General features: G+C 70.9%; 96 protein-coding genes, 12 tRNA genes and 1 other RNA gene (2 of these 109 running past the window's edge). 54 read left to right on the forward strand and 55 right to left on the reverse strand.

Annotated elements, in window-relative coordinates; all coding sequences use genetic code 11:
- Together ACFVQG_RS10875 and ACFVQG_RS10880 are read right to left on the reverse strand one after the other, a co-directional pair.
- Positions 1–2,591, reverse strand: partial view of a PAS domain-containing protein gene (locus ACFVQG_RS10875; protein ID WP_383379395.1) — the 5' portion only. 1,543 nt of this gene lie to the left of the window's left edge; 2,591 of the gene's 4,134 nt are visible here — the first part of the coding sequence; the start codon lies at positions 2,589–2,591; the stop codon falls past the left edge of the window.
- 339 nt (positions 2,592–2,930) lie between these two features.
- A complete protein-coding gene (locus ACFVQG_RS10880; protein WP_383379398.1) occupies positions 2,931–3,491 on the reverse strand; it encodes a hypothetical protein in 561 nt (186 codons plus the stop codon).
- A gap of 193 nt (positions 3,492–3,684) precedes the next feature.
- Here ACFVQG_RS10880 and ACFVQG_RS10885 point away from each other — a divergent pair.
- The 3 genes from ACFVQG_RS10885 to ACFVQG_RS10895 all read left to right on the forward strand — a co-directional run bounded on the left by ACFVQG_RS10885 (position 3,685) and on the right by ACFVQG_RS10895 (position 5,051).
- Positions 3,685–3,775: transfer RNA gene (locus ACFVQG_RS10885), tRNA-Ser, on the forward strand.
- 195 nt (positions 3,776–3,970) lie between these two features.
- Positions 3,971–4,043, forward strand: a tRNA-Arg gene (locus tag ACFVQG_RS10890).
- 282 nt (positions 4,044–4,325) lie between these two features.
- Positions 4,326–5,051, forward strand: a complete 726-nt coding sequence (locus tag ACFVQG_RS10895; protein ID WP_383379401.1) for an alpha/beta hydrolase — start codon at positions 4,326–4,328, stop codon at positions 5,049–5,051.
- 26 nt (positions 5,052–5,077) lie between these two features.
- On the opposite strand, the gene ACFVQG_RS10900 is transcribed toward ACFVQG_RS10895, so the two are convergent.
- Entirely contained in the window at positions 5,078–6,340 is a 1,263-nt protein-coding gene (locus ACFVQG_RS10900; RefSeq protein WP_383379404.1) for a lanthionine synthetase LanC family protein, read from the reverse strand.
- Positions 6,341–6,419: 79 nt separating this feature from the next.
- Positions 6,420–6,707, reverse strand: coding sequence for a hypothetical protein (locus ACFVQG_RS10905; protein ID WP_383379407.1), 288 nt, complete (start codon positions 6,705–6,707; stop codon positions 6,420–6,422).
- A gap of 373 nt (positions 6,708–7,080) precedes the next feature.
- On the opposite strand from ACFVQG_RS10905, the gene ACFVQG_RS10910 reads away from it, so the two are divergent.
- Complete coding sequence (locus ACFVQG_RS10910) at positions 7,081–7,329, forward strand: GntR family transcriptional regulator (protein WP_383379410.1); 249 nt, start codon at positions 7,081–7,083, stop codon at positions 7,327–7,329.
- 56 nt (positions 7,330–7,385) lie between these two features.
- On the opposite strand, the gene ACFVQG_RS10915 is transcribed toward ACFVQG_RS10910, so the two are convergent.
- A complete protein-coding gene (locus tag ACFVQG_RS10915) occupies positions 7,386–8,837 on the reverse strand; it encodes an MFS transporter (protein ID WP_383379413.1) in 1,452 nt (483 codons plus the stop codon).
- A gap of 93 nt (positions 8,838–8,930) precedes the next feature.
- Positions 8,931–9,416, reverse strand: coding sequence for a MarR family winged helix-turn-helix transcriptional regulator (locus ACFVQG_RS10920; protein WP_383379417.1), 486 nt, complete (start codon positions 9,414–9,416; stop codon positions 8,931–8,933).
- A gap of 98 nt (positions 9,417–9,514) precedes the next feature.
- Here ACFVQG_RS10920 and ACFVQG_RS10925 point away from each other — a divergent pair, with 98 nt between their 5' ends.
- The 6 genes from ACFVQG_RS10925 (at position 9,515) to ACFVQG_RS10950 (ending at position 17,667) form a co-directional block, all read left to right on the forward strand.
- Positions 9,515–10,531: a DUF2797 domain-containing protein gene (locus ACFVQG_RS10925; RefSeq protein WP_383379420.1), complete on the forward strand. Its 1,017-nt coding sequence runs from the start codon at positions 9,515–9,517 to the stop codon at positions 10,529–10,531.
- A gap of 123 nt (positions 10,532–10,654) precedes the next feature.
- Positions 10,655–11,395, forward strand: coding sequence for a response regulator transcription factor (locus ACFVQG_RS10930; RefSeq protein WP_383379423.1), 741 nt, complete (start codon positions 10,655–10,657; stop codon positions 11,393–11,395).
- Positions 11,392–12,990 carry an ATP-binding protein gene (locus ACFVQG_RS10935; protein WP_383379426.1) on the forward strand — a complete coding sequence of 533 codons (1,599 nt, stop codon included), beginning with the start codon at positions 11,392–11,394 and terminating at the stop codon, positions 12,988–12,990. The genes ACFVQG_RS10930 and ACFVQG_RS10935 overlap by 4 nt, the downstream gene beginning before the upstream one ends.
- 14 nt (positions 12,991–13,004) lie before the next feature.
- Complete coding sequence (locus ACFVQG_RS10940; protein ID WP_383379429.1) at positions 13,005–14,456, forward strand: glycosyltransferase; 1,452 nt, start codon at positions 13,005–13,007, stop codon at positions 14,454–14,456.
- Positions 14,453–16,564 carry an ArnT family glycosyltransferase gene (locus ACFVQG_RS10945; protein WP_383379432.1) on the forward strand — a complete coding sequence of 704 codons (2,112 nt, stop codon included), beginning with the start codon at positions 14,453–14,455 and terminating at the stop codon, positions 16,562–16,564. The genes ACFVQG_RS10940 and ACFVQG_RS10945 overlap by 4 nt, the downstream gene beginning before the upstream one ends.
- Positions 16,565–16,902: 338 nt before the next feature.
- Positions 16,903–17,667 (forward strand): TetR/AcrR family transcriptional regulator, encoded by a 765-nt coding sequence (locus ACFVQG_RS10950; protein WP_383379435.1) that lies wholly within the window; start codon positions 16,903–16,905, stop codon positions 17,665–17,667.
- Between the two features lie 12 nt (positions 17,668–17,679).
- On the opposite strand, the gene ACFVQG_RS10955 is transcribed toward ACFVQG_RS10950, so the two are convergent.
- From ACFVQG_RS10955 to ACFVQG_RS10970, 4 genes are read right to left on the reverse strand one after another with little or no spacing between them, the layout of a single operon-like run.
- Positions 17,680–18,147: a PPOX class F420-dependent oxidoreductase gene (locus ACFVQG_RS10955; RefSeq protein ID WP_383379438.1), complete on the reverse strand. Its 468-nt coding sequence runs from the start codon at positions 18,145–18,147 to the stop codon at positions 17,680–17,682.
- 9 nt (positions 18,148–18,156) lie between these two features.
- Positions 18,157–18,984: a YceI family protein gene (locus tag ACFVQG_RS10960; protein ID WP_383379441.1), complete on the reverse strand. Its 828-nt coding sequence runs from the start codon at positions 18,982–18,984 to the stop codon at positions 18,157–18,159.
- Positions 18,985–19,009: 25 nt separating this feature from the next.
- Positions 19,010–21,451, reverse strand: coding sequence for an MFS transporter (locus ACFVQG_RS10965; protein WP_383379444.1), 2,442 nt, complete (start codon positions 21,449–21,451; stop codon positions 19,010–19,012).
- A 13-nt stretch (positions 21,452–21,464) separates the two neighbouring features.
- Positions 21,465–21,965 (reverse strand): MarR family winged helix-turn-helix transcriptional regulator, encoded by a 501-nt coding sequence (locus ACFVQG_RS10970; protein ID WP_383379447.1) that lies wholly within the window; start codon positions 21,963–21,965, stop codon positions 21,465–21,467.
- Positions 21,966–22,173: 208 nt separating this feature from the next.
- Here ACFVQG_RS10970 and ACFVQG_RS10975 point away from each other — a divergent pair, with 208 nt between their 5' ends.
- From ACFVQG_RS10975 to ACFVQG_RS10990, 4 genes are all read left to right on the forward strand, one after another.
- Positions 22,174–22,365, forward strand: coding sequence for a hypothetical protein (locus tag ACFVQG_RS10975; protein WP_383379450.1), 192 nt, complete (start codon positions 22,174–22,176; stop codon positions 22,363–22,365).
- Between the two features lie 88 nt (positions 22,366–22,453).
- Positions 22,454–23,359, forward strand: a complete 906-nt coding sequence (locus ACFVQG_RS10980) for a LysR family transcriptional regulator (RefSeq protein ID WP_383379453.1) — start codon at positions 22,454–22,456, stop codon at positions 23,357–23,359.
- 105 nt (positions 23,360–23,464) lie between these two features.
- Positions 23,465–24,037: a cysteine dioxygenase gene (locus tag ACFVQG_RS10985; protein WP_383379455.1), complete on the forward strand. Its 573-nt coding sequence runs from the start codon at positions 23,465–23,467 to the stop codon at positions 24,035–24,037.
- 80 nt (positions 24,038–24,117) lie between these two features.
- A complete protein-coding gene (locus tag ACFVQG_RS10990) occupies positions 24,118–25,092 on the forward strand; it encodes a YeiH family protein (RefSeq protein ID WP_383379458.1) in 975 nt (324 codons plus the stop codon).
- Positions 25,093–25,098: 6 nt separating this feature from the next.
- On the opposite strand, the gene ACFVQG_RS10995 is transcribed toward ACFVQG_RS10990, so the two are convergent.
- The 8 genes from ACFVQG_RS10995 to ACFVQG_RS11030 all read right to left on the reverse strand — a co-directional run bounded on the left by ACFVQG_RS10995 (position 25,099) and on the right by ACFVQG_RS11030 (position 30,033).
- A complete protein-coding gene (locus ACFVQG_RS10995; RefSeq protein ID WP_383379461.1) occupies positions 25,099–25,923 on the reverse strand; it encodes a hypothetical protein in 825 nt (274 codons plus the stop codon).
- 50 nt (positions 25,924–25,973) lie between these two features.
- Complete coding sequence (locus ACFVQG_RS11000; RefSeq protein ID WP_383379464.1) at positions 25,974–26,894, reverse strand: RNA polymerase sigma factor SigF; 921 nt, start codon at positions 26,892–26,894, stop codon at positions 25,974–25,976.
- Between the two features lie 300 nt (positions 26,895–27,194).
- On the reverse strand, positions 27,195–28,040 hold the full coding sequence (locus tag ACFVQG_RS11005) for an RNA polymerase sigma factor SigF (RefSeq protein ID WP_383379467.1): 846 nt from the start codon (positions 28,038–28,040) through the stop codon (positions 27,195–27,197).
- A gap of 197 nt (positions 28,041–28,237) precedes the next feature.
- On the reverse strand, positions 28,238–28,531 hold the full coding sequence (locus ACFVQG_RS11010) for a Dabb family protein (protein WP_383379470.1): 294 nt from the start codon (positions 28,529–28,531) through the stop codon (positions 28,238–28,240).
- A complete protein-coding gene (locus ACFVQG_RS11015; RefSeq protein WP_383379473.1) occupies positions 28,528–28,707 on the reverse strand; it encodes a hypothetical protein in 180 nt (59 codons plus the stop codon). Before ACFVQG_RS11015 ends, ACFVQG_RS11010 begins: the two co-directional genes overlap by 4 nt.
- 148 nt (positions 28,708–28,855) lie before the next feature.
- Positions 28,856–28,940 (reverse strand) — tRNA-Ser (locus ACFVQG_RS11020).
- A gap of 83 nt (positions 28,941–29,023) precedes the next feature.
- Positions 29,024–29,455, reverse strand: a complete 432-nt coding sequence (tadA, locus tag ACFVQG_RS11025; RefSeq protein WP_383379474.1) for a tRNA adenosine(34) deaminase TadA — start codon at positions 29,453–29,455, stop codon at positions 29,024–29,026.
- 50 nt (positions 29,456–29,505) lie between these two features.
- The gene (locus ACFVQG_RS11030; RefSeq protein WP_383379786.1) at positions 29,506–30,033 is read right to left on the reverse strand and encodes a hypothetical protein; all 528 of its coding nucleotides are present in this window, start codon (positions 30,031–30,033) and stop codon (positions 29,506–29,508) included.
- A gap of 773 nt (positions 30,034–30,806) precedes the next feature.
- On the opposite strand from ACFVQG_RS11030, the gene upp reads away from it, so the two are divergent.
- The gene (gene upp / locus ACFVQG_RS11035) at positions 30,807–31,442 is read left to right on the forward strand and encodes a uracil phosphoribosyltransferase (protein ID WP_383379477.1); all 636 of its coding nucleotides are present in this window, start codon (positions 30,807–30,809) and stop codon (positions 31,440–31,442) included.
- 279 nt (positions 31,443–31,721) lie between these two features.
- Here the strand turns inward: upp and ACFVQG_RS11040 are convergent, their stop codons facing one another.
- From ACFVQG_RS11040 to ACFVQG_RS11065, 6 genes are all read right to left on the reverse strand, one after another.
- Complete coding sequence (locus ACFVQG_RS11040) at positions 31,722–32,384, reverse strand: LytR C-terminal domain-containing protein (RefSeq protein WP_383379480.1); 663 nt, start codon at positions 32,382–32,384, stop codon at positions 31,722–31,724.
- 113 nt (positions 32,385–32,497) lie between these two features.
- Positions 32,498–32,794: a type II toxin-antitoxin system VapB family antitoxin gene (locus tag ACFVQG_RS11045; RefSeq protein ID WP_004943146.1), complete on the reverse strand. Its 297-nt coding sequence runs from the start codon at positions 32,792–32,794 to the stop codon at positions 32,498–32,500.
- A 234-nt stretch (positions 32,795–33,028) separates the two neighbouring features.
- Positions 33,029–33,166: a hypothetical protein gene (locus ACFVQG_RS11050; protein WP_383379483.1), complete on the reverse strand. Its 138-nt coding sequence runs from the start codon at positions 33,164–33,166 to the stop codon at positions 33,029–33,031.
- Positions 33,167–33,258: 92 nt separating this feature from the next.
- The gene (locus ACFVQG_RS11055) at positions 33,259–33,597 is read right to left on the reverse strand and encodes a hypothetical protein (RefSeq protein ID WP_383379485.1); all 339 of its coding nucleotides are present in this window, start codon (positions 33,595–33,597) and stop codon (positions 33,259–33,261) included.
- Between the two features lie 73 nt (positions 33,598–33,670).
- The gene (locus tag ACFVQG_RS11060; RefSeq protein ID WP_383379488.1) at positions 33,671–34,348 is read right to left on the reverse strand and encodes an HdeD family acid-resistance protein; all 678 of its coding nucleotides are present in this window, start codon (positions 34,346–34,348) and stop codon (positions 33,671–33,673) included.
- A gap of 72 nt (positions 34,349–34,420) precedes the next feature.
- Positions 34,421–35,011: an HhH-GPD-type base excision DNA repair protein gene (locus ACFVQG_RS11065; protein WP_383379491.1), complete on the reverse strand. Its 591-nt coding sequence runs from the start codon at positions 35,009–35,011 to the stop codon at positions 34,421–34,423.
- A gap of 285 nt (positions 35,012–35,296) precedes the next feature.
- On the opposite strand from ACFVQG_RS11065, the gene ACFVQG_RS11070 reads away from it, so the two are divergent.
- The 8 genes from ACFVQG_RS11070 (at position 35,297) to ACFVQG_RS11105 (ending at position 44,764) form a co-directional block, all read left to right on the forward strand.
- Entirely contained in the window at positions 35,297–37,381 is a 2,085-nt protein-coding gene (locus ACFVQG_RS11070; RefSeq protein WP_383379493.1) for a penicillin acylase family protein, read from the forward strand.
- The gene (locus tag ACFVQG_RS11075; RefSeq protein ID WP_383379496.1) at positions 37,374–38,006 is read left to right on the forward strand and encodes a GNAT family N-acetyltransferase; all 633 of its coding nucleotides are present in this window, start codon (positions 37,374–37,376) and stop codon (positions 38,004–38,006) included. The genes ACFVQG_RS11070 and ACFVQG_RS11075 overlap by 8 nt, the downstream gene beginning before the upstream one ends.
- Positions 38,007–38,095: 89 nt before the next feature.
- Positions 38,096–38,536, forward strand: coding sequence for a cupin domain-containing protein (locus ACFVQG_RS11080; protein WP_383379789.1), 441 nt, complete (start codon positions 38,096–38,098; stop codon positions 38,534–38,536).
- Complete coding sequence (locus ACFVQG_RS11085) at positions 38,533–39,309, forward strand: SDR family NAD(P)-dependent oxidoreductase (protein ID WP_383379499.1); 777 nt, start codon at positions 38,533–38,535, stop codon at positions 39,307–39,309. The genes ACFVQG_RS11080 and ACFVQG_RS11085 overlap by 4 nt, the downstream gene beginning before the upstream one ends.
- A 159-nt stretch (positions 39,310–39,468) precedes the next feature.
- Positions 39,469–41,214 (forward strand): copper resistance CopC/CopD family protein, encoded by a 1,746-nt coding sequence (locus ACFVQG_RS11090; protein ID WP_383379792.1) that lies wholly within the window; start codon positions 39,469–39,471, stop codon positions 41,212–41,214.
- A 114-nt stretch (positions 41,215–41,328) separates the two neighbouring features.
- Positions 41,329–42,624: an MFS transporter gene (locus ACFVQG_RS11095; protein ID WP_383379502.1), complete on the forward strand. Its 1,296-nt coding sequence runs from the start codon at positions 41,329–41,331 to the stop codon at positions 42,622–42,624.
- Between the two features lie 109 nt (positions 42,625–42,733).
- Complete coding sequence (locus ACFVQG_RS11100; RefSeq protein ID WP_383379505.1) at positions 42,734–43,624, forward strand: universal stress protein; 891 nt, start codon at positions 42,734–42,736, stop codon at positions 43,622–43,624.
- A 264-nt stretch (positions 43,625–43,888) separates the two neighbouring features.
- Positions 43,889–44,764 carry a universal stress protein gene (locus ACFVQG_RS11105; protein ID WP_383379794.1) on the forward strand — a complete coding sequence of 292 codons (876 nt, stop codon included), beginning with the start codon at positions 43,889–43,891 and terminating at the stop codon, positions 44,762–44,764.
- Between the two features lie 8 nt (positions 44,765–44,772).
- Here the strand turns inward: ACFVQG_RS11105 and ACFVQG_RS11110 are convergent, their stop codons facing one another.
- The 4 genes from ACFVQG_RS11110 to ACFVQG_RS11125 all read right to left on the reverse strand — a co-directional run bounded on the left by ACFVQG_RS11110 (position 44,773) and on the right by ACFVQG_RS11125 (position 48,542).
- Entirely contained in the window at positions 44,773–45,675 is a 903-nt protein-coding gene (locus ACFVQG_RS11110; protein WP_383379508.1) for a phosphorothioated DNA-binding restriction endonuclease, read from the reverse strand.
- Entirely contained in the window at positions 45,662–46,588 is a 927-nt protein-coding gene (locus ACFVQG_RS11115) for a hypothetical protein (protein ID WP_383379511.1), read from the reverse strand. Before ACFVQG_RS11115 ends, ACFVQG_RS11110 begins: the two co-directional genes overlap by 14 nt.
- A gap of 163 nt (positions 46,589–46,751) precedes the next feature.
- On the reverse strand, positions 46,752–48,005 hold the full coding sequence (locus ACFVQG_RS11120) for a nitronate monooxygenase (protein WP_383379514.1): 1,254 nt from the start codon (positions 48,003–48,005) through the stop codon (positions 46,752–46,754).
- A 449-nt stretch (positions 48,006–48,454) separates the two neighbouring features.
- Positions 48,455–48,542: transfer RNA gene (locus ACFVQG_RS11125), tRNA-Ser, on the reverse strand.
- A 71-nt stretch (positions 48,543–48,613) separates the two neighbouring features.
- Between ACFVQG_RS11125 and ffs the strand changes: the two genes are divergently transcribed.
- The 6 genes from ffs (at position 48,614) to ACFVQG_RS11155 (ending at position 57,412) form a co-directional block, all read left to right on the forward strand.
- Positions 48,614–48,712, forward strand: an RNA gene (ffs, locus tag ACFVQG_RS11130) — signal recognition particle sRNA small type.
- 46 nt (positions 48,713–48,758) lie between these two features.
- A complete protein-coding gene (locus ACFVQG_RS11135; protein ID WP_383379517.1) occupies positions 48,759–50,960 on the forward strand; it encodes a DNA polymerase III subunit gamma and tau in 2,202 nt (733 codons plus the stop codon).
- Positions 50,961–51,089: 129 nt separating this feature from the next.
- Positions 51,090–52,343 carry a phosphoribosylamine--glycine ligase gene (purD, locus tag ACFVQG_RS11140; RefSeq protein ID WP_383379519.1) on the forward strand — a complete coding sequence of 418 codons (1,254 nt, stop codon included), beginning with the start codon at positions 51,090–51,092 and terminating at the stop codon, positions 52,341–52,343.
- A 407-nt stretch (positions 52,344–52,750) separates the two neighbouring features.
- Complete coding sequence (locus ACFVQG_RS11145) at positions 52,751–54,613, forward strand: hypothetical protein (protein ID WP_383379797.1); 1,863 nt, start codon at positions 52,751–52,753, stop codon at positions 54,611–54,613.
- A gap of 300 nt (positions 54,614–54,913) precedes the next feature.
- Positions 54,914–56,392: a N,N-dimethylformamidase beta subunit family domain-containing protein gene (locus ACFVQG_RS11150; protein WP_383379522.1), complete on the forward strand. Its 1,479-nt coding sequence runs from the start codon at positions 54,914–54,916 to the stop codon at positions 56,390–56,392.
- A gap of 120 nt (positions 56,393–56,512) precedes the next feature.
- Positions 56,513–57,412, forward strand: coding sequence for a phosphoribosylaminoimidazolesuccinocarboxamide synthase (locus ACFVQG_RS11155; protein WP_383379525.1), 900 nt, complete (start codon positions 56,513–56,515; stop codon positions 57,410–57,412).
- Between the two features lie 46 nt (positions 57,413–57,458).
- Here the strand turns inward: ACFVQG_RS11155 and ACFVQG_RS11160 are convergent.
- From ACFVQG_RS11160 to ACFVQG_RS11195, 8 genes are all read right to left on the reverse strand, one after another.
- A tRNA-Gly gene (locus ACFVQG_RS11160) sits at positions 57,459–57,531 on the reverse strand.
- 23 nt (positions 57,532–57,554) lie between these two features.
- Positions 57,555–58,166, reverse strand: a complete 612-nt coding sequence (locus ACFVQG_RS11165) for a response regulator (protein ID WP_383379528.1) — start codon at positions 58,164–58,166, stop codon at positions 57,555–57,557.
- Entirely contained in the window at positions 58,163–59,386 is a 1,224-nt protein-coding gene (locus tag ACFVQG_RS11170; protein ID WP_383379800.1) for a sensor histidine kinase, read from the reverse strand. The genes ACFVQG_RS11165 and ACFVQG_RS11170 overlap by 4 nt, the downstream gene beginning before the upstream one ends.
- A gap of 64 nt (positions 59,387–59,450) precedes the next feature.
- Complete coding sequence (locus ACFVQG_RS11175; protein ID WP_383379530.1) at positions 59,451–60,227, reverse strand: ABC transporter permease; 777 nt, start codon at positions 60,225–60,227, stop codon at positions 59,451–59,453.
- Positions 60,224–61,192 carry an ABC transporter ATP-binding protein gene (locus ACFVQG_RS11180; protein WP_383379533.1) on the reverse strand — a complete coding sequence of 323 codons (969 nt, stop codon included), beginning with the start codon at positions 61,190–61,192 and terminating at the stop codon, positions 60,224–60,226. The genes ACFVQG_RS11175 and ACFVQG_RS11180 overlap by 4 nt, the downstream gene beginning before the upstream one ends.
- Positions 61,193–61,330: 138 nt before the next feature.
- Positions 61,331–61,406, reverse strand: a tRNA-Gly gene (locus ACFVQG_RS11185).
- Between the two features lie 80 nt (positions 61,407–61,486).
- Positions 61,487–61,558: transfer RNA gene (locus tag ACFVQG_RS11190), tRNA-Gly, on the reverse strand.
- A 136-nt stretch (positions 61,559–61,694) separates the two neighbouring features.
- A complete protein-coding gene (locus tag ACFVQG_RS11195) occupies positions 61,695–62,012 on the reverse strand; it encodes an Lsr2 family protein (RefSeq protein WP_383379535.1) in 318 nt (105 codons plus the stop codon).
- Positions 62,013–62,367: 355 nt separating this feature from the next.
- On the opposite strand from ACFVQG_RS11195, the gene purS reads away from it, so the two are divergent.
- From purS to purM, 7 genes are all read left to right on the forward strand, one after another.
- Entirely contained in the window at positions 62,368–62,631 is a 264-nt protein-coding gene (gene purS / locus ACFVQG_RS11200) for a phosphoribosylformylglycinamidine synthase subunit PurS (protein ID WP_189696117.1), read from the forward strand.
- Positions 62,628–63,308, forward strand: a complete 681-nt coding sequence (purQ, locus tag ACFVQG_RS11205; RefSeq protein ID WP_383379538.1) for a phosphoribosylformylglycinamidine synthase subunit PurQ — start codon at positions 62,628–62,630, stop codon at positions 63,306–63,308. Before purS ends, purQ begins: the two co-directional genes overlap by 4 nt.
- Entirely contained in the window at positions 63,305–65,563 is a 2,259-nt protein-coding gene (purL, locus tag ACFVQG_RS11210) for a phosphoribosylformylglycinamidine synthase subunit PurL (protein ID WP_383379541.1), read from the forward strand. The genes purQ and purL overlap by 4 nt, the downstream gene beginning before the upstream one ends.
- 93 nt (positions 65,564–65,656) lie before the next feature.
- A complete protein-coding gene (locus ACFVQG_RS11215; RefSeq protein WP_383379544.1) occupies positions 65,657–66,454 on the forward strand; it encodes a sterol carrier family protein in 798 nt (265 codons plus the stop codon).
- A 57-nt stretch (positions 66,455–66,511) separates the two neighbouring features.
- Positions 66,512–67,321 (forward strand): META domain-containing protein, encoded by an 810-nt coding sequence (locus ACFVQG_RS11220; RefSeq protein ID WP_383379547.1) that lies wholly within the window; start codon positions 66,512–66,514, stop codon positions 67,319–67,321.
- Positions 67,322–67,394: 73 nt separating this feature from the next.
- Positions 67,395–68,921, forward strand: coding sequence for an amidophosphoribosyltransferase (purF, locus tag ACFVQG_RS11225; RefSeq protein ID WP_383379550.1), 1,527 nt, complete (start codon positions 67,395–67,397; stop codon positions 68,919–68,921).
- 44 nt (positions 68,922–68,965) lie between these two features.
- Complete coding sequence (gene purM / locus ACFVQG_RS11230; protein WP_383379552.1) at positions 68,966–70,033, forward strand: phosphoribosylformylglycinamidine cyclo-ligase; 1,068 nt, start codon at positions 68,966–68,968, stop codon at positions 70,031–70,033.
- An 81-nt stretch (positions 70,034–70,114) separates the two neighbouring features.
- Here the strand turns inward: purM and ACFVQG_RS11235 are convergent, their stop codons facing one another.
- Both ACFVQG_RS11235 and ACFVQG_RS11240 read right to left on the reverse strand, forming a co-directional pair.
- On the reverse strand, positions 70,115–70,372 hold the full coding sequence (locus ACFVQG_RS11235; protein WP_383379555.1) for a DUF3073 domain-containing protein: 258 nt from the start codon (positions 70,370–70,372) through the stop codon (positions 70,115–70,117).
- Positions 70,373–70,697: 325 nt separating this feature from the next.
- Complete coding sequence (locus tag ACFVQG_RS11240; RefSeq protein WP_383379557.1) at positions 70,698–71,801, reverse strand: Leu/Phe/Val dehydrogenase; 1,104 nt, start codon at positions 71,799–71,801, stop codon at positions 70,698–70,700.
- A 233-nt stretch (positions 71,802–72,034) separates the two neighbouring features.
- Between ACFVQG_RS11240 and ACFVQG_RS11245 the strand changes: the two genes are divergently transcribed.
- A complete protein-coding gene (locus ACFVQG_RS11245; RefSeq protein WP_383379560.1) occupies positions 72,035–72,892 on the forward strand; it encodes a hypothetical protein in 858 nt (285 codons plus the stop codon).
- Positions 72,893–73,417: 525 nt separating this feature from the next.
- Positions 73,418–73,624 (forward strand): developmental transcriptional regulator BldC, encoded by a 207-nt coding sequence (gene bldC / locus ACFVQG_RS11250; RefSeq protein ID WP_003949541.1) that lies wholly within the window; start codon positions 73,418–73,420, stop codon positions 73,622–73,624.
- Between the two features lie 480 nt (positions 73,625–74,104).
- Here the strand turns inward: bldC and ACFVQG_RS11255 are convergent, their stop codons facing one another.
- The 3 genes from ACFVQG_RS11255 to hrpA all read right to left on the reverse strand — a co-directional run bounded on the left by ACFVQG_RS11255 (position 74,105) and on the right by hrpA (position 78,726).
- Positions 74,105–74,299 carry a DUF6274 family protein gene (locus ACFVQG_RS11255; protein ID WP_383379563.1) on the reverse strand — a complete coding sequence of 65 codons (195 nt, stop codon included), beginning with the start codon at positions 74,297–74,299 and terminating at the stop codon, positions 74,105–74,107.
- A 310-nt stretch (positions 74,300–74,609) separates the two neighbouring features.
- A tRNA-Asp gene (locus ACFVQG_RS11260) sits at positions 74,610–74,687 on the reverse strand.
- 94 nt (positions 74,688–74,781) lie between these two features.
- Positions 74,782–78,726: an ATP-dependent RNA helicase HrpA gene (gene hrpA, locus ACFVQG_RS11265; protein ID WP_383379566.1), complete on the reverse strand. Its 3,945-nt coding sequence runs from the start codon at positions 78,724–78,726 to the stop codon at positions 74,782–74,784.
- Between the two features lie 614 nt (positions 78,727–79,340).
- On the opposite strand from hrpA, the gene ACFVQG_RS11270 reads away from it, so the two are divergent.
- Positions 79,341–79,895: a GntR family transcriptional regulator gene (locus ACFVQG_RS11270; RefSeq protein ID WP_383379569.1), complete on the forward strand. Its 555-nt coding sequence runs from the start codon at positions 79,341–79,343 to the stop codon at positions 79,893–79,895.
- A 175-nt stretch (positions 79,896–80,070) separates the two neighbouring features.
- Entirely contained in the window at positions 80,071–80,664 is a 594-nt protein-coding gene (locus tag ACFVQG_RS11275; RefSeq protein ID WP_383379803.1) for a DUF6082 family protein, read from the forward strand.
- A 93-nt stretch (positions 80,665–80,757) separates the two neighbouring features.
- Here ACFVQG_RS11275 and ACFVQG_RS11280 read toward each other — a convergent pair.
- The 4 genes from ACFVQG_RS11280 to ACFVQG_RS11295 form a co-directional block, all read right to left on the reverse strand.
- Positions 80,758–80,831, reverse strand: a tRNA-Phe gene (locus ACFVQG_RS11280).
- A gap of 24 nt (positions 80,832–80,855) precedes the next feature.
- Positions 80,856–80,930, reverse strand: a tRNA-Asp gene (locus tag ACFVQG_RS11285).
- Between the two features lie 35 nt (positions 80,931–80,965).
- Positions 80,966–81,038 (reverse strand) — tRNA-Glu (locus ACFVQG_RS11290).
- 80 nt (positions 81,039–81,118) lie between these two features.
- Positions 81,119–82,786, reverse strand: a complete 1,668-nt coding sequence (locus tag ACFVQG_RS11295) for a metallophosphoesterase (RefSeq protein WP_383379572.1) — start codon at positions 82,784–82,786, stop codon at positions 81,119–81,121.
- A 137-nt stretch (positions 82,787–82,923) separates the two neighbouring features.
- Between ACFVQG_RS11295 and ACFVQG_RS11300 the strand changes: the two genes are divergently transcribed.
- From ACFVQG_RS11300 to ACFVQG_RS11325, 6 genes are all read left to right on the forward strand, one after another.
- On the forward strand, positions 82,924–83,274 hold the full coding sequence (locus ACFVQG_RS11300; RefSeq protein WP_383379574.1) for a metallopeptidase family protein: 351 nt from the start codon (positions 82,924–82,926) through the stop codon (positions 83,272–83,274).
- A gap of 91 nt (positions 83,275–83,365) precedes the next feature.
- Complete coding sequence (locus ACFVQG_RS11305; RefSeq protein ID WP_383379577.1) at positions 83,366–83,926, forward strand: hypothetical protein; 561 nt, start codon at positions 83,366–83,368, stop codon at positions 83,924–83,926.
- A gap of 227 nt (positions 83,927–84,153) precedes the next feature.
- Positions 84,154–86,367: a DEAD/DEAH box helicase gene (locus ACFVQG_RS11310; RefSeq protein ID WP_383379579.1), complete on the forward strand. Its 2,214-nt coding sequence runs from the start codon at positions 84,154–84,156 to the stop codon at positions 86,365–86,367.
- Between the two features lie 174 nt (positions 86,368–86,541).
- A tRNA-Lys gene (locus ACFVQG_RS11315) sits at positions 86,542–86,614 on the forward strand.
- 222 nt (positions 86,615–86,836) lie between these two features.
- Positions 86,837–87,175 (forward strand): hypothetical protein, encoded by a 339-nt coding sequence (locus ACFVQG_RS11320; RefSeq protein ID WP_383379582.1) that lies wholly within the window; start codon positions 86,837–86,839, stop codon positions 87,173–87,175.
- A gap of 402 nt (positions 87,176–87,577) precedes the next feature.
- A complete protein-coding gene (locus ACFVQG_RS11325; protein ID WP_383379585.1) occupies positions 87,578–88,087 on the forward strand; it encodes a toll/interleukin-1 receptor domain-containing protein in 510 nt (169 codons plus the stop codon).
- A 700-nt stretch (positions 88,088–88,787) separates the two neighbouring features.
- Here ACFVQG_RS11325 and xerC read toward each other — a convergent pair.
- Together xerC and ACFVQG_RS11335 are read right to left on the reverse strand one after the other, a co-directional pair.
- Positions 88,788–90,320 carry a tyrosine recombinase XerC gene (gene xerC, locus ACFVQG_RS11330; RefSeq protein ID WP_383379588.1) on the reverse strand — a complete coding sequence of 511 codons (1,533 nt, stop codon included), beginning with the start codon at positions 90,318–90,320 and terminating at the stop codon, positions 88,788–88,790.
- Entirely contained in the window at positions 90,317–91,003 is a 687-nt protein-coding gene (locus ACFVQG_RS11335; RefSeq protein ID WP_383379591.1) for a helix-turn-helix domain-containing protein, read from the reverse strand. The genes xerC and ACFVQG_RS11335 overlap by 4 nt, the downstream gene beginning before the upstream one ends.
- Positions 91,004–91,097: 94 nt before the next feature.
- Here ACFVQG_RS11335 and ACFVQG_RS11340 point away from each other — a divergent pair, with 94 nt between their 5' ends.
- The 5 genes from ACFVQG_RS11340 (at position 91,098) to ACFVQG_RS11360 (ending at position 96,819) form a co-directional block, all read left to right on the forward strand.
- Positions 91,098–91,328, forward strand: a complete 231-nt coding sequence (locus ACFVQG_RS11340; RefSeq protein ID WP_003999991.1) for a hypothetical protein — start codon at positions 91,098–91,100, stop codon at positions 91,326–91,328.
- A 233-nt stretch (positions 91,329–91,561) separates the two neighbouring features.
- Positions 91,562–92,836, forward strand: a complete 1,275-nt coding sequence (locus ACFVQG_RS11345) for a DUF3631 domain-containing protein (RefSeq protein ID WP_383379594.1) — start codon at positions 91,562–91,564, stop codon at positions 92,834–92,836.
- A gap of 431 nt (positions 92,837–93,267) precedes the next feature.
- A complete protein-coding gene (locus tag ACFVQG_RS11350) occupies positions 93,268–94,194 on the forward strand; it encodes a DUF2637 domain-containing protein (protein ID WP_383379598.1) in 927 nt (308 codons plus the stop codon).
- Positions 94,195–94,540: 346 nt separating this feature from the next.
- Positions 94,541–95,110, forward strand: a complete 570-nt coding sequence (locus tag ACFVQG_RS11355) for a MobC family plasmid mobilization relaxosome protein (RefSeq protein WP_383379601.1) — start codon at positions 94,541–94,543, stop codon at positions 95,108–95,110.
- A complete protein-coding gene (locus tag ACFVQG_RS11360; RefSeq protein ID WP_383379604.1) occupies positions 95,107–96,819 on the forward strand; it encodes a relaxase/mobilization nuclease domain-containing protein in 1,713 nt (570 codons plus the stop codon). The genes ACFVQG_RS11355 and ACFVQG_RS11360 overlap by 4 nt, the downstream gene beginning before the upstream one ends.
- A gap of 6 nt (positions 96,820–96,825) precedes the next feature.
- Here ACFVQG_RS11360 and ACFVQG_RS11365 read toward each other — a convergent pair whose 3' ends face one another.
- From ACFVQG_RS11365 to ACFVQG_RS11390, 6 genes are all read right to left on the reverse strand, one after another.
- Entirely contained in the window at positions 96,826–97,959 is a 1,134-nt protein-coding gene (locus ACFVQG_RS11365; RefSeq protein ID WP_383379606.1) for a hypothetical protein, read from the reverse strand.
- A gap of 88 nt (positions 97,960–98,047) precedes the next feature.
- Positions 98,048–100,129, reverse strand: a complete 2,082-nt coding sequence (fxlM, locus tag ACFVQG_RS11370) for a methyltransferase, FxLD system (RefSeq protein WP_383379609.1) — start codon at positions 100,127–100,129, stop codon at positions 98,048–98,050.
- Positions 100,130–100,150: 21 nt separating this feature from the next.
- A complete protein-coding gene (locus ACFVQG_RS11375) occupies positions 100,151–101,425 on the reverse strand; it encodes a lanthionine synthetase C family protein (protein ID WP_383379613.1) in 1,275 nt (424 codons plus the stop codon).
- Positions 101,422–104,376, reverse strand: coding sequence for a lantibiotic dehydratase (locus ACFVQG_RS11380; protein ID WP_383379615.1), 2,955 nt, complete (start codon positions 104,374–104,376; stop codon positions 101,422–101,424). The genes ACFVQG_RS11375 and ACFVQG_RS11380 overlap by 4 nt, the downstream gene beginning before the upstream one ends.
- Before the next feature lie 218 nt (positions 104,377–104,594).
- Positions 104,595–104,774, reverse strand: a complete 180-nt coding sequence (locus ACFVQG_RS11385) for an FxLD family lanthipeptide (protein ID WP_383379619.1) — start codon at positions 104,772–104,774, stop codon at positions 104,595–104,597.
- 605 nt (positions 104,775–105,379) lie between these two features.
- On the reverse strand, positions 105,380–105,826 hold the full coding sequence (locus ACFVQG_RS11390) for an ATP-binding protein (RefSeq protein WP_383379624.1): 447 nt from the start codon (positions 105,824–105,826) through the stop codon (positions 105,380–105,382).
- Positions 105,827–106,067: 241 nt separating this feature from the next.
- Between ACFVQG_RS11390 and ACFVQG_RS11395 the strand changes: the two genes are divergently transcribed.
- From ACFVQG_RS11395 to ACFVQG_RS11405, 3 genes are all read left to right on the forward strand, one after another.
- The gene (locus ACFVQG_RS11395; protein WP_383379627.1) at positions 106,068–107,351 is read left to right on the forward strand and encodes an XRE family transcriptional regulator; all 1,284 of its coding nucleotides are present in this window, start codon (positions 106,068–106,070) and stop codon (positions 107,349–107,351) included.
- Complete coding sequence (locus ACFVQG_RS11400; RefSeq protein WP_383379630.1) at positions 107,348–107,893, forward strand: GNAT family N-acetyltransferase; 546 nt, start codon at positions 107,348–107,350, stop codon at positions 107,891–107,893. Before ACFVQG_RS11395 ends, ACFVQG_RS11400 begins: the two co-directional genes overlap by 4 nt.
- Before the next feature lie 338 nt (positions 107,894–108,231).
- Positions 108,232–110,799, forward strand: a complete 2,568-nt coding sequence (locus ACFVQG_RS11405) for an AAA family ATPase (RefSeq protein WP_383379633.1) — start codon at positions 108,232–108,234, stop codon at positions 110,797–110,799.
- Positions 110,800–110,853: 54 nt separating this feature from the next.
- Here the strand turns inward: ACFVQG_RS11405 and ACFVQG_RS11410 are convergent, their stop codons facing one another.
- Positions 110,854–113,928, reverse strand: a complete 3,075-nt coding sequence (locus tag ACFVQG_RS11410; RefSeq protein ID WP_383379637.1) for an HsdR family type I site-specific deoxyribonuclease — start codon at positions 113,926–113,928, stop codon at positions 110,854–110,856.
- A 1-nt stretch (position 113,929) separates the two neighbouring features.
- Positions 113,930–114,809: the 3' portion of a restriction endonuclease subunit S gene (locus tag ACFVQG_RS11415; protein ID WP_383379639.1), read on the reverse strand. It continues 332 nt past the right edge of the window; 880 of the gene's 1,212 nt are visible here — the last part of the coding sequence; its start codon lies off the right edge, out of view; its stop codon occupies positions 113,930–113,932.

Consider the following 114,809-nt stretch of genomic DNA (forward strand, 5'->3'; position numbering starts at 1 on the left):
TGGGCGGGTACCGGTGCGGGCATCTCTGCGGCGGCCGGGGGCCGGTCGGCGTCGGCGGGCGGCAGGGCGAACACCGTGCGCGGGCTCGCCTCCTGCGCGGCGGCACGCTCCTGCGCCGCGGCGAGGGCACGCCGACGGCGCCCGGCGGGCTGACCGTCCTCGCCGGTGTCGGCGGCGTCCGCGTCGGAAGGCGCGGTGGGGGCGGGCAGCGCGGCGGGCAGGGCGTGCTGCTGCTGGGGCTGCGGTTGCTGGGGGATGGGCTGCGGCGGCGCCAACTGGGGCTGACCAGGTAGAGGTTGGGCGGACTGGGGCTGACCGGGCTGAGGTGGGGCAGGCTGCGGCGGCGCGAGCTGGGGCTGCTGTTGCTGTACGGGCTGCGGCGGCGCCAGTTGTGGCTGCTGCGGCTGTGGATCGGTAGCGCGCCGCGCACGCCGTCCCCCACCCGCGGGCACGCCCTGCGGCGGAACGGTGCCGCCGAGCCCGGTACCGGAAGCCGCGGCGCCCGCGGCATGCTCGGCGGCGGTGACGACGGCACCCTCGGAGACACCGGCGACCCCGGCGGCCCCCACCGCCTCGGGAAGGGCCAGGGCACCGCCGCCCCCGGCGGCATCCTCGGCGGGCCGCCCACGCCGCCGCCCGGTCCCCCCACCGGCGGGGGCGACCTCGGGCGCGGCGGGTACCTGCGGCTCGGCCGCGTCCTCGGCAGCCGCCGCACGCCGACGCCGACGCCCGGTCGGCTGCGCGTCCTCGGTACCGGCACCCGCACCGGTACCGCCCGCGACCTCGCTCTCCAGGAAGGCGTCCGTGGAGGCCCGCCGGGCACGCCGACGCCCACCGCCTCCGGAGGTCGCCGATTCCATGGCCGTATCGGCACCGGCCCCGGCGACGGCCGGAAGCGCGTCCGGTGTCGCCGCGGGCACCACCCCGGCGCCACCCCCGATCGGCACCTCGAGGACGTAGGCACTGCCGCTCATCCCCGGGACGTCGTGCGTCTGGAGCACCCCGCCGTGGGCCCGCACGATCCCACGCACGATCGGCTCGTGGACGGCGTCTCCCCCGGCGTACGGCCCGCGCACCTCGATCCGTACGGACTCGCCGCGCTGCGCCGCCGCCACCACGACGGTGTTGTCCAGATAACCGCCCGTGGACACGGGCGTGTTGCCGGTCGCGTCGACCCCGGCGACATCGGCGACGAGGTGGGCGAGCGCGGTGGCCAGCAGCCGGGGATCGACCTCGGCCTCTATGGGCGGCGCGTGCACGGCGAACTGCACCCGCCCGGGCCCGATCAGCTCGACCGCCCCGTCCACACCGGCGGTGACGACGGAGTCCAGCATCACCTTCGTACGGGCGATCCCACCGCCCCCGGCGTCGAGCTGCTGGTACCCGAGGACGTTGTCGATGAGAGTGGTGATCCGCGAGTAACCGGCCGACAGGTGGTGGAGCACCTGGTTGGCCTCGGGCCACAGCTGCCCGGCGTCGTCCGCGGCCAGCGCGGCCAGCTCGCGCCGCAACTCGTCGAGGGGTCCGCGCAGCGACCGCCCGAGCAGCGTCAGCAACTGGTCGTGCCGTCCGGCGAGGGCCTCGTAGCGGTCCTTCTCCCGCTCACCGAGGGCTGCGTACCGCTCCTCGCCCGCCGCCAGTTCCTCGGCGTGCTGCTCGCGCAGCTCCTCCAGCTCGGTGACGTGCTGCTGGCGCAGGGCGGTGAGGTCGGAGGCGTGCTCCTCGGCGAGCCGCTCCAGCTCCTCGGCGTGCCGCTTCTCCAGCGCCTCCTTCTCCTCGAGGAGCGCGTCGTAGGGCCGCCGGTCGTTGAAGGTCATCACGGCGCCGACCAGCTGGTCCCCGTCGCGCACGGGCGCGGTGGTCAGGTCGACGGGCAGCTTGTCGCCGTTCTTCGCCCACAGCACCTGCCCGCGCACCCGGTGCTTGCGCCCGGAGCGGAGCGTGTCGGCGAGCGGGGACTCGCCGTACGGGAAGGGCGAGCCGTCGGCGCGGGAGTGCAGGATGAGGTTGTGCAGCTCCTTGCCGCCGAGTTCGCTGGCCCGGTAGCCCAGTATCTGGGCGGCGGCCGGGTTGACGAGCACCACGCGTCCGTCGGTGTCGGTCCCGACGACGCCCTCGGAGGCCGCGCGCAGGATCATCTCGGTCTGCCGCTGCGACCGGGCGAGTTCCGCCTCGGTGTCGACGGTGCCGGACAGATCGCGTACGACGAGCATCAGCAGTTCGTCGGAGGTGTACCCGTGATTGTCGTACGCCTGTTGGCCCGGGTTCTCCAGATTGGCGCTGGTGACCTCGACCGGGAACTCGCTGCCGTCGGTCCGCCGCGCGATCATCCGCGTCGGCTTGGTCCGGGCCCGTGGGTCGATGTGGTCGGGGCGCCGCATGGAGCCCGGGATCAGCTTCGAGTCGAACTGCGGCAGCAGATCCAGCAGGCCCCGCCCCACCAGTGCGGTTCCCGGCGCCTCGAAGGCCTCCAGGGCGATGGTGTTGGCGTTGACGACCGTCCCGTTGGCGTTGACCAGTACCAACGCGTCGGGCAGCGCGTCCAGTATGGCTGCGAGGCGAGCAGCGCCTCGGGATGGCCTGCTGCTCACGAGACGCTTCCTCCCTGTTACCGCACCTAGCCGACCGCTCGGGCCATCTTGCCAACCGGCCCGCGACGTGTCACGCGAGGGAGTCTAAGGGCTGGTGCTGCGGTCGCGACGCTGGATGAGAGAGAGGTCGCACGACCCGGTGACACGGGGCGGGCCGGGACCGGCGCGGCGTCGGGGCCACACCGGCGCGGCATCGGGGCCGCACCAGGGCCCTCCGCGGGCACCCCGCGGGGCGTCCCGCGGAGGACTCTTCCGACGCCTCTACAGACGCCTCTTCCGACGCCTCCTCAGGGACGTCGCGAAACCTCTACGGAACGCCCGCCACCTGACCCAAGCCCCTCACCGGCGCAGATCGGGCAGAAGCGGCACCAACCGATCCCACCGCCCGATCTGGCACCCGTCACTCCGATCGAACACGGCATCGACGGCTCGCCCGCCCCATGTCCCGGTGACACGCGCGGTGGCGGGCCCGCCGTACTGCATGGTGCACACGCTCCCGGTCGGCACGGGCCCGAAGGCGTCACCGCCCCGCACCGAGTTCCGCTCGACGGCCCGACAGGCCCCGCCGGGGTCGGGATGACTGCTCCGCACCCCACGATCCGCGCCTCGGCCCCGGCAGTACACCTCATACGTCCCATCCACCTCACCCCCCGCATCCCGCACGATCACCTTCAGATGACCACTGGCACCACCGACACCACCGACACCACCGACACCACCGACACCACCGACACCACCGACACCAGTGGCACTACTGACAGCACTGACGTCACGGACGACGGCATGCGCGGTGGGAAGGGCACCGAACGGAAGTCCGACGGAAACGGTCCCGACGGCGACAAGGGGAGCGATGGCACGGACGGCCCGACTGGGCAACCGGCTGAGCGAGAGGTAGGACATGTCCTGCCTAACGCCCCAGGCGCTCCGGCGTTGCGCGGGACATCCGCCGCGAGGCGCCCACCGGCAGAAACTCCCAGGAACGGCTTTGCCCTGCGGCCCACCTGCCTAGTACCGTAGGGGTCGATTGGTGACACCCCGCTCGGCTGTGTCATCATCTGCACGCACCATTCGCGCTCGCGCGAGCGGTTGTGCTGGAGGCGTCGCCTAGTCCGGTCTATGGCGCCGCACTGCTAATGCGGTTTGGGGTTTACCCCCCATCGAGGGTTCAAATCCCTCCGCCTCCGCGCGTGATCCCCGAAGCCCCGGCCCAGCGGCCGGGGCTTCGCCGTTCCCCGGACAAGGCCTCGAAGCGTGTTTTCGCAGCTCACAAGGGGTAGAGCAAACGGATTTCACATGACGGCGGCAGTCATGTAATGTTCTTCCTGTCGCCGCGAGCGGGCCGGAAGGGCCGGGAGCGAGGACAGGAAAACAGAACACAAGCACTCGTAGCTTAACGGATAGAGCATCTGACTACGGATCAGAAGGTTGCAGGTTCGAATCCTGCCGAGTGCGCATCGATCGAAGGCCCCGGATCACTCCGGGGCCTTTGGGTTTTGCCATGGTTGAACCTCTGGTTGAACCTCGCCCCGTCGCATCCGGCCAGCCCCGCGGCCTCCGCGGAAACCCGTTGGCGACCCCGCCACGACCGCTGCTACGTTTCCGAAGGCCGTGCGAGAGAACGAGGAGGTGGTACCCGTGAACGCTGTATCGACATGGGTGCTCCCCTCTGGGGTCACGGTCGGGCGATAGGTCGTCCGGGAGCGCCGTCTGTGAGCACTCCCGGAAGGCACGACCATGCGATTCACCGACGAACAGCGCCTCGACGACGGCGTCCTCGAGCGCGAGTTCATCCTTGGCGAGATCCCCGGCACCCTGTGGACGTTCGGCGCCGGACCGGCCCCGCTGGTTCTGATGGCCCACAACAACGGGCTGCCCAAGGCGGACCCCCGGCTGGTGGCCCGGGCCCGGTACACCGCGGCGCGTGGCTACGCGGTTGCCACCATCGACGCCGCCGGGTGCGGTGAGCGGCCCCGTTCCGCCGCCGATGAGCGGGTCCGCGCCGACCTTCGCCGGGCGCTGCAGGCGGGCGAGCCGGTCGACGAGATCTTCGAGGCGCTCATCGGTCCGATGGTCGAGAGCGCGGTGCCGGAATGGCGGACGACCCTGGACGCCCTCCTTGAGCTGCCCGAGATCGGTGGCGGCCCGGTCGGGTACTCCGGCGGGTGGGCCGCCCTCGGCATCCGGCTGGCGGTCGCCGAGCCGCGCATCGCGGCCGCGACCTTCTTCGCCGGGGGGTATGTGCCCCGCGCCCAGCGTGAGGAGGCGCGGCAGGTGACCATTCCGCTGCTGTTCCTGCTCCAGTGGGACGACGAGGGGAACCCCCGGCAACGGGCCCTGGACCTGTTCGACGCGTTCGGCAGCGAGGAGAAGACACTGCACGCCAACCCGGGCGGGCACACCGGCACTCCGTGGTTCGAGCTGGAGGACGGGTGCCGGTTCCTGGACCGGCATCTGAAGTGAGGCCGGGCGGGACCTGCTGACGTCCGTCAGCCCTGCGACTGTGGGGTGGACGACCCCCGCACCGGCGGCTGGTCCGGCCAGGTGACCGCGTATCGGGGGTCGTTCTCGCGGCTCAGCCGTACGAAGCGCAGGAGTTCGCGGACGATGCCCGCGTTGCCCATCGCCCAGCCGGTGTGGGGTGCGAGGTCGCTCGGGGTGGTCCGGTGCTCGACGTTGGACCAGCGGGCGCCGTCGGTGTCCCGGATGGCGCGGGCGGTGAGGTCGGCGACGAGGACGTGGGCGAAGTCGTCTGCGTCCCGCTGTTCGGCGATGCGGTCGCAGGCCAGGGCGAGGACGCCCGCGGTGCCGCAGCAGCGGCCGTTGTTGTCCCAGAAGCCGGGGCGCAGCCGCTGGGGCAGGCCGGAGTGGGTGATTGTGTGCCAGCAGCGGTCGGCGAGGTGCGTCCAGACGGGGTCGGCCGTGGTGTCCCGCAGCTGCCGGAAGGCCTGTGCGTCGCCTGCCGGGCCGTGGCACCAGCCGTAGCTGACGGGCTCGATGACATCGGGGCGGTACTGCGGGGTGGAGTGCCGCACCAGAAAGCCCTCCGGGCCCGCCGTGTCCCGTGCCACGACGTCCGCCGCACCGGCCAGCGCCAGCTCGACCAGGTCCGTACGGCCGGTGGCCCCGCCTACTCGGGCGAGCGCCAGGACGATGCCGAGGGTGCCGTGCGAGACGTGGTGCATCCGGGCGTCGGTGCCGGGGCGGTGCGGCCACTGGACGCCCGCAGGGGTGTGCTCCGCCGTGCGCAGATACGGCTCCAAGGCGAGGGCCGCCAGTTCGGGATCGTCTGCCAGGAGCGCGCCGAGGCCGATTCCCGCGTTGCCGCCCATCAGCTCGAACAGTTCGCCCCAGCGCGTCCCGTCGAAGTGTGACCGTACGAGTGCCAGTGCTCGGTCCGCGGCGGCGTCGGCGGTCCTGTCGCCGAGTTCCCGGTGCAGGGTCCGCAGGATCAGGGCGATTCCGGTACGGCCGAAGTAGAGGGAGTCGTCATCGACGCCCGCCGCCGAGTCCACGAGCGTGCGGGCCGCGCGCAGGGCCGTGTCGGCGTAGGCGCCGTCGTCGAAGTGCCTCCAGGCCTCCAGGAGTACGGGCACCACACCGGCCGTACCGTCGTAGAGCATCGGGCCGGGCGCCCAGGCGAGGCCACCGTCCGCGGTCTCGTGCGCTGCCGTGGTCAGCCACCGCAGTCCCTCCACCGCGAGTTCCTCGACTTCGTCGACCGTCACGGCTGCGGCTTCCGGTGGCGTCATGGGCCCACCCTCGCACGACCTGGAGGAGAGAGGCCTCCGAGGGTCCTCGTCGGCCTCTTGATCTCCCTTCGTACGGCGTTCAGTTGGAGCGGTTCAGCCGGTGGCCGCGGCTCTCCGCGATGCGGAGGGCGTCGTGGAGGGCCGTGGTCAGGTGTGCGGCGAGGGAGCGGACGTCGCTGGGTGGGATGTCGGGGAGCAGAGCGCGGGCGTGGGTGACGAGGTCCCTGGCCATGCCCAGTTGGATCGACTCCGTGGCGTCGGCCAGGCGGGACAGCGCGCTGTGGCCGCCGTCGTCCGTGATCAGGTAGCAGGGCTTGTCCTCCGGGCCGGACCAGGGCAGGAGGCGGGAGGTGGGGCGCGGTTCCATCACGCGGGGGCCTCCGTGCAGTAGGCGAGGAGGTAGGGGCGGATGGGGCGGGTTGCGGTGGCGTCCAATGGGGTGTTCGCCTCCAGGCTGTAGGGGCTTTGGGGTGGTGGGAGGGGGGTCATGAAGGGTTGGGGGGTCGGTCGCGGGGGGTGCGGGGGCGTGGGCGCGGGTTCCAGCAGGGCTGCCGCCCAGGTGAGGAAGCGGTGGACAGGGCTGGGCATGTCATCAGCTCCGGTGGGGTTCTGGCTGGTGGCCGTGCCCCGGGACGGTGACGACCGTCGCGGGGTGTGGTGTGGATCAGAGTATGACAGGGATGCTAGGCATGCTAGGGGTGCTATGAATCGCACAGGAGTCTAGGTGTGCGCATGCTGGGGTGGTGATCGCATTCGTTCCCGATGTTCCCCGCTGGCGCCAGGTGGCCGAGGTCGTGCGTGGGCGGATCGCTGACGGTACCTATCCCCCGCGTGCTCGCGTGCCCTCGGTCGTGCAGCTCACCGCCGAGTTCGGTATCGCCAACGCGACGGCGCACAAGGTGCTTCGCGCGTTGCGGGAGGAGGGGCTGACGTACACCGAGCCCGGTCTTGGGTCGTTCGTTGCCGGGCCGTCCGAGGGTGAGGTGTGAGACGTACGCGAAGGCCCCGGGACCCCCCATCAGGGTCCCGGGGCCTTCCGTTTCGCTCACGCGCGCGGGCCCCGCAAGGTCGTCCACGCCACCGCCATCGCCGTCGCGATGAGCCCCGTGCCCACCGCGAACGCCAGGTGGTAGCCGGATGTCAGGGCCTCGGGGCGGGGGGTGCCCTCGGTGAGGAGGGTGTCCGTGCGGGCGGCGGCCAAGGTGGAGAGGACCGCTACGCCGAGGGCCATGCCGATCTGCTGGGTGGTGTTGAAGAGGCCGGACGCGAGTCCGGCGTCGTCCGGGCCCGCGCCCGACATGCCGAGGGACGTCAGGGCGGGGAGGGCGAGGCCGAAACCGGCGGCGAGGAGCATGACCGGGAACAGGTCCGTGAGGTAGTCGGCGTCGGAGGGGAGGCGGGTCAGGGCGGCCAGGAGGGCCGTCAGCAGGGTGAGGCCCACGAGCAGGACCCGGCGTTCTCCGAAGCGGGCGTTGAGGCGGGCCGAGACGCCGAGGGAGACCGCGCCGATCACGACCGCCGCGGGGAGCATCGCGAGGCCGGTTTCCAGTGCGCCGTAGGCGAGGACCTGCTGGAGGTGCAGGGCCACCAGGACCTGGAAGGAGAACAGGGCCGCCACCATCAGGATCTGGACCAGGTTCGCCCCGACCACGTTGCGGGAGCGCAGGAGGCGGAGCGGCATCAGTGGGGTGCGCGCCTTTGACTGGCGTACCGCGAAGCCCGTCAGCAACAGCAGGGACAGGGCGCCCAGGGTGAGGGTGCGCGGGGCCGTCCAGCCCGTCTGCTCGACCTGGACCACCGTGTAGATGCCGAGCATCAGGCCGCCGGTGATCAGCAGCGCGCCCAGCGCGTCGGCGCCCGCCCGCAGGCCCAGGCCGCGGTCGCCGGGGAGGGCGTACGCGCCGACGGCGAGGGCGGCGAGGCCGATGGGCAGGTTGATGTAGAAGATCCAGTGCCAGTCGAGGGCGTCGGTCAGCACGCCGCCCAGGACCTGGCCGATCGACGCGCCCGCCGCGCCGGTGAAGCTGAACACCGCTATCGCGCGGGCCCGTTCCCCCGGTTCGGGGAAGAGCGTGACCAGGATGCCCAGGCCCACCGCCGAGGCCATCGCGCTGCCGATGCCCTGGAGGAAGCGGGCGGCGATGAGGACGGCGGGGGTCGTCGCCGCGCCTGCCAGGAGTGACGCGGCCGTGAAGACCGCCGTACCGGTCAGGAACATGCGCTTGCGGCCGATGAGGTCGCCCACCCGGCCCGCCAGGAGCAGCAGGCTGCCGAAGGCGATCAGGTAGGAGTTCACCACCCAGCTCAGGCCCGCCGGGGTGAAGCCGAGGTCCTGCTGGATGGCGGGCATTGCGACCGTCACGATGCTGCCGTCCAGGATGATCATGAGCATGCCCGTGGCGATCACGCCCAGGGCCAGGTTCCGGGAGCGGCGTGCGGGTGGGGTGCTCGGAGCGGGTTTCGTGGAGGTGGCGGGCGTGAGTGGTTCAGCGGACATGGTCTCCCCCTGTTCGTCCTTCATGGCGACAGTAGAGACCGTAGCAGATGGTTTTGTTGCAGACTATTTGTTTCCGACCTAGCAGGTCGGGGCTCAGTTGCGCTGGCGCGGCCTCCTCGCCCCCTGTGGGGCCTCCGCCGGGGTGCCCAGGCGGCCCGTCGCCAGGCGGTTCATCAGGCCCACGAACAACTCGCGCTCCTGCGGGGCCAGTTCCTCCAGCGCCTCGCGGTGGACCCGGTCCACGATGTCCTGGCTGGCCCGCGCCACCCGCGCGCCCTCCTCCGTCACCGCGATGATCCGGGCCCGGCGGTCCTTGCTCGACGGGCGGCGCTCGGCCAGGCCCGACTTCTCCAGGGCGTCCACCGTGGACACCATCGTCGTCTTGTCCATGTCGCCGATCTCGGCCAACTGGATCTGCGTGCGCTCCTCCTCCAGGGCGTGCACCAGGACGCAGTGCATACGGGGGGTGAGGTCGATCTCCGCCAGCGCGGCGGCCATACGGGTGCGCAGGACGTGACTGGTGTGGTCGAGGAGGTAGGAGAGGTCCGGTTCGGTGCGGGAAGGGGCCATGGCTGTCATGGATTCAGGGTACGGCGGGTGGGTTGGTTGCGGATTATCCGGAGGCTGACATTCGCCGGGCGGGGCGTTGTCAGTGGTGCCGCCTACTCTCGTGAGTGATGGCACAGACATGGAAGTGCTCGGGGCTGCGGTGGGTGTCGGGGCGCCCCGTGCTGGCCTGGGACGGGGGGCGGACGAGTGAGCTGGCCTGGGGGAAGCGGGTGGCCTTCCGGGTGGTCGAGGGGGGTGAGCGGGGCTGTGTGGGGGCGCGGGGGAACCCCTGTCCGGTGCGGGCCGTCGTGTCGGGGCGCAGCACCGGGGGGCGGTGCGAGGAGTGCGGGCGCCTGGACCGGGCGCACTCGGTCGCGGCCGATACGGTCGCCGATGATCCCCGGCCCTACCACGTGTACCTGGCCTGGTTTGGGCCCGGCATGGTCAAGGTCGGCATCACGGCCGTCGAGCGGGGGTCGGCGCGGCTGCTGGAGCAGGGGGCGGTCTGCTTCAGCTGGCTCGGCGCCGGGCCGTTGATGGCGGCCCGGCGGGCCGAGGAACTGCTGCGGGCCGCGCTGGGTGTGCCGGACCGGATTCCGTACGGCGCCAAGCGGGTGGTGCGGGCAGCGCTGCCCGAGGGGGAGGGGGAACGGGCCGAGGAGATACGGGGGTTGCACGCCCGCGCGGTCGAACTGCCCGCGTGGCCCGAGTCGTTGGTCAGGGAGCCGTACCGGGCCGTGGATCATGTGCGGGCGTTCGGGCTGGACGGGGCGCCGGGGGCTTACGGGGAGGTGAGTGAGCTGGTCGCCGGGGCGGTGGTGGACGGGGAGCTGGTGGCGGCCGCCGGGCCCGATCTGCATCTGACGGTCTCCGGATCGGGCGCGGTCGTCGTGCTCGACACGCGGCTGATGACGGGGTGGGAGCTGGCCCCCGTCACAGGGGGAGCCTCCGGCAGAGGTGGATTCCCCGGCACAGGTGGATCCTCTGGCACAGGGGGAGCCTCCGGCAGAGGTGAATTCCCCGGCACAGGTGGAACCTCCGGCACAGGTAAATCCCCCGGCACAGGTGGATCCCCGGGAGACATCGCCGTACCCGTCCGCCAGTTCAAGGAGGCCCCCACCCACCTCCAGGACGGCCTCTTCTGACCGGCCCCCGACAGCACGACGGGCCCCTCCACCGCCCCCGCCTGAGAGCCCCCTGTGGGTTTCTCAGACAAATCACAGCTTGCCGAAAGGACGTTCTCAGAGCCGATCGCCAGGGTGGTCGCCATGACCACGATCTCGCCCCAGGGGCGCACCGAACTGCTGAGGCCGGACGGGAGCCCCGTCCGGGTGCTTGTTGTGGACGACGAACTGTCCATCACGGAACTGCTGTCGATGGCCCTGCGCTACGAGGGCTGGCAGATCCGTACCGCGGGGGACGGGCACGGTGCCGTGCGGACCGCGCGGGAGTTCCGGCCGGACGCCGTCGTCCTGGACATGATGCTGCCCGACCTGGACGGGCTGGCCGTCCTCGGGCGGCTGCGGCGGGAACTGCCGGACGTGCCGGTGCTGTTCCTGACGGCCAAGGACGCGGTGGAGGACCGTATCGCCGGGCTCACCGCCGGTGGGGACGACTACGTCACCAAGCCGTTCTCCCTCGAAGAGGTCGTCGCACGGCTGCGCGGGCTGATCCGCCGGTCGGGGGCCGCCGACCGGCGCTCCGAGTCCATGCTGGTCGTCGGTGACCTCACCCTCGACGAGGACAGCCATGAGGTCACCCGCGGCGGGGACTCCATCCACCTCACCGCGACCGAATTCGAGCTGCTGCGCTTCCTGATGCGCAACCCGCGGCGCGTGCTCAGCAAGGCGCAGATCCTGGACCGCGTCTGGTCCTACGACTTCGGCGGGCAGGCCAATGTCGTCGAGCTGTACATCTCCTACCTGCGGCGGAAGATCGACGCCGGACGCGAGCCGATGATCCACACCCGGCGCGGCGCCGGTTACCTGATCAAGCCCGCGGCGTCATGAGCGGACGGCGACGACCGCGTACGCGGCGGCGGCGAGGACGACAGCCGCGCACCCTGCGGACGCGGCTCGTCGTCGCGTCCGTGCTGCTGATCGCCGTGGTCGGCGCGGTGATCGGCACGGTCACCACCCTCGCTCTGCGGTCGCATCTGTACGAGCAGCTCGACGGGCAGTTGCGGGAGGTGGCGGTTCGGGCGGAGGGCTTCGGCCCGCCCGGGGAGGTGAAGGGCGGCGCCGCCCCCGGCGAGGGACGGGGCATCGACCTCGACGACTTCGTCACCCGCGGCCCACAGCCCGAGGGCACCATCGCCGCCCTGATCCAGAACGGCACCGTGACCGAGGCCAGGATCGGGGAGAAGACCGACGACGGCCTGGACATGGAGGCCGAGCCGCTCACCGGGGCGCAGGCCGCCGCGCTCGCCACCGTCGCCCAGGAGCGCGAGGCCCCGCGCTCCGTGGACCTGCCCGGCCTCGGCGAGTACCGCGTCGAGTACACCAGCGGCCCCGACGGCAGTTACTACGTCGCCGTCCCCACCGCCGGTGTCACCGGCACCATCAACACCCTGATCCTCGTCGAGGTCAGCGTCACCGCCGCCGGTCTGATCGCCGCCTCCCTCGCCGGTGCCGCCATCGTCGGCGTCGCCGTGCGCCCGCTGCGCCGGGTCGCCGCCACCGCCACCCGGGTCTCCGAACTCCCCCTGCACAGCGGCGAGGTGAACCTCGACGAACGCGTCCCGGAGTCCGAGTGCGACCCGCACACCGAGGTCGGCCGCGTCGGCGCCGCCCTCAACCGCATGCTCGACCACGTCCACGGCGCGCTGCACGCCCGCCAGGAGAGCGAGACCCGGGTACGGCAGTTCGTCGCGGACGCCAGCCATGAGCTGCGCACCCCGCTCGCCTCCATCCGCGGCTACGCCGAGCTGACCCGGCGCGGCCGGGAGCGGGTCGGCCCCGACACCCGGCACGCCCTCGGGCGGATCGAGTCGGAGGCGGGCCGGATGACCCTGCTCGTGGAGGACCTGCTGCTGCTCGCCCGCCTGGACGCGGGCCGCCCCCTCCAGTTCCAGCGGACCGATCTCGTACCGCTCGTCATCGACACGGTGAGCGACGCGCGCGCCGCGGGCCGGGCCCACGTCTGGCGGCTCGACCTGCCCGACGAACCCGCCCTGGTCGCGGCGGACGCCGCCCGGCTGCAACAGGTCCTGGTCAATCTGCTGGCCAACGCCCGCACCCACACCCCACCCGGTACGACCGTCACCGCGCGGGTGCGCCGCGACGGGGACCGGCTGTGCGTGGACGTCCAGGACGACGGGCCGGGCATCCCGCCCGACCTGCTCCCCCATGTCTTCGAACGGTTCGCCCGCGGCGACTCCGCCCGCTCCCGCGCCACCGGCTCGACCGGCCTGGGCCTGGCCATCGTGCAGGCCGTGGTGACCGCGCACGGCGGCGCGGTGACCGTCGACAGCGTGCCCGGACGGACCGCGTTCACGGTCCACCTGCCCGCGTCCACTCCCGCGCCGCAGCCGTCGTACGCCTTCGAGGCCGCCTACTCACAGCCGCACCACAGCCTCACCACACAGGCCGAACAGGCCACTTGAGAACAGTCGGTGGCATGCGAACCGACTCTTCTCCCGGCACTCTGCCGGCGCGGGAGCACCTCCCGGCCGGAGATGCCGGTACGCCTGTCCTGGACGTGGTGGTCCCCGTCTACAACGAGGAGAAGGACCTCCAGCCGTGTGTGCTGCGGCTGCACGCGCACCTCACGCGCACCTTCCCGTACCCCTTCCGCATCACCATCGCGGACAACGCGTCCACCGACGCCACCCCGCGCGTCTCCCAGTGGCTCGCCGAGCGGATCCCGCAGGTCCGGGCCGTACGGCTGGAGCAGAAGGGGCGCGGGCGGGCCCTGCGCACGGTGTGGTCCAGGTCCGACGCCCCCGTCCTCGCCTATATGGACGTCGACCTGTCCACCGACCTCAACGCGCTGCTCCCGCTGGTCGCCCCGCTGATCTCCGGCCACTCGGACCTGGCCATCGGCTCCCGGCTCGCGCGCTCCTCGCGGGTCGTGCGCGGCGCGAAGCGGGAGTTCATCAGCCGCTCGTACAACCTCATCCTGCGCGGCTCGCTCCAGGCCCGTTTCTCGGACGCACAGTGCGGGTTCAAGGCGATCCGCGCCGATGTGGCGCGGGCGCTGCTGCCGCTGGTGGAGGACACCGGCTGGTTCTTCGACACCGAGATGCTGGTGCTCGCCGAGCGCGCCGGGCTGCGCATCCACGAGGTGCCGGTCGACTGGGTCGACGACCCCGACTCCACGGTCCACATCGTCAGGACGGCGACCGACGACCTCAGGGGCGTCTGGCGGGTGGGGCGGGCCCTGGCCACGGGTTCGCTGCCGCTGGACCGGCTCGCGCGTCCGTTCGGTGACGATCCACGGGACCGGGACCTCAAGGACGTACCCGGTGGACTGGCCCGCCAACTCGTCGGCTTCTGTGTCGTGGGCGCCCTCTCCACCCTCTTCTACCTCCTCCTCTACACCGGCTTCCGCGCCCTCACCGGCTCCCAGACCGCCAACGCGCTCGCCCTGCTGGTCTCGGCGGTCGCCAACACGGCGGCCAACCGGCGCCTGACGTTCCGGGTGCGGGGGCGCGGGGGTGCGGTGCGGCACCAGGCGCAGGGCCTCGTCGTCTTCGGCATCGGCCTCGCCCTCACCAGCGGCTCCCTGGCCGCCCTCAACGCCGCCACCGCCACCCCCGCCCACTCCACCGAACTGGCCGTGCTGATCGCGGCCAACCTCGCGGCGACGGTGCTGCGGTTCCTGCTCTTTCGGGCCTGGGTGTTCCCCGAGCAGCGGGATACGGGCCTCCTGCGGGCGATTCCGGCGCAGGGCGGGGCGCCCGCGCCCGGGTCCCGGGCCCTGCCCGCCGACGACCTCCGCGACCCGCCCGACCTGCCGCGCCGCGGCTCCCCGTCCGGCCCCCGCACCCCGGCCGCCACCTGGGGCGACGCGACCATCCGCCTCCAGCCCGTGCGCCCGCACGACACCGACCCGAGGGACCCCCGATGACCACCGCCACCCTCCCCGCCGCCCCACCCCGGGCGCACGCGTCGCACCGGCAGCCCTTCCTGCGACGGCTGTGGCGCGGCCACCCCGAGGACCCCCGCTGGGCCCGCCCCGCACTCCTCGGCGCGCTGCTGCTGATCGGCGCGCTCTACACCTGGAACCTCACGGCCTCCGGCTATGCCAACTCCTTCTACTCCGCGGCCGTACAGGCGGGCAGCGAGTCCTGGAAGGCGATGTTCTTCGGCTCGCTGGACGCGGCCAACGCGATCACCGTCGACAAGCCCCCGGCGGCGCTGTGGCCGATGGCCCTGTCCGTCCGGCTGCTCGGGCTCAACTCCTTCGCGATCCTCTTCCCGCAGGTGCTGATGGCGGTGGCGACGGCCGGTGTGCTGTACGCCTCCGTGCGCCGTCGGTTCGGCGCGGGCGCCGGGCTGCTCACCCTGGCGGTCTTCGCACTCACCCCGGTCGCCGCGCTGATGTTCCGGTTCAACAACCCGGACGCGGCCCTCGCCCTGCTGATGGCCGCCGCCGTGTACGCCACCCAGCGGGCCCTGGAGAAGGCGCACACCAAGTGGCTGATGTGGGCGGGGGCGGCGATCGGCCTGGCCTTCCTGGTCAAGACCCTCCAGGCGTTCCTGATCCTGCCGGTGCTGGCGCTCGTCTACGTCGTGTGCGCGCCGACCTCCCTGAAGAGGCGCGCCGGGCAGGTGCTGCTCGCCGGGCTCACCATGGTCGTCGCGGGCGGCTGGTGGGTGGCGGTCGTCGAACTGTGGCCCGCGTCCTCGCGCCCCTACATCGGCGGCTCGCAGAACAACTCCTTCCTGGAGCTGACCTTCGGCTACAACGGCCTCGGCCGGATCAACGGCGAGGAGACCGGCAGTGTCGGCGGCGGCCAGGGCGGGGGCTGGGGGGAGACCGGCTGGGACCGGATGTTCAGCTCGAACATCGGCGGCCAGATCTCGTGGTTGATCCCGGCCGCGCTGATCCTGCTGGTGGCGGCGCTCGTCGTGACCCGAGGGCGGGGGCCGGGGCGCACGGACACCACCCGCGCCCTCTTCCTCCTCTGGGGCGGCTCGCTGCTGATCACCATGGTGATCTTCAGCTTCATGCAGGGCATCTTCCACGAGTACTACACCGTCGCCCTCGCCCCCTACATCGCCCCGCTCATCGGCATGGGCGCCGCCCTGCTGTGGCGCGAGCGCGGCCGGGCCCGGGCCTCGCTCGCCCTCGCCGCCGCGATGACGGCCACGGCCGCGTGGGGGTACGTGCTGCTCGACCGCGCCGCCGACTACCACCCGTGGCTGAAGTGGGCCGTCCTCGTGGGCGGGTTGGTGGCCGCGCTGGGGTTCGTCTTCGTGGGGCGACTCGGAGGGCGGCTCGCCCTCGGCGTTGCCGGGCTGGGTGTGGTGGCGGCGCTGGCCGGTCCCACGGCGTACTCCCTGACGACGCTGGGTGAGGGGCACACCGGGTCGATCGTCACCGCCGGTCCGGCGGTCGCGGGGGGTGCGGGCCGGGGTGGCGGTCCCGGTGGCGGTGGCATGGGCGGCGGCCCTGGCGGCGGAGGCTTCCCCACCGCCCCCAACGGGCAGGGCCAGCAGGGCGCACAGCCCCCGACCGGCGGCTTCCCCGGCCAGAACGGCCAGAACGGCCAGAACAGCCAGAACAGCCAGAATCAGCAAGGCGCGCGGAACGCCCCCGAAGGCAACGGCGGCATGGGCGGCCTCCTCAACGGCGCCGACGTCAGCGACGAGGCCAAGGAACTCCTCACGACCGACGCCGACGCCTACACCTGGGCCGCCGCCGCCATCGGCTCCCAGAACGCCGCGAGCTACCAGCTCTCCACCGGCGAACCCGTGATGGCCATCGGCGGCTTCAACGGCACCGACCCGTCCCCGACGCTGGCCCAGTTCAAGGAGTACGTGGCGGACGGAGAGATCCACTACTTCATCGCGGGCGGCGGCATGGGCGGCGGCGGCATGGGCGGCGGCGGCGCGATGGGCGGCGGCGACAGCGAAGGAACCTCCTCGCAGATCACCTCCTGGGTCGAGGCGAACTTCAAGGAAGTGACGGTCGGGTCGGCCACCTTCTACGACCTGACCCAGCCCAGCTGAACAGGGAGAAACGCGCGCTGTGCACCGTATAGGACCCCTCTCTACGGTGCACAGCGCCTGGAGGCGGGGCTGGTGTCGGTCGCGGCGCTGGCCCCCGGCGGTTACGGGGGGACGCTGCTCGGCGGGGGCCGTGCTGGTGGGGGGATTGCCCGCGGCGGCGTTGTCGCGGCGGGCGGAGCGGGACAATGCCCAAGGGGGCGGGTGGTGTTGTCGTCAGGCGGTCGCGGGCCGGTGGTGCTTGATCGCGCCCACGCGGCGGAGCCGCCTATCGGAACAGCCCCGCGCCCCTGGTGGCTTGTGCCGACCGGCGACGAAGAAGCAAGCTCAGGAAGGTGCCCATGGCGAAGGACGACGCGGCCAGGCAACCGGCGCGGGCCAGTGTCTGGCTGACGGACCAGGCGCGCCGCAGTGGGCGGGGCGGTGGGCAGCCGTCGGGGCTGGACCGGGAGCGGATCACCGAGGTGACCGTGCGGCTGCTGGACGCGGAGGGGCTGGCCAAGTTCTCCATGCGGCGGCTGGCGGGCGAGCTGAACGTGACGGCGATGTCCGTCTACTGGTACGTCGACACCAAGGACGACCTCCTCGAACTCGCCCTCGACTCCGTCTACGGCGAACTGCGGCTGCCCGACCCGGAGACCGACGAGGACTGGCGCGACCAGCTGCGCACCCTCGCCCACGAGTACCGGACGCTGCTGGTGCGCCACCCCTGGCTGTCGCCGCTCGCGGGCACGTATCTCAACATCGGCCCGAACTCGCTGGCGTTCACCCGGGTCGTACAGCGCGTGATCCGCAGGACCGGGCTGCCCGCGCACGGCATGACGGGGGCGATCTCGGCCGTCTTCCAGTTCGTGTACGGCTACGGCACCATCGAGGGCCACTTCACCGCCCGCAGCGCGGACTACGGCATGACCCCGGACGACTACTTCCGGCACTCCATGCGCACGGTGACGGAGTCGCCGACGACCGCCGAGGTCATCGAGGAGTCGAAGGACATCATGGCCGCGCGGGGCGGCGACACCGTCGAGGAGATGCTGGAGCGGGACTTCGCCTTCGCGCTCGACCTGCTGGTGGCGGGCATCGAGGCGATGGTGGCGCGCGGCTGAGCGCCCCCGGGACTACCCCTCCACCAGCCGCGCCGGAAAGCCCCCGGTCGCCACCGGCCCCCACCGCTCCGGCGTGATCCGGATGATCGACTTGCCCTGCCTGACCATGGCGGCCCGGTACTCGTCCCAGTCCGGGTGCTCACCGGCGATGTTGCGGTAGTACTCCACCAGCGGCTCCACCGAGTCGGGCGCGTCGACGACCTCGGCGGTGCCGTCGATCTGGACCCACGGCCCGTTCCAGTCGTCGCTCAGCACGACGAGGCTGACGCGGGTGTCCCGCTTGGCGTTGCGGGTCTTGGCGCGCTCGGGGTAGGTGGAGACCACGATCCGCCCGGAGTCGTCGACACCGCAGGTCAGCGGCGACGCCTGGGGGCCGCCGTCGGCCCGCCGGGTGATCAGCAGGGCGTGGTGCCGGGGCCGTACGAAGTCCAGCAGTCCGGCGAGGGACACCCGGGTGTTGGTCGCGATGTTCGGAGCCATACCGGAAGCCTAGGTCAGCCCCCCGGGCAGCGGGCCGTGCACCGCCTGGATGTCCAGGTCCACCTTGAGCGTCGTACCGATCGCGGCGATGCCCGCCTGGACCACCTGGTTGTAGTGCAGGGCGAAGTCCGCACGGTGGAGTTCGGTGGTGGCGCGAAAGGCGGCGCGGGTGCCGCCCCAGGTGTCGGCGCCGGTGCCGAGGTAGGTGAGGCCGAGGTCGACGGGGCGTACGGCGCCGTGCAGGCCCAGCTCGCCGTGGACCGTCCAGCGGTCGGGGCCGACCGGGGTGAGGCCGGTGGAGCGGTAGGTGATCTCGGGGTGGCGTTCGACGTCGAGGAAGTCCGGGGAGCGCAGATGCGTGTCGCGGGTGGCGTTGCCGGTGTCGATGGACGCGGCCCGGATGACCGCCTCCACCCGCGACCTGGTGACGTCGTCGGGCGCGATCTCGACCGTCGCCGCGAAGTCCGTGAACCGGCCGTGCACGCTGGAGATGCCCAGGTGCCGGGCGACGGCGGCGACGCTGGAGTGCGCCGGGTCCACGGTCCACAGGCCGGGCGGCGGCAGCTCGGCGCCGCCGCCCTGCCGGGCCAGCGTCACCGCGCCCACCTCGGCCCGCCCGCTCGCGGTGACCAGCGCGCCCACGGCGCGGGGCGCGTAGCCGACGGCGGTGACGATGACGGTGTACGCCCCCGCCGCCAGCGGCGTCGCGTCCCGCACCGCTCCCTCGGCGTCCGCCTCCGCGCGCAGCACCTGCGCCCCGCGCAGGTCGGTCACCGTGACGACCGCGTGCGACACGGCCCATCCGTCCCGGGTACGGATGCTCGCGGTCAGTCCCATCTGACGTAACTCCTCAGGTGCTCGGTCACTCGGCCGGGTGCGTCAGCTCGATGTCATGGCCGTCCACGCCCGCGCCGCTCACGGTCAGGGCGCTCGCCACCGGCGGATATCCGGTCGCGATGACCGTGTACTCGCCCCCGTCCAGGTCGGTGAAGGCATACGCCCCGTCCGCCCCGGTCGTGGCCGAGCCGACCACGTTGCCCGCCGCGTCGAGCAGCGTCACGCGGGCGTCGGCGAGCGGACCGTGCGGGGCGCGTACGACGCCCTGGACGCGGGCGCCCGCCGCCAGGCCGACCTCGACGCGGGTGACGCCGGTGCCGCCCACCTCGACGGGCAGCGCGCTCGGCCGGTACCCGGCGGCGTTCACCGCCACGGTCACGGCACCCGGCACCAGCTCCGTGAACGCGAACTCCCCGTCCTCGCCCGTGGTGCCCCCGGCCAGCAGATCCCCGCGCACATCGGTCACGACGACCATCGCCTCCGGCACGGGCTCCCCGCTCTCCTTCGCCCGCACCAGCCCGCTGAGCCCACTGGTGCCGCTGAGCAGGACGTCGTACGACAGCGGCTCACCGTTCACCACGATGGTGGACGCCTGCGGCTGGAACCCGTCGGCGGAGGCGATCAGGACGTACGACCCCGCGCCGGGCGCGTCCACCGCGTAGGAGCCGTCGGCCTGCGCGACCGAGCGGCCCAGCTGGCGGCCGGAGAGGGAGATCAGGGTGACGGCGGCCTGGGGGACGGGCGCCTCCTCGGCGCCGAGGACGCGGCCTCGGACGGGGATGCCACCGGAGGCGGTCACCGGGGTGGCGTCCTCGGACACGGCTTCCTGGGCCCGCTCGGTGACCGGAGCCACCGCGGCCTCCGTCTTCTCCGTCGCCTGCGTCAGCGCCGAACTCGTCCGCAGCGGCACCTCCTTGATGAACACGGAGAACACCAGCGCGAGGAGCGCGACCGGCGCCGCGTACAGGAACACGTCCGCGATGCCATGGCCGTACGCACCCTCCACCACGGCCCGCAGCGGGCCGGGCAGGGCGTCCATGTCGGGGATGCTGCCGGTGCCGGAGCCGGACTCGGCCAGCGCGGCGGCGTACCGGGGGTCGAGGGTGGCGATCCCGTCCTCGAGGTGGTCGGTGATCCGGTGGCTGAGGACGGCGCCCAGCGCGGAGACGCCCACCGCGCCGCCCAGGGAGCGGAAGAAGGTGACCACCGAGCTGGCGGCGCCCAGGTCGCTGGGGGCCACCTGGTTCTGGGTGCACAGCACCAGGTTCTGCATCATCATGCCGACGCCGAGACCCAGCAGCGCCATGTAGGCGCCGACGTGCCAGTACGCGGTGTCGTAGCGGATCGTGCCGAGCAGTCCGAGTCCGCCGGTCACCAGCACACCACCGGCGAGCAGCCACGCCTTCCAGCGTCCGGTGCGGGTGATGACCTGCCCGGAGACGGTGGAGGAGACGAACAGACCGGCGATCATCGGGATCGTCAGGACGCCGGACATGGTCGGCGACTCGTTGCGGGCCAGCTGGAAGTACTGGCTGAAGAAGATGGTGCCCGCGAACATCGCGATGCCGACGAACAGCGAGGCCAGCGACGCCAGCGTGATGGTGCGGTTGCGGAACAGCCGCAGCGGGACGATCGGCTCCGACGCCCTCGTCTCGACGAGCACGAAGACGGCCAGCAGCGCCAGCGTGCCGCCCACCATGGAGTACGTCTGCCAGGACACCCAGTCGTACTTGTCACCGGCGAAGGTCACCCAGACCAGCAGCAGACAGACGGCGGCGGTGATGAGGAAGGCGCCCGTCCAGTCGACCCTGACCTGCCGCTTGACGACCGGGAGGTGCAGGGTGCGCTGGAGCACGATCAGGGCTATGACGGCGATCGGCACGGCGACGTAGAAGCACCAGCGCCAGCCGAGCCAGTCGGTGTCGGTGATCACGCCACCGATCAGCGGGCCGCCGACCATCGCGGTCGCAAACGTCGCGCCGAGGTAGCCGTTGTAGCGACCGCGCTCGCGCGGGGAGATCATCGCGGCCAGGATGATCTGCGCCAGCGCGGACAGACCGCCCATGCCGATGCCCTGCACCGCGCGGAAGGTGATCAGCATGCCGGGGTTCTGCGAGAGCCCGGCCGCGGCGGAGCCGAGCACGAAGATCACCAGCGCCAGCTGCACCAGCAGCTTCTTGGAGATCAGGTCGGCGAGCTTGCCCCACAGCGGGGTGGACGCGGTCATCGTCAGCAGCGACGCGGTCACGACCCAGGTGTAGGCGCTCTGGCCGCCGCCGAGGTCCTTGATGATCTGGGGCAGGGCGTTGGAGACGATCGTCGACGACAGGATCGCGACGAACATGCCGAGCAGCAGACCGGTGAGCGCCTCCATGATCTGCCGGTGCGTCATGGGGGCGTCACCGGACGGGTGGCCCCCCGAGTGCTTGGCGTGGGCCCGCACACCGGATGGTGTGGTCGTTGCCATGGGTGTCCTTTTCCTACTCAGCGTCTTCGGGTGTACGGGTGGTCAGCGCGCCCGCGGGAGGCGTCGGCCGCCGTGGCGGGGCGGTCCGGCAGTCGCCGAAGCTCGCCCGCAGCCGGGTCATCAGGCGGACCAGCTGGCCGACCTCGTCGTCGGTCCAGTCGCCGAGCCGGTCGGCGAGCAGGGCGGTGCTGCGCCGGGACAGCTCGTCGAGCACGGCGTGGCCCGCGGGGGTCAGGCGCAGGATCCGCGAGCGCTTGTCCTGCGGGTCGGGGGAGCGGGCGATCCAGCCGCGCTCGGCGACGTGCGCGACATGACGGCTGGTCACCGACATGTCCACCGCCAGCAGCTCGGCGAGCCTGCCCATGCGCATGTCGCCGTGCCGGTCGAGCAGGGTCAGCACGGCGGCCGAGCCGCCCGGGCAGTCGCTGGGCAGTGCCCGGCCGAGGTCGCGTTTGACGGCCCCGAGGGCGCTGAGCTGGCGGGCCAGCTCCTCGTACTGCGCTGGTTCGGCCATGGGCACTCCCGAACTTGTTGCTTAGGGCAACCATAGAAGTCATTGGTTGCTACAGGCAAACGAAAGGACGGCATACGGGCCCAAAAACTTGGCAAAGGCAAGTATTGGCGGGTGTAAAGGCGCAGGTGGGGCCGGTCGGGACGGGTGTTCGACCGCTCCACGGCCCCGCACTTGGGCCTCCCCGGCCTTTTCGCTAGTGTCTCGGCCCATGGCCAACACCCAGAACCCCCAGGGCAACCCGGACCCCGCCGGCAGCACCCAGATGTTCCGCGCGTTCGTCGACGAGGGCCCGCAGGCCCCGCAGCAGGCGGCCTCCTCCGGCCCCCGCGTGGGCCTGATCATCGGTGTCGTGGTCGCCGTCGCGATCGTCGCCGCGGTCGCCTGGCTCGCGCTGAAGTAGGACCCCGGGCCATCGAACAAGCGCCCGGTACCTCTCCTCTTCTCCGGGCCCGCGTCGCCGTGCCCAAATTCTGCTTATGATTCGGGCCGTGTTCGATTCGCGGCACATCAGGACCTTCCACGCGGTGGTGAACGCCGGTACGTACTCCGGGGCCGCCTCGGCCCTCGGCTACACGCAACCGGCGGTCACCCAGCAGATGAAGGCGCTGGAGCGCTCGGTCGGCAGCCCCCTCTTCATCCGCGTCGGCCGCCGCATGCGGCTGACCGAGGCCGGTGAGACGCTGGCCAGGCACGCGGAGGCCATCCTCGGCAGTCTGTCGGTGGCCGAGGAGCAGGTCACCGCGATCACCAGGCTGCGCACCGGCCGGGTCCGGGTCTGCGCCTTCCCCAGCGCCAACGCCACCGTCGTCCCCGTCGCGCTCGCCCAGCTCGCCGCCGAACACCCCGGGATACGGGTGACACTGCTGGCCGACGAGCCCCCGGACTCCCTGGAACGGCTGGAGCGCGGCGAGTGCGACATCACGCTGGCCTTCACCTACCCCGGCCTGCGCGAGTCCGTGCCGGAGGAGGTGGTGGAGATCCCGCTCCTCGAGGACCAGCTCACGGTGCTGATGCCGACCGGCCATCCCCAGGCCCGCCGACGGGCGGTACGGCTCGCCGACTTCGCGGAGGAGCGCTGGATCGCGGGCTGCACCTGCTGCCGTACCAGCTTCCTGCACGAGTGCGCCGAACTGGGCTTCGCGCCCGACATCGTGTTCACCACGGACGACGGCCTCGTGGTGCAGTCGCTGGTCGCGGAGGGGCTGGGCGTCGCGATGATGCCCGGCCTCGTACTCTCCTCCCTGCGCCTGGACCGGGTCACCGGCCGCGCCCTGCAGCCCGCCGTGCGCCGCCGGATCTCCGCGTACGTCCTGCGCGAGCATCTGCGCATCCCGGCGACGGCCCTGGTGGTGGACACGATCAAGGCGGTGGCGGAGCGGGGCGTCGGCTGCTGAGCCGCCAACGGGCGCCCGCCGCAGGCCACTTGTATAAGCAGGGCTTGGGCGGAGCCGAAGAAATCGTCGTTGGACGCCCGGGTCGGCAGGTCGGACGCTGCCGTCATGACGACATCCGAGGTGCGCACACGCACCGCGACCACCGAGACCACCGCCCGCCTGGACCGCCTCGTCCACGAGGTGCGGGAGACAGTCCGGCGCGGCCTGCCCCACGACCTCACGGCACGTCTGGTCGGTGAGCATCTGGCCCCCCACCTCGGCACCACCGACCTGCTGACCGACCGGCAGCGCGAGAGCAGCCCCGAGCACTACCGTCAGCACGTCCTGCACGCCGAGGAGGACGGCAGCTTCTCGATCGTCTCCCTGGTGTGGCTGCCGGGCCAGCGCACCAGCGTCCACGATCACGTCTCCTGGTGCGTCACCGGCGTCCACGAGGGCCGCGAACACGAACGCCGGTACGCCCTCGTGCCCGACGGCACCACGGCCCGCCTCGTCGCCACCCGGGACGTGGTCAACGAACAGGGCGACGTCTGCGGCTTCGCCCCGCCCGGCGACATCCACAGGGTGTGGAACGCGGGGGCGGACCTGGCGATATCCCTGCACGTCTACGGCGCCGACATCACCCGCCTGGGCAGCAGCGTGCGCCGCACCTACGAGCCCCCGGCCGACGAACGGTGACGGGGCACGCCCCCACCCTGCCCCACCGCTCCGGCACGGCACCGCGCCGGGCCGACGGCGCGCGCTCGAAACTCCCCGGCGTGACCGTCGCCGTCGCCGGGGTCGCCCTGGCGTGGTCGGCGCACCGCCTGCTGCCCGCCGTGCCCATGCTGACCGCCGCCGTCCTGCTGGGCATCGCCGCCGCCCACCTGCCCTACCTGCGCGGCACGGTGCGCGGCGCGGCACGCCCCGGGCTCGGCTTCGCGGGCAAGCGGCTGATGCGGGTCGGTGTGGTGCTGCTCGGGCTGAGTGTCGGCCTCGACGACGTGCTCGGCCTGGGCTGGCGAAGCGTCGCCATGGTGCTGTGCGTCGTCGCCGCGACCTTCGGCGGCACGGTCTGGCTGGGCCGCCGCATGGGCCTGCCCGGCGATCAGCCGCTGCTCATCGCCACCGGCTACTCGATCTGCGGCGCCTCCGCCATCGGCGCCATGAGCGATGTCTCGGGCAGCGACGAGGAGGACGTGGCCACGTCCGTGGCGGTGGTCACCCTCTGCGGCACCCTCGCGATCGTCGTACTGCCGCTGCTCCAGCAGCCGCTGGGCCTGGACGCCGTCCAGTTCGGCCGCTGGGTGGGGGCCGGGGTGCACGACGTCGGCCAGGTCGTGGCGACCGCGCAGACCGCCGGACCCACCGCCCTCAGGGAGGCGGTCCTCGTCAAGCTGATGCGGGTGGCCATGCTCGCGCCGCTGGTCGCGATGGTCGCCCTGTCCCTGTACCGGGCGAAGGGGGCGGCGCGGGGCGCCCGTGGCGGCCGACGGACCCCGGTGCTCCCCCTCTTCGTCGCGGGCTTCCTCGCCATGGTCGCCGTCCGCTCCACCGGCCTGCTCCCGGCGCCGGTCCTCACCGTCGCCCACCACGCCCAGGAACTGCTGCTCGCCGCCGCCCTCGTGGGCCTCGGCAGCGCGGTCCACCTGCCGTCCCTCGTCCGCAACGGCCGCCGCGTCGCGGCCCTCGGCCTGGCCTCCTGGCTGGTGATCGCGGGTGTCTCGTACGGCGGTGTCCTGCTGATCGCTTGAGGCCCGCTAGGAGAACTCGACGGACACGTCCCGCGTCTCCACGCGCATCCCGAGCGGCACGCGCCACGCCTCCACGCACACGGTCCAGCTCCCCTCCTTCCGCGCACCGGGCCCGATCGGCGCCGGAAGCTCCCCGGTGGACTCCACGGTGCCCCAGTCGATGCCGAGCGCGCCGATGATGTGGGTCCCGAAGGTCACGGTGCCCGAACGCACCGCGGTGCCACCGGTGTTGTGGAAGCGCACGGTCACCTGCTCACACCAGCGCCGGTCGGTCTCCTCACGGACGGGTTCGCCGACGCTCAGGGCGGCGGGGGCGGGGGGAGGAGGGGGAGGGGCGGGGGAGGACGGTGAGGTCGTAGGCGTACGGGTTCCAGGGGGCCGCGCGGTCGAGGGAGCGGCGTCCGTCTGGCGGGGCGTGGGGGCGGCGCTTCCGGCGTCGTCGGTCGCGTCGGTCCCGTCGGTCGCGTCGGTCCCGTCGGTCCTGTCGGTCCCGTCGGTCCCGTCGGCGGGGGCGGCTGGGCTGGCGGCTGGGCTGGCCGAGCCGCGCCCGTCGGGCTCCTCCGGTTCTGGCCCTTGCCCCGACTCCGCCCCCGGTTCCGCCTCGTCCCCGTCGAGCGGCAGCAGTCGTACCCCCTCGGTCGGCGTCACCGCCGTACCGGACGAGGGCCCCGCGCCGCCGAGGGCGACGCGACCGCCTCCACCGTCGCCGCCTCCGCAGGAGGCGAGGACGGCGCCCGCGCAGAGGACGGCCGCCGACGCGACGGTGAGGGCGCGTCGGCGGCCATGGGCCCATGTGACTCTTCTGGCCGCTGGGGTCTCCGCTGGGAGCATCGCGCCATGGTGGCTGACGCCCCGTCAATTAGGAAGAGTCGTGCCGGAGGTCAGTCGGAGATGAGCCCTTCCCGCAGCTGGGCCAGGGTCCGGGTGAGCAGCCGGGAGACGTGCATCTGCGAGATGCCGACCTCCTCGCCGATCTGCGACTGGGTCATGTTGGCGAAGAAGCGGAGCATGATGATCCGCCGCTCGCGGGGCGGCAGCTTGGCCAGCAGCGGCTTCAGGGACTCGCGGTACTCCACGCCCTCCAGCGCGCTGTCCTCGTAGCCCAGCCGGTCGGCCAGGGAGCCCTCGCCGCCGTCGTCCTCGGGGGCCGGGGAGTCCAGGGAGGAGGCGGTGTAGGCGTTGCCGACCGCGAGGCCGTCGACGACGTCCTCCTCGGAGACGCCGAGCACGGCGGCCAGCTCGGTGACCGTCGGGGAGCGGTCCAGCTTCTGGGACAGCTCGTCGCTGGCCTTGGTGAGGGCCAGCCGCAGCTCCTGGAGGCGCCGGGGCACCCGCACGGACCAGGACGTGTCCCGGAAGAACCGCTTGATCTCGCCGACGACGGTCGGCATGGCGAAGGTCGGGAACTCGACGCCCCGCTCGCAGTCGAAGCGGTCGATCGCCTTGATCAGGCCGATGGTGCCGACCTGGACGATGTCCTCCATGGGTTCGTTGCGCGAGCGGAAACGGGCCGCCGCGTACCGGACCAGGGGGAGGTTCAGCTCGATCAGGGTGTCCCGGACGTAGGCGCGCTCGGGGCTCGACTCGTCCAGCGCGGCGAGCCGCAGGAACAGGGAGCGGGACAGGGTTCGGGTGTCGATGGCTTCCGAGGTCTCCGGAGCCGGGAGGGCCGGGGCCGGCGCGGCCGGGAGGGCCGGAGCGTCGTGGATGGCGTCGATGGCGTCGAGCGTGTCGAGCGCCTCGGGCGCCGTGTCGCTCTTGCTGAGCGTGAGCACCTTCGAGCTGCCCTGTTCTGCGGACATGCCACCCCCTTTGGGTCGCGGGACGGTCGCGGCGGACGCTCCCGTCGAGGAACGCAGCCTTCACCTGAATACCGGAGCCGGGGCACCGGCAAACGCGCTTCCGGCAGAATGTCACATGTCGGCAACACGCTGTAGTGACATGTCGACATGTAAGACGTGAATCAGCCCTGGAAACAGGGGGTCTGACGGCTTTTTAGCCCGAAACTGTCGGCATCATCGCTGGTGAGCGATTCGCTCGCAACGGTGATGGCTCGCTTCCGCTTTCGGTTGTGCGCCGGTGGAGTTTCGTTGGGTCCTGGCTCACGCGTCGATCCGGTTGGCGGACCGGAGTCGCTGGAAGCTGCGCGCGAGCAGTCGCGAGACATGCATCTGGGAGACGCCGAGTTCCGCACTGATCTGCGACTGGGTGAGATTGCTGTAGTACCGCAGCAACAGAATGCGCTGCTCGCGTTCCGGCAGTTGCACCAGCAGATGCCGGACGAGGTCACGGTGCTCCACGCCGTCCAGCGCGGGGTCCTCGTAGCCGAGCCGGTCCAGCAGCCCGGGCAGTCCGTCGCCCTCCTGGGCGGCCTCCAGGGAGGTGGCGTGGTACGACCGCCCGGCCTCGATGCAGGACAGCACCTCGTCCTCGGTGATCCGCAGCCGCTCGGCGATCTCGGCGGTGGTCGGGGAGCGTCCGAAGGCGGTGGTCAGGTCCTCGGTGGCGCTGTTGACCTGCACCCACAGCTCGTGGAGGCGGCGCGGTACGTGGACGGTGCGGACGTTGTCGCGGAAGTACCGCTTGATCTCGCCGACGACCGTCGGCATGGCGAAGGTCGGGAACTGCACGCCCCGGTCCGGGTCGAAGCGGTCGATGGCGTTGATCAGGCCGATGGTGCCGACCTGGACGACGTCCTCCATCGGCTCGTTGCGGGAGCGGAAGCGGGCGGCGGCGTAGCGGACCAGCGGGAGGTTGGCCTCGATCAGCGCCCCGCGTACCCGGTCGTGCTCCGGCGTGCCCGGCTCCAGCTCCTTGAGCTGGGCGAAGAGCACCTGCGTGAGCGCGCGGGTGTCGGCACCGCGGCTGCGCTGCGGGGTGGCTGCGGCGGCCGGAGCGGGAGCCTCTTCCTGGGGCGGCGCAGTACTGGCCGACACGGTCAACGCCACCTCTTCTTCGGTCGACTCTTCCGTCAACTCATCGGTCAACTCATCCGTCAAAAGCGGTCATAGCATCACAAGACATGTGCACTGTGTGCAAGCACCCCAAAGTGCCGTGTTGGTTACGAGTTTGGACATACACGGGCAGAAAACGCATAAAGGCCCCCCGCCGGGACGGCGGAGGACCTGCGGCTGCGGCCGGTGGCTCAGAACTCGTAGTCGGCGATCACCCAGGTGGCGAACTCACGCCAGAGGGCCACACCCGCCTGGTGCTCGGGGTGCTCGACGTACCGGCCCAGCGCGGCCACGTCGTCGAAGGCGGAGGTGATCGCGAAGTCGTAGGCGATGGGACGGTCGCTGAGGTTCCAGCCCAGTTCCCAGGAGCGGATGTCGGGGATCTTGCCCTCGAGGCCGCGGAAGGCCTCCACGCCCGCGACCACCCGCGGGTCGTCGCGCCCGACGCCCTCGTCGAGCTTGAACAGGACCAGATGGCGGATCATGACTTCCCTCCGTTGGCGACCCAGGTCGCGAAGTCGCCCAGCGCCTTGGCGGCGTCCGATATGCCCTCGAACCCTATCTGGACGTAGTCGGCGGCCTTCTCCGGGTCCGTGATGATCAGATAGAAGACGAAGACCACGAGCACATAGACGGCGATCTTCTTGGCGTTCACCGCCATTGCGCGGCCTCCCCTGTCTCCGCTGTTACTGCTGCTATCGCTGGTGTCTGCTGGTGTCTGCTGGTGCCTGCTGGTGTCCGTCGCGTCACGCGCGAGCGGGGTCATGATCGCACGAAGGGCCCCGTCTTACGACGGGGCCCTTCTTCGGCGGTAGCGGAGGGATTTGAACCCTCGGTGACTTGCGCCACACTCGCTTTCGAGGCGAGCTCCTTCGGCCGCTCGGACACGCTACCGAGGGAGACCCTACCCCAAGGTGGGCCATGGTTTGAAATCCGTTTCCCGGGGTGCGGGGGTGCGCCCCCGGGGCGCGAGGGGCTCAGCGGGCGCGGAAGAAGTCGGTGAGAAGTCCGGCGCACTCCGGGGCGAGTACGCCCTCGATGACCTCGGGGCGATGGTTGAGGCGCCGGTCGCGCAGGACGTCCCAGAGGGAACCCGCGGCACCCGCCTTCTCGTCGCGGGCGCCGTAGACGACGCGGTCCACGCGGGACTGCACGATCGCACCGGCGCACATCGTGCAGGGTTCCAGCGTCACGACGAGCGTGCAGTCGGTCAGCCGCCACTCGCCGAGCCGCGCGGCGGCCCGGCGGATGGCCAGCACCTCCGCGTGGGCGGTCGGGTCGCCGGTGGCCTCGCGTTCGTTGTGCCCGGCCGCGAGCACGGTCGTACCGTCTCCGGACAGGACGACGGCCCCGACGGGGACGTCTCCGCCCCGGACGGCGCGGTGGGCCTCGTCCAGGGCGAGCCGCATGGCAGCCCGCCAGGGATCGCGTACGGGATCGGGCTCGTGGGCGCGCGCGGTCAGCGGACGGTCTCCAGCACCTCCGAGGCGCCCAGTGCCTCGGCGATCTCGGTGAGCGCGTCCTCCGACAACGTCAGCAGTTCCTTCTCGCTGACGCCGAGGTCGTCGAGGATGCCGATGTCCCCGACCGGGCCGTGCGGTACGGCCTCGGCGGAGCCGCCGTCCTCGGCGTCGTCGTCCTCGTCCTCACCGTCCTCGGTGCCGTCGAGGTCGAGGGCGTCGAGGTCGGTCTCGTCGTCTGCGGGTTCCCTGCCGAGCAGTTCGTCGGTCAGCAGGATCTCGCCGTAGCTGCTGCGGGCAGCGGCGGCGGCGTCCGAGACGTAGATACGGGGGTCGTCCTCGCCGTCGACGCGGACGACGCCGAACCAGGCGTCCTCCTGCTCGATCAGGACGAGCACCGTGTCCTCGTCGGGAGAGGCTTCCCGGGCCAGGTCGGCCAGATCCGACAGGGTCTCCACATCGTCGAGCTCTGTGTCGCTCGCTTCCCACCCGTCTTCGGTGCGCGCGAGCAGTGCGGCGAAGTACACCGTGACTCTCCCACTGGTCATAGGCGTGCCGGTTGGGGGTCCCCCCGGCGGAGGTTGCGGGCGGGGAGAGCTGGGCTCCGAGCCCCACCCACTCGGAATCGTGGCAGAAACAAGGCGTTCAGGGGACGTCTTCGGCTCCCTGTGTCCGGTGGTTTTGATCGCACCTTCGCGCATCACTCACCAGCACACTCGTTGCCACCACCTGCGGATCGTACGCGGCTTTGGCCATCGGTCACGCACCCGCACCCGATCTCCGGCGTCCTCTGCCCCTACCAGCGGAACGTCCGCATACGCATCGCGTGCCGCAACCGCGCCGCCTTGACCCGCCGCGGCTGCACCCGCGCCCGCAACTCCCGTGCCTCGGCCAACTCCCGCAGGAACAGGGCCCTGCGGCGGCGTCGGTCGGTGTCGGACTCGGTGTCTGTCCCGGGTGGGGGTGGGACTTCGGGGGCTGTGCGGGTGCCGGGGCCGGTGGCCGCTCGCCCTCGCGCGGTGGTCGCCTTCGTGCGTCGCCCCTCTTGGGCCGTTCCCGTTTCCGGTGCCGCAGGCGGGGTCGGGCCCGTGCCCGGCGTGTCGGGCGGGCGTTCGGCCCTGGCGCCGGGGGCGACGCCACCGTCCGTACGTGTCGCCCGCTTGCGGGAAGTCGTCCGCTCAGGCAGGTCAGGCATAGGCACACCACCCTGGTCGGTTGGGTCCCACCTTCCCCCGGACGGGCGGTTTGGCGCCACCGTCGGCGCGGCGCGCGGGGGTGCGGGCGCGGTTACTGTTAGGGCATGCGTCTCCATGTCGTCGACCACCCCCTGGTCGCCCACAAGCTCACCACGCTGCGCGACCAGCGCACCGACTCCGCGACCTTCCGCCGCCTCGCCGACGAGCTGGTCACCCTGCTCGCCTACGAGGCCACCCGCGACGTCCGCACCGAACAGGTCGACATCACCACGCCGGTCGAGCAGACCACCGGCGTCAAGCTCTCCCACCCGCGCCCGCTGGTCGTGCCGATCCTGCGTGCCGGGCTCGGCATGCTGGACGGCATGGTGCGGCTGCTGCCGACCGCCGAGGTGGGCTTCCTGGGCATGATCCGCAACGAGGAGACGCTCCAGGCCTCCACCTACGCCACCCGGATGCCGGAGGACCTCTCCGGCCGTCAGGTGTACGTGCTCGACCCGATGCTCGCCACCGGCGGCACCCTGGTCGCGGCGATCCAGGAGCTGATCAAGCGCGGCGCGGACGACGTCACGGCGGTGGTCCTGCTGGCCGCCCCCGAGGGCGTCGAGGTCATGGAGCGCGAACTCGCCGGGACCCCCGTCACCGTGGTCACCGCCTCGGTCGACGAGCGCCTCAACGAGCACGGCTACATCGTCCCCGGCCTGGGCGACGCCGGGGACCGGATGTACGGCTCGGCCGAGTAGGTAGTACGACGTGTGCGGCTGAGCCGAGCTGGTACGACCTGTACGGCTCGGCCGGGGAGCGCGGCATGCACGGCCAGGGCCTGTGCGGCTGAGCGCAGGAGCACGGCGGGTGCGGGCTCAGCCGAGCTGGTACGACCTCGCGCGGCATGTGCGTCTGCGCCGAGCTGGTACGACCTCGCGCGGCATGTGCGTCTGAGCTGAGCCGGTCCGACCTCGCGCGGCACGTGCCCCTGAGCCGAGCCGGTACGACCCGCACGGCCCAGCCGAGCAACGCGCCCCTCAGCAGGCCGTCCCCGACGGCTCCGGTCGCGGTGCCGTCAGCTTGGACAGTGCCCGGTCCGCCTCGGTCGTCGTCGCCAGCTTCTTGAAGCCGTCGCCGATGATCAGGTCCAGGGCGGCGCCCTTGCGCGCGGCGGCGGTGCGGCGGTCGGCGGTGGGCAGCTGGGTGCCGAGGACGGGCAGCGCGGTGTCCAGCGCGGCGGCGGGGCCGAGCAGCACACCGGCGCCCTTGACCCGCTTGTCGTACTCCTTGGTGGCGTTGCCCACCTCGCCGATCTTGAAGCCACGTTTCTTCAGCTCGTCCGCGGTCTTCTGGGCAAGACCGGTACGCGTCGTGGCGTTGAGCACGTTGACCGTGATCTGGCGGGGCTTGGGCAGCGCCGCGGCACCCTTCGTGCCGTCCGCCGCCCCCTTCGTCGCGCCCGGCGACGGACTCGCCCCGGCCGGGCAACCGGCCTTCGTCCCGGCCGCCGAGGCCTTGTCGCCGCCCGTGAAGACATCGATGAGCTGGAGCGTGCCCCAGCCGAGCGTGCCCAGCGCGGCGACGGAGGCGACAACGACCAGCACGAGCCTGCCGCGCCGCCGGGGACGCCGCATCCGCGGGTACTTGTCCCCCGTGATCCGGTACTGGCCGCCCATGCCGGGGGGAGTCAGCATGCTCATGGGCGCAGCGTAGTGCGCCGGGGCGGCGATGCCTACTAGATGATCATTCGACGCCGCGCGACCCGTCCGAAAGGACCCGAAAGGGTCAACCGGTCCGGTGTTCCGCGGTGACGTCAGTCGAGTTCGAGCACGCGCGCGTGCAGCACCTGACGCTGCTGGAGGGCCGCCCGGACCGCGCGGTGCAGACCGTCCTCCAGATACAGATCGCCCTGCCACTTCACGACATGCGCGAAGAGGTCGCCGTAGAAGGTGGAGTCCTCGGCGAGGAGGGTCTCCAGGTCGAGCTGCTGCTTGGTCGTCACGAGCTGATCGAGGCGGACCGGGCGCGGCGCGACATCCGCCCACTGCCGGGTGCTTTCCCGGCCGTGGTCGGGGTACGGCCGGCCGTTTCCGATGCGCTTGAAGATCACACGGAAAGCCTACCGGTCCTGACGTTCCGGGCGCAGCCGTGAAGGCGAGTGGGGCTCGCGAAATGACTCCGTAAACCAGTGCAAAGAGGAAACGCGTTCTGAAACGGCAACTCCTTCCGGGCCCCGGGCCCCCTCTCACCGCCGTACCGGCGATATGCACAGCCTGTGGACAGGGGGCCGCGGGTGTGCGGCGGAGACGGCGGTCCCGTCTCCGCCACGCTCACCGGGGCGCCGTCAGCCCCGTTCCCGGCCGCCCTGGGGGGACTGCCGCTCCGGCCGCCGGTCGGCTCGGGCGACGGACTGAGGGGGCCTGTTGCGTACGGCCTCCGCGCGCAGCAGGGCGCGCAGGACCGCGTACGGGTCGCTGGGCATGTGGTGTTCCGTCCTTGCGTTGTCGTCTGGGGGGTGGCTGCGTTCGCGACACGGTTCACGTCCCTGGTCGCGTGACGGGTCGACGGGGCCCGTCAGCAGATCAGCACCACACAGCGCAAGGCGCGCAGCGCATACGGCGGCTGCGGGGGGCCGCCGCCGAGGTGTGCCACCGCGGGGTCGGGCGGGCGTACCGGACGCCGCGGTACGACGGGACGGTGCGCGCCCCTGCCCGGCCCGCGCAGGACCGTGTCGAGCGGGTCGCCCTCGGCGGCGAGGCCACCGGCCCCGCCCGCTCCCTCACCCACCGCCGCCACCGTCACCGACGGCGCCGCCTGCGCCCCGGCGTGCGCCCCCGGTACGCACAGGACCAGCAGCAGCACCAGCACGCGCGGCCAGGCACGACGACGGGCGGGGCGCGGCGGGCGGTTCATGCCCGGACGTCTCCCCGGCGGGGCTGTCGGGACCATCCCGTCACCTCCGAGAAGCACCCGCTCGGCCCATGCCTCACACCTCCCGCGGCACCAGACCCGCCCGCCGCCGGATCCGCAGCCCCGTGACGATCTCGACGACGCCGACCGCGACCAGCCAGCAGCCGCCCACGACGGTGAGCACGGCGACCGACTCGAACGGCGAGACGATGAGCACGACGCCCGCGAGGAGGCTGACGATCCCGAGCAGGAACTGCCAGCCGCGCGCGGGCATCGCCGGGTCCGAGGCGGCGGCCAGGGTCTGGGCGATGCCGCGGAACAGCCAGCCGATGCCGATCCACAGGGCGAGCAGCAGGATCGACTGGAGGGCGCCGCGGAAGCAGAACAGGCCGAGCAGGATGGACAGCACACCGCTGACGAAGGCCAGCACGCGCAGGGCGGTGGTGCGGTGCGTGCCGAACGCGGCGGCGAGTTGGAGCACGCCGCTGACGACGAGGTAGAGGCCGAACAGGATCCCGGCGGCCGTCAGCGAGGCGCCCGGCCAGACCAGGATCAGCACGCCCAGGACCAGGGAGGCGACGCCGGTCAGCAGGACGGCCTGCCAGGCGGCCCGGGAGAGCAGGTGCAGCGGGCCCTCGAAGGGCGGTTCGGGACCGTCGTACGAGGACGGCGCGGTGTGCTGCTCGCGGGTGGCGTGCACGCGGCGGTCGTCGTACTCGGGGCCCCAGGGGGAGCCGCTCGGTGCCTCGGTCATGGTCCATGCTGGGGGCGGACGCGAGCGGCGCGCACGCCGGAGCGGGCCACCTGGCTGACGGGCGGTCCGGGGTTACGCCTTCTTCTTGGCTGCCTTGGCCGCCGCTTTCCTCTCCTGCTTGTGCGCCCGCACCTTCGCCAGCGACTCCGGTCCGGTGATGTCCGCGACGGAGCGGAAGCTGCCCGGTGCCCCGTAGTCGCCCGCGGCGTCCTGCCACGCCTTGGGGCGTACGCCGAGCTGCTTGCCGAGCAGGGCGAGGAAGATCTGCGCCTTCTGCTGGCCGAAGCCGGGCAGTTCCTGGAGCCGCCTGAGCAGTTCGGGGCCGCTGCCGACGTCCGCCCAGACGGCGCTCGCGTCACCGTCGTAGTGCTCGACGAGGTACTGGCACAGCCGCTGGATGCGCTGGGCCATCGAGCCGGGGTAGCGGTGCACGGCGGGCTTCTCGGAGAGCAGCGCGGCGAAGGCCCCGGGGTCGTACGCGGCGATCTCGTGGGCGTCCAGGTCGTCCGTGCCGAGGCGCCCGGCGATGGTCGCGGGTCCCTTGAACGCCCACTCCATCGGGACCTGCTGGTCCAGCAGCATCCCGATCAGCGCGGCGAGCGGACTGCGCCCGAGGAGCGCGTCGGCCTCGGGATCCTGGGCGAGGTGCAGGGTGACGTCCATGGACCGATGATCCCGCCCCGCGGGGCGGACCGCGCGTCGCGGGGGTGCGGGCGGCGGGTCCGTAACGCCGGTCGGGACGATGGGGCGAGGGCTCCGGCTGGGGATGCTGGAAGCCGGTGGTGCCCCGCGCCGTCGCCCCGACCGGCGATCCGGAGTCGCCGGGCCTCGCCGCCCGCGCCCGGTCAAGGGGGGTGCCCCTGCCGCGGGGTGCCCTTTCACCGCTCGCGTACGATTCCCTCACATATGCTTAGGTAAGCCTAACCTAAAGGAAGGCGGGGTCACAGGGTGACGGCCGAGATCTACCGGGATGCCTGGGGCATCCCCCACCTGCGCGCCTCCGACGCGACCGCGCTCGCCCGCGCCCAGGGCCGTGTCACCGCCCTCGACCGCGCCTGGCAACTGGAGGTCGAGCGCCACCGCGTCCAGGGCACCTCGGCGTCCTTCCTCGGCCCCGACTCCCTCGCCTGGGACGTGTTCGTCCGCCGCGCCCGCCTCGACGACACCGCCAGACGCTGCTTCGGCTCGCTGGAGGAGCGGGACCCGGAGACCGCCGACTGGGTGCGCGCCTACGTCGACGGGGTGAACGACAACCTCGCCGAAGGGGCCCGCCGCACCCCCGAGTTCGAGCGCACCGGCCTCACCCCCGGCCGCTGGGAGCCCTGGACCCCGCTCGGCGTCTGGCTCTCCACCCACATCCTCTTCGCGGGCTTCCCCGCCAAGCTCTGGCGGGACCAGGTCGTACGGCACCTGGGGCCCGACGCGGTCGCCCTGTTCGCCACCGACGGCCCCGGCACCTCCGGCAGCAACGGCTGGCTCGTCTCCGGTGAACGCACCGTCACCGGGCACGCGCTCATCGCGGGCGACCCGCACCGGTTCATCGAGGACCCCGGCGTCTACCAGCAGATCCACCTCTCCTGCCCGGAGTTCGACGTCGTGGGCCTCGCCGTCCCCGGCATCCCCGGCGTCGCCCACTTCGGCCACACCGGCACGGTCGCGTGGGCCATCACCAACGCCATGGCGGACTACCAGGACCTCTACGAGGAGCGGTTGCGGCGCACCGGCGCCGGGGTCGAGGCGCTGGGGCCGGACGGGGAGTGGCGACGGGCGGAACGCTTCACCGAGACGGTCGAGGTGGCGGGGGAGGCCGCACGCGCGCGCGTGGAGGTCGAGGTCATCGAGACCGACCGCGGCCCCGTCATCGCGGGCGGCCCCGAGGGCCTCGACGACGGCACCCCCCTCGCCCTCAGCCTGCGCTACCCGCCCCGCGTCACCGAAGACCTCGGCTTCAGCGCCCTGCTGCCGCTGCTGCGCGCCCGCACGGTGGCCGACGTCGACCGGGCCTTCGACCGCTGGGCCGAGCCGGTGAACGTCGTGCAGGCCGCCGACACCGACGGCGGCACCCTGCACCGGGTCGCGGGCCGGGTGCCGGTCCGCGCCGAGCGGGGCAGGGTCCGTACGGTGCCCGCGTGGGAGGCGGGACACGACTGGCGGGGCTGGCACGAGCCGCCCCGCGCGGGTCTCACCGACGGCGTGGCGGTGATGGCCAACCAGCGCGCCCTCGCGACCCCGCTCGGCGTCGAGTTCTCCGCCCCGCACCGCGCCCGCCGCATCGCCGCCCTGCTCGCCGAGAAGGAGCGCTGGTCGGCCGCCGACATGCCCGCCGTCCACATGGACACCCACCTCGGCTCGGCCGCCGCCCTGCTCGACCTGATGACCGGCCTGGACGGCCTCACGCGCGAGGCGACGGCACTGCGCGACCGGCTGCTGCGCTGGGACCGCCGGATGGCGTCCGACAGCGAGGACGCGGCGGCCTTCGCGGCGGTGCGCGGCGCGGTCGTACGCCGCCTCGCCGCCGAGCCCGCCTTCGCCGCGCTCACCGAACCACCCGCCTACCCGGAGGTCCTCCTCCCCTGGCTGGCCCTGGTCCCGCGCATCGGCTACGCCCTCGAGAACCTGCTGCGGGCCGAGGAGTTGTACGGCATCGACCGCCCGGCCGTGGTCCGCGCGGCGGTCGAGGAGGTGGCCGGGGCCGGGCAGGCGCCCGCCCGCTGGGGCGACACCCACCGCCTGGTCCCCTGGCGGGCCCTCCCCGGCGCCCCGTACGACGAACCCGGCCTCTCCGGCGACCACGACTGCGTGCTGTGCACCTCGCCCGTGCCCGGCCTCACCGACCTCGCGGCGCGCGGCCCGGCCGCCCGCTACGTGTGGGACCTGGCCCGCCGGGAGGACAGCCGGTGGGTGGTGCCGTTCGGCGCGTCCGGCGTCCCCGGCTCGTCCCACCACCGCGACCAGCTCCCCCTGTGGCTCGCGGGCGAACTCGCCCCGGTCGTCACCGACTGGAACCAGCTCACCAAGGAGACCGATGTCTGACCTGTCCCACCCGTCCGGCCTCGAAGCGCCCCGCAGCCGCGAGCCCGTCCACGAGCTGTACGTCGACGGGTTCGGCGCCGTCCGCGTCCTGCCCGTCGACGCGCACGCGGACGCCGGACTCCTGCACTCCTGGGTGAGCGAGGAACGGGCGTCCTTCTGGGGCATGAACGGCCTCACGCGCGAGCAGGTCGCCGAGATCTACGCCCATATGGAGACCCTCGACACCCACCACGCCTTCCTCCTCCTCAAGGAGGACGAGCCGGTCGCCCTTCTCCAGACCTACGAGCCCGACGCCGACCGGGTCAGCGAGTGCTACCGGGTGGAACCCGGGGACATAGGGGTCCATCTGCTCCTCGCCCCCGCCGACCCGGGCACGGCACGCGCGGGCTGGACGACGGCCCTGGTGCGCGCCGTCACCTCGTACGCCCTGCTGGCCCTCGACCAGCGCCGGATCGTGGTCGACCCGGACGTGCGCAACGACAAGGCGATCGCCCGCTTCTTGCGGGAGGGCTTCGTCGCGGGCCCGAAGGTGGTCCTGCCGGAGATAGACCTCCCGGACGTGTACCTCCCCGAGAAGCACGCCCAACTCGCGTTCCTCACGCGCGAGGCGGTCTTCCCCGGCTGACCCGGGGATAGCCTTCCGGGGTGACCCGAGATGCCCGAGACCGGCCTGGCAAGGACACCACCCCGGAAGCCCTCGTCGCGCATTACGGCATGGAGCCGATCCCGCGCGAGGGCGGCCTGTTCCGGCAGACGTGGGCGGGCCCCGACCGCCCGGACGGCCGCCCGGAGGGCACCGCGATCGTCGCCCTGCTGACCCGCGACGACTACTCGGCCCTGCACCGCCTGCCCACCGACGAGATCTGGCACTTCTACCTCGGCGACCCCCTGGAACTCCTCCTCCTCGCCCCCGACGGCACCACCCGTACCGCCCTCCTCGGCCCGGACGTCCCGCGCGGCCAGCACCCCCAGCTCACCGTCCCCGCGGGCACCTGGATGGGCGGCCGGGTCGCCGGGGACGGCGCCTGGGCCTTCTTCGGCTGCACGATGGCCCCCGGCTTCAGCTACGACACCTACGAGCACGGTGACGCGACGGAACTGACGGCCCGCTACCCGTCCGAGGCCGCGCGGATCGTGGCACTGTGCCGTCCATGAGCTTGTTGCTACGGGGCCAGGTGGCCCTGGTCACGGGAGCGGGCGGCGGCATCGGCCGGGGCATCGCGCTGCGGTTCGCCGGACAGGGCGCGGCGGTCGCCCTGCACTGCCGTACGGCGGTGGCGGCGGCGCGCGAAGTGGCGTCCCGTATCGGGGACTCGGGCGGCAGGGCCGTCGTCCTTGAGGCGGACCTGAGGGAGGAGTCGGCCTGCCACCAGCTCGTCCGGGAGGCCGCCGAGTGGGCCGAGGGCGCCGGGGGCCGTCTGACCGCCCTGGTCAACAACGCGGGCGTGCAGCCGGTCCAGCAACTCCCCGGCATGACGGCGCGGGAGTGGCGGGCGGTGGTGGACACCAACCTGACGAGCGTGTTCGCGTGCACGCAGGCCGCGGCGGAGGTCATGCGGGAGGCGGGCGGCCCGGGCTCCGTCACGCACATCGCCTCCATCGAGGCCACGCATCCCGCGCCGCACCACTCCCACTACTCCGCCTCCAAGGCCGCGATCGTGATGCACGCGCGCGGGGCGGCGCTGGAGTACGGCCCGTACGGCATCCGCGTCAACACCGTCTCGCCCGGCCTCGTCGACCGGGAGGGGCTGTCGGAGGACTGGCCGGAGGGCGTGGAGCGCTGGCAGCGGGCGGTACCGCTCGGCCGACTCGGCCGCCCGGAGGACGTCGCCGACGCCTGCGTCTTCCTGGCCTCCCCGCTGGCGTCGTGGGTGACGGGGCACGACCTGGTGGTGGACGGCGGGGTGACGGCGCGGCCGACCTGGTGAGCGTTCGGCCCTTCGCATCCGTACCTGTCCGGGGGGGGCAGTCCGGAAGGCCGGAAGGCGCGATGCGACGGAGACGAAGTGGTGGACGATGGCGACCGAGAGCGGGGAACCCTCGGCGGGTGGCGGGCCCCGCGACGACCCGCCAGGCTCCGGCAACTGGTGCTGCTGGTCGCCCTGCTGGGCCTGCTCGTCCCCGGCTTCCTCCTCTCCGGCGCCGCCCCCGCCTCCGCCCACGCCGCCCTCAGTGACACCGGCCCCCGCGACGGCACCGTCCTCAGGTCGGCCCCGCGCCACCTCGACCTGACGTTCACGGAGTCCGTCGGCCTGCTGGACGGCTCGGTCCGGATGCTCGACCCGGACGGCAGCCGCGTACGGCTGGCGGAACCGAGCCACGGGCCGGGCGGCGCGCGGACCGTCCGCGTCGACCTGCCGCGCGGGCTGGGCAAGGGCACGTACACCGTGGCCTGGCGGGTGGTGTCGGCCGACAGTCACCCGGTGTCGGGGGCGTTCACCTTCTCGGTGGGTGAGCGCACGCCGGTGGTGGCCGCGCCGGACACCGGCCCGGCGGAGGACCCGGCCACCAAGAGCCTGCACAACATCGCCCGCTATCTCGCCTACCTCGCCGTGGCCCTGCTGATCGGCGCCGCCGCCTTCGTCGCGGTCTGCCGCCCGCCCGACCCCGCCCCGCTGCGGGCGCCCCTGCGCCTGGCCTGGGGGACCCTGCTCGCGGCGACCCTGGCGCTGCTGGCGCTGCGCGCCCCGTACGAGGCGGGTACCGGCCCGTCGACGGCCTTCGACGCGTCGGCCCTCACCCACACCCTGACCAGCCGCCCGGGCCTGGCCCTGCTGGTCCGCCTGGCCCTCCTGGCCCCGGCCGGGTTCGTCCTCGCCCGCCTCCTGCGCGGCTCCCGCTCCCGCGTCACCTTCGGCACGGGCGCCGCCGTGGCCGTCGCCCTGCCCCTCACCTGGGCCGCGGCCGAACACGCGTCCGCCGGTATCCAGGTCCCGGTGGCGGTCGCCTCCCACGCCCTGCACCTGCTGGCTGCGGCGGTCTGGCTGGGCGGCCTCGTCGCCGTGTACCGCACCCACGTCCCGCCGTCCTCCGCCGCCCGCTTCTCGCGGGTGGCGTTCACCTCCGTGACGGTCCTGGTGGTCACCGGCACCTACCAGTCCTGGCGGGGGCTCGGCCCCCTCGACGCCCTCACCTCCACCTCGTACGGCCGTCTGCTGCTCGCCAAGCTGGGCGCGGTCGCGCTGTTGCTGACGGTGGCGTGGGCGTCGCGCCGCTGGACCCGGCGACTGGTGGCGGTGGGGGCGGCCGTCCCGGCCCGGGAGCGCGTCCCGGCGATGGCGGGCGGGCCCGCGGAAGTGCCGGAAGCGGCCGACGAGCAGCCGCCGCCCCCGGCGCCGTACCGCCGCGCGCTGCGCCGCTCGGTCCTGGCCGAGGCGGGGATCGGCGTGGTCGTGCTGGTCCTGACGACGGTGCTCACCAGCACCCTCCCCGGCCGCGCCGCCGCCGAGGCCGCCGCGGCGGGCAACGACACCGCCCCCGCCGGACAGCCGCGCGCGGCGGTCACGACGGTCCCCTTCGACCTGGGGACGACCGGCGGCCGGGGCACGGTCCAGATCAGTCTCGACCCGGCCCGGGTGGGCGAGAACAGCGTCCAGGCGGTCGTCTTCGGCCCCGACGGCGGCCTCTCCACGGTCCCCGAACTCCGGCTCTCCTTCACCCTCCCCGCCCAGGACATCGGCCCCCTCACCGCCGACCTGACCGACCGGGGCGGCTACTGGGCCACCGACTCCCTCAACCTGCCGGTCGCGGGGGACTGGACGATGAAGGTGACGGTCCGGACGACGGACGTGGACCAGGTGACGGAGCCGACGCGGGTGCGGGTCTGGGGATAGGCCTGTCGGGCACGGGGCTGGTCCTCGCGATCACCAGCTCCTACGATATTCCGACGAAACTTGGAATATGGGCGGTGTCCTGCCCTCGGAGACCCAAGAGAGCAGGCAGGCCCCGTGACCAGCGCCGCCCCCGCCCCCACCGGCATACAGGACGAGGACCCGGACCCCGCCGCCGCGCAGCGCCGCGTCCTGCGGGTGCTGGTCGCCGCCCAGGTGCTCAGCGGCGCCGGGCTGGCCGCCGGGATCACGATCGGCGGGCTGCTCGCGCAGGACATGCTCGGCTCCACCGGTCTCGCCGGACTGCCGAGCGCCCTGTTCACCGCGGGGTCGGCGCTCGCCGCCGTCACCGTCGGCCGGATCTCCCAGACCAGGGGGCGGCGCCCCGGTCTGGCCGCCGGTTACCTCACCGGGGCGGTGGGCAGCGCGGGCGTGATCGTCGCCGCCGTGCTCGACAACCCGGTCCTGCTGTTCGTCGCCCTGTTCGTGTACGGCGCCGGGAGCGCCACCAACCTCCAGGCCCGGTACGCCGGAGCCGACCTCGCCACCCCCGACCGACGCGCCCGCGCGGTCTCCACGGTGCTGGTCGCCACCACCCTCGGCGGCGTCGCCGGTCCCAACCTCGCCGCGCCGACCGGCACCTTCGCCGAGACGTTCGGCATCCCGCACCTGGCCGGACCGTTCCTCCTCTCCGGCGCCGCCTACGCGCTCGCCGCGCTCGTGCTGGCCGTCCGGCTGCGCCCCGACCCGTTGCTGCTGGCCAGGAGCCTGGCCGCCGACGCCGTACGACGGGAGCCCGTCGAGGAGAAGGCCGCGGCCGAGCCGCGCGGTGGGGTCGTACTCGGCGCGCTGGTCATGATCCTCACCCAGCTCGTGATGGTCGCCGTCATGACGATGACGCCCATCCACATGCACGACCACGGCCATGGCACCGCCGCCTCGGGCCTGGTCATCGCCGTCCACATCGGCGCGATGTACCTGCCCTCCCCGCTGACCGGCTGGCTGGTGGACCTCCCCCACGCTCGGCTGCGCTCGCGCGGGGGGACCCCCATCGGCCGTCTGACCCTCGCGGCGGCCTCCGGCGTCACCCTGCTCGCCGCGGGCGTCGTCGCGGCAGCCGCCCCCGCGGACTCCGTCGCCCTGCTCGCCCTCGCGCTGGCCCTGCTCGGGCTGGGCTGGAACTTCGGCCTGGTCTCCGGTACGGCGATCATCACCGACACCGTGCCGCTGGCCACCCGGGCCCGGACCCAGGGCCTGGTCGACGTCTCCATAGCCATCGCGGGCGCGACCGGCGGCATGGCCTCCGGGATCGTCGTCGCCGCGGCGAGCTATCCGGTCCTGGCACTGACCGGCGGCGTGCTGGCCCTGGCGATCCTGCCCGCCGTGGCCGTCACGGCGACCGCCCGCCGCTGAGTGCCGGTCGGCCCCGGGCCCCGGCGCCACCCGGCCCTATGGGGAGGGGGCCCGTCGGCGGTGTGCTGGAGACGACAGCGAGTACGTACGTCCGGACGTGGGAGGCACGATGAGCGGTCTGGTGGTCGTCGGTGTGGACGGATCGGAGTCGAGCCTCGCCGCGGTGGAGACGGCGGCGCGGGAGGCACGCGCGCGTGGGGCGTCGCTACGGGTGGTGCACGCCTTCATCTGGCCCGCGCTGCCGGTGCCGTTGGGGCCGTCGCCGGTGGGCCCGAGCGAGGGCGGCCTGCGGCGACTGGCCGAGAACCTGCTGACCAAGGCGGTGGAACGGGCCCGCGCGACCGCACCGGACGTGCGGGTCGACAGGGCCCTGGTAACCGGTGAGGCGCTGACCGTGCTGCGGACCGAGTCGCGCACCGCGGAACTGGTGGTGGTCGGGTCCCGGGGGATGGGCGGCTTCGTGGGCCTGCTCGTCGGGTCCACGGCGGTGCACCTGGCGGCACACGGGCTCTGCCCGGTCCTGGTGGTGCGCGAACAGCCCGCCACCGTGGACGGCGGCCCGGTCGTCGTCGGCGTCGACGGCTCACCCGTGGGCGCCCGGGCCGTGGACTTCGCCTTCGCCGAGGCCGAACTGCGCAAGGCCCCGCTGGTCGCGCTGCACGCCTGGACCACGTGGAACGCCCCGCTGCCCGCCCCGCGCGACCCGTCGCTGCCGTACGCGAACCCGCCGGGCGAACTGGCCGCCGAGGAGGAGCGCCTGCTGCACGAGTCGATCGCGGGACGTCAGGAGAGGTACCCGGGTGTGGTGGTCGAACACAAGGTGGTGCACGGTGGAACGCGGGAAGCCCTGATAGAGGCGAGCCGTTCCGCCCAGTTGCTGGTGGTCGGCTCCCGGGGCCGCGGCGGCTTCACGGGCCTGCTGCTCGGCTCCGTCAGCCAGGCCGTACTGCACCACGCCCACTGCCCGGTCGCGGTGGTGCGGGGGGCGGGGGCGGCGTGAGAGCGACCTACAAGTGCCGACGTACAGGTGACGACGTACGGACGGCGATGGCGACGGCGTACGGGCGACGGCGGTGACGGCGTACAGGTGACGGCTACAGGCGATGGACGTACGGGCGACGGACGTACGGGCGACGGACGTACGGGCGACGGACGTACGGGCGACGGTTACGGCGGCGGACGGACGGACGGTGTCCAGCGGTGTCCCAGGACGGGAGTGTGAGCGGTGAGTGATCCGGTGCTCGACCCAGCGGCGGCGAGGGCGGTGATCGTGGGTGTGGACGGTTCCGCTTCCAGCCTGCACGCGGTCGAGGTCGCGGCGTACGAGGCGTACCTGCGGGGCGTGCCCCTGCGGATCGTGCACGCCTTCGGCCACCCGACCGGGCGTCTGCCGACCGGTGCGCCCCCTTGGCACCCCGGTGACCAGGGCCTGGAGTCGATGGCCCACGGCACCCTGGCCCGCGCCGAGGAACGGGCGCGCAAGGCCGCGCCGGGCCTGGTGATCCACCGTTCCGTGGTGCCGGGCGACGCCTTCGAGGTGCTGGACGCCGAGGCGCGTTCGGCGTCGCTGGCGGTGGTCGGCAGCCGTGGCCTGGGCGGTTTCGCCGGGCTGCTGCTGGGTTCGACGGCGGTGCATCTGGCCGCGCACGGCACCTGTCCGCTGATGGTGGTGCGGGGCCGTCCCGACCCGGTCGGCGCGGTGGTGCTGGCGGTGGACGGTTCGGAGGCCGGGGAGGCGGCGGTGCGGTTCGCGTTCAGCGAGGCGGAACTGCGCAACGCCCCGCTGGTCGCCGTACACGTCTGGAACACCTGGAGCGAACGCGCGTACGAAGGTCCGGGCGACCCCCTGAACGCCATGGTGGTCGACGCCGATCACCTCCGTGAGTCCGAGCAGCATCTGCTGGACGACACGGTGTCCAAGTGGCAGAAGGAGTTCCCCCAGGTCACCGTGGAACGCCAACTGGTCCGTTCCCGGATCCGCCCCGCCCTCATCGAGGCCAGCCGGTCCGCCCAGCTGCTGGTGACCGGCGCGCGCGGGCGCGGCGGCTTCACGGGCCTGTTCCTGGGCTCGGTGAGCCAGGCGCTGCTGCACCACGCGGAGTGCCCGGTGGTGGTGGTCAGGGGACCGGCGACGCCCTGACGACGCCGCTACGGCGACGCGGTGGCGGCGACGCGTGGACTGCCGCGGAACACCTGGCTGGTGTGCCAGGACCGGTGGACTTCGGCGACCCGGTCGGCCCCCGGCTGCGGCCCGATGAGCGGGCGCCCGGCGAGCGCGACGACATGCTCGCGGGCGGCGGCGCTCCGGCCGACGAACCGCTGCGAGACGAGGATGCGGTGGCGTTCGCCGACGCCGAGCACGCCCTTGTCGAACAGCTTGTGGTGCAGGGCGCACAGGCACAGCCCGTTGTCGAGGTCGTCGGGTCCGTCGAAGGCCCACCACCGCACATGGGCGGCCTCCAGCCCGACCGGTACGGCACCGAGCATGCCGTCGTAACCGCAGAAGGCGCACTGGTACTCGTAGGCGGTCAGCACCTTCTCCCGCATCGCGGGGTCCCTGCGCCCGCGCAGGGCGGCGGCGAACGGCCCGGCCTCCGCGGGCTCCAGCTCCAGCCCGACCGCATCGCTCAACTCGCCGTGCAGCGAGGGCGGGAAGTGCAGGTCGAGCAGCACGCGTGCCATCCGCCCGATCAGCTCGGGCTCACGCCGCAGGGCCGCCCGCAGTTCGGGCGCGAGCCGCCCCACGGCCCCGGACGACCGCAACTCCCGCACCCCACTGCCCGGGCTGCCGGACCCGCGATCCGTCCGCACCTCCCACACTCCGTCGCTCACCAGGTGGTGAAAGGGATAGGCGGGCGTGGTCTTCGTGGACGGCCCGTACTCGACGAGCAGCCGCTGGAGGTCCTCCTCCACGGCGCTGTACCGCAGCTCACCGTCGGCGTCCCGCTGGAACCGCCCCAGGGCGTACAGCAGCAGCAACGGCTTGTGCGGGGCCCGCGTCCCGTTCCGGCTCCACTGCCTCAGCTTCCCGACCCGCTCAAGCCAGTCCATGACCGGCGATCGTAGGCGGTGAGCTGTCCTCCACGAACACCTTCAACGACCCCCGGTGCTCCTCGGCCCGCGCGACCGCCGTACCGCCCAGCTCCTCCACCCGTCGCAGCGTACGGTCGAAGAAGTCCCGCCCCGAGGGCACGAGGACGGACAGCTCCAGATCCTCGTACCAGGCCCGGAGTTTCCCGTTCCGCGCCCGCAGGGTGACGGCGAACTCCTTGTCCCCGGTCCGCCGCAGCAGCTCCGCGTGCGCGCCTTCGCCGTACGACGTCCAGTGCCCGACGAACGGCAGGATCAACTCCGGCCGCACGGTGCGCGCGTAGGCGATGACCATGCGCTGGAGATCCTCCCACCAGGGCAGCCGAAGCCGGAGGGAGGAGAGCGAGTAGGCCTGCCGCACCCCGACGACGAGAACACCCCCGTCGTCCTCGTCCTCGTCGTCGTCCTCGTCCTCGATGTCGATGTCGGCTTGGTCGACCTCGACCAACGCATGACACCCGACGGGCCGTTCGGCGACGGCGGCCAGGGTGCGCAGGGGCGCCCCGAGCGACACGAGCTGCCGTTCGTACATGTAGCCCATGTGCCGCTCGTGATCCGTCCCTCCCATGGACACGGGGGCGGCCACGCTGATCGCGCCGGGGTTGTGGTCGTTGTCCGGCCGCGGCACGAGCTGTACGACCACCGGCAACACCATCTGCTTCCGCGACCGCCCTGCCACCTTGGCCCGGAGGACGCCCTTCTCCCACCCCTCCACCGCACTCCCCCGCACGAACGCCCGGTACACGTCCCGCGCGTCATCCCAGAGGCCGACGCCGTGCGAGTACTCGGGGTCGTGCGCGGGGATGAGCAGCATGCCGCTGCGGGGGTCTTCGGCTATCTCGGCCACGGTGGATGCAGGCGGTTTCGGGTTCACTTGCGGCGTTGTCCTGTCGTGCTCGTCTCGGACTTGTGATCGTCCTGGACCGTGATCGTCACCGCAATAGTTGAACACGTTCAAAAATATTGCCACCATGCCGCACAAGGCCTGACGAAGCTGGCGTAGGGGGGACGGGGTCAGGCGCCCGGAGCCGAAGGGCTCAAGCGGACGCGGCCACCGCCACCGTCTCCGTCTCCACCAGCCCGGCGGACAGCCACCGCACCACGGTCTCGGCGCTGTACGCCCCGCCGTCCGGGGCGATGTGCCGCAGGAAGTCCAGATCCTGCCCGATGGTGACGATGGGCGGTTCGACGACGCCGCGCGGGCGGCGTTGGCCCAGTCCGACGGCGGCGAGGAGACCGTTGCACAGGCACTGCCGTCCCTCCGTCTGCTCGGCGGTGCCGCCCTTGCGGACGTAGGCGGTGAGGGGCTCCGCGGGGCAGCGGTAGTCGATGGTGCCGCGGGCGGTCCGGAAGGGCGTACGGAGGTAGCCGAGATCGCAGACGCGGGCGCGGGCGGCGCTGGTCTCGGGGTCGGCGAGGGTGCCGGGCAGGTCGGCGACCTTGAAGGGGAAGGTGGTCGGGGAGGCCGCCGGATCGTTCCGCACGGTCAGCTCACCCGCGAGTTCCCGCTCGACCAGCTGCCGCCTCAGCCGCGGCTCCATGCCCGACTCCTCGCAGAGCGCGAACACACTGCCGAGCTGCACACCGGCCGCACCCACCGCCCTGGCCCGGCGGAGCTGCTCCGGCCCGCACTGGCCCCCGGCGATCCAGAACGGCAGCCCGAGGGCCGCCATCTTGGCGAAGTCCGGGTTGTCCCGGGGGCCGTAGACGGGATCACCCTGCTCGTCCAGCCGCAGGGGCCCACGCGGCGGGGCACTGTGCCCGCCCGCACCATGCCCTTCGACGACGAAACCGTCCGGCCTGGTCTCGTCGTCGCGGTTCAGGTACGTGGCCAGGGCGGGCAACGAGACGATGGCGAGGACACGGGGGCGCCGCAGCGCGCCCGGCTCGGCCCCGCCCAGCACCGAGGCCGGGTCGAAGCGCAGCTCGAACGGCTGGACGTCGCCGTCCACGTCCACCCGCGCGGTGACCGGCTCACACCGGGCGAGCCCGTCGGCGATGCGGGGAATCTGCGCGGGAATGCCCGCGCCGACCAGGACGTAGTCCACACCCGCCAGGATCGCCCCGAACATGGCGGGAAGGGTGGCGAGTTGCACCTTCTCCAGGAAGTTGATCCCGACGACCCCGCCGTGCCCCTGCTTGGCGAGCCACACCTCGCAGAAATTGGCGACGACGGTCAACGACCGCGCCGGACCCGCCTCGTCGACCGTCAGCCGAGGAGTGGCCGCGAACCGCGCCCCGTCCCCCACCCCACCCTCGACGAAGTACCGCTCCCGCACGGCGTCAGCCACCTCCGGCACGGGAAACGCGGCCAGCGCCCGCCGCAAATGCCCTCCCGGGTCCCCACTCTGCAGCCCCCGTATCAACAGCGTGTCCAGAGCGGTACCGGAGACGACCCCCAGCTGCCCAGCCCGCGCCACGGCCCGAGCGAGCCGCCACCCGGACACCCCCACACCCATCCCACCCTGAATCAGCCAGGGCAGTTCGGCAGTCGCCGGGGAAGTGCTCATACGTCCTCGCAAACATCGCAGCGAACCTTCGGTACCGTAACTTACGGCACCGTAGGTTCACGTGGATACTCAGGTGGCGTGTGGAGTGCCGGGCTAGGTGCGCGGGCCCGCATCCGCGCTCACTGACGGCTCGCCCCATGCCGGAGCCCGACACGAAAGCCGAGACGAACAACGACGAAGGGCCCCACCGCGAACGGTGGGGCCCTTCGACATCGTGCCCGGTGAGGCACTGGCGGAGGATACGAGATTCGAACTCGTGAGGGGTTGCCCCCAACACGCTTTCCAAGCGTGCGCCCTAGGCCTCTAGGCGAATCCTCCGCCGGAAACATTACATGACGCTGGGGAGTGCTCGCGAACTCGTTCCTGCCGGTCGGATCGGGTAACCTGTGCGGAGCCCCTCACGCGGCGCTATCTGACTGAACTCCCCCAGGGCCGGAAGGCAGCAAGGGTAGGTTGGCTCTGGCGGGTGCGTGGGGGGCGCTTGCGTTTCCAGGGCGGGGCCTGTTGTCAGTGGGCGCCTATAACCTCGTATGCGTGTCGTCTCTTGCGTTGTACCGCCGCTACCGCCCGGAGTCCTTCGCCGAGGTCATCGGGCAGGAGCATGTCACCGACCCGTTGCAGCAGGCGCTGCGGAACAACCGGGTCAATCACGCGTACCTGTTCAGTGGTCCGCGCGGGTGTGGCAAGACGACCAGTGCGCGGATCCTGGCCCGCTGTCTGAACTGCGAGAAGGGGCCCACGCCGACACCGTGCGCTGAGTGCGACTCCTGCCGTGACCTGGCGCGCAACGGACCGGGGTCCATCGACGTCATCGAGATCGACGCCGCGTCCCACGGCGGTGTGGACGACGCCCGTGACCTGCGGGAGAAGGCCTTCTTCGGGCCCGCCCGCAGCCGGTACAAGATCTACATCATCGACGAGGCCCACATGGTCACGTCGGCCGGTTTCAACGCGCTGCTCAAGGTCGTCGAGGAGCCGCCGGAGCATCTGAAGTTCATCTTCGCCACCACCGAGCCCGAGAAGGTCATCGGGACCATTCGGTCGCGGACCCATCACTACCCGTTCCGGCTGGTGCCGCCCGGGACCCTGCGGGACTACCTCGGCGAGGTGTGCCGCAGGGAGGACATCCCCATCGAGGACGGCGTGCTGCCGCTGGTCGTGCGGGCCGGGGCGGGGTCCGTGCGTGACTCCATGTCCGTCATGGACCAGCTGCTCGCCGGTGCCGGTGCCGACGGTGTGACATACGCCATGGCCACCTCCCTCCTGGGGTACACCGACGGCTCGCTCCTCGACTCCGTCGTCGAGGCCTTCACCTCCGGTGACGGTGCCGCCGCCTTCGAGGTCGTCGACCGGGTGATCGAGGGCGGCAACGACCCTCGGCGGTTCGTCACCGATCTGCTGGAGCGGCTGCGGGATCTCGTCATCCTGTCGGCCGTGCCCGACGCGGGGGAGAAGGGGCTTCTCGATCATCCCGCCGACGTCGTCGAGCGCATGCGGGCCCAGGCCCAGGCCTTCGGTCCGGCCGAGCTGACGCGCGCCGCCGACATCGTCAACGAAGGCCTCACCGAGATGCGCGGCGCCCATGCGCCGCGACTCCAGCTCGAGCTGATCTGCGCCCGCGTCATGCTGCCCGCCGCCTATGGGGACGAGCGGTCCGTCATGGCCCGCCTGGACCGGCTGGAGCGGGGGGTGAACTTCTCCGCCGGGGGCGGTGCTCCCGCGATGGGGTACGTCCCCGCGCCCGGCGTCCACGGGTCCGGTGCCGGTGGTGGTGAAGGTGCGCCGCCTGTGGCTCCCGGGGGTGGTCCCGCCGCCGCCCGGGCCGCCGTACGTGGTGCGGAGGCGCCCAGCGTGCCCGTCGCGAGTGCCCCTGCCGAGCAGGTGGCACCCGCCGTCCCCAGCCCCGATACGGCTCCTGCCACACCGCCCTCGCAGCCCGCCCCCGGCGCCTGGCCCACCGCCACCACGGCCGGGGGTGGCGGCCGACGTCCGGGTGGCTGGCCCACCGCCACCACCCCCGCCAGCGACACCCGGCCCCAGGCAGCCGCGCCCCCCGCGGCCACGCCTCCGGCGACGTCCCCGGCCGCACCCCCGCCGTCCCCCTCGCCGCCCGTCGCCGCCCCCGCGTCCGGCGGCCTCGACCCCCGCTCCCTCTGGCCGAACATCCTCGAGGCGGTCAAGAACCGCCGCCGCTTCACCTGGATCCTCCTCAGCCAGAACGCCCAGGTCGTCGGCTTCGACGGCACCACCCTCCAGCTCGGCTTCGTCAATTCCGGCGCCCGGGACAACTTCGCGAGCAGCGGCAGCGAGGACGTACTGCGGCAGGCGCTGATCGAGCAGTTCAACGTGCACTGGAAGGTCGAGGCTGTCGTTGATCCGTCCGGTGGTGGTTCGGCGGCGCCTGCCCCCGGCCCCTCCGGTGGTTCCGGGGGGTACGGCGGTGGCAGCCCCGCCAACAGCGGGTCGACCGGCGGCTATGGCGCCAGCGGCGGCGCTACGGCCCCACAGCGCCCGGCGCCCCCACAGCACACCCCTGCCGCCCCTGCCCCCGCTCCCGCACCGGCGGCCACCCCCACACCCCCGGCCACCTCCGCCCCCGAGCCCCACCCCGTCGCCCCCGAGGACGACACCCCCGAGGCCGACGACCCCGACCTCGACGAGTCGGCCCTCTCCGGGCAGGAACTGCTCGTCCGGGAGCTGGGGGCGACCGTGGTGGATGAGTTCACCAACGAGTAGCCGCAGCCGAGAGCCACAGCGCGCAACCGACAAAGGGCCGCTCCTTGGAGGAAGTCACAGCCGCTCCGCCCCCACCCCCTCGGCGGCCCGCACAAAGCGCCCCCGCCTCCTGCCGTTAGGCTGACCCCCGTGAAGGTCCTCGTCATCGGCAGCGGCGCCCGCGAACACGCCCTGTGCCGCTCACTGTCCCTCGACCCCGCCGTCACCGCGTTGCACTGCGCCCCAGGCAACGCCGGTATCGCGGAGGTCGCCGAGCTGCACCAGGTCGACGCCCTGGACGGCGCCGCCGTGGCCACGCTGGCCATGAAGCTCGGCGCCGAGCTGGTCGTCGTGGGCCCGGAGGCGCCGCTGGTCGCGGGGGTGGCCGACGCGGTGCGGGAGGCGGGCATTCCGGTGTTCGGTCCCTCCAAGGAGGCCGCGCAGCTGGAAGGGTCCAAGGCCTTCGCCAAGGACGTGATGGCCGGGGCGGGCGTTCCCACCGCACGGTCGTATGTGTGTACGACGCCGGAGGAGGCCACCGAGGCTCTCGACGCCTTCGGTGCGCCGTACGTCGTCAAGGACGACGGGCTCGCCGCCGGTAAGGGCGTCGTCGTCACGTCGGACCTCGACGCGGCGAAGGCGCACGCGGCGGCCTGCGAGCGGGTGGTCATCGAGGAGTTCCTCGACGGGCCGGAGGTGTCGCTGTTCGCGGTCACCGACGGCGAGACCGTCGTCCCGCTGCGGCCCGCGCAGGACTTCAAGCGCGCCCTGGACGGCGACGAGGGCCCGAACACCGGCGGCATGGGCGCGTACTCCCCGCTGCCCTGGGCCGACCCGAAGCTGGTGGACGAGGTGCTGGAGACGGTTCTCCAGCCGACCGTCGACGAGATGCGCCGCCGGGGGACACCGTTCTCCGGGCTGCTGTACGCCGGGCTCGCGATCACCTCGCGCGGGGTGCGCGTGATCGAGTTCAACGCCCGTTTCGGCGACCCGGAGACCCAGGTCGTGCTGGCCCGGCTGAAGACCCCGCTCGCCGGGATCCTGATGGCCGCCGCCACCGGCAACCTCGCCGACCTCGAACCCCTGCGCTGGAGCGACGACGCGGCCGTCACCGTGGTCGTCGCCTCGCACAACTACCCTGGCACCCCGCGTACCGGCGACCCGATCACCGGCCTCGACGAGGTGGCCGCCGAGGACGCCCCGCACGCGTACGTCCTGCACGCGGGCACCAAGCGCGACGGCGACTCGGTCGTCAGCGCGGGCGGTCGCGTCCTGTCCGTCACCGCCACCGGCGAGGACCTCGCCCAGGCCCGTGAACGCGCCTACCAGGCGGTCGGCCGGATTCGTCTCGACGGCTCCCAGCACCGTACGGACATCGCCGCGAAGGCGGCGGCAGGGGTGTAACGCAGACCTGCGGTGCACAACCTGCGGTGCACAACCTCGTAACGCACACCTGCGGTGCACAACCCCCAGGGCACAACCCGCAGGGCACAACCCGCAGGGCACAACCCGCAGGGCACAACCCTGCAGCGCCCTCCCACCTCCCCTCGCCACGGGCCCCGGAATCCCTACGGATACCGGGGCCCAAGCCTTGTTCACCGTCAGCCAGCTTTCCCCAAAGCCATTCCATCGGGTGAGCAATGCCCCATCCGGCTGACGATGGGCAGACCCCCAACTAGGGTGCGGCGCAAGCGTTCCGGCACTTGGCCCACCGGCATTGCGATGTCAGTGACGGGTGCCACAGTGGGGGAGTGAGCAACGAGCCGTCGTACGCGACAGCAGGGAGGGGGTGACGTCCGGTCGTGACCGGTATGGGTGTGGAGGCGGGCGCGCAGTCCGCGCGTTCCCGGGCCCTGGCCGTGCTGCGGGTCCGCAGCCGCGCGCTGGCCGTGGCCCTGCTGCCCGCTGCCGCCGCCGTGATCCTCTTCGCGGGCGGCTCCAGCGGCCATCTCGTCGGCGGCGGCTGGGACGCCGCCCGGTGGAGCGTGGGCGTGGTCGCCGTGGTCGTGCTGCTGGCCGCGGGCGGTATCGCGCTCGTCGTCGCGCGGGCCCGGCCCGCCGTGAGCCCGACGGTTCCGATCGCCGAGGAGGCGGCGCCCGACCTGTACCGGATGGTCCGCGACCTGGCCGACCGCCTCGACGTCCCCGTCCCCTCGGCCATAGCGCTCACCCCGGACTGCGACAGCTGGCTGGAGGACCGCACCCATCCGGCCCACGGCCCGCCCGACGGCGAGCGGCTGGCGGGGGAGGAGCGGTTCCGTGGCCGCGGCCACCGCCGTACGACGGCCGCCCCGGTGCTCGTCATCGGCTCCCCGTTCCTGTGGTGGATGCGCGTCGGCGAACTGCGCGCGGTCCTCGCCCCCGTCGTCGCGGGTACGGGCCCCTCGGCGCACCCCGACATAGCCGCCGCCCGGCGCTTCGTCCGGGGTCTGGACGCCGCGGTCGCCGTCGCCTCGGCGGCGGTCGGCGGAGCCCCTGCCGCCCGGGTCCGACCGCCGCTGCGCCCGTTGTACGCGGGCGTCGGCTGGGTGGTCCGGCTGCTGCTGCGCAGTTGCCGGGAACACGCGGCCGAGATGGAGCGCGGGGTCGCCGCCGCGGCTGCCGAGCGCGCCCAGGCGGTGGACTACGGCCTGCGGATCGTCGCCCAGGAACAGGTGGGCCTCGCCTACGCGGGCTGGGACCGGCTCCTCACCCGGGTCGCGCTGCCCGCCTGGCGGATGGGCCGCTGGCCGTCCCGGCTGGACGCGGGGGTCGTCGCCGCCCTCACCGAGCTGTCCCGGCGGGACCGGCTGGCCGAGGGGTTCGCCTCCCGGCTGGGTGAGCGTCCCGCCTGCGACCTGCTCGAAGAACCCGGCACGGTGGACGAGGCCGCCTCGCTGCTCGCCGCCCGCCTCTTCCACGGCGGCCCGGCCGGGCCCGGTCCCGACTGGTCCCCGGTGGAGTGGGACGACTATCCGGACGAGGTCGTCGACCGCAAGTGGCGCACCGACGCCGCCCGGCTGCACCGCGTCCTGGACACCCTCGGCGTCCGCCGCACCGGTCCCGGGTCCGCGGGGCCCACCCTGGCGCGGATCATCGACCATCTGGCGGCGGCCCAGGAGAGCCCGCCGCCCGAAACCGACCGTTCTTCCGCCCCCGCCGACCACGCTTCCGCCCTCGCCGACCACGCTTCCGCCCTCGCCGACCACGCTTCTGCCCCCGCCGACCACGCTTGTGCCCCTTTGGCACCCTCCCCCGACACCACCCCGGCCACCACCACCCGCTGCGCCGCCCTCGCCGAGGGCCTCGGCGCCGAACTCGCCCGCGAGGAAGCCGCCGCCGCGCACGCCCCAGCGCCGGGCGGCCCGCCCGCACCCGGCCCCGCGGGCTCCCCCGACCCCGACCTCTGGGGCGACGGGGCCCTCCCCCTCTTCCCCCTCCAACCACCCCGCACCCCGCGCGAACTGCTCGCCGACCACGTCACGGCGATGGTGTGCTGCGCCGCGATGGACACCGCGGGCGCGACCCCGGGGCTCGACTGGCTCGACGGCCCGTCCCTCCTCCTCAAGGGCGAACGCGCCGCCGACCTCACCCCGAGAGTCCTCAGCCTCCTCGAGGACGGCGATCCGGCGCCCCTGCGGGAGTGGCTGACGGAGACGGGGATACGCCCGGAGAAACCGGTCCGCCTCGTCTGACCGGGACCGGCCCTTGAGCCGTGCCTCCCCTTCCCCCTGCCAGCCCTGCCTGCCTCCCCCCTTACCAGGCCTGCCTCCCCCTTACCGACCCCGGACAGACCCCCGTCCTACCGGAGTCCACCCTTCCACTTTCGGTCAATTCACAACGACCAGTGACAGAGTGCGTGCGCAATGTGATGTGCTGGGATCGAACACGCACCTGGCAAAGGCGCGCGACATACGACACCGCTGACAGCCGACGGCAGCCGCCGTCGCTCGCTCGTGTCACATCACCCACGGGGGCAAGGGAGGGAAGCAACCATGGGGTCGGACAAGATCCGCCGCTGGGAGTCGGGAGCACGGGCACACGCGGTGACGGACCCCTTCGGTCAGGGCCCGGTCCCCTGGCTGCGCGGCGGCGTGACCTACGTCGACGACACCGGCCGCGTCATCCCCTGGTACGTGGACCACCCGGAAGACCGCTCGACCCCCGCCCGAGCCCCGGAAGCCACCTCCCCCCGCGCCGCCGACGACCTCCACCGCCAGATCAAGGGCTTCACCGCCACCGGCGCGGTAGCCCCCGGCGACGCCATCGACTTCCACATCACCGTCGACCCGCCCCAGGAATTCGCCGTCGACGTCTACCGCATCGGCCACTACGCCGGTGACGGCGCCGCCAAGATCACCACCAGCCCCCGTCTCTCCGGCATCGTGCAGCCCGCGCCCCTCACCGCCGACCGCACAGTCTCCTGCCACCACTGGTGGCTCTCCTGGCGGCTCCAGATCCCGTCGTACTGGCGCGTCGGCGCGTACGTCGCCGTCCTCACCACCGCCGACGGCTACCGCTCCCACGTCCCCTTCACGGTCCGCGACGACCACCCGGCCGACCTGCTCCTGCTGCTGCCGGACGTGACCTGGCAGGCGTACAACCTCTACCCGGAGGACGGCCGCACCGGGGCCAGCCTCTACCACGCGTGGGACGAGAAGGGCCGACTGCTCGGCGAGGGCGACGCCGCGACCACCGTCTCCTTCGACCGCCCGTACGCGGGCGCGGGCCTGCCGTTGCACGTGGGGCACGCGTACGACTTCATCCGCTGGGCCGAGCGCTACGGCTACGACCTCGCCTACGCCGACGCCCGTGACCTGCACTCCGGCCGCATCGACCCCACCCGCTACCGCGGACTGGTCTTCCCGGGCCACGACGAGTACTGGTCGGCCCCCATGCGCGGCGCCGTGGAGCACGCCCGCGACCACGGCACGTCCCTGGTCTTCCTCTCCGCCAACACCATGTACTGGCAGGTGGAGCTGGGCCCCTCACCCTCCGGCGTCCCCGACCGCCTGCTCACCTGCCGCAAGCGCCGGGGCCCGGGCAAGCCGGTGCTGTGGCGTGAGATCGACCGCGCCGAGCAGCAACTGCTCGGCATCCAGTACCAGGGCCCGGTCCCCACCCCCCGCCCCCTGATCGTCCGCAACGCCGACCACTGGCTGTGGGACGCCACCGGCGCCCACGAGGGCGACGCGATCGACGGCCTGGTGGCGGGCGAGGCCGACCGCTACTTCCCGCGCACCCCGCTGCCCGCCCACGACGAGCGCATCCTGCTCGCCCACAGCCCCTACGCGGACGCCGACGGTGTCGTCCGCCACCAGGAGACCTCCCTCTACCGAGCCCCCTCCGGCGCCTGGGTCTTCGCGTCCGGGACCTTCGCCTGGACCCCGTCCCTGGACCGCCCCGGCCACGTCGACCCCCGCATCCAGCGCGCCACCGCGAACCTCCTGGACCGCATCTGCAAACGCGACTGACCCGACCCCAGACCGCGGCCCGACCCGGCCCCTGTCCGCGCGACTGACCTGACCCACTGTCCGTGAGCACGCCCTCGTACGGGACAATCGACCCATTGGACAGAACCACGGGGAGGAACCGTGTCCGGATTCGTCGACAAGCCCGAACCGATCCAGGTTCCGGGTCTGGTGCATCTGCACACCGGAAAGGTGCGCGAGCTGTACCAGAACGAGGCGGGCGACCTCGTGATGGTCGCCAGCGACCGCATCTCCGCCTACGACTGGGTGCTGCCCACCGAGATCCCCGACAAGGGCCGCGTCCTCACCCAGCTCTCCCTGTGGTGGTTCGACCAGCTCGCCGACCTGGTCCCGAGCCATGTCCTGAGCACCGAACTGCCCGAGGGCGCCCCCGCCGACTGGGCGGGCCGCACCCTGGTCTGCAAGTCCCTCCAGATGGTCCCGGTGGAGTGCGTGGCCCGCGGCTACCTCACCGGCTCGGGCCTCGCCGAGTACCGGCAGACCCGTACGGTCTGCGGCCTCGCCCTCCCCGAGGGCCTGGTCGACGGCTCCGAACTGCCCGCCCCGATCTTCACCCCCGCCACCAAGGCGGAGGTCGGCGAGCACGACGAGAACGTCTCCTACGAGGAGGTCGCCCGCCAGGTCGGCGCCGAGACCGCCGCCCAACTGCGCCAGGCCACCCTCGCCGTCTACGGCCGCGCCCGCGACATCGCCCGGGACCGCGGGATCATCCTGGCCGACACCAAGTTCGAGTTCGGCTTCGAGGGCGACGAACTGGTCCTCGCCGACGAGGTCCTCACCCCCGACTCCTCCCGCTTCTGGCCCGCGGACCAGTGGCAGCCGGGCCGCGCGCAGCCGTCGTACGACAAGCAGTACGTCCGTGACTGGCTGACCTCGGCCGAGTCCGGCTGGGACCGGGCGAGCGAGCAGCCCCCGCCCGCGCTGCCGGAGCAGGTCGTGGCGTCGACCCGCGCCAAGTACGTGGAGGCGTACGAGCGCCTGACGGGCACCAGCTGGAGCTAGGGCGAACGAAGAAGACCCCGGTCCACTGGACCGGGGTCTTACAGAGAGCGGACGACGAGGTTCGAACTCGCGACCTCAACCTTGGCAAGGTTGCGCTCTACCAACTGAGCTACGTCCGCGTTGCGCCGTGGCGCGAGAGCAACTATACCCAACCTCTCTCGCGCGCGAGCCGCACTGCCGCATGCCGGTTCTCCACCCCCAGCTTCGACACGGCGGACGACAGATAGTTCCGCACCGTTCCCTGGGACAGCGCCGCCCGCTCGGCGATCTCCGCGACCGGCGCCCCGTCGGCGGCCAGCTCCAGCACCTCCGCCTCCCGCGCGGTCAGTGGCGAGTCCCCGGCGGAGATCGCGTCGGCGGCCAACTCGGGGTCGACGTAACGGCTTCCGCCGTGCACCGTGCGGATGATCTCCGCGAGCCGTTCCGCGCTGACCGTCTTGGGCACGAACCCACGCACCCCCGCCGCGAGCGCCCGCTTCAGATGCCCCGGCCGACCATGGCTGGTCACGCTCAGCACCTGGCAGCCGGGCAGTTCCGTACGCAGCGATGTGGCGACCTTCACACCGTCCGCCCCGGGCATCTGGAGATCCAGCACGGCCACATCGGGCCGATGCGCCATCGCCATCGCCAGCGCCTCCGGCCCGCTCGCCGCCTCGGCGACCACCACGAGGTCCTCCTCCAGCGACAACAGCGTGGCCAGCGCTCCCCGGATGAGGTGCTCGTCGTCGGCGAGCAGCAACCGCACCGCCGTCATCCGTCCGCCCCCACCGGCACCTCGGCCACCACCCGGAACACACCCCCGGCGCCCACCCCCGCCTCCAACACCCCACCGACCACGGCCAACCGCTCCCGCAACCCGGCGAGCCCCGAGCCACCGTCGCTCCGGGACCCGCCGTCACCCACCCCGTCGTTCTCCACCGTCAGCACCACCAGCCCCTCCCGCACCCGCAACCCCACATCACACCGTTTGGCATCCCCGTGCCGCAGCACGTTCGTCGTCGCCTCACGCACGACCCACCCGAGCGCCGACTGCACCTCGGCGGACAGCCCGGCCGACACCCCGACCGCCTCCCCGGTCACCTCGCACTCGATGCCCGCCGCCGTCAGCACCCCGCGCGCCCCGGCGATCTCCACCCCGAGGTCGGCCTCGCGATAGCCGCGTACGACGTCCCGCACCTCGCGCTGCGACTCCCGCGCGATCCGCTGCACCTCGACCATCTGCTCCACCGCCTCCGGCCGCCCGCGCCGGGCCAACTGCACGGCCAGCTCGCTCTTGAGCGCGATCACCGCCAGATTGCGGCCCATCACGTCATGCAGATCGCGCCCGAAGCGCAGCCGCTCCTCGGCGACCGCGAGCCGGGTCCGGGTCTCGCGGGCCTCGTCGAGCGCGTAGACGGCGTTCAGCAGCCAGACGGAGAAGACCGAGGTGAAGGCGAAGAACGCGGCGCCCACCAGCACCGCGAGCGACGACACCAGCGCGTTGACCGCGGACAGCCCGAGCGGGAACGACACCACTCCCGTCCCGACCGCGAAGCCCCCCACCATCCCGAAGATCCGCGCCCGCCGCCGCACCCCGAGCGCGAGGCTCCCGGCGCCGAAGATCAGCACGACGGAGAAGACCGCACTGGCCGCCGTGTCGACGCCGTCCCCCGCCGGACCGTGCTCCCCGATCCAGATCGCCGCGACCCCGACCGCCACGGTCACCGCGCCCAGCGCCCACAGCAGCCGCAAGGGCTGCTCCCGCCGCCCGCGCGTCCAGTCCAGCGCGCGTGAGGCGGTCACCCCGACCAGCACGGTGTGAACGAGCACCATCAGCAGCATGAGCACCCCGAGGCGCGGCCCCGCCTGCGTCACGCTGGGCAGTCCGGCCGAGGTGAACTCGATCACCACGAAGAAGTGGAACGACCACCGGGTGTACGTCTCCACCTTCGCCGGGGTGCTCTTTCGCCGCCACCAGCCCCCTGCCGTACGCACGTCCGTGCCCAACCCGACTCCCAGTCCCCCGCGCTTCCCGTCCCGGCGCCGCCGCCACCCCACCTCAGCGCCGTGGCTCCCAGCGGAACCACCGCCGTACAGCAAACACCGCGGCCAGCGTCCAGGCCAGCGCGGTCGCCAGCGCCCCCAGTGCCTCGTACGCCGACAGGTTCCCGGTCCAGCCGCCGCGCACCAGCGTGATGGCGGGGGACAGCGGCAGCAGCTCGCACACCGAGGCCACCCGGTCGGGCAGCAGTTCCAGCGGTACGGCGATCCCGGAGCCGATCATCGAGCCGAGCACCAGCGGCAACGTGGTGACCTGGGCGCTCTCCACGGTCCGGGTGAGGATCGCCGTGGCCGAGGCGAGCGCCGCGCACAGCGGCAGCCCCAACAGCAGCCCCAGCACGGCGAGGTGCGGCGCACGCGGCGCGGGCAGGTCGAGCAGCAGCGCGCACCCGACCGTCAGCAGCAGCGACTGCGCCAGCCCGGTCGCCACGGCGGGCAGCGCCGCGCCGGTGAGGATCTCCGCGTCCCGCAGCTCACCGGTCCGCAGCCGCTTCAGCACCAGTTCCTCACGCCGGGAGGTGTAGACGGCGACGAGCGTGCCGTACACCGCGAACAGCAGCGAGAACCCGATCGCGGCGGGCAGCAGCACCAGGCCCACGGTGAGCCCGGCTTCCGCCAGATCCATCTCCGCCATGGCCGACCGCAGGGTGAACGGCAGCGCGAGCGGCACCAGCAGTGCCGTGAGAACCGTGGCCCTGCTGCGCCCGAACAGGGTCAGCTCGGCCCGCGCGAGCGCGGCCATCCGGCTCCCCGGGGTGGTGACGACAGCGTTCATCGCGCGTACTCCTGCTCCTTGATGCCCCGGCTGGCGCCCGCGGCCTCCCGCGCGATCCCGAGGAACGCCTCCTCCAGCGAGGCCGACCGCACATCCAGCCCGCGCAGTTCGACCCCGGCCCCCTCCGCCCACCGCAGCACCCCGGTGGCCGCGCGCTGCAACTCCCGCGTCCGCAGGCGTACGAACCGTCCCTCGGCCTCGTGTCCGCACACGCCCAGCTCGGCGAGCGGCGGCAGGTCCCCGACGAAGTACCCCTCGGGCAGTTCGAAGGAGATCCGGGACGGCTGGTCCGCGGTGACCTCGGCCGGTGTCCCGGCGGCGGCGATCCGGCCCTCGTGCAGGATGGCCAGCCGGTCGGCGAGGCTCTCCGCCTCCTCCAGGTAGTGCGTGGTCAGCAGCACCGTCGTACCGGCGTCCCGCAGGGCCCGCACCAACTCCCAGGTGTCCCGGCGCCCCTCCGCGTCGAGCCCGGTCGTCGGTTCGTCGAGGAAGAGCACCTCGGGCTCGCCGAGCAGCGCCAGCGCCAGGTCCAGCCGCCGCCGCTCACCCCCGGACAACTGCTTGACCCGTACGTCCGTCTTCTCCGCGAGCCCGACCAGCGCCAGCACCTCGGGGCCGGGCCGCGCCCCGCTCGTACACCCGGCCCACATCCGTACCGTCTCCGTGACGGTCAGCTCGGAGGGGAAGCCGCCCTCCTGCAACATCACGCCCGTACGCGGTCGTACGGCGGCCCGCTCCTCGTAGGGATCGTGGCCGAGTACCCGGACCCGTCCCCCGGCCGGTGCGGCCAGCCCTTCCAGCAGTTCCACCGTCGAGGTCTTGCCCGCGCCATTGGTGCCGAGCAGGGCGAAGACCTCGCCATGTTTCACGTGGAACGTGATCCCGCCTACGGCCTCGAACCCGCCCCCGTAGACACGCCGTAGGTCAGTGACCTCGATCACGTGCTCGTGCTCGTTCGTCGTCATGCCCTCAGCGTCCCGGCGCCCGGTGCCGGACGGCAGTGCGCGCTGTCACCGCTCGCCATGACAAATGTCAGAGACGTGGAAGGGGAATGGGCATACGGCAAAGGCCCCGGTCCAACCCGACCGGGGCCTTCATCACACTGGAGCGGACGACGAGGCTCGAACTCGCGACCTCAACCTTGGCAAGGTTGCGCTCTACCAACTGAGCTACGTCCGCATTGCCGCCGACCAGCTTTCACTGATCGGTGCGAGCACCAGCCTACCTGATCCACAACAGTGGTCGGACCGGCGATGCAGAGCGGGTGACAGGAATCGCACACTGCGCCTTCCCCCTGGAAGGGGGATGTTCTACTACTGAACTACACCCGCACGCTCCGTGAGCTGGGCTTTTCGGCCCCGCCCTGCGGCGTGCTCCAGACTCTAGCTGATCACCGGGGGTGCCGCGCAAGTCGGCTGCGCCGAGGGCCGCCTGACCGGGCGTCGGTCAACCGGGCCCGCCCAGACCTCAGCGCGCCGCGGCGAACGCCTCGTAGACCTTCTTGGGGATCCGTCCGCGGGCGGGCACGTCCATCTTGTTGGCCTGGGCCCAGGCGCGGACGGCCGCCGGATCGGGGGCCACCTCCGTCTGCCGGTAGGCCTTGCCCGACTTCGACCGCTTGCGGCCTGCCTCCACGTACGGCGCGAGCGCCTTCCGCAGTTTGCTCGCATTGGCTTCATTCAGGTCGATCTCGTACGACTTGCCATCGAGTCCGAAGGCGATCGTTTCCGCCGCTTCCGAGCCGTCGATGTCGTCAAAGAGAGTGACCACGACCTTCTGCGCCACGAATATCGGTCCCTTCGTACGGCACATCTATAGCGCTCAACTGCGATGACGTGCCGAGTATCGGCTATTCCCAATTCATTTGTACAGTGCTCGGCAAACGAATGTGAAGCCTGACTAAATCTCCCCGCGTGTCCGAGCGCAATAGGTTTCGCCGTGGAGAATCGGGATCTTTCCCGGAACTTTTCATGAACGGCCCTGTCCGGTGCTCGCTTCGATGCAGGATCGTGATGATGTGCGTGATCAACGGCAGGTGGGCGTCGCTCGGGATCCGTAGTTTCCTACAAATCTACTCGCGTAGAAATTTTGTGCGGGTAGTCTGAAGGAACCTGCTCAGCACCACACACCGGGAGTGCCAGTGGCACGCGTCGTAGTCGACGTCATGCTCAAGCCGGAGATCCTCGACCCCCAGGGCCAGGCGGTGCAGCGCGCACTGCCGCGGCTGGGTTTCGACGGCATCTCCGACGTACGTCAGGGAAAGCGATTCGAACTGGAAGTTGACGGGCCGGTCGACGAGGCCGCGCTCGCCCGCATCCATGAGCTCGCGGAATCCTTCCTCGCCAACACGGTGATCGAGGACTTCACCGTGAAGGTGGAGGAAGTCGCGGAGGCCGTGAAGTGACCGCTCGTATTGGCGTCGTCACTTTCCCGGGAAGTCTCGACGACCGCGACACACAGCGCGCGATCCGTCTCGCGGGTGCCGAACCCGTCGCTCTCTGGCACAAGGACAAGGACCTCAAGCAGGTCGACGCCGTGGTGCTGCCCGGCGGTTTCTCCTACGGCGACTATCTGCGCGCCGGGGCCATCTCCCGCTTCTCGCCGGTGATGGAGACCGTCATCGACCAGGCGAAGGCCGGACTGCCCGTCCTCGGCATCTGCAACGGCTTCCAGATCCTCACCGAGGCCCATCTGCTGCCCGGCGGCATGCTCGGCAACGACCACCTGCACTTCATCTGCCGCGACCAGAAGCTGCGGGTGGAGAACACGTCCACCGCCTGGACCAGCGACTACGAGAGCGGGCAGGAGATCCACATCCCGCTCAAGAACATGGACGGCCGCTACGTCGCCGACCAGTACACGCTGGACCAGCTGGAGGCCGAGGGCCGCGTCGCCTTCCGCTACCTGGACTTCAACCCCAACGGCTCGCTCAACGACATCGCGGGCATCACCAACGAGGCGGGCAACGTCGTCGGCCTGATGCCGCACCCGGAGCACGCCACGGAGCCGCTGATCGGCACCGGCCGCACCGACGGCCTCCCCTTCTTCACCTCGATCCTCAAGAAGCTGGTCACCGCATGAGCAGGACGCCTCTGGACACGGTCGAGCACGCGGCCGCGACCCCCGACGTCGAGCTGCCCTGGGCCGAACTCGGCCTGAAGAAGGACGAGTACGAGCGGGTCGTGGAGATCCTCGGCCGCCGTCCCACCGGCGCCGAACTCGCCATGTACTCCGTGATGTGGTCCGAGCACTGCTCGTACAAGAGCAGCAAGGTCCACCTGCGCCAGTTCGGCGAGAAGGCCCCCGAGAACGACGCCCTGCTCGTCGGCATCGGCGAGAACGCGGGCGTCGTCGACGTCGGCCAGGGCTACGCCGTCACCTTCAAGGTGGAGTCGCACAACCACCCGTCGTACGTGGAGCCCTACCAGGGCGCCGCGACCGGCGTCGGCGGCATCGTGCGCGACATCATCGCGATGGGCGCCCGCCCGGTCGCCGTCGTCGACCCGCTGCGCTTCGGCGCCGCCGACCACCCCGACACCAAGCGCGTCCTGCCGGGCGTCGTCGCGGGCATCGGCGGCTACGGCAACTGCCTGGGCCTGCCCAACATCGGCGGCGAGGTCGTCTTCGACGCCGTCTACCAGGGCAACCCGCTGGTCAACGCCGGTTGCATCGGCGTCATGCGGCACGAGGACATCCACCTCGCCAAGGCCTCCGGCGCGGGCAACAAGGTCATCCTGTACGGCGCCCGCACCGGCGGCGACGGCATCGGCGGCGCGTCGATCCTGGCCTCCGAGACCTTCGACGACGCCAAGCCCTCCAAGCGCCCCGCCGTCCAGGTCGGCGACCCCTTCCAGGAGAAGCTCCTCATCGAGTGCACCCTGGAGGCCTTCCGGGAGAAGCTCGTCGTCGGCATCCAGGACCTCGGCGCCGCGGGCCTGTCCTGCGCGACCAGCGAGCTGGCCTCCAACGGCTCCGGCGGCATGACCGTCACCCTGGACGACGTCCCGCTGCGCGACTCCACGCTCTCCCCCGAGGAGATCCTGATGTCGGAGTCGCAGGAAAGGATGTGCGCGGTCGTCGAGCCCGACAAGGTCGACCGCTTCCTGGAGATCTGCGACAAGTGGGACGTCATCGCCACCGTCATCGGTGAGGTCACCGACGGCGACCGCCTGGAGATCTACTGGCACGGCGAGAAGATCGTCGACGTCGACCCGCGCACGGTCGCCCACGAGGGCCCGACCTACGAGCGCCCCTACGCCCGCCCGTCCTGGCAGGACGCCCTCCAGGCGGACGACGCGAACAAGCTGCCCCGCCCGGAGACCGCCGACGAGCTGAAGGCCCAGGTCCTGCGGCTGGTGTCGTCCCCGAACCAGGCTTCCAAGAAGTGGATCACGTCCCAGTACGACCACTTCGTGCAGGGCAACACCGTCCTCGCCCAGCCCGAGGACTCCGGCATGATCCGCATCGACGAGGAGACCGGCCTCGGCGTCGCCATCGCCACGGACGGCAACGGCCGGTACGCCAAGCTGGACCCGTACAAGGGCGCCCAGCTCGCCCTCGCCGAGGCCTACCGCAACGTGGCCACCACCGGCGCCAAGCCGCTCGCCGTCTCCGACTGCCTGAACTTCGGCTCCCCCGAGGACCCGGCGGTGATGTGGCAGTTCGCGGAGGCCGTACGCGGTCTGGCGGACGCCTGCCAGCAGCTCGGCACCCCGGTGACGGGCGGCAACGTCTCGCTCTACAACCAGACCGGCGAGGCGGCCATCCACCCCACCCCGGTCGTGGCGGTCCTCGGTGTGATCGACGACGTCGCCCGCCGCACGCCGGTCGCCTTCGCGGAGGAGGGCCAGTTGCTGTACCTCCTCGGTGACACCAAGGAGGAGTTCGGCGGCTCGGCCTGGTCCCAGGTGGTCCACGACCACCTCGGCGGGCTGCCGCCGGAGGTCGACCTGGAGCGTGAGCGGCTGCTCGCGGAGGTCCTGATCTCCGCCTCCCGCGACGGCATGATCGACGCCGCGCACGACCTGTCCGACGGCGGTCTGATCCAGGCGGTCGTCGAGTCGGCGCTGCTCGGCGACAAGGGCGCGCGTCTGGTCGTACCGGACGGGCTCGACGCGTTCACGTTCCTGTTCTCCGAGTCGGCGGGCCGCGCGATCGTCGCCGTGCCGCGCTCGGAGGAGGTCCGCCTGAACGACATGTGCGGTGCGCGCGGCCTGCCCGCCACCCGCATCGGCGTCGTCGACGGCGACACGGTCGAGGTCCAGGGCGAGTTCACGCTCTCCCTGACCGAGCTGCGCGAGGCCCACGAGGGCACGATCCCGGCGCTGCTGGCCTGACCCCACGCCCCGTTCAAAGCCCCCGACCGGTCCGCCGGCCGGGGGCTCCGCCGCTGCTGGCCGTCCCGCCTGTGCCCCTCATAGGCTCACCCCATGCCGCCAGCCAAGAAGCGCCCCCGCGCCTACGACCCCGCCAGGACCCGCGCCGCCGTCCTCGCCCAGTTCGGCAACATCAGGGCGGCCGTCCGCACGCTCACCCCGGAGCAGCTCGCGCTGCCGACGCGGCTCGGGGAGTGGACGGTACGGGAGCTGGTGGCGCACGTCGGGATGGCGCTCGGCGCGGTGCCCCGGCTGGTCGGCGAGCCGGAGCCCGCGCGGCCGAGCGGGGCCCTGCTCGACTGGCCGTCGGCGATCGTGGCCGACGCCCCCGCCATCGCGGACACCGCCACCCGGCTCGCGGCCGAGCATCCCGACCCCGACGCCCACCTCGCCGACCGCGAACGCCACTTCACCGCCGCGCTCGACGACCACCCCGGCACCCGCCTGCTGCCCACCAGCGCGGGCGCGCTGCCGCTCGCGGACTACGTCGTCACGCGGACCGTCGAACTCGTCGTCCACACCGACGACCTGAACGCCGCCGTGCCCGGCCTCGACATCCCCTACGACCGGCAGGCGCTCGCCACCTGCACCCGGCTGCTCGCCGACGTGCTCGCCGCGAAGGCGCCCGGCGGCTCCACCGAGGTGCGGATCCCGCCGTACGCCGTGGTGCAGTGCGTCGAAGGGCTCCGGCACACCCGCGGCACCCCGCCGAACGTGGTCGAGACCGACCCGCTGACCTGGATCAGGCTGGCCACGGGACGGCTGTCCTGGCCGGACGCGATCGCGGACGCCAAGGTGAGCGCCAGCGGGGAGCGGGCCGACCTCTCGGGGCTCCTGCCGCTGCTGTCCTGACCGAAAGGCCTGACCAAGGGGGGGAACCAACCACCCCACCCGCCCCGTCGAAGCGGCATGTACAGGCAGACGCACCGCACCACCCTCACCGTCACCGCCCTCGCCCTCCTCCCGCTGGCCGCGGCCTGCGGCACCGAGAAGGCGGGCAGCGGCGGCAGCGGCTCGGCCGAGCCCCGCAGCCCCCTGACCGGCGTCCACTGGACGGTCGACAGCGTCACCGTGGACGGCACCACCCTCAAGGCGCCCGCCTCGGCCCGGGTCCACATCGACGACAGCGGCAGGGCGCAGGGCAACTACGGCTGCAACCACTTCAGCGCCCGCGCCAGCATCGACGGCGACCGCGTCCGCTTCAGCGACGCCGCCGCCACCGAGATGGGCTGCGACGACCTCGCCTTCGAGGAGCGGCTCGCCCGCACCCTCCTGGCCGACACCCTCCGGGCGAAGACCGCCGACGGCCACCTCACCCTCACCACCGGTTCCGGCGACACCGTCCGACTCACCGAGGAGAAGGGCGCCCCGCTGCACGGCACCCGCTGGACCGTCACCGGTCTCGGCAGCGGCGAGACCACCCAGTCCCTGCCGTCCGGCACCGAGGGCAAGGCGCACCTCACCTTCGACGAGAAGACGGGCGAGGTCACCGGCAGCGTCGGCTGCAACCGCGTCACCGCGCCCGCCACGGTCGGCGACGGCACCATCACCCTGGGCACGCCGTCCACCACCCGAAGGATGTGCGACGCCTCACTCATGGATCTGGAGAAGCGGCTGCTGGGACTCTTCGACAGCAAGGTCGACTACCGTCTCGACCACCGCAGCCTCACGCTGACCAGCACAAACGGCGAGAGCGTCACCGCGAACGCCGGACAGTGACGCACATCACACCGATACGCTGCCCGGATTCCCCAATTCGGACCAGTGGTCGATCTCGCCTACACTCGGTGCCGTGCCACGTGGTGACGGTCGACTCAATCACGATCTGCTTCCCGGCGAAAAGGGCCCCCAGGACGCGTGTGGCGTCTTCGGTGTCTGGGCTCCGGGCGAAGAGGTCGCAAAGCTCACGTACTTCGGGCTCTACGCCCTCCAGCATCGGGGCCAGGAATCCGCGGGAATCGCGGTCAGCAACGGCTCCCAGATCCTCGTCTTCAAGGACATGGGCCTGGTCTCCCAGGTCTTCGACGAGACCTCGCTCGGTTCGCTCCAGGGTCATATCGCGGTCGGACACGCCCGCTACTCGACCACCGGCGCCTCCGTGTGGGAAAACGCCCAGCCGACGTTCCGTGCCACCGCGCACGGTTCCATCGCGCTCGGTCACAACGGCAACCTGGTCAACACGGCGCAGCTCGCCGAGATGGTCGCCGACCTGCCCAAGGACAACGGCCGCTCCACCCGCGTGGCCGCCACCAACGACACCGACCTGCTGACCGCGCTGCTCGCGGCCCAGGTCGACGAGGACGGCAAGCCGCTGACCGTGGAGGAAGCGGCCCCCGTGGTCCTCCCCAAGGTCCGGGGCGCCTTCTCGCTCGTCTTCATGAACGAGCACACCCTGTACGCCGCCCGCGACCCGCAGGGCATCCGCCCGCTGGTCCTCGGCCGTCTGGAGCGCGGCTGGGTGGTCGCCTCCGAGAGCGCCGCCCTGGACATCTGCGGCGCCAGCTTCGTCCGGGAGATCGAGCCGGGCGAGTTCATCGCCATCGACGAGAACGGCCTGCGCTCCTCCCGATTCGCGGACGCGAAGCCCAAGGGCTGTGTCTTCGAGTACGTCTACCTGGCACGCCCGGACACCGACATCGCCGGGCGGAACGTGTACCTCTCCCGCGTGGAGATGGGCCGCAAGCTCGCCGCCGAGGCCCCCGTCGAGGCCGACCTCGTCATAGCGACCCCGGAATCCGGCACCCCGGCCGCCATCGGCTACGCGGAGGCGTCCGGCATCCCCTTCGGCGCGGGCCTGGTCAAGAACGCGTACGTCGGACGTACGTTCATCCAGCCCTCCCAGACCATCCGCCAGCTCGGCATCCGCCTGAAGCTGAACCCGCTGAAGGAAGTCATCAAGGGCAAGCGGCTGGTCGTCGTGGACGACTCCATCGTCCGCGGCAACACCCAGCGCGCCCTGGTCCGCATGCTCCGCGAGGCGGGCGCGGCCGAGGTCCACATCCGGATCTCCTCGCCGCCCGTGAAGTGGCCCTGCTTCTTCGGCATCGACTTCGCCACCCGCGCCGAGCTGATCGCCAACGGCATGTCGGTCGACGAGATCGGCCGCTCCCTCGGCGCCGACTCCCTGGCCTACATCTCCATCGACGGCATGATCGGGGCGACCACCATCGCCAAGCCGAACCTCTGCCGCGCCTGCTTCGACGGCGAGTACCCGATGGAGCTGCCGGACCCCGAGCTGCTCGGCAAGCAGCTACTGGAGACCGAGCTGGCCGCCGGGCCCGCCGCCACGGCCGCCGCCGACGCCATCCGCCGCCCGTAGCGCGCCCGCACTACCTGCCGTACGACACGAAGGTTCTCAAAGCCATGTCTGAGACAACTGGTGCCAGCTACGCAGCAGCGGGCGTCGACATCGAGGCGGGCGACCGCGCGGTGGAGCTGATGAAGGAGTGGGTCAAGAAGACCCAGCGCCCCGAGGTCCTCGGCGGCCTCGGCGGTTTCGCCGGACTCTTCGACGCCTCCGCCCTCAAGCGCTACGAGCGTCCGCTGCTCGCCTCCGCCACCGACGGCGTCGGCACGAAGGTCGACATCGCCCGCCAGCTGGGCGTCTACGACACGATCGGCCACGACCTGGTCGCCATGGTCATGGACGACATCGTGGTGTGCGGCGCCGAGCCGCTGTTCATGACCGACTACATCTGCGTCGGCAAGGTCCACCCCGAGCGGGTCGCCGCAATCGTCAAGGGCATCGCGGAGGGCTGTGTGCTGGCCGGATGCGCCCTGGTGGGCGGTGAGACGGCCGAACACCCCGGCCTGCTGGGCGAGGACGACTTCGACGTGGCGGGCGCCGGTACGGGCGTCGTGGAGGCCGACCGGCTGCTCGGCCCGGATCGCATCCGTACGGGTGACGCGGTGATCGCCATGGCGTCCTCGGGCCTTCACTCGAACGGGTACTCGCTGGTCCGGCACGTCCTGCTGAACCAGGCGGGCCTGTCGCTGGACGCGGAGATCGCCGACCTCGGCCGCACGCTGGGCGAGGAACTCCTCGTACCGACGAAGATCTACTCGCTGGACTGCCTGGCGCTGACCCGCACCACCGAGGTGCACGCCTTCAGCCACATCACCGGCGGCGGACTCGCGGCCAACCTGGCCCGGGTCATCCCGGACGGGCTGCACGCGGTCGTCGACCGCTCGACCTGGACCCCGGCCCCGGTGTTCGACCTGGTCGGCCGGACCGGTGACGTCGAGCGCCTGGAGCTGGAGAAGACCCTGAACATGGGCGTGGGCATGATCGCGATCGTGCCCGAGGAGTCCACCGACGTGGCCCTGGCGACCCTCGCCGACCGTGGCGTGGAAGCCTGGGTGGCGGGAGAGATCACCGACCGTGGTGAGCACACCACGGGCGCGGCGATGACCGGTGACTACGCGAGCTGACAAGGACCGTGCCGCCCGGTGGGCAGCACAGAACCCGGTCGGTGACCGAAGTCACCGACCGGGTGGATGCTCAGTGCAAGGTCAAGCGCCGCGACGGTGCTGTGAGGACTGGTCGTCCTCGTCCTCCTCGTCGTCGTCCTCATAGAGGTCGGCGTACCGGGAGTACAGGTCGTCGTCGTCATGCTCATCGTCTTCGAACCGCTCGCCGTTCGGCGGCGGCGGATTCGATGTCGATGCGCCCAGCTCTTCGGCCAGGCGTGAGAGATCAGTCCCACCGCTGTTGTACTTCAGCTGGCGGGCGACCTTCGTCTGCTTGGCCTTGGCCCGGCCGCGCCCCATGGCTCGACCCCCTCAACGACGGGGCTCGACGGCCCCAGAGTCTTGACACGCGTTCATGGTCCGGAACGGGCTCTCCGTGGAGAGACCGGTCCGTAGGGCTTCCACGGTACCTGAGCCCGCGCCCATACGGTACGTCGCCCGCATGACGTGCCCGCGCCCAGAACCTGCGAGACGCCCCGTCCTCGCTGGTCAGTGGCGATTTTAACCACTTACCGACGGGCGACCCGCCGGTGGAAGTGAGAGTTCTCTCTAACTTCCACCGGCAGGTACCGCCCAAACCTGCGCCCGACCCGCGGTCGGCCGGTGACGGCCGCCCCGCCGAGGGTCACCAACCGCGCTCGGCCGCCGCCTCGTGCATCCGCTGCTCGGCGATCCGGTCGGCCGCCGCGGCGGGCGGAATCCCGTCCGACTTCGCACGTGCGAATATGGCCAGCGTGGTGTCGTAGATCTTCGCGGCCTTGGCCTTGCACCGGTCGAAGTCGAAGCCGTGCAGCTCGTCCGCCACCTGGATGACACCGCCCGCGTTCACCACGTAGTCCGGCGCGTAGAGGATCCCGCGGTCGGCGAGGTCCTTCTCGACGCCCGGGTGGGCGAGCTGGTTGTTGGCCGCGCCGCACACCACCTTGGCGGTCAGCACCGGCACGGAGGCGTCGTTCAGGGCGCCGCCCAGCGCGCAGGGGGCGTAGATGTCCAGGCCCTCGACGCGGATCAGCGCCTCGGTGTCGGCGACGGCCGAGACGCCCTCGGGGTGCCGGTCGAGGATCCGCTGGACGGCGGCCTCGCGGACGTCGGTGATGACGACCTCGGCGCCCTCCGCGCGCAGGTGCTCCACCAGGTGGTGGCCGACCTTGCCGACGCCCGCGATGCCGACCTTGCGGCCGCGCAGCGACGGGTCGCCCCACAGGTGCTGGGCGGAGGCCCGCATGCCCTGGTAGACGCCGAAGGCGGTGAGCACGGAGGAGTCGCCCGCGCCGCCGTTCTCCGGCGAGCGCCCGGTCGTCCAGCGGCACTCCCGCGCCACCACGTCCATGTCGGCGACATAGGTGCCGACGTCGCACGCGGTGACGTACCGGCCACCGAGCGAGGCCACGAAGCGGCCGTAGGCGAGCAGCAGCTGTTCGGTCTTGATCGTCTCGGGGTCACCGATGATCACGGCCTTACCGCCGCCGTGCTCCAGCCCGGCCATGGCGTTCTTGTACGACATCCCGCGCGCGAGGTTCAGGGCGTCGGCGACGGCCTCCGCCTCGGTGGCGTACGGGTAGAAACGGGTACCGCCGAGGGCGGGGCCCAGAGCGGTGGAATGGATGGCGATGACGGCCTTCAGACCGCTGGCGCGGTCCTGACAAAGCACGACTTGCTCATGACCGCCCTGGTCCGAGTGGAACAGGGTGTGCAGTACATCAGCAGGTGCGCCGGTTACGTCGGTCACGGTGGTGACTCCTGAGTAAGTTGCGGCGGTTGGGAACGGGCTCCCGTACAGGTGGCGGGGCTCGTAGGCAGGAGATTAGAGCCTGCCCATGAGCCTAGGCCGCCCAGTGGTCCAGATCACCTCCGCACGGAGTACCTTCGCGGCCGTTCATGGGACGATTTGCAGGGATTTCCCGCACGTCCCGGAGCGGTCCCGGCAGGTTTCCCCGGCGGCGGGCGGGGGAGGGAGCAGGCGTGCCCAAGGTGTCCTCGTTGATCGTGCCGTATGCGACGTACCTGCGCGTGTACGAGCCCCTGGCCGCCTTCCCGGAGCCCGAGCGGTCCCACTGGGCGCGCTACGCCCGCCACCCCGACCACCCCTCGTACCAGGACGAACTCCGCCGCTCCCTGGCCGACTTGGTGCCCACCCCGCCGATCGCGGTGCCGGTGCACGAGTCCGGCGACGCCTTCGTCCTGCACCTCGACGACGTGATCTACGTCTGCCCCTGGCGCACCCGGCTGCGCGGCTGGCAGGCCCTGGGCGACCTCGCCGAGGAACTCCCCGCCGCCGTCCTCGACGCCGTCCTGCCCCCGGTGGTCCGCCGCCAGGCCACCCAGGACTACGAGCGCTGGCTGGCTGGGAACCCCGACGCCCGCCCCTGGATCCGCACGGCGACCTGGCAGGTCCCGCTGAACTGGTTCGTCCTCGTCACCGACGAGGAGCGGGAGTACGACAAGGGGTCCGCGGACGCCGACGACGAGCCGCCGGTACCGGTGCTGCGCTACCGCACCCCCATGGTCCAGGCCCGGCGCCGGGTCGCCCGCGGGCTGCGGGCGCTGAGGGAGGCCGTCGACGAGGGCCCGTTGATCGACGGGCTGGTGGACGTCGGCCGCTGGCTGGAGGAGTTCCACCCGCGCTCACTGGTCGAGGTGGACTACGGCGGTCTGGTGCACGCCCTGCCCGCGGGCGAGCTGGAGGGCGACCACTCGGCGGCCGACGTGGCCGAGGGCATCGAGGCGCTGCGCAACGGCGACGGGGCGCGCGCCGGGCGCGCGTACGGGCGGCTGGTGGAGCGGTGGCGCGCGGTCCGCGATTTGCGTTCCGCGAACTGACGGGGCGACAGCTGCCGGTGGGCGTGATGAGGCCCACGTGACGCAGGTCACGGTCCATGGGGCCGTGAACGGCGTACGGTCTACCGACTTGCCGGAGTTGACGGGACGTAGGTCCCGATCCGGGCGTTTGCCCCAAGCGTGACAGACCGCACGTAGCCGGGCTCTTGCGCCGCTTCCCCCTCCTCGTGCCAAAATAGGACAAGGAGCCCGGGGAGGGCTCTGTCTCAGCATTGCACGCTTTGGGGGGTCTGATGACTCCTGATCGTCCTGTGACTGATCGTCACAGTGGCGTGACTGTCCGCTATGGCATGGTCCATCGGCTTCCGTCGGTGATGAACGCCTGGGGGGGCAATTCCATCGGTTTGGCCGACGCGGCTGGACAGATGGTGTAGTTGTAGTGCCGAGGACAAGCCGTTCGTCCTATAACCGACTCGACTCGCGTCCGCCATTTCGGGCAACGCGGGTCAAGGTGCAGAATTTAGAGGAAAGAACCGAGAAGGTTCGGTTCTCCCGAGGAGGCCGCTCATGACCGCTCGCACCCCTGATGCCGAGCCGCTGCTGACCCCGGCTGAGGTCGCCACCATGTTCCGCGTCGACCCGAAGACGGTCACGCGCTGGGCGAAGGCCGGCAAGCTCACGTCGATCCGCACGCTCGGCGGGCACCGCCGCTACCGCGAGGCGGAGGTCCGCGCTCTGCTCGCGGGCATCCCGCAGCAGCGCAGCGAGGCCTGAACAGGCCCTTAACGGGTCTGACGGGCCCTAACGGGCCCGAACAACTGAATACCCGGGCATAGCGGCAGGCCCCCAAATCTGCCCCGATGTCCGGAACCACAGCTCCAAGCGACGCGGGTCCTGCCCCAACAGGGCCCCCGCCCACAGTCGTCGGGCAAGTGACAGGGTGCGTCGTGGATCGCGCTGGACTCCGCCGGGTCCAGCGCGATCTTTTTTGTGCCCTGTGGTGGGGCCGTGGGGTGGGCGGGCGGTGCTCTGTGAGCGGCCTTGTCGGAGTCTGGGGGGTGTCTCTGCGTGACTGGTCAGGCTGGTGCAATTGCACATATTAAATTGACCAGTTGTAGGTGGGGTGTAAGTACCGCCACTTTCAAAACTTATGCGGTGACACCCGTCACATGCCACGGTACTTGTTGCCCCTGGCGTATGTGCGCTAATGGAGGCGCGGGTTCCATCCGCCCTTGTCTGCAAGGGCGTTGAGCCTCACCCGGTCGCGGAGGGCCGCTCGGCGCTCTCCTCGCCCTGGCCGCTCTCCGGGGCGCGGGGCGGGCTCTCCATCGCCAGCCGCAGCAGCTGGTGGCAGATAGGACAGTGCCGGGTGAGATGCCGGTACGACGACGCGGCCGCCAGGTGCGCGCGGAGCAGCGCCCGCGTCTCGTGCCTAGCCGATGCCGCCATACGCCACCTCCGCAGGCCCCACGGGCACGCAGCCCCTCACCTCTGGCGTACCGAGCGAATGTGACGGCGTCAAGGCCGGGTACGGGCCGTTGGGGTACGTGAGCGGGCCTGCGTCCGAAGTTCCGGGCTCGCTCGTGCCGGAGCCTGCTTCCCCTGGGTCGCGGGTTTCTCGTCGGGTGGGGGCGGTGCTGACGGATCGTGCTGTATCCGATCGCGGCTGCGCCGCGGGCGGCCTCCACCTGGACGGGGTGGCGAGGGGAGCATGACGAAGGCCCGCGCCTTGCGGGGCGCGGGCCTGCTGTGATGTTGCTGGCGGTCCTGACGGGATTTGAACCCGCGGCCTCCACCTTGACAGGGTGGCGAGCACTCCAAACTGCTCCACAGGACCAGGTTTCGCGGCGCCATTCGTGCGTTGCGCTGCGAGAAGAGACTCTACAGGAGGGTAGGCACCCTGGTCGAACTCACCCAGGGTGCGGGGGCCGTTACGGGACAGCCGCGTCGATCGCCTTCACGATCCGCTTGTCCGAGACGGGGTACGCCGTACCGAGGGCGTGGGCGAAGTAGCTGACCCGCAGCTCCTCGATCATCCAGCGGATGTCCAGGACCGCCGACGGCACCGGCCGCCCCTGCGGCAACTGCTCCAGCAGCCAGGCGTACTCGTCCTGCATCTCATGGACCTTCTGCATGCGCGTCGTGTCCCGCTGGACGTTCGTCGGCATCTGCTGGAGGCGCCGGTCCGCGGCCACCAGATAGCGCATCAGGTCCGGCAGCCGCCGCAGCCCCGTCGCCGTCACGAAGCCCGGCTTCACCAGGCCGTCCAGCTGCTTGCGCACGTCCGACAGGTTCGGCAGCAGCGCGGGGCTCCGTATGCCCTTCAGACGCCGCTCACAGGCCTGCCAGGCGGCGAGGACCTGCTGCACCTGGGCCACCGTACGGACCGTCGTGTCGACGATCTCGGCGCGGACCTTGTCGTAGAGCTTCCGGTAGGACTCCTCGTCCCACACCGGCCCCCCGAAGTCGGCGATCAGCCGGTCCGCGGCGGCCGTCGCGCAGTCCTCGAAGAGGGCCTGCACGGAGCCGTGCGGATTGGCGGACAGCGCGAGCTTCTGCGGGTTCGTCAGCCGGTCGCTCGCGAACTTGGCCGGATTGACCGGGATGTTGCGCAGGATCAGCCGCCGGGTGCCCCGCCACATCGCCTCGGCCTGCTCGGCCTCGGTGTCGAAGAGGAGTACGGAGACCGTGTCGCCGTCGTCGACGAGCGCGGGGTACGCCTTCACCGGCTGCCCGGCCCGACGGGTCTCGAAGACGCGTTCCAGGGTGCCGATGGTCCAGTCCGTGAGGCCCCGGCGCTCCAGGGACGGCCCGCCCTGCCGCTCGGCGGTCGCCGCGGCGGCCCGCGACAGGGCCTGGCGCGCCTTCGGCTTCAGGCGCAGCTTCAGCGCCTCCAGGTCCTTGTCCTCGGCCAGCTTGCGGCGCCGCTCGTCGATGATCCGGAAGGTGATCCGCAGATGCTCGGGGACCTTGGCCCAGTCGAAGTCGTCGGCCTCGAAGGGCACGCCGACCATCCGCTTCAGCTCGCGGGCCATGGTGACGGTCAGCGGCTCCTGAAGGGGCACCGCCTGGTCCAGGAACCGCTTGGCGAAGTTCGGCGCGGGCACGTAGTTGCGGCGGATCGGCTTCGGCAGGGAGCGGATCAGCTCGGTGACCACTTCCTCCCGCAGCCCCGGGATCTGCCAGTCGAAGCCCTCGTCGGTGACCTGGTTGAGCACCTGGAGCGGGATGTGCACGGTGACACCGTCGGCGTCCGCCCCCGGCTCGAACTGGTACGTCACCCGGAACTTGAGCCCGCCCTGGCGCCAGGAGTCCGGATAGTCGGCCTTGGTGACCGCCTCCGCCGACTCCCGGATCAGCATCTCCCGCTCGAAGTCCAGGAAGTCCGGCTGCTCGTGCCGCTTGTGCTTCCACCAGGAGTCGAAGTGCGCGCCGGAGACCACGTGTTCGGGAACCCGCTGGTCGTAGAAGTCGTAGAGCGTCTCGTCGTCGACGACGATGTCCCGGCGCCGGGCGCGGTGCTCCAGCTCCTCGACCTCGCTCAGGAGCCTGCGGTTGTCGGCGAAGAACTTGTGGTGCGTGCGCCAGTCGCCCTCGACCAGGGCGTTGCGGATGAACAGCTCGCGGCTGGCCTCCGGGTCGATGCGGCCGTAGTTGACCTTGCGCTGGGCGATGATCGGGACGCCGTAGAGCGTGACCTTCTCGTACGCCATCACGGCCGCCTGGTCCTTCTCCCAGTGCGGCTCCGAGTACGTGCGCTTCAGCAGGTGTCCCGCGAGCGGCTCGACCCACTCCGGTTCGATCTTCGCGTTGACCCGCGCCCACAGGCGGGAGGTCTCGACGAGTTCGGCGGACATCACGAACCGCGGCTGCTTCTTGAACAGGGCCGAGCCCGGGAAGATCGCGAACTTGGCGTTGCGCGCGCCCAGGTACTCGTTCTTGTTGCCGTCCTTCACGTCCTTCATGCCGATGTGCGAGAGCAGACCGGCGAGGAGGGAGACGTGCACGCTCTGGTCGGCCGCGTCGTCCTCGTTCGGATGGATGCCCATCTGCTTGGCGACCGTGCGCAGCTGCGTGTAGATGTCCTGCCATTCGCGAATGCGCAGGAAGTTCAGGTACTCCTGCTTGCACATCCGCCGGAAGGAGGACGAACCGCGCTCCTTCTGCTGCTCGCGGATGTACCGCCAGAGGTTGAGATAGGCGAGGAAGTCGCTGGTCTCGTCCCGGAAGCGGGCGTGCTGCTGGTCGGCCTGGGTCTGCTTGTCGGCGGGGCGCTCGCGCGGGTCCTGGATGGACAGCGCGGCGGCTATGACCATGACCTCGCGCGCACAGCCGTTCCTGTCCGCCTCCAGGACCATCCGGGCCAGCCGCGGGTCGACCGGCAGCTGGGCGAGCTTGCGCCCGGTGTCGGTGAGCCGCTTGCGCGGGTCCTTCTGGGCCGGGTCCAGCGCGCCCAGTTCCTGGAGCAGTTGCACACCGTCGCGGATGTTGCGGTGGTCCGGCGGATCGATGAACGGGAACTTCTCGATGTCGCCGAGCCCGGCCGCGGTCATCTGCAGGATGACGGAGGCGAGGTTCGTCCGCAGGATCTCGGCGTCCGTGAACTCCGGCCGGGCGAGGAAGTCCTCCTCGCTGTAGAGCCGGATGCAGATGCCGTCACTCGTCCGCCCGCAGCGGCCCTTGCGCTGGTTGGCGCTGGCCTGCGAGACCGGTTCGATGGGCAGGCGCTGCACCTTGGTGCGGTGGCTGTAGCGGCTGATACGGGCGAAGCCGGGGTCGATGACGTACTTGATGCCCGGGACGGTCAGCGAGGTCTCGGCGACGTTCGTGGCCAGAACGATCCTGCGACCGGTGTGCGGCTGGAAGACCCGGTGCTGCTCGGCGTGCGAGAGCCGCGCGTACAGCGGCAGCACCTCGGTGAACCGGAACTTCCTCTTGGTCAGCGCGTCGGCGGTGTCGCGGATCTCCCGCTCACCGGAGAGGAAGACGAGGATGTCACCCGGGCCCTCCCCCTGCAGCTCCTCCACCGCGTCGACGATCGCGGTGATCTGGTCCCGGTCGGCGTCGTCCCCGTCCTCCTCCAGCAACGGCCGGTACCGCACCTCCACCGGATACGTCCGCCCGCTGACCTCGATGATCGGCGCTTCTCCGAAGTGCCGGGAGAACCGCTCGGGATCGATGGTCGCGGAGGTGATGACGACCTTCAGGTCCGGCCGCTTCGGCAGCAACTGCGCCAGATACCCGAGCAGGAAGTCGATGTTCAGCGACCGCTCGTGGGCCTCGTCGATGATGATCGTGTCGTAGGCACGCAGCTCGCGGTCGGTCTGGATCTCCGCGAGCAGGATGCCGTCCGTCATCAGCTTGATGAAGGTGGCGTCCGGGTTCACCTGGTCGGTGAACCGCACCTTCCAGCCGACGGCCTCCCCGAGCGGCGTCCGCAGCTCCTCCGCCACCCGCTCGGCGACGGTCCGCGCGGCGATCCGGCGGGGCTGCGTGTGCCCGATCATGCCGCGCACACCCCGCCCCAGCTCCATGCAGATCTTCGGGATCTGCGTGGTCTTGCCGGACCCGGTCTCACCCGCGACGATCACCACCTGGTGATCACGGATGGCCTCGGCGATCGCCGCCTTCTTCTGGCTGACCGGCAACTGCTCGGGATAGGACACGGCGGGCACGCGCCCACGCCGCTCGTCCATCCGCGCCGAGGCCTTCTCGACCTCCGCCTCGATCTCGGCGAGCACGGCGGCCCGCGCCTCCGGCTTACGGATCTTCCGGGCACCCTCCAGCCTCCGCCCAAGCCGGTGCGCATCGCGCAGCGACAGCTCGGAGAGGCGGGGGGCGAGGGCGCCGAGGGCGGGGGCAGGGTGCGTAGACATACGGGTTCCAGGATCTCATCCCCGGGAAATCCGTGGCGAACGATTTGTCCGCGGCCACTTTCGGCGCCGTCTGGCCTGCTCCCGGCAGGGCTCGGATACGGCGGCCGTCCGCCTCACGGCGGGTCTGCCCGGGCAGACGCTCGCCAGCACGACCGCCGGTCCATGTCCCCAAGCTTGCAAGCACCCGGGGCGGGACCAGCGTAGGCAGCGGCGGACCGGAGGGGACAGCGGTTTTCGACGTTCCCGGGTCCAGCCCCGGAAACGTCGAAACCCCCGTCGAGAGATCAACGGGGGTTTCGCTGCGGTGGCTGGGGCCGGGGTCGAACCGGCGACCTTCCGCTTTTCAGGCCGTGTCTGGGGGATTGGGGGCCTGATCAGATGGGCCGTGGGTGATCTCGGTTGACTGCGGTTGTGTGCTGCTGTTGGCGTATGGGTTGGCGTACGCCGTGACGCAGAACACGGGGTGAGTTCCAGCAGGTCAGGTGAGTTCGAGGCCGCGCACGCTGCCCTCTCTGGCGTCCTCAGCAAGATTCGTAGCGCTTCCGTGATGCGGATACTCGACATGTCTGCGCCAAGCTGGTACGTGGAACCACCCTAGGGAAGTGAGGAGCTTGATGGCGGAGACCGCCAGGGAGATCGCTGACGAACTGCGGGAGCGCATTCGTTCGGGCGAGCTGCGTCCCGGCGCCCGACTTCCGGGGGAGCCGACGCTGGTCAAGGGCTATGGGGTGGCCAAGGAGACGGCCCGACGGGCTTTGACTCTGCTGGTGACGGAAGGGCTGGCCGTTCGCCGGAAGGGCAGCGGTACGTACGTCCGGGAGTTCCAGCCGATTCGACGGGTGGCCAACGAGCGGCTTTCGCAGGAGCGATGGGGTGGCGGCCGATCCATCTGGAGTGCTGACGCCGGTCAGCGCCCCATGAGTGTGACCGACCTGCGTGTCTATGAGGCACCGGCCCCGGATCACGTTGCACAGATTCTCGACTTGCTGGATGCCCCGAAATGGGGCTCATCTGGCGTGCGCGCCCCCCTCGGCACAGCCCCAGCGGGCCGTGCTGCGCAGCAGATCGTCGGTCACAGCGACATCGGGGTGACCATGAAGGGCTACGCCCACGCATCGCTGGACGAACAGCGGAAGGCGCTCCGGCGGCTCGGGGACACCCTGTCCTGACCTCGGGGGTCCCGGTACCTACTGGTGCCGGGACCTGTCACCAGGACGGCACGCGCTGTCAGGATGTCCATTGGCCAACAAGCGTGACCACGTGGGGGGAGACATGGCTCGATCGAGCAGACGCGTCGGGGGCCTCTTGGCGGGTGGAAGCTATATCGCACTGCTGCTTGCCCTGATGGCAGCTTTGCTCAGCACACCGTTTCTACTTCGAGCGCTAGCACCTGAGCGAACTGACTGGTCAGAGTTGAGCGACATCAGTCAGACGTATGGGGCTGTCTCCGTAGTGGTCTCCACTTTGGCGTTGGCCGGTGTTGTTGCGTCGCTGGCGTACCAGGCACGGCAGACGCGGGTGGCTCAGGAGGAGGCCGCGCGGGCTGCCCACAGAGAGTTGGTCATGTACTCGCTGAACGATCCCTCTTTGCTCACGTGCTGGGAACCTCCACGAGACCGGATAACAGAGGAGGAGTACAGGCGACGCGCGTTCACAAACCTGATCTTTTCGAGGTGGGCGAACTCGTTCGTGCTGGGACGCACGACGGAAGATCAGGCGAGAGGGCTCTTGTTGCAGCACTTCCGTGGGCAGACGGCTCGCGCGCACTGGGAGCAAGCTCGTTCGGGGTGGATCCGCCAAGCCGAGGCAGGGCTCAACCGCCGCGCACGTCGGTTTGCTCGCATTGCGGAGGAGTGCTACCAAGCGTCGGTCGTTGCTGGCCCTGCGGTTGCAGTCAATGAGTACTTCGAGTCTGAGATCACAGCTTCAGCCGACTGATCTAGCTCGTTGGCGTACGGGTGGGCGTAGCCGACACGAAAACAGCCCCTCCGGGTGATCTCGGAGGGGCTGTCTACCCTGCTAGGGCTGCGGTGGCTGGGGCCGGGGTCGAACCGGCGACCTTCCGCTTTTCAGGCGGACGCTCGTACCAACTGAGCTACCCAGCCACGAGGTTTCACGTGAAACCTCAGCGGTCCTGACGGGATTTGAACCCGCGGCCTCCACCTTGACAGGGTGGCGAGCACTCCAAACTGCTCCACAGGACCAGGCGACGTACGACAGTGTCGCACACCGTACTGCGTGCCCCCAACGGGATTCGAACCCGTGCTACCGCCTTGAAAGGGCGGCGTCCTAGGCCGCTAGACGATGAGGGCTATCGGCCCGCCTGGGCGCTTCTCAGCGCGTCGGGGACGTGAGAAGCATATGGGATGGCGGGAGGTATCGCCAAAACGGTTTACGGGGAGGGGGAGGACGGGGCCGTCGGGGGAGCGGTCGGGGTGTCGTTCGGGGTGTCGTTCGGGGTGCCTGTGGGGGATTCCGTCGGGGCCCCGGAAGCGGAGTCGGTGGTGGACGCGGTGGCGGACTCCGTGGTGAAGGGGGACGGCGACTGGGTGGCCCCCGGGCTGTTCTCCTCCGGTAGGTGGCGGCTGACCTCGGCCGTCGTCAGGCCCAGGCCGCCCAGTTCGATCTCGTCCCAGGCCTGGAGGCGGCGGGTGTCGCGGTCGAAGTAGAGGATCGACGCCTCGATGGGGTCGGGGTGCTCGCCCTCCACCGCGCGCAGACCGCTGCCGCCCGTCGAACCCTCGATGCGCAGCCGGGTGCCGTAGGGGAGGACCTCCATCTCGTCGTGGTGGAGGTGCCCGGCGAGGACCAGCGGGACCTCGCCGTCCGTCCCCCGGGCCGCGGACGGCTCGTGGGCGATGGCGACGTCCACCGGCCTGCCCTTCGCCCGGTGATCGCGCAGGGCGGACGCGAGGCGGGCCCCGGCCAGCTCCTGGGACGCCTCGGCACCGGTCCGGGCCGAGCGGTCGGGGGTGAACTGGGGGTCGCCGATGCCCGCGAACCGCAGCCCGGCGACGGTCTCGGCGCGGCCGTCGTCGAGGACGTGCACGTTCTTCAGACCCTCCAGGTACTCCTGGGTGACCCGCGAGTCGTGGTTGCCGCGGACCCAGACGTAGGGGGCGCCTAGGTCCTCGATCGGGTCGAGGAAGCCGTTCTCGGCGGCCGTGCCGTGGTCCATGGTGTCGCCGGAGTCGACGATCACGTTCACCTCGTACTGCTCCACCAGCGAGGCGATGATCTTCCAGCTCGCCGGGTTGAGGTGGATGTCGGACACGTGCAGGACCCGGATGGTGGACGGGTCGGGCGCGTACGCGGGGAGCGTGGACGTGGCGTCGTAGAGCTTGGTGACGTTGGTGACCAGGCGGGCGAGTTCCTTCTGGTAGACGTCGAACTCGGTGACGATGCTGCGGGCGTTGCCGACCAGGGACGGGGCCGAGGAGAGCAGGCCGGAGAACTTCGGTTCCAGGACGGACTTGGGGTTCCAGGTGGCGTACGCCGTGGCGCCGGAGGCGGCCAGGAGCGTGAGCGCGAGGCCGCCTGCCGCGAGGGCGCGGCGGGGGCGCCGGTAGACCGCGAGGCCGAGGGCGGCGGCACCGGTGACGACGGCGACGGTGGAGCGTACGGCGAGGTCGAGGGTGCCGTGTCCGACGTCGCGGGTGACCTCGTCCTGGAGGCCGGAGAGGCGCTCGGGGTGGTCGACCAGGGCCTGGGAGCGGACGGGGTCGAGCTGGTCGACGTTGACGTCCAGGCGGACGGGGGCGACGTGGCTGTCCAGGTGGAGGGCGCCCAGCGGGGAGACGTTGATCTTCGTGCCGCCGGTGAGGGACGGCCGTAGCGTCATGGTCGTGTCCATCGGGCCGACCGGCGTGCGTACGTTGCCGACGATCAGCAGGCCCAGCCAGGCCCCGACGAGGACGACCATGACCAGACCGAGCCCGCGGGCCCAAGGGTTGGGCCGGGCGGCGAGTTCGAGCGCGGGCAGCGCGGGGCGGCGGCGGGACCGGCGGAGTCGGTTCAGTGTGTGCAGGGCGTTCAGGACTGCGGCTGGGACGCGGGCCATTGGTGCCGTATGCCCAAGTGCGTGGGGCGCTATGCGGGGGTGTGCGGCTTCCGGGTGGGTCGCGGGTCCTCGACAGCGGCTCATACGGCGGCCCGGTGGCGGCCCGTACGGGCTTGTCGTACCGGACAATGGGGTTCGTGCTGGAGATGACGCGCGAGGAGTTCGAGGAACTGGTCGCCGAGGCGCTGGACCGGATTCCGCCGGAGCTGACACGGCTGATGGACAACGTCGCGGTGTTCGTCGAGGACGAACCGCCGAGCGACGACCCCGAGCTGCTCGGGCTCTACGAGGGGACCCCGCTGACCGAGCGCGGCGAGTGGTACGCCGGGGTGCTGCCGGACCGGATCACCATCTACCGGGGGCCGACGCTGCGGTTCTGCGAGTCGCGGGAGGACGTCGTCGCGGAGACGGAGATCACCGTGGTGCACGAGATCGCGCACCACTTCGGGATCGACGACGCGCGGCTGCACTCCCTCGGCTACGGCTGAGCCCCGGCGGGCGCCGCGCGTGTCCTCTTGTGGGCGGCGGGAGTTGGGCAGGTTGACTCCTTCTCCCGCTCCGCTTCCGGAGGTGGCCCCCGTGCGCCCCTTGTACGTTCCCGCCCGCCTGGCCGCCACCGTCGTGGCCGTCGTCGCCGCCGCAGGTTGCATGAGCGTGGGTGACGGCGAAGGCGGCCGGGCCCACCCGTCGCACTCGACGGGTGAGCGGGGAGGTGCGGCGTCCGGAGGCGGTACGGCGGTCTCCGGCGACGGGGCCGGATACGGCGAGGTCGCGGGGGACTCCGCCAAGGACGGCCGGGGCAAGGGCAAGGACGGGGCGGAGGGCAAGGGGAAGCGCGGCGAGGACGGCGACAGCGGGGCCGGGTCGTCCACCGCGCCCTCCGCGGCACCGTCGGCGAGCGCGTCGGCGCCGGGCGGCGGGCCAGGGCGGCACACGCCCCGGCCGGGGGAGCCCGAACCGACCGGTGGGGATCCCGAGCCGACCCGGACCACCTCGGCGCCGGAGCCGCCGCAGTCGCCCGAGCCGACGCGGTCGCCGGAGCCGACGGCGACCGCCGAACCGTCGTCGTCGGCGCACGAGGACACGGGGCCGCAGCTGGCGCAGCGGGAGCCCGCCCCGGCGGCGGGGTCGCCGGTGTAGCGGCGGCAGGGCGCCTGCCTGCGCTTTTGGGCGCGGTTTGCCTTTTGGGGGTGAGGGTGCGTATGGTGGTAGATCGTTTGATCCCATTTGCCCGGCGCCAACGCAGAGCGCGCCGTGTGGCGCGTACTCTCCTTTGCCGTGGCTGACCGCATCGAGGCGGTTCGTATCGCGAAATCACGGAGTTGACGGGCGCGTGCCGATGAGACTCCGGAAGGTTTCGCAGACGTATGTCTTTCGCCAGTACCGATCATGCCGTCATGCCCGAGGGCACCCAGGACGCCGAGAGCGTTCAGGACACCCAGGACACCCAGGACACTGACGTCGAGCAGGCCCCCGAGATCACGTTCGCCGGTCTCGGGCTGCCCGAGGGCGTCGTGCGCAAGCTCGCGCAGAACGGCGTGACCAGCCCCTTCCCCATCCAGGCCGCGACCATTCCGGACGCCCTGCTCGGGAAGGACATCCTCGGCCGGGGCCGTACCGGCTCCGGCAAGACCCTCTCCTTCGGTCTGCCGACCCTGGCCACGCTGGCCGGTGGGCACACCGAGAAGCGCAAGCCGCGCGCGGTCATCCTCACGCCGACGCGTGAGCTGGCCATGCAGGTGGCCGACGCCCTCCAGCCGTACGGCGACGTCCTCGGCCTGAAGATGAAGGTCGTCTGCGGCGGCACCTCGATGGGCAACCAGATCTACGCCCTGGAGCGCGGCGTGGACATCCTCGTCGCCACGCCCGGCCGACTCCGCGACATCATCAACCGCGGCGCCTGCTCGCTCGAGGACGTCCAGATCGCCGTGCTCGACGAGGCCGACCAGATGTCCGACCTGGGCTTCCTGCCCGAGGTGACGGAGCTGCTCGACCAGGTCCCGGCGGGCGGTCAGCGCATGCTGTTCTCCGCCACCATGGAGAACGAGATCAAGACCCTCGTCGACCGGTACCTCAAGGACCCGGTCAGCCACGAGGTGGACGCGGCGCAGGGCGCGGTGACGACCATGTCGCACCACATCCTCATCGTGAAGCCCAAGGACAAGGCGCCGGTCACCGCCGCCATCGCCTCCCGCAAGGGCCGCACCATCATCTTCGTCCGCACCCAGCTCGGCGCCGACCGCGTCGCCGAGCAGCTTCGCGACGCCGGTGCCAAGGCCGACGCGCTGCACGGCGGAATGACCCAGGGCGCGCGCACCCGGACGCTGGCCGACTTCAAGGACGGGTACGTCAACGTCCTCGTCGCCACGGACGTCGCCGCCCGAGGTATCCACGTGGACGGCATCGACCTCGTGCTGAACGTCGACCCGGCCGGTGACCACAAGGACTACCTGCACCGCGCGGGCCGCACCGCGCGTGCCGGACGCACCGGCACGGTCGTCTCGCTGGCCCTGCCCCACCAGCGCCGTCAGATCTTCCGGCTGATGGAGGACGCGGGCGTCGACGCCTCGCGCCACATCATCCAGGGCGCGGGCGCCTTCGACCCCGAGGTGGCCGACATCACCGGCGCCCGGTCGATGACCGAGGTGCAGGCGGAGTCCGCGGGCAACGCCGCCCAGCAGGCCGAGCGCGAGGTCGCCCACCTCACCAAGCAGTTGGAGCGCGCCCAGCGGCGCGCCACCGAGCTGCGCGAGGAGGCCGACCGGCTGGTCGCCCGGGTCGCCCGCGAGCGCGGGGAGGACCCGGAGGCGGCGGTGGCCGCGGCCCAGGTCGAGCAGGAGAGCGTGACGCAGGCCGCCGCTGTGGCGGTGCCGGAGCAGCCGGTGGCGCAGGACGTGGACCGGGCCGAGCGGACCGAGCGGACCGAGCGGTCCGAGCGGCGTGAGGGCGACCGTGGCGGCTTCCGTCGCGACGACCGCCGCCCCTACGACCGGGACCGCGACCGCGACCGGGACCGTGGTGGCCGTTCGTTCGAGCGCCGTGACGGTGACCGTGGCGGCTTCCGCCGTGACGACCGTGAGGGCGACCGTCCCGGCTTCCGCCGCGACGACCGCCGTGACGACCGTGGCGGTGACCGTGGTGGGCGTTCCTTCGAGCGTCGCGACGACCGCCGCCCGTTCGACCGCGACCGTGACCGGGACCGTGGTGGCCGTTCGTTCGAGCGCCGTGACGGTGACCGTGGCGGCTTCCGCCGTGACGACCGTGAGGGCGACCGTCCCGGCTTCCGCCGCGACGACCGCCGTGACGACCGCCGCCCGTTCGACCGGGACCGGGACCGCGACCGCGACCGTGGTGGCCGTTCCTTCGAGCGCCGTGACGGTGACCGCCCCGGCTTCCGCCGCGACGACCGTACGGGCCACCGAGGCAGCGACCGCCCCTTCAACCGCGACCGCCAGGGCGACCGCCCCGGCTTCCGCACCGGCGGCCACGAGCGCCCGTACGGCCGCCGTGACGACCACCGCGGCAACGGCTCCTCCTTCGGCCGCCGCGAGGACAAGCCGCGCTGGAAGCGCAACGGCTGACGCCCTCGCTCGTGAGCGAAACGCCGTGGCCCCCGTTCACCAGGACGGGGGCCACGGCGTTTGCCGTGCAGGGGGTTGCCGACGCCTCCGGCCGCCACGAGCGACGCCGTGTCTCCGATACCCGATCGGAGACACGGCGTCCTCGGGCTATGCTCGGGGAGGCAACATCGCCTGGGGCCCTTAGCTCAATTGGCAGAGCAGTGGACTTTTAATCCATTGGTTGTGGGTTCGAGTCCCACAGGGCCTACCGATGGCGGGGGAGGGAAACAGCCTCTGACCTGCTACGTAGCGTCCGGGTCGGCTTCGGCTGGCTCGGGCGCTGTCTCATTTTCGGGCCCGTGCGTGAGCGATGCGTGAGCGGATGTGCCCGTGACGGCTGTTTGCCTGGTGAGCGTGGTGCCGAGGAACAGAGGTGGCCGGAGGGAGCCATCCCAAATTGGCCCCCCATGACCCGCGCTACCCTCGCGCCATGACGTCACGACCCCCCTTCCATCCCGACGACGGCCGACCTCGCTATGTCGGGCCAGCCACGGTCGTCTTCCCTGATGGCAAGGAGGTCTCTGTCATCGCGTCGCTCGTACTGCGTCTGGACCCCTCGACGGTGGAGAACTTCAGCTACGACCGTCACAGCACCTGGGCAGGGAGCGTCACCCTCGTGCGCGACGAAGAGGGTGTCGACCTGTTCGATGCGGTGCCTGGAATCCTTCGCATGCCCGACGGACGCGAGAGCGAGTTCATAGCCACCGGAGGCGGCTCCGGCGAGAGCGGCTGTTCCGGGCTGGGGCCTGCTCCCTTCCATTCGGCCTGACTGCACAGGTCGCCGCTCCACACCGAGGTCCGTCGGCCGCATGTAAGACACAGCCGCGGTGCATGTGAGCGGCCTCGGCTGTCTCTACCCCTCGGAGAATCGCAACCTGCCGGAATGTAGTGGCGACCCGGGGCTACGCGTAAACGAGATGGCTCCAGGGGGCGCGTGGACTACCGTGTAGTTATGAGTCGTTGTACAGCCCCGCGCCGGGGGCATCGGACCGCCAGCGGACGTGCGGCGTGCCCCGCGTGCAGCGGCGGAGGCAACGGGTACTCATCGTCCCGGTCTTACTACCCGCCACCGGCTTACACGTCTCGGAGCAGTGGCGGGGGTGGCGCGACCAGTAGTGGCGGCTCCAGTAGCGGCAGAATGCGGGCGCCCTGGTCACCGAGCACCTCGTCCGTGACTTACACGCCTGCCGAGGTGAAGGGGCTGACTCCTGTTCGCGACGCCGCAGTGTTGCGCGCGCGTCAACAGCCAGACCTTCGCGATGTCTTCCTCTGCCATGCATGGGATGACCGACGCGGTGCTGCCAGGGAGTTGTGCGACCTGCTGGAAGCAGAGGGCGTGTCGGTCTGGTTCAGCGAGAAGGACATCGCGCTCGGCCTACCGTTCATGCGGGAAATCGACAGGGGCCTGGCGAGGTCGCGTACGGGTCTCGTCCTGGTCACCCCTGCGCTACTGACACGCCTCGAGCGCGGTGGCGTCTCTGACAAGGAGCTCTCGGAGCTCCTTGCACGTGACCTGCTGCTCCCTGTCGTGCACGAGACGACCTACGGCGAACTCCGGAACATCAGCCCTCTGCTTGCATCCCGAAACGGGTTGGATACGGCGGAGGATTCGATGGCAGTAGTTGCCACCAAGATCGCCGAACTGGTCTCCGTTGAGGACGACCAGCTAGTAGTGGACTAGGCGTCCGGCGGCGTGCCCTGGGAAGACATCGCGACCTTTTCCACTGCTGCGCTCAGCGCGATCGCGACAGCCGGCGCCTGGCTGGCCGCCCGCCGGTCTGCGGCCACGGCGGAGACGCTGACCCGTATCGAACGAGATCGGCGGCACGAAGAGCGGCGGCCCCAGCTGGAATTGAGGATGGAGAACCGGTCCCAGGACCATTCCATGCTCAACGTGCACCTGGCGGCCCCGACGAGTTGGGGGTGGTCGAGTTCGTGAGCATTCGTGTCGATGATGACGACAAGAATCGCAGCAATCTGACACCCGGCAGAGTGACCGCGGAGGACATCTCGAACCACGTCTGGGGTCCGTTCAGGTTTACGCCTCGCGTGAACGAGGCCGACGAGCACGGTCGTACCCTCGGCTCGTTCGCCCTGCGCGTGGGTCGGGGCCACCCGTTCCAGATGGAGCGGACCAGGCCCGGCCACTGGATGGAGGGTAAGACGATGGAATCCTGGCAGGACGAGTACCGTGGTCACCCCGTTCGACTGGTCATTACCTGTCGCGTCGGGGACGAGGAGTGGGTACTTGCCCGGCGACTCCCCAACGAGCCCTACCAATAGCTGGCCCGGACCGCAATCAAATCCACCGACGGAGCGGGTGGTCTGTGGCTGGCGTAGTTGCCTAGGCAACCGTGGTCAGAACCCACTAGCGCCTTTAGTCACTCTGTGGCAGACGAATCGGTGGTTGCCGGACGTGACCGGGGGACCAGCTTCGCTGCCTTCTCGGCGATTTCACGGTCCAGCTCGGGGAGCAGGCTCGTGTACGTGTCCGAGGTCAGCGTGATGGTGGAGTGCCGCAGGGTCTCTTTCACAGCGTGGATGTCGCCGCCACCTCCGTGCGTGAGCGTCGCGGCGACGTGGCGTAGGTCCCGCAGGGTGATGGGCGGCAGGTCAGTCGTGGCGAGGATGCGGCGGAAGGTCTCGGAGACCGTCCCGGGGTGGAGCCACGAGCCGTCTTCCTTCGTGAAGACCTTGCCGGTGTCCTGCCAGGCTTCGTCCCACTCCGCGCGCTCCTTCTCCTGGCGGGCTTTGTGGTCGCGCAGTTCGGAGATGGTCGTGCTGTCGAGCGCGATCGTGTTGGCGCTGCCGTCCGTCTTGGGCTCGGATTCGTAGGGGTCCCAGCCGTCCACCACGATCTCCTTGGCGGGCGTGATGAGGCCGGCGTCGAGGTCGATCTCGTGCCAGTCCTGGCCGACCGCCTCGCCGCGACGGAGGCCGCGAGTACCCATGAGGTGGAAGATCGCGTACAGGCGGTCGCCCTCGGCTGCGTCGAGGAAGGCGCCGAACTGCTGCGGGGTCCACACCATCACGGGGCCGGGGATCTCACCCGTCTCGCGCCAGCGCCGGACTCGTTCATCGGTCCAGAGAAGTGGCTTCGGGCGCTTGCCGGACTCCAACTCGACGTGGGACGCCGGGTTGAAGGTGATGAGCTGCTGGGCGATCGCCGAGTTCAGGGCCGCACGCAAGGTTCGGCGTATCGCCTGACGGGATGCTGGGCCGGTGATCTTCCGGAACGGCTTCATCTCCGCCAGCTTGGCCCGCTCGACCGCGAGCAGCTTCCGCTCGGCTCCTACGGGGCGGCCGGGCTTGCTCGGTTTGCAGCGGGCGATCTGTTCGCGGCGGGCCTCGTTCTCGGCCGCGATGACCTCGTTGTCGTCGGCGATCCCGTCGAACATCTCCACCAAGTGGCCGACGTTGAGGCGGTTGAGGCGTACGTGGCCGATGCGCGGCTTCAGGTGGACGCGGATGTGGGACGCGTAGCCGTTGAGCGTGGTCTTGCGGCGCTTCTTCGCGGCGAACCACTGGTCGAGCCACTCACCGACGGTGAGGCTGCCGCGGAGGGCTAGGCCCGCCCTCAGGCGGCGTCGGGTCTCCTCGATGGCCGGGAGCGGAGCCTTCTCGACCGCGACCTCCTCCAGCATGTCGACGAGGCGCTGAAGACTGTCGGGGTCGTCCTTCTCCGCGAGGGCGAGCAGAGACCGGACGTGGTCGAGGTCGGCCTGCGCGTCCTTGAGGGACTCGTAGCCGGCGCGGCTAAAGGAGCGGCGGGTGCCGTCTTCGCGGGGCGGGAGTTCCTGGCGTATGGAGTACGAGCCGTGCTTGCGGCTGGAGAGCTTGGGGCACTTTTTGCCGAGCGGTTTGCCGGTGTGGGGGTCGCGGCAGTAGCAACGGCGGTGAGTGGAACCCTTCAAAGATCGTTCTCCTCGGTGGTACTGGGGTCGGTCTCGGGTGGGTCGACGTCGGCGAGTTCCGGTGGCAGGTGCGGTGGGGTGCCGCCGTCTTCGCGGATGAAGGCGCGGGCGCTGCGGAGCCGATACTTGGCTTCCAACGCCCTTTCTGCGTAGTCGGCTTGGGCGAGTGCGGCTTCCTCGCGTTCTGCCCGGTTGGGTGCCGTCTCGGCCTTCCAGCGCTCGTGCTTCTCGCCCTTCAGGGCGGCCAGGGCGGCGCGCTGGTGGCGGACGTGGGCACGGAAGGAACGGAGCATGTCGTCTTCCAAGCCGAAGTCCTCGCTGTCACCGGTGAACCAGCGCATGGCATCCCAGGTCGGTTCGGAGTGCTGAAGGGGAAGGCGCTGGACTCGGTCGACGTAGCCGACGGGGTAGAGCAGGCAAATCGGGTAGGTCCGCAGGGCTTCGGCGAGGACGATGACGTCGACCAGGGGCAGGTTGGCTCGGCGGCCGGATTCCATGTTGGCGATCACGTTGCGCGGGATCGGGTGCCCGATCTCCTCACAGCGGTCCGCCAGGTCCTGGGCGCTCATCCCTAGCTCCTTCCTTCGTCTGCGGACTTCGGCGGCCACGGTGGCCATCACCTGGTCCACCCACTCCGGGACGTCGTCCTCGTCCCCTCCAGCATCCCAACCATGTTGTGTCATGAAGACACATTAACTTCCCTAGCGTTGATTCCATGGCTTGGAGACGAGCGCGATTGCCGTGTTCGCCGAGGGCTCAGTCATGGATGGAGCGCGTATGCGCGAGAACGAACTCGCCGGCCGAGTGAAGGGCATGAGCCGCGAGGAGCTGCTGGAGCTTCCCGCCGCCGTTGACCTGGAGACGGGTAATCGGGCGCTGGGGCTCGGGCGGAGCAAGGGGTACGAGCTGGCGAAGCGCGGCCAGTACCCGTGCAAGGTGCTGCGGCTGGGCAACGCCTACCGGGTGGTGACCGCCGACCTGCTGGCTCTGCTGGGCCTGGCCGCGTGAGAGCGGGGAGTCATAGCAGCCCGTTCTGCGCTGAGCTGACACAGAAATGCTGGACTGTTGCCGGGTGTGGACGTACGGTCCGTGTTCCCTCGCGATGGCCTGGCGCCCGCGAGAAAGGGGTGGGCCCCCGGCGGTGCAACGCCGGAGGCCCGAGCAACCCCGAACGGCCCTGGAAGAACCAACCCGGCGGCAAGGGCGTGCGAGCCCGCCACCGCCAGACGAGGAGCTGCCGAGTGCAACCCGAGAACCCCGAGTCCTATTCCGCCCCAGCGCAAGCTGTCTGGCCTGCAGCGGCCATCCCCGGCCGACCCGGCGCCCACGTGCGCGCCGCGCAGGCTGACGGCGCCGACGAGGCGGAGACGCCGAGCGGCCTGGAGGCGATACCCGATGCGGAACCGACCCACGGCTCCAAACTGCTGGATGAACTGCGTGCGCAGATCGCCCAGTTCGTGATCCCACCCGCGCAGGAGGCCCTGGACGCGATCACCCTGTGGGTGGCGGCGACGCACCTACAGCCCGCGTGGCAGCACGCCCCGCGCCTTGCGGTGGTGGGTCCGGCGAAGCGGTGTGGCAAGTCGCGTCTCCTCGACGTGCTGACCGAGACGGTCCACGAACCGATGCTCACCATCAACACCACACCGGCGGCCATCTTCCGATCGATCACCGAGGAGAACCCGCCCACGCTCCTGGTGGACGAGGCCGACACCATCTTCGGCACACCGAAGATGGCTGAGAAGAACGAGGAGATGCGCGGCCTGCTCAACGCAGGCCACCAGCGCAACCGGTACGTCACCCGGGTCGTCGGCAACGACCACACCCCGCACCGCTTCGCTACGTTCGCCATGGCGGCCATCGCGGGGATCGGCGACCTGCCCGACACGGTCATGGACCGGGCAGTGGTGATCCGTATGCGGCGCCGGGCCGAGGGCGAGAAGGTCAAGCCGTTCCGGTCGCGGCGTGACATCCCGGCCCTGAATGAGTTGCGCGACCGTCTGCACGCGTGGGCCAGGCCGCTGCTGGACGAGGCCGCGGACCTGGAGCCGGACATGCCGGTCGAGGACCGCGCCGCGGACACCTGGGAACCTCTGGTCATCGTCGCTGACCTGGCCGGTGGCTGCTGGCCCCGGCTGGCGCGGGTTGCCTGTGCGCGGATGGTCGCCGCCGAAGAGGCGGCCGAGGAGGACCACCCCAGCGGTGCGCGGATCCTCGCCGACATCCGCCGGGTCTTCGTCGCCCAGCGCGAGGTGGACAGCCTGTCCACCGAGGAACTCCTCCACCACCTGCGCCAGGACCCCGAGGCGCCATGGGCGGAATGGGGACGCGGCGGGCTGGACGCCCGTGAACTGGGCAGGATGCTGCGCGCGTACGAGATCAAGTCCGGCAACGTGCGCATGGCCGACCGGACCCAGCGCAAGGGCTACATGCGCAACAAATTCCTCGACGCCTGGCGCCGGTACTGCCCCGCCGTCCACCCCGTCGACGCCGACATCACTCGCGGCGAGGGCTGAGGCCCTCTCCCGGTTGCCGTACCTGCCGTCCCTGCCGTGATCTCGCAGGTCAAAGGGCATGCAGCCAAGACGGGAACCGGGGCCAAGACGGCACCGCGATCGACCATCGCAGCCCGCCGCCAAGACGCCGCCCTCATCCGTCTTGCGCCGTCCCCCGCCGTCCTGCCGTATCACCGCAGGTCACAGCCCCGCCCGCTGGGACGGACGATGCAACGCCTCTGTCCCGACTCGGGACACGGTCCATCCGCAACCAAGCTCTGCAGGACGCCCCTGCGTCGTGTTCCGACTCGGAACACGACGCAGGCGGCACCCGCCAGGACGGAGGGCCGAGGCGGTTGCCGTACCTGCTCTGACCTGCGCTTGCAACGGTCAAGACGACAAAGACGCACCACACCACTACCCCAGGAGTACCTCGCTTGAGGATCCCTCTCATGTCTCGTAGCCCAGACCGTCCGCCGCGGGATGATCAGCCCGGTCTGGAGCAGCCGGCGAAGGCGAAGCTGACTGCGGAGCAGTACGTGCTCCGTGCGGCCGGCATCGTCATCGTGGCCCTGACCGCAGGTGCGTTCTGGCTCTCCTACGCACACCTGGCCGAGGTCGCAGCCCAGCATGGACTCCGTGACTCGCCGACCCGCCGATGGGCGTGGCCCGCGACGCTGGACGCGTTCATCGTCGCGGGCGAGCTGCTCATGCTCCGTGCGGGCCTGCGCCGCGTCACCGACAAATGGGCCATCAGCGTCACCGCCGTCGGATCGGTCGGCTCCATCGGGCTCAACGTGGCCGGGGTGACGGGCACGCGCGAAGTCGGCAGCGTGCCGCTGCTCGACTACGTGGTCGCCGCGGTTCCCCCGGCCGCCGCGATGGTGGCCTTCGGCGTTCTGATGCGGCAGATCCACGAACTCGTCGCACAGCCTGCTGTCGACCATTCGGCCCCCGATTCAGCGCAGGTGCCGCAACCACCGGCCACCCCATCCGTCCACCCCGCCGAGGCGCCGGCCACCGCAGTCGGCCCGTCTGCCGAGGCTCCGGCCGAGGGCGTCCGGCCTGCCGACCTACTGGTTCAGCCCGGTCGGATCACTGAGCCGCCGACCGCCACATCCGTCCAGCCGCCGGAATCGCCCGCCGATGCCGCAGCAGGCAAGCCGCGCGGTGGGCGTCCGCCCGGCGCCCCGCTTGAGGTACTCGTGGAGATCGGCCGGGCCGCAGCCGCTGAGCAGGGCAAGCTCACTCGGACAGTCGTCCGAACGGCAGTTGAGGACAAAGGGCTGACGATCGGCAGCAAGCGGCTGACCGACGTGATGGACATCCTCCGGGCCGAACCCGAAGCCCCAGCCGAGACCGACCGGCCCGCCGACTGACCGGAACCGCCACCGGGTGACCGGAACCCTTCCGGTCACCCGGCCCGCCAGCCACCGCCCCGCGCAACGCGCGAGCGTCCACACCTGTGGACGAGGCGGCAGCCGCCCGAAACTCCGGCTGATCTCCGCGGTGACCTGCGCGCCCTCCCACCCCTTCTCCGGAGAACCGTCCATGACGCACGACGCCCACCAGCCCGACGACGCCCCCTACGAGCCTTTGCCGCTGACGAAGTCCCCTACGCTGATGAGCCGTCTGCGGCGGGCGTTTGGACGGGGTGCCCCGGGCGGAGCCAGTAGTACCCCGAGTCCGACTCAAGGCCGGACTTCGGGGGGCTCCGCCCCGGGGGTGGCGGAGGAGGCCCAGCGCCAGGGGGCGCCAGGCCAGGACGTCGGGGCCGAGGGCGGCTCCGACGAGGACACGCTCCACACCGTCCAGCGCGAGACCCTGCGCCCCGTACGTGCCACCGACACCGCTGAGGCGGTCGGCGGTGAGCCTGTCGTGAAGAGCGTCCAGCCCACGATCCGCCGCTTCACCGGCACCAAACGCGTCGTCCGCGTCGGCCCCTTGCGCTTCACCGGCGACGAACACACGCGGCTCCAAGACGCGGCAGCCGAGCACGGTTACAAGGGTGACTCCGGTTTCGCCGCCGACATCGTCCTCGCCTTCATCACCGGCCGGTTCACCGCCAACCTGCCCCTGTCCGAGGACCGCCGCCGCACGCACATCTTCCGCGCCCAGGTGCTGCGCCAGCTCAACCGGATCGGCGTCAACGTCAACCAGATCGCCCGCGCCCTCAACAGCGACCACACCCCACCCGAGATCCGCCAGCACCTGACCGAACTCCACGACCTGCTGGAGCTGATCGCCCAGGCCCTGCGCCAGCCCACCGACCCGGAGACCGAGGCAGCCGCGTGATCGCCGCAATCAAACCGGCCGGATCCAACACCCGCGGCCTGCTCGCCTACCTCTACGGCCCCGGCGACCACGACGAGCACCTCGACCCGCACATCGTCGCGGGATTCGCGATGCTCGGCATGCCCGACCCAGGCCGAGACGAGAACGCCACCCTCACCGAACTCGCCCGCTACCTCGACCAGCCCGTGCGCCTGCGCAACAGCGAGTTCGGACGCAAGGTCACCGACCACGTCTGGCACTGCCCTGTGCGCGCCGCCCCCGAGGACCGCTACCTCTCCGACACCGAGTGGGGCGACATCGCCCAGCGCATCGTCCAGGCGGCTGGCATCGCCCCTGCAGGCGATGACCTGGCCTGCCGCTGGATCGCCGTCCGCCACGCCGACGACCACATCCATATCCTGGCCACCACAGTCCGCGAAGGCGGCCGGCGCCCCAAACTCCACGACAGCGGCATCCGCGTCGGCGACGCCTGCCGCGAGATCGAAAAGGACTACGGGCTGCGCCGCCTGAAGAAGGGCGACCGGACAGGCGCCCGCCGCCCCACCCAGGCCGAGATGCACAAGGCCGAACGCCTCGGCTGGGAACAGCCCAGCCCCGAGTGGCTCCAGGACCGCATCCGAGCCGCCAGCCCGCACGCGACCAACGCCGAGGAATTCATCGCCTACCTCGAAGCCAGCGGCGTCGAGGTCCAGGTCCGGCGCGGCCCGTCAGGCGACCTCCTCGGCTACGCCGCCGGCCGCCCCGGCGACCTCAACGAGGCCGGCGAGCAGATCTACCACCCCGGAAGCAAGATCGCCCCCGACCTCTCCCTGCCCAAGATCAAGGCCCGTCTCGAATCCAGCCGCCCCGAAGAACACCCCACCGCCCGCCGCAACCACCCCAGCACCCCCTGGCACGAAGCGACCGACGCTCTTGACACCCTCCACGGCGACCTCGCCGACGACACCCACGCCCAGGCCCACATCACCGCCCTCGGCGAACTGCTCGAAGCTACCGCCCAGAAGGCACCCGCCAGCCTGCGCACCGAACTCCACGCCGCCTCCAAGGCGTTCGCCCGAGCCCAGCGCTCCCAGATCCGAGCCGAAGACCGCGCCGCCCACGCCCTGCGCAGCGCGGCCCGCGACATCGTCCACACCGCCACCGGCCCCGACGGCAGCGCACTAGCAGCCATGGTCGCAGCCCTCGTCTGGGCCACCATCGTCGCCAGGCGCTGGCACGAAGCGAAGAACCACGCCCACCAGGCCGACGCCGCCCGACAGGCCGTCCAGCACCTCCAGATGGCCGCCGACCGCGCCCTCGCCCCGACACTCGCCGAACTCACAGCCCGACCGCCCAGGGAGCAAACCCGCCGCGTTCTCGCGAACGACGTACGAGCAGCCGTCCCCGACCACGCCGAGCGCATCCTCACCGACCCGGCCTGGCCCGCGCTCGCCACTGTCCTCGCCGACGCCGAAGCCCGTGGCCATCAACCCCACCAGCTCCTCAAGGAGGCCGCTGCTCAGCGCGAGTTGACCACCGCCCGCCAACCGGCCCGAGTGCTGATCACCCGTATCCAGCACACCGGCCGGAACCCGGCCCCGAACCGCCGCGCTGAAGCTGCCCGCCGATGCTCGACCATCACACCCTCGGTCCGCGTCCAGCAGATCCATAACGGTCAGCTTCCGTCGGCGACGACGCCTGCCGAACAGCAGCACCGACGGCGCCGTTAGGCACCGTCAGAGCCGCAGGGGTTGCGTTCCTCCGGGATCGGAGGAACGTGCGAGGCTTTCCCGGATCACGCGGTCGCTGGCGCGCAGAGCCTCCGTCAGTTCTCCTCGCAGCTCGTTCGGGAGGGTCCCTGAGCCAAGGGCGCAGGCGCGTACCAGCGCGCGACAGTCCTGCACTTGCCGGTCCGTGGCGGTCTCGGTGAACAGAGGATGAGCCAAGCTCTCGCGAGCCGCATAGCCGTCTTCGGCGTCTGTCGTCCTGCGGTGGAGGTCCTCGACGATGCGGTGCGCGGCGAGCGCCTCGGCGGAACCGATCGCGTCGAGGACCGTCAGTCCGAGCCGGGTGTCGAAGACGATCATCCCGGGTTCGGCCTTCCGTCCGGAGTAGACCGTCACCATGTCCGCCAGGTGCCCGTCGATCGGCTGCCCGGCGTGGCGGCGGCATAGGACGCTCAGGCATGTCGTGACGGCTTGTTCCCATGGGTCGCCGGGCATCGTGTCGGCAAGGAGGGCAGCGGCCCACGCGGTGTCACCCGCAACGAGAGCGGCGAGGACGGCGACCTGCCGACCGTCGAGCATCCGCTTTCCGATGCCATGGTGGGCTTCGATGTGTGCCAGCGCTTCGGCCCATCGCCCCTCGGTGGTGAGGGTGCGTGTGCCGTCTGCGAGGAGGACGCGCCACAGCCACGCGCGAACCTCCTGCCGGTCTTCGCCGGTCGCAGTGAGGCTCGCGGGTACGGTGACGGGCTCGAACCAGGCGGCTGCGCCCGCCTCGACAGCCTTGTACAGGTTGAGGAGTCGCTGCCGACCCTCATCGGCGTGACCGGCGCGGATCTGGAGGCGAGCGAGGTTGACGACCGGTTCCAGTCCTCGGATCGCGCCCATGCCGGGCAGGGGGCAGGCATGAAGGTAGGCGGCGGCGTGCTGGTGGCACATCTCGCGGGCGAGGTCGGGGAGGTCGAGGTCGGAGGCGATGAGCGCGGCTTGGTTGTAGACGGCCGATGCGAGCCCCTGGTCGGTCTCTTTCACCGCGGTGTCGGCCAGGTCGACGAGTGCGCGTACGCGTTCAGGCAGGGGCAGGCAGGCGGGTCGGAATCGGGCGACGAGCGGGAAGCGCTGGGCTGTGGAGCCGTGTGGGTCCATGGATCCCCCTTGTCGAGAGTGAGGAATGCTGAGGCGGCGGTGCCCGTCAGCCATGTGTCGACGGGCACCGTCCGCTACACGTGGGGCGTCACTCCCAGTCGACGACGATGCAGTTCAGCGGGGTGTCGAGAGCGAAGAGGCCGGGGCGCCGCTCGATGCTGGGGGCGTCGAGGGGCTGGATTTCGAACGTGGCTTCGCGGCTGCGGTATTCGCGGTCCCAGGTGCGGATGGCGTCGGCGACCTTCGCGGCCAGTTCGTCGCTGCCGGGACCGTGGCCGATGACGCCGAACTCCCAGAGCTTGCCGCCCTCGGGGGTCCTCTTCTCCGACAGCCGCCGCGCCAGGTAGGTGACGGCGCCCTTGTCGACGACGGCGGTCGACGAGGGATAGGGATCCTCGGTGAGCAGAGTGCCCTTGGCGCCCTGAGGGAACAGCATCCGGATCAGGCCGGAGGGGAGGGAGCAGGTGAGGAACAGTTCCATCCACTCTGGCGATTCCATGGCGCGGACCGTCACGCCGGTCCACTCCTCGGTGCGCGGCTGGTCGAGTACGCCTGCGAGGGCGTCGGCGTCGATGTTGAGTCCGGCGGGGGCCTGGAGCCGTACGGTGCCGTCCGTGCTGAGCGGGATTACTCGGCGGTCGTCGTCGGCGATGCCCCGCCGAAGCGGCATAAAGGTGTTCATCTCGCTGCCGAGGGAGACCCATCGGCCGTCGCGCTGCTCGTAGGCAATGGAGCGGGACACCGTGCCCTTGAGGCGCTGGGGGACGAGGAGCCGCCCGCCGGGGGCGAGTTGTTGCAGCCAGGCGTGCGGTACGCCGTGCGCGCCGACCGTGGCGATGATCCGGTCGTACGGCGCTGCCTCGGCGTAGCCGAGTGCTCCGTCGCGGGTCACTGCCTGGACGTTGGTGATCCCGGCGGCGGCGAGGTGCGCACGGGCTCCTTCCACGAGGTCGTCGTCGACGTCGAGGGTGGTCACGTGTCCGCTCTCGCCGACCAGGTGGGCGAGCAGGCCGGAGTTGTAGCCGGTGCCGGCGCCGAGTTCGAGGATGCGCTCGCCGGGCTGGGCGTCGAGCTGGTCCAGCATGAGGGCGACGACGCCCGGCTGGGAGGCACAGGAGATGGACGTGCCGTCGGTGTCGTACTTGATGTGCACCGGTGCGTTGGCGTAGGCGTCTTCGAGTGACGCGTCGGGCACGAACACGTGGCGGGGCACGGTCCGCAACGCGGTCTCGACGGCGGGCGTGCGGGCGTGTCCGTCCGCGCGGAGCTGGTCGACCAGGGCGTTGCGGAGGCGCTCGGCGTCCGCCGTGGGCGTGGTGATCGTGTCGGTGTTCACCGCGCTGACGCTATCGGCGTCGGCCGTTGCCTCGGTGGGCGACTCGGTGTGGTCACTCGTTCCCATGACTACCTCTCGTGCGATGTGGGACAGGGCGCTCTGGTCGTCCCGGAGGAGACCGGCGCGGTTGGCGTGGAAGATCACGTGGTGGGCGATGACGGCTCGCAGGCCGCGGGTGAGGGCGCCGCGGGCTGCGAGGTCGGCGAGCGTGGCACCGGCCCGTTCGAAGGCGGTCGCCCATTCCTCGTGAGCGTGGAGTGGGCCACCCGGGCGACAGAGGCTGCGGGCGTCGGCGGTCATGAGCTTGTGCATGGCCGGAGCCAATTCGATGGCTCGTTCGGGCGGTTGTGGAGCGATGGCCGGTCGAAGGGCCGCGACCTTCGCCCATACGTCGCCCTGTTCGAACCAGTCGAGTCCAGCGCCGCGCATCATGACGCTCGCCAGCAGGACGGCGGTCTCCCGGCGTCCCAAGTGCTTCGAGCTCGGCTGGTAGGTGAGCAGGTGGCGGGAGTCGCTGTGGAAGAGTTCGTGGGCTGCGTCCATGGCCTCCGGGCCGCCGAATGCGTCAGTCTCGGGCTCGTAGACGCAGGGCAGGCACGACACGGCCACGCCGTCGCCGATGAGATCGCTCAGGTGCGACTCGATGGCTGGTGAGGGCTTGTCCGCGAGGTAACGCAGCGGCCAGGGCTGCTTGTTCATGAACCACCAGTCGGTGAGCTGCCCGTCGGCCTCTGCCTCGATCAGGGTGGGGCCGAGGCGTTCGGCGATGGTGCGCTGGGCGCTCTCGCGGTCGACGAAGGTGATGTTGTGCTGCTGCCAGCGGTCGGGAGGCATTGAGGTCCTTCGGTCGGTGGATCAGGCGATGAGGAGGCATGCGTCCCAGGGGGACCGGGGTGGTGCGGCGGTGCTGGGCGCGAGGAGGGCCAGGGCTATGCCGGCGGCGCCGTCGAGTAGGCCGGGGCCGCTTTCCTCCTCGTGGATGAGCGCCGTGGCCATGAGTTCGGGGTCGGTGCCTGGTGGGATGACCGCAGTCAGGAGGGCCGGGATCGCGGCGCGGAGTTTCTCTGCGGTCGAGGGGCGGGCGTCGTCGGCCGTACGCGCGGCGACGTGGGCGAGGCCGGAGAACCCGTGGCAGAGGCCGTTGTCCGCCGTGGCCTTCAGCTGCTCGGGATCAGTGAGGGCGGCCACGAGCGCGTACTCCGCGGCAATCTGGCGGCGGGTGTCGCCGAGGGCAAGCGCGGCAAGTTGCTGGGCGCGCGCAAGGCCGGCGGTGCCGTAGCACCAGGACGGCCGCCGGGGCGCGGACGGGGAGAGACGCCCGCTTCGCAGCTCGCCCTGAGTGACCCAGTACGGCCAGACCGGTCCGCCGTTAGCCTCCTCCTTCCAGCGGTCCAGCCAGGTCAGGATGGTATGCAGTGCTGCGTGGTGCCCGTCGGTGACGGAGCCGTTCCGAGCGGCGATGGCCAGGAGCGCGAGGACGCCGCCGATGCCGTGGGCCATGCCGGTGTTGGCGTGTCCGCCGGGGAATCGGTCGTCCGGGCTGCCCGAGGGCCCGGTCTCCGTCCACCAGCCCGGAAGGGTCTCGCCGTGGTGGGTGATCGGTTCGGTGAGGCGTACGCAGTAGTCGAGAACGGCGCGCGTCGTGGAGCTGCCGGGGTTTCGGCGCAGTAGGTAGGCGCCGTATCCGGTGAGGCCCCGGATGGCGTCGAACTCGGCGAGCTGCGGCAGGCGTCCGGCGTCGATGCGGCGGTGTGCGGCGTCGAGACGGCGTCCGACGTCGACTGCGATCTGTCCGTCCAATGCGTCGAGGGCGCGCTGGTAGGAGCCGGGAAGGTGGTCGGCCGCGCAGGTCAGGGCGTGGGCGAACGCGGGCACTCCGTAGAAGGGGTGGCTGTCCGGGCCGCTGGTGAGCGGCTGCCGGGAGGCGGCGGCGAGCCAGTCGTGGGCGCGGTGCCACGGACCGAGGCCGTTCGCGGCCAACTCGATGTGCAGGAGCGCGATGCCGGGTGGCCCGTAAGCAAGATGCTGGCGGTCCGAGCACAGCGTCCTGGAGCCGTGAGGCATGGTCTTGGGGTCGGCGAGCCGGGCGGCGATGGCGTCGACCAGGCCGAGCGTGGGGTGCGCGTTCACGAGGCCCTCCCCTTGGTGCGGGCGGTCCAGGCCAGGGCGGCGGCGCGCGCCAGGTAGAGGCACACCTCTTCCTCCGGGAAGTTCACGGCGACGTGGCGCACGAAGTGGACGTGCAGCAGGGATGTCAGGACGTCGTCGACGGCGATGCCCTGGGTGTCCGGGCCGGGAAGGTGCGGCCGGTACGTGGCGAGTGCCGCTTCCCGGTCGACCCATCCGGACACGATGGCGTCTCCGCCAGGGACACTGCGCAAGGCCGACCAGTCGTCGCTCGGGTCGGCGAGCCGTACTGCCTCGGTGAACTGCGGGCGCGGAACGGGCACGGGTGCGGTCGGCGAGACATGGTCGATCAGCCACCGCATCCCGGCCTCGGTGGTGCCGAGAAACGCTGAAGCGATGGCGACCGTGTGGGCCGCCACCAGCGTGCGCTGACTGGGGCGCTGTGGCTGCGCGAGCTGGGCCAGGACGGCGCGCGAGTCCGCCCGGAACACCTCCTCGGCCGCCTCCCATGCGGCGCCGGAGCCCCAGCGGCCCATCTCGCGGTAGGAGGTGGGATAGCGCAGATCGGCCAGCAGGCCGATGCTTCGTAGCTCGTCGGCCCAGGCGCTCACCGTTCGGGCCGTGTCGGCGAAGGCTTGCGCGTCGGGGAGGGCGATGCGTACGCGGAGGTGCTGGTCCGGGTCGCGGAAGCGGATGAACCACCACGGCGGGTTGCCAAGCCGTTCGAGGAGGCCGGGCAAATGCCGGGAGACCAAGATGCCTTGGCGGCGGGGGTCGCCGTACAGGGCGGCCAGAAGAACTGAGGAAGCGGCAGGCGTCTGCATCTGGGTCGAAGACAGGGCACGGGCCCGGCTGGGGGCCGGCAGTGGCGGCCATACCGACGGCCCGGTTGCTTTGAGGGGCACCACGACCTCGTGGGCTCGCCCTCCGCACCAGCCGTACGCCTCTCGTTCCGGGGCCTCGACGAGTACGGCCAGGCGCGAATGGTCGAGGTGCCGACGCAGGAGTGCACGGTGGCTGGCCTCGTCGAGGTCGAGGAAGAGGTGCCGGTCGTCCTCTACGAGGTAAACGGGGCGCGGCAGCCTCCGCCGGGCACGCCAGTCGCTGAGCGCGGCGTCCCACTCGGCCCGAAGGCGGGCTTGGCCGGGCAGTTCGGACGCTTGCAGCCGCCAGCGCGCCGGGGCCAGCACGGTCCGGCCGTACCGCAGACGTGGAAGGAACGGCATCGCCGCTGCGGCGCCCCAGTCGAAGACTGTGACCTGCGCGCACTGGGCGCGGGACAGTTCGGTGAGGAACCGCACGAGCGGCGGCGTGTGGGTGCGCAGGTTCAGCGCGTGCATTCCGACGGCCTCCACGCGGTGGCCCCGCTCGGGGACGGCGAGGTACATGCGGCGGCCGTCGCACCCCACAGCCAAGTCCTCCGGGGTGAGGACGGTGTCCTGCGGGGTGCGGTGCTCCTGAAGGCTGATCACGGTGGGGAGAACCTGTGGGGAGCGGGTGACGTGGGCGCTCTCGGGGAGCAGGGGCGGGAAAGAGAGCTGTGCGGGCATGGTGTTGCCGTCTGCGGCCGGGAGGTCGGCAAGCTCGGCGGCCAGAGCCTCCCGGTCGGCGAGGGCCAGGACGCTGAGGAACCGGCCCGTGGAAACGCCGACACCACGGGACACGTTCACGACCTCGAGCCGGAACCGCCCGCGCTGCAACTCCTCCAGGCTGACCGCATGCACCCGCACCCCGATCTCCAAGTGCGGCGGCAGCCGAGGCTCGTCAGGCCCCACGTCCAGGGCCTCAATCTGTTCGTCCGTGAGGAGCACTTCGTCACGGCCGTCGAGCGCAGCGGCCTGGGCCAGCCGTATAAGGACGTCATCCCGAGCGGAGCCGCGGGGCCTGCGTGGGCTGGCCGGAGCGGCCGGGTAGCCGTCGGGATAGCCGGTGCCGCTGTCCGCGACGACTTCCGCGAGCGGGACCATCGTGCCGATGCCGTACCGCTCGTAGAACCGCTGGTGGTACTCGTTCCAGGCTGCGGTCCCGTACGGGCGGCTGCTCAAGCGGGTCAGGATAAGAGCGGCGCGCTCGATCTCTCGGGCGACCGCTTCCGGCAGAACGATCTGCGCGTCCAGGCGGAGGTCAAGCGCGACGGGGTGGCGACGCAGGCCCGGGACGAGGTCTCGCATCCTCGCCGCGACGCTGTCCCGGCCGCCGTGCGTGGCGCACATCTCCAGGCCCGCCCGGACCGCGTGGAGTTCGCGTACGGTCTCCGCGACCGGGGCGAGACTTCCAGCGTCGATCACGTCGAGCTGGCTCACCAGATACCCGAGGGCATCGGTCTCGGTGCTCGGAGCGTGCAGGCCCGTGATCAGCACCCGCCGCCGGATCAGTTCCGCCAGCAGTTGACGCGCCTTCTCGGGACTGGCCTCGGGGAACTCCGCCTGGAGCTTTTCCACGAGGGTGCCGAACCGGATCGGTAGTCGGCCCGCGGCAAGGACGGCGCGCACCGGTTCGGTCAGGGTCAAGGACGCCTCGACCGCGCGAGTGCGGTCGTCCTGGACGTCGGGCTGGAACGGCACGACGAGCCGGTCTCCCCGGTACGTCACGGTGTTGTTGACGACAACGGGTAGCCGTTCGAGGAGGTCTGGGCACGACTCCAGCCGTTCAACCACGGCAGCCAGCCACTCTGCCCCCGCGCGGCCGACGGCCACGTGCTCCTCGCTCCAGTCGGCCCGGGCCTGCAGGCCGAACTCGGCGGTGGCCACGCCGGCGAACAGGCCGAAGGGTGTCGCCCGATGCTGGGCCCGCAGGAGGTAGCGGGCTACGGACATCGCTGCGCGCTGCACATCACGGAGGGCGGGATGCTCAGCCGTGCACAGGGCCCGTACCTGCGCGGCCAGGACAGGGCTGGAGTGCCGGAGTGCTTCGGCGACGTCCTTGTTCGCCCAGGCCGCGCGTAGCCACGCCACGCGGGCAGATGAACCGCTGGGCGAGCGGTCATCGAGGTCAGGGCATGGCGGGAACGGCAGCGAGGGCCGGGCCACGGCGCGCACCAGAGCGGCGGAACCGGTGCGGAACGCTGCAGGCGAAGCAACCACCAAGTACCTCCGTAGGTGAGGGGGCGGGGGGGCTGGTGCCGCCGCGCGGAGACGCGGCGGCACCAGGCCGGGGTGACCGGGGGTCCAGGTCAAGCGACGTTGGTGGTGCAGGCGCCGCAGGTGGACCCGCAGTTGTCGTCGGTCAGGTTGACCAAGCCCGCCGGGTCGGCGATCTCGACGAGCGAGACGTCCAGGTCGAAGCCGCCGGATGCCCCAGGGATGTGCGGGCGTACTTCGGTGCGGCTGGGAACTACGGTGCTGCGCGTCATGCTTCAACTCCTTGTAATCGTTGTGGTGTTACTGGGCTGGAGCGCCCCCCAGGTACCGTCACGGGAGCGTTGCCAGACGGCTGCTCCCAGGACGGCTCCTGGCCGCCCAGCACGAGGGGACGTGCTCCGCGTAGGAAAGTCCTTGCGGTCGCCTGCCTCACGCCGGGAAGTCGTGTGCCGTGAGTCCGATCAAGCGGATGCCGGCCGCCGCTCCATGAAGTAGGCGAGTGCCTGGGCCTTGAGACGATCGAGGCACGGCTCGCACGCGTAGAAGGGAGCGTGCTGCCCGTCCCACTGCACCGGGCCGAGCCAGATCACTAGGACTCCGGTACGCCCGCAGCCGAGCCAGCAATCACCGGTGATCCACGGCCACTCCATGGAAGGGCATCCCCTTTCTCAGCTGGTCGGGATAGTCGATCCGGCGGCCTGGCAGTTGGGAGCGCAGGCCCAGAGCTGGAACGGCAGGCCCCGATGGCGTATCTCGCCCAGTCGTCGGCCGCTCGCTCCCAGCCGCCGGGCGCAGAGGGCGCAGTCCATGGCCATCTGCTGGCGGGGCCGGAGTCGGGCGAGATCCGGAAGGGGTGAGGGTGCCGTGGGCGGGACGCTCACTTTGCGCCCTCGGCACGGAGCTCCGCCCAGACCTCTTTGCCCCAAGGGAGCCTGTCCGAGCCGTGCAGGTCGTAGCCCCAGCGGTCGGCGACAGCGTCGACGAGGAGCAGTCCGCGGCCCGATTCGTCGTCGTCAGCCGCCTGGCTGAGTATGGGAAGACGCGATGGTTCCCGATCCAGGACCCCGACACGCAGTCGAGTCGCACTCGGCCGCCCAACCATGAGGCGAATCTCGGGACACGGAGTGTGCCTGGAGGCGTTCGCGATGAGCTCCGTGATGATCAGCGCGGCACGGTCGGCGAGACCGTCGAGGTGCCACACGCCGAGGACGTCCCGAACGAGTTCGCGGCCGAGCTCGGCCGTGGACGGCTCGCATGGGAAGGTCTGGCTGTACCTGGGATGGCCGACGGATAGGGCCTCAACTTGTGTTCTCAGACTCGTCATTGGGGTGGAGCCTTCGTGTCGTCTCGGCGCCCGGCCCGCTCCCGCGGGGGAACCTCAGGGGCGGACCGGGCCGTCAACAGCCGCCCGCACGGTGGGGCGCGGCGGGCGACCAGCACCCAGACAACTCCCTTTCCCAGCAGGTCGGTTAGGACGTTCAGGTGCTCAGTCGACGGACCCGCCTAGGGCGTTTTGACCTCTCCTTTACCTGGCGGGCGGGGATAGTGAGGGCTACCGTGCCCGCATGGACACCACCCGCAACACCGTTCTTGAGGCGTGGATGACCGAACACGGCTACAGCTCCAACAGCCTCGCCGAGGCCGTGAACAGGGCCATTGAACGGTTGACCGGGCGCCCTGGTGGACTCGACGGCTCATCGGTCCGGGCATGGAAAGCGGGCCGGGTGACCTGGCCCAAGTCAGCTGCCCGCAGAGCACTTGAGGACGTCACCGGACTACCCGCCGTCGCTTTAGGGTTCGTGCTACGGGGCCGGCCGTCGTCCACCCCGGCCCCACCGCAGCAGGAGGACCCCGACATGAAGCGCCGCACCCTTGTCGGCAGCATCGCGGCGGCTGCCGCAGCAGCAGCCGCACCCGGCAGGGCATCGCCGCGCCGTATCGGCATGAGCGACGTCAACCGCCTCAACAAGCGCTTCGCCGAGATCATCGCCAGCGACCACCGCCACGGCGGACAACTCGGCATCGAACAGCGCGCCGCCGCCCTCGCCGACGAGGCGCTCAACCTCCAGAACGCCGGTAGCGCCACCCAGCGCGTACGAAGCAACCTCTACGCCTCCGCAGCCGCCTTCCGCTCCTCCGCGATGTGGGCCGCCATCGACGGCCGACGCTACGACGTCGCCAAGGCGCACATGCGCGAGGCCCAGGCCCTCGCCGAGATGTCCGGCGACCAGGCGATCAAGTTCCGCATCTGGAGCCACGCGGGCACCATGTACCGCCACATGGGCCGCCCCGCCGACGCGTTCGCCGCCAATGACGTCGCCCGCAATCTGCACCTCACCCGCCGCGACCCCCTGTTCGCCTCCCTCGGCCTGGCCCGCCAGGGCGCCATCCACGGCACGGCACAGGAGCGCACCGGCACCCGCCGCGCCTTCGATCAGGCCCAGGACGCCATGCTGCGCGCCGACCCCACCGACTACCGGCCGGTGTGGATGCTCGCCTTCTACGACCAGGCCGAACTGGACTCCCTGGCGCTCTCCGCACACTTGGCCCTCGGCGACTACTCGACCGCCGAGTACCACGCCCACCGCTGCCTGTCCGCCCTCCGGCCCCACATGATCCGTTCCCGGGCCATCACCACCACCCGGCTCGCACACGCCCAGCTCGCCCAGGGTGCCCCCGAAGCCGCTACAGCCACCGCGATGAAGGTCCCTGCCGAGGCCGCTACCCAGCACGCCCGGGTCACGCGGATGCTGCAGGAGTTCGGGGCCGCGCTGCGCGCCACCGCGCCGGGCAGCTCCAGCGTGCAGACCTGGACCGAGCACGCTGCCGCCTGGAGGATGGCTGCATGACCACGGCGCCCGCCATCGAACTGCGCACGTTCACCACTCTCGACACTGTCCGCGGCGACCTCCTCGACGTGTACGCCGACGTACGCGCCCCACTCCTCCACCTGCCGAACTACGCGGTCACCGCGTTCGGCGAACGCCTGGACCGACACGCCACCGAGCCGGGCTTCACGGCCGTCCTCGCGTACGCGGATGGGCACCCGGTCGGTTACGCCTACGGCAACACCATCGAGCACGGCGACCGCTACTGGCAGCGCACCAACCCGACGCCGGCCGAGAAGTACACCGAACTCCCGGTGGTGGCCCTGAAGGAGATCGGCGTCCGGCCAGACTGGCGGAAGACCGGCACGGCCCGGCGTATCCATGACGCCCTCCTCGCCACACGTGACGAGCCGTTCGTCACGCTCATGGTCAACCCGGCCGCCGGTGACGGAAAGGTTCACGCGCTCTACAAGTCGTGGGGGTACGAGAACATGGGGCAGAGCCAGCCGTCACCGGCCTCACCGGTCCTCACCGTGATGATTCGCGGCACCCGCTGGCCTTGACGCTGTCCGCTTTCCGAACGTAGCCGGTTGGTTCGGGGTAGATGGGTATGAAATCTGGCCAGTGGCGGGAGAGATGGGCGTGGTTCGTCCGCTCGTCTGGCCCGTGGAGATGGCTGGTGCCGTCCGTCTCCCGAAGGAGTTCTGGGAACCTACGGCCCAGTGGCGACATATCCGGTGGCGCTGCACCACGGCAGGCTCGAGGCGTTCATGGTGCGCGCACAAGCTGCGGTCGTATGGGCCGTTACCAGATGGAGGAGCACCGGAAAAAGAGGACAGCTTGGCGACTTCGAAGGCTGTAGCCTCGGCGCACTCCGTTTGATCACTACAGCGTGCACAGTGTGGCCACGATTTTCGGGCTTCGGTGCCAGAATGCGGAGATCAAGACTTCGCCCGAGGGGGAGCAGATGAAGCTGGACCGTGTCTACGTCCGGTTCTTCCGTTCGTTCAACTTCGACTACGAGCGCAAGGCTCACCGGGCGGGGAACGCGCTGGAGTGGGAACGAACCAGCCTCGGGTGGTACCCGTTCGTACGATTGGACGTCGATCCCTACGTCACCGCAGTGGTCGGTGCCAATGAGTCGGGTAAGAGCCACCTGCTCGATGCCGTGGGCAGGCTACTGACGGACGAACCCGTTGACCGTCGTGACTTCTGCCGCTACTCGGATCTGTACTCGGTGGAGCAAGGGAGCCGCCGCGTCTCGGATTTCGCCGGACGCTTCTCGGCTGAGACTGACGAAGATGCCGAGATGATGGAGTCGCTGGGCTACTCCGGGGACGATGCCAACGGGTTCCACTACGTCCGTTCGGGCAGCGGCACCTCGTTCGTCTTCAGTGCGCGCAATCCTGCGCGCCGTGATCTGACGGCCGACGAGGAGAAGGATCTTCGCGCGACGTTCCCGCAGGTGTTTCGGCTGGAGACGGAAGTCGCCCTGCCTGCGAGCATGCCGATCGGCCGGCTGGCCGGGCAGCCTGTCGACGGTCACCCGGACCGCGCGGGTCGTCGCCAGCTTCTGGACTCCCTCCCCAAGTCCAAGGTCGCCGAGAATGAATTCCCTGCCCTGTGGTCCACGATCTCCGACTTCCTCATGCCGCGGGCAGTCGATCCCGATATCGCCCAGGCCCGTGAGAAGGAGTTCCAGCTTGGGCGCAGCCTCCTAATTGACGTCGCGCGGATCGATCCCGCCGCGTTCCGTGATCTCGACGCCGCGCTCACTGCTGAGCGTGAAGGCGAGGTCAACGCGATCATTCAGCGAATGAATGATGCCATCGCCAAACACCTCAACTTCCCGAAGTGGTGGGCACAGGATCGCGACTTTCGGCTTCTTCTGTCTCCACGCGAGCGGGAAGTGGCGTTCACAATTCGTGACCGCACCGAGACGGAGTACTCATTCGCCGAACGGAGCCGGGGCCTACGGTACTTCCTTTCCTACTATGTTCAGCTTCGCGCCAACCAGCGACCGAGCGGACGAGAGCAGCTCCTGTTGCTCGACGAACCTGACGCCTACCTGTCCGGCGTCGGCCAGCAGGATCTCCTGCGTATCTTGGAAGAGTTCGCGAGACCGGAAGACTCCTCCCCAGGCGGGCAAGTCATCTATGTGACGCACTCGCCCTATCTCATCAATCGCAATGCCGCGCACCGCATCCGTGTACTAGACAAAGGCAGCCACGACGAAGGCACACGCGTTGTAACGGACGCCAGCCGGAACCACTACGAGCCGCTGCGCTCCTCACTGGGCCCCTTTGTTGCCGAGACAGCATTCATCGGTGGCGCCAATCTGTTTGTGGAAGGGCTCGCCGACCAGGTCTTGCTCGCCGGAGTCTCTTCGCATCTGCGCGTCCGGGGCGCGGCCCCCAGCCAGACGCTCAACCTCAATGAGGTCACGATCGTGCCCGCTGGATCGGCTGGCGCCATCCCCTACCTGGTCTTCCTGGCCCGAGGACGAGACGAGATTAAACCACCGTGCGTGGTCTTGCTGGACAGCGACAAGTCCGGCAACGACGCGTTGTCGCGTCTCCGTAAAAGCCCGGTCGGCCGACGGGCCTACATCAATTCCAAGTTCATCCTTTCCGTCGGCCAGTGGACGAAAGACGTCCGCCTGGCCGTCGAACCCAGTGTGGTTGTCGAGGAGCCGGAAGATCTCATTGCGCTCCCGGTCGCCGCGGCAGCTGCCCGCCACTACGCCGAGCACGTGATCGGTCTCGATTGCAATGCCACCGCCAAGCTCACCCCCGACACCATCCAGCAGAGCCTGACAGGTGCGCCGCACGTCTGGGATGCGACCGTCAAGGCATTCGCCCTGGCCTTTCCCGGAGAACACGTCGAGAAGGTCGGCTTCGCGCGTGAAGTCGTCTCGGTGCTTCACGCCACGACCACAGATGACGAGGACAGCGTGCTCAGGGAGGCAGCCGAAGCCACCAGAGACAACTTCAGGCAGCTACTCGGACACCTTGCCGACCTGCTGCACGACGCCAGGACCGCCGAGGACGACGCTCAGCAGCGAGACCGCGTCACCCGGCTCGTTCGTGGTTTCCTGCACGATCACCCAGATGGTGTCATCCGCGACCAGGCCCGCATCCTCTTCCGTGAGATCGAGAAGGCTCTGGAAGACACCGACGAAGGTGATGCTCGGCGGACGCGGCTCGCTGACATGCGGCGCCGATACGACCTCGGACATGAGCCGTTGCAGCCCGTACCGGACTACGACAAGTTCAAGGAAGAACTCGCCGCGCTGCGATACCAGGAACGGCTCGCGCATCAGGACCGGCCGCAGGAACCGGCGGCACCCAGCAGATCCTCAGTCGGCGAACCGATCACGGCGGCAAGCACGAAACGGTCAGAGCCGCAGTTGACCTCGGCGGAGACACCTACGTCGTCATCTGCAACAAGCGAATCGGCCGCAACGTGACCGGGTTACGCAGCACTTGGACACTCTTTGCGATGGTCCCGGTCGTGACGTCGTTCAATAGTTCTCCCGCACGTACTCGTACGTTCGGTCGAACAGCTCGCCCTTGATCGGCAAGCTGTACTCCTTCAAGACGGCACGTAGCTCGCGACGAACGCGTTTGTCGCCCGCGTCGCTCGCACTCCAACCGGCATAGGCGACTTCGACGACGATCGAGTCGATCCGCGCGGCTATGTCGGGGACGATGTTGTGCAACCCGGGCGGTATGTTCTCCGCGACGATCTGAGTGAGTGCCCCACGCTTCGGATCGGCTAGCCGGTCGAGCACTCCCTGGTCGCCCTGTTCCGCTGCCCGGTCCGCGGCGACCACGTCCTGAGCGATCTTAAGCGCTTCCTCGAGGAACGCCAGCGAGTCCTCGACGTTCTCGATCGCCTTGGCACGGAGCTTCTCGATCCGCTCCGCCAGCGACCGGTACGCCGGGCTCTCGGTATCAGCGAGCCGACGCCTGAGGCGCGCCTCAATGGAGTCGAGGACCTCCTGGTACACGTCATCGGCTTTCGACTCTGGCCTCTGTTGCTCAGAGAGCATTAGCTGCTCGGCGATCCTTTTCACCAGCGCCAGGCCAGCAGCGTCGAGTGTGACCGTCTTCGACGGCATCGACTTTACGCCCACGTCGCTCATGTGACCGTGAATCAGATCAGTGGTCTTCGCGCCGAGACGTGCCCAGAGGAACGTCTTGGAGACGTCCTTGGGCCGGATCGACTCGTACACCTTCGCGAGCCAGAAGTACTGCCTCTTGAATGGTTGGAGCATAGGGTGCGGGTCCAGGAACTCCCACACCGTCTGCAGCGCAACGTAGGTCTCGATGAACTCGGTGCGCTGCGCGCCTCCCTCGGGGATCCGTTCATGGGCCTCGGTGAGCGACTCGAACGACGAGTCACGGGTGTCGATGCCGTTGAACAGATGCAGCAGACGGGTGAGGTCGGCGACGAACTTCCCCGCCAGCTTGGAGGCGTCGGTGACATTGAGCTCGTCCTCTTCGTCGTCCTTCGCCTTCGGGCCGGCGACGGCCTTGCCGATGGCCTTCGCGAGCCCGATGTAATCGACGACGCGCCCGAAGTCCTTGCGCTGACCGGTGACAGGATTCTTCCACGGACGGTTGGGCCGCGTGATCGTCTGGAATAGGTTCGTGTCCTTGGCGGGCTTGTCGAGATACAGCACGCCTTCGATGGGCGCGTTGAAGCCGGTCATCCACTTCGCGGTGACGACGATGAACGACATCGGGTCATCGACCTTCTTGAAGCGGCGCTTGAGCGCCTCCTCCTGCTCCGGAGTGAGCAGGTGCTTCTTGTGCTCCTTGGGGGTCTCCTTACTGTCGGCGACGTGCATCACCACACCGACCTCACGGAGCCGTCCGTCCGGCATGACTGCAGCACGGCGCTCCAGCTCGGCCTCGATGGCCATGGTGTAAGCGATCACAAGGCGCTGGTTGTAGGCCACGACCTGAGCCTTCTGCCCCAGGGGCGCGACATAGGTAAGGAAGTGATCAACGATGTCGGCGCACACAGCAGCCACGCGCTCAGGGTTAGAGAGGATCGTCTCGATGTGAGAAGCCTTCCCCGACAGGAAAACCTTCTCCTCCTCGTCCAGACCCTCCTCCGTGGCCAGCTCGTCGAATGCCTCGTCCAAGGCTTCCTTGTCGAGGTTGAATCCGACAGACCGGCCCTCCACGATCACTGGCTTGGTGAACCCATCGGCAATGGATTGCTCCGGCGTGTACCGCGACATCACAAAGTCCGGGTCGTCAGGGTCGCCGAACAGCTTGAACGTTGAACGGTCCTTATCCTTGACCGCAGTACCCGTCGCACCGAAGAACTTGGCGTTTGGTACGGCCGCGCGCCACGCATCGCCGAGCTTCCCCTCCTGCGAGCGGTGCGCCTCGTCAACGAGGACCACGATATTCGACCGGTTGTTCAGATGTCCGGCTTCAGCAAACTTGTGCACCGTCGTAATGACCACACCTGGCTCACCGCTACGCAGCAGAGCGTGCAGCTCCCGCCGGTTGCGGGGCACCGACATCCGCGGCATGCCGGCAGTCTCGAACATCTCCGCCGTCTGCCGGACCAGGTCCTTACGGTCGGCGATCACGATGACCGTCGGCGCGGTCCCGAACTTCCCCGTCACCGCGTCATCGCGCAGCAAGCGGGCGGCGGCGAACGCCATGAGTTCGGTCTTACCCGATCCTTGGTGATGCCAGATCAGTCCGCCAGGGCGGCCTGCGAGCACCTTGGCCTGGATCGCCAGAGCCGCCTCGAACTGCGGGTAACGAGGCAGGAACTTGATGTCGACCTCGGAGGCGTCGCGAGCGTGACGATACATCACCAGGTCCTTGAGGATCGGCAGGATCGTCTCCGGCCTCAGCAGCAAGCGCGCGGCCCGCTCGACTCTAGCCGGGCCCGTGATGGTTTTTGGGTTGTCCTCAGTGGACCCCCACGGGGCCCAGATCTCGGAGTCCGGGTCCGGGACCGCACGGATCGGAGCCATCCGGAACTCCAGGCCCTCGGTGGCGACGTTGAAGACGTTCGTCGCGAAGAAGTTCGGGTACTCCTCTTCGTACACGTCGTGAAGGTCCTTCGCGGCGTTGACCCACGAGACCTGATACTTCACAGGCGTCTTCGTCTCGGCGACGACCAGCGGGAACCCATTGACGTAGTAGACGACGTCGAACCGGCGCGGTTTGACCGCACCGTTGACGGTAACCTCGTCAGCGACAGCGAAGCGGTTGTTATTGAGGTCTTTGAAGTCGATCAGCCGACGAGGCACGTGCCTACCGTCGATCGTCGTGAACGAGTGGTCGCCACGAAGCATCACAGTCAGCCGCTCGTTCGCCGCAACGAGACCGTTGTGCGCATCGAGGACAGCCTGATTGAGCTCATGCAGAACGAGGTCCGCCGACTCAGGGTCGTCGACCAACTCCGGGTTCAGCGCGAGCAACGCTTCGCGTGCCCAGTCCTCGACGATGACGTCATGCTCATCGCGCGGTAGCTCGTCCCCCTGGAGACGCTCCCAGCCGGCCTCCTCCGCCCACTCGAGCAGAGAGCGCTGGATGGTGCTCGCTTCCGTCCAACCCATGTCAAGACACCTCACCGAGGAGAGCGTCGTATGACTCGGGAATCTCGATTTCCTGGTTCAGCAGGGAGGCCAGGAGCGTGGCGCGGAGAGCGCGGAGGCGTGAGAGTTCGGCCAGTACTGAGTCTTCAGACTCCCGCACTTGTGCTAGGACATTACCCAGATGCTCTTGGCCAGGTTCGTCCGCGGGTACCCAGACCTCAAAGGAAGCGATCTGCTTACCGCTGATGTGAGGGACAGAAGTCCCTGTCTGATGACTCAGAATCATTTGCTTGAAGGCGGGTGAGTTGACTAGAAACTCAATCAGAAGCTGATTATTCCCGGCTTTCGCTCGCATTCTCGCGACTCGCTGCACAAGCAGACAAGGAAGGTCCTGCTCCCGCACAGTAGCCACTCTCAGGCCAGACTTGATCCAAGTGCGATCCATACCGACAACCACGTCCCCTACTTTGAGGCGGTAGCGGTCATCGTCCGAGACTGGGGTCGGCCAGTATTTCGCTCCCTCCCACTGAAGGCGACCTGGCGCAATATTGTCGCCTCGCAGCAGCCGGATACCCTTCGGCGAATCAGAAAATTGCGCGCTCTTGTACGCGTACCCGACATCAATCTGCGCAATCTCATCGAGCCTCGCCAGTCGCATGCCCTCGCCCTCGCTGAGCCAATCAGCTTGTAGCCCGGCCAGAAAAGCAGAACAATGCTCAAATTCCGCTTTCAATGCCTCGATCTGTGCGTCCACCGCTGCCATGATGTCGACGACGCGGTACTGCTCCGACAAGGAGGGGAGAGCGACTTCAATGGTCAAAAAGTCAGCAGGTTTGACCCGTTCACGTCTGCCGCCCATGCCGGTTGACAATGCCTGCAACTGCTCCCACAGCCGCTTTGTG

This window comes from Streptomyces sp. NPDC057877 (assembly GCF_042796855.1).
GTDB lineage: Bacteria > Actinomycetota > Actinomycetes > Streptomycetales > Streptomycetaceae > Streptomyces.

Excerpts from the sequence above, each read along its gene's own strand:
- upp (WP_383379477.1), top strand. The coding sequence starts at position 30,807 with ATGCGTCTCCATGTCGTCGACCACCCCCTGGTCGCCCACAAGCTCACC.
- ACFVQG_RS10950 (WP_383379435.1), top strand. The coding sequence starts at position 16,903 with ATGGCGAAGGACGACGCGGCCAGGCAACCGGCGCGGGCCAGTGTCTGG.
- fxlM (WP_383379609.1), bottom strand. The coding sequence starts at position 100,129 with ATGCCTCCCGACCGCTGGCAGCAGCACAACATCACCTTCGTCGACCGC.
- ACFVQG_RS11000 (WP_383379464.1), bottom strand. The coding sequence starts at position 26,894 with ATGTCCGCAGAACAGGGCAGCTCGAAGGTGCTCACGCTCAGCAAGAGC.
- ACFVQG_RS11010 (WP_383379470.1), bottom strand. The coding sequence starts at position 28,531 with ATGATCCGCCATCTGGTCCTGTTCAAGCTCGACGAGGGCGTCGGGCGC.
- ACFVQG_RS10915 (WP_383379413.1), bottom strand. The coding sequence starts at position 8,837 with ATGTCCGCTGAACCACTCACGCCCGCCACCTCCACGAAACCCGCTCCG.
- ACFVQG_RS10940 (WP_383379429.1), top strand. The coding sequence starts at position 13,005 with ATGCGAACCGACTCTTCTCCCGGCACTCTGCCGGCGCGGGAGCACCTC.
- ACFVQG_RS11365 (WP_383379606.1), bottom strand. The coding sequence starts at position 97,959 with ATGGACCCACACGGCTCCACAGCCCAGCGCTTCCCGCTCGTCGCCCGA.
- ACFVQG_RS10965 (WP_383379444.1), bottom strand. The coding sequence starts at position 21,451 with ATGGCAACGACCACACCATCCGGTGTGCGGGCCCACGCCAAGCACTCG.
- hrpA (WP_383379566.1), bottom strand. The coding sequence starts at position 78,726 with ATGTCTACGCACCCTGCCCCCGCCCTCGGCGCCCTCGCCCCCCGCCTC.
- ACFVQG_RS11275 (WP_383379803.1), top strand. The coding sequence starts at position 80,071 with ATGGCAGCTTTGCTCAGCACACCGTTTCTACTTCGAGCGCTAGCACCT.
- ACFVQG_RS11395 (WP_383379627.1), top strand. The coding sequence starts at position 106,068 with ATGGACACCACCCGCAACACCGTTCTTGAGGCGTGGATGACCGAACAC.
- ACFVQG_RS10930 (WP_383379423.1), top strand. The coding sequence starts at position 10,655 with ATGACCACGATCTCGCCCCAGGGGCGCACCGAACTGCTGAGGCCGGAC.
- ACFVQG_RS11040 (WP_383379480.1), bottom strand. The coding sequence starts at position 32,384 with ATGAGCATGCTGACTCCCCCCGGCATGGGCGGCCAGTACCGGATCACG.
- ACFVQG_RS11165 (WP_383379528.1), bottom strand. The coding sequence starts at position 58,166 with ATGACGGCGGTGCGGTTGCTGCTCGCCGACGACGAGCACCTCATCCGG.
- ACFVQG_RS10945 (WP_383379432.1), top strand. The coding sequence starts at position 14,453 with ATGACCACCGCCACCCTCCCCGCCGCCCCACCCCGGGCGCACGCGTCG.
- ACFVQG_RS11055 (WP_383379485.1), bottom strand. The coding sequence starts at position 33,597 with ATGAACCGCCCGCCGCGCCCCGCCCGTCGTCGTGCCTGGCCGCGCGTG.
- ACFVQG_RS10970 (WP_383379447.1), bottom strand. The coding sequence starts at position 21,965 with ATGGCCGAACCAGCGCAGTACGAGGAGCTGGCCCGCCAGCTCAGCGCC.
- tadA (WP_383379474.1), bottom strand. The coding sequence starts at position 29,455 with ATGCGGCTCGCCCTGGACGAGGCCCACCGCGCCGTCCGGGGCGGAGAC.
- ACFVQG_RS11320 (WP_383379582.1), top strand. The coding sequence starts at position 86,837 with ATGACGTCACGACCCCCCTTCCATCCCGACGACGGCCGACCTCGCTAT.
- ACFVQG_RS10900 (WP_383379404.1), bottom strand. The coding sequence starts at position 6,340 with ATGACGCCACCGGAAGCCGCAGCCGTGACGGTCGACGAAGTCGAGGAA.
- ACFVQG_RS10960 (WP_383379441.1), bottom strand. The coding sequence starts at position 18,984 with ATGGGACTGACCGCGAGCATCCGTACCCGGGACGGATGGGCCGTGTCG.
- ACFVQG_RS11400 (WP_383379630.1), top strand. The coding sequence starts at position 107,348 with ATGACCACGGCGCCCGCCATCGAACTGCGCACGTTCACCACTCTCGAC.
- ACFVQG_RS11050 (WP_383379483.1), bottom strand. The coding sequence starts at position 33,166 with ATGCCCAGCGACCCGTACGCGGTCCTGCGCGCCCTGCTGCGCGCGGAG.
- ACFVQG_RS11065 (WP_383379491.1), bottom strand. The coding sequence starts at position 35,011 with ATGGACGTCACCCTGCACCTCGCCCAGGATCCCGAGGCCGACGCGCTC.
- ACFVQG_RS11015 (WP_383379473.1), bottom strand. The coding sequence starts at position 28,707 with ATGGCGGTGAACGCCAAGAAGATCGCCGTCTATGTGCTCGTGGTCTTC.
- ACFVQG_RS11350 (WP_383379598.1), top strand. The coding sequence starts at position 93,268 with ATGTCTCGTAGCCCAGACCGTCCGCCGCGGGATGATCAGCCCGGTCTG.
- ACFVQG_RS10895 (WP_383379401.1), top strand. The coding sequence starts at position 4,326 with ATGCGATTCACCGACGAACAGCGCCTCGACGACGGCGTCCTCGAGCGC.
- ACFVQG_RS11335 (WP_383379591.1), bottom strand. The coding sequence starts at position 91,003 with ATGACACAACATGGTTGGGATGCTGGAGGGGACGAGGACGACGTCCCG.
- ACFVQG_RS11270 (WP_383379569.1), top strand. The coding sequence starts at position 79,341 with ATGGCGGAGACCGCCAGGGAGATCGCTGACGAACTGCGGGAGCGCATT.
- ACFVQG_RS11215 (WP_383379544.1), top strand. The coding sequence starts at position 65,657 with ATGCCGCCAGCCAAGAAGCGCCCCCGCGCCTACGACCCCGCCAGGACC.
- ACFVQG_RS11100 (WP_383379505.1), top strand. The coding sequence starts at position 42,734 with ATGAGCGGTCTGGTGGTCGTCGGTGTGGACGGATCGGAGTCGAGCCTC.
- purM (WP_383379552.1), top strand. The coding sequence starts at position 68,966 with ATGTCTGAGACAACTGGTGCCAGCTACGCAGCAGCGGGCGTCGACATC.
- ACFVQG_RS11385 (WP_383379619.1), bottom strand. The coding sequence starts at position 104,774 with ATGACGCGCAGCACCGTAGTTCCCAGCCGCACCGAAGTACGCCCGCAC.
- purL (WP_383379541.1), top strand. The coding sequence starts at position 63,305 with ATGAGCAGGACGCCTCTGGACACGGTCGAGCACGCGGCCGCGACCCCC.
- ACFVQG_RS11175 (WP_383379530.1), bottom strand. The coding sequence starts at position 60,227 with ATGAACGCTGTCGTCACCACCCCGGGGAGCCGGATGGCCGCGCTCGCG.
- ACFVQG_RS11340 (WP_003999991.1), top strand. The coding sequence starts at position 91,098 with ATGCGCGAGAACGAACTCGCCGGCCGAGTGAAGGGCATGAGCCGCGAG.
- ACFVQG_RS11220 (WP_383379547.1), top strand. The coding sequence starts at position 66,512 with ATGTACAGGCAGACGCACCGCACCACCCTCACCGTCACCGCCCTCGCC.
- ACFVQG_RS11410 (WP_383379637.1), bottom strand. The coding sequence starts at position 113,928 with ATGGGTTGGACGGAAGCGAGCACCATCCAGCGCTCTCTGCTCGAGTGG.
- ACFVQG_RS11235 (WP_383379555.1), bottom strand. The coding sequence starts at position 70,372 with ATGGGGCGCGGCCGGGCCAAGGCCAAGCAGACGAAGGTCGCCCGCCAG.
- ACFVQG_RS11390 (WP_383379624.1), bottom strand. The coding sequence starts at position 105,826 with ATGACGAGTCTGAGAACACAAGTTGAGGCCCTATCCGTCGGCCATCCC.
- ACFVQG_RS10920 (WP_383379417.1), bottom strand. The coding sequence starts at position 9,416 with ATGACAGCCATGGCCCCTTCCCGCACCGAACCGGACCTCTCCTACCTC.
- ACFVQG_RS11110 (WP_383379508.1), bottom strand. The coding sequence starts at position 45,675 with ATGGACTGGCTTGAGCGGGTCGGGAAGCTGAGGCAGTGGAGCCGGAAC.
- ACFVQG_RS11180 (WP_383379533.1), bottom strand. The coding sequence starts at position 61,192 with ATGACGACGAACGAGCACGAGCACGTGATCGAGGTCACTGACCTACGG.
- ACFVQG_RS11255 (WP_383379563.1), bottom strand. The coding sequence starts at position 74,299 with ATGGCGGCATCGGCTAGGCACGAGACGCGGGCGCTGCTCCGCGCGCAC.
- ACFVQG_RS10955 (WP_383379438.1), bottom strand. The coding sequence starts at position 18,147 with ATGGCTCCGAACATCGCGACCAACACCCGGGTGTCCCTCGCCGGACTG.
- ACFVQG_RS11085 (WP_383379499.1), top strand. The coding sequence starts at position 38,533 with ATGAGCTTGTTGCTACGGGGCCAGGTGGCCCTGGTCACGGGAGCGGGC.
- ACFVQG_RS11060 (WP_383379488.1), bottom strand. The coding sequence starts at position 34,348 with ATGACCGAGGCACCGAGCGGCTCCCCCTGGGGCCCCGAGTACGACGAC.
- ACFVQG_RS10985 (WP_383379455.1), top strand. The coding sequence starts at position 23,465 with ATGACGACATCCGAGGTGCGCACACGCACCGCGACCACCGAGACCACC.
- ACFVQG_RS10935 (WP_383379426.1), top strand. The coding sequence starts at position 11,392 with ATGAGCGGACGGCGACGACCGCGTACGCGGCGGCGGCGAGGACGACAG.
- ACFVQG_RS11080 (WP_383379789.1), top strand. The coding sequence starts at position 38,096 with ATGGAGCCGATCCCGCGCGAGGGCGGCCTGTTCCGGCAGACGTGGGCG.
- ACFVQG_RS11145 (WP_383379797.1), top strand. The coding sequence starts at position 52,751 with ATGGGTGTGGAGGCGGGCGCGCAGTCCGCGCGTTCCCGGGCCCTGGCC.
- ACFVQG_RS11075 (WP_383379496.1), top strand. The coding sequence starts at position 37,374 with ATGTCTGACCTGTCCCACCCGTCCGGCCTCGAAGCGCCCCGCAGCCGC.
- ACFVQG_RS11150 (WP_383379522.1), top strand. The coding sequence starts at position 54,914 with ATGGGGTCGGACAAGATCCGCCGCTGGGAGTCGGGAGCACGGGCACAC.
- ACFVQG_RS10975 (WP_383379450.1), top strand. The coding sequence starts at position 22,174 with ATGGCCAACACCCAGAACCCCCAGGGCAACCCGGACCCCGCCGGCAGC.
- ACFVQG_RS10925 (WP_383379420.1), top strand. The coding sequence starts at position 9,515 with ATGGCACAGACATGGAAGTGCTCGGGGCTGCGGTGGGTGTCGGGGCGC.
- bldC (WP_003949541.1), top strand. The coding sequence starts at position 73,418 with ATGACCGCTCGCACCCCTGATGCCGAGCCGCTGCTGACCCCGGCTGAG.
- ACFVQG_RS10905 (WP_383379407.1), bottom strand. The coding sequence starts at position 6,707 with ATGGAACCGCGCCCCACCTCCCGCCTCCTGCCCTGGTCCGGCCCGGAG.
- ACFVQG_RS10995 (WP_383379461.1), bottom strand. The coding sequence starts at position 25,923 with ATGCTCCCAGCGGAGACCCCAGCGGCCAGAAGAGTCACATGGGCCCAT.
- ACFVQG_RS10880 (WP_383379398.1), bottom strand. The coding sequence starts at position 3,491 with ATGTCCTACCTCTCGCTCAGCCGGTTGCCCAGTCGGGCCGTCCGTGCC.
- ACFVQG_RS11310 (WP_383379579.1), top strand. The coding sequence starts at position 84,154 with ATGTCTTTCGCCAGTACCGATCATGCCGTCATGCCCGAGGGCACCCAG.
- ACFVQG_RS11295 (WP_383379572.1), bottom strand. The coding sequence starts at position 82,786 with ATGGCCCGCGTCCCAGCCGCAGTCCTGAACGCCCTGCACACACTGAAC.